Genomic DNA, 87,458 nt, shown 5'->3' on the forward strand with positions numbered 1-87,458 from the left:
CCGCTATGCCAAACGCGCCGCCTATTACCAGGCTGAGCTCACCATCGCCGCAATCGTGCTCTGGCTCCGATGACTTACAGGACAGCTCCTAGGCGGTGCACCCGCAGCGCCAGCTGGATCTCCAGGGCACGCTCCGGCGCCTGCCAGTCCTCCCCCAGCAGCGACGCCACCCGCTCCAGCCGCTGGACCACCGTGTTGACGTGGACGTGCAGCACGTCCTTCGTGCGCGCGAGTTGCGAACCGCTCGCGAAGTACGCCCGCAGCGTCGCGACCAGTTCGGTGCCGCGGCGCGCGTCGTAGTCCAGGACGGGCCCGAGCGTCCGGCGGACGAACCCGTCGAGGTCGGCGTGGTCGCCCAGCACCTGCCCGAGAAAACCGAGCCCCGCCATCGCCGCGCCTTCGCCGGTCCGGCCCAGCGCGAGCAGCGCCCGCACGCAGCGCGCCGCTTCCGCGTGGGCCTCCGCGATCGCCGACGGCCCGCTCGCCGGCCCGGCGGCACCGACGGTGACCGGGCGGCCGGTCGCCGCGCCGAGGTCGGCCGCCACGCGGCGCGCCAGCTCGTCCGGGTCGCCCGCGCCGAGCAGCACGACCTCCTCCGCGTGCACGCCGACCAGTGTGGCGTGCCGGGCGGCCGCGCTCGCCAGGCGCCGCCGCGAACCGCCGTCCGCGTGCGCGACGAGCACCGCGTGCGGCGCCGAAAGGTCGATCCCCAGCCGGCGGCCGCGTGCCAGCAGCGCCCGGGGGTTGCGGTCGGGCGCGGTGAGCAGGTCGGTCAGCAGCTCGCCGCGGACCTCGTCTTCGGCCCGCACCACCGAACGCCGCAGCATCAGCAGCAGCGCCGTCACCACGCCCGCGCGTTCGAACAGCCGCCGGTCGGGGTCGGTCAGCCCGTCGCGGCCGGCCAGCACCAGGCTGCCGAGCAGTTCGGGACCGGCCTGCACCGCGCACACCCAAGTGTCCCTTGTGGACACCGCACGTCCGGCGGCGCGGGCCGCGGCGAGCGCGTCGCGGTCGAGCGCGACCGGCGCCGACGAGCTCGCCAGCAGCGCGCCGTCGGCGTCGTACACCGTGAGGTCGCCGTGCAGCACCCCGGCGACCGCGGCCGCGACGTCCGGCAGGTCGCCGCCGCGCAGCACGAGGTCGGTGAGCCGGTCGTGCGCGTCCTGGGCGCGTTCCATCGCTTCGTTGTGCGCGCGGATCGTCGCGTTGGCCTCGTTGAGCTCCGCGACGGCGCGGCGCGTCTGGTCGAGCAGGTTCGCGCTGTCGAGCGCGATCGCGGCGTGGTCGGCGAGCGACGACAGCAGCGCCACCTCGTCCGCGGAGAACTCCCGCGTCGAGCGGTCGGACGCGAAGAGCACGCCGAGCACCTTCGGCCCGATCGCCAGCGGGACGCCGAGGATCGCGGTCAGGCCCTCGTCCTTGACGCCGGAGTCGATGTGCCGGGTGTGCTTGAACCGGTCGTCGTTGAAGTAGTCCGACGTGGCGTACGGCCGCGCGGTCAGGGCGACCAGCCCGCCGAGGCCCTCCCCCATGCCGAGCACGATCTGCTGGAACTCCGCCGAGACCGACCCGTCGCTGACCCGGACGTAGGTCTTGTTCTCGGCTTCACGGTTCAGCGACAGGTAGGAGACGTCGACGTTGAGCAACGCCCGTGCCCGCCGGACGATCGAGCGCAGCACGGTGTCCGGATCGGACAGTGCGGCCAGCTCGCTCGCGGTGTCGAACAACGCGCCGAGCTGGGCCTCGCGCCGCCGGTGCTCGGCGAGCGTCTCGCGGATCCGCAGCGCCAGCTCACCCGCGCTGGCCAGCTCGGCCAGGTCCGCCGCGCCGAGCGCGCCCTCGGCGCGGGCCGCCACGACGACGTGCGCCAGCTGCTCGGTGCTCGCCCCGGAGGCGAGCAGGTCGAGCAGCCGGCGCAACGCGTCGCTGGGTGCGGTCACGGCGGTCATGCTAGGGCGAAACGGCCGCCGTCTCCGCCCGAACGTCGTCATCGTGCAACGATTCGCCGCGCGTCTCGCGGGCCGCGAGCAGGGCGATCACCGTGAGGACGCACATCGCCGCGACGTACAGCGACACCGGCACGGTGCTGTGCCACGCCGAGAACAGCGCCACGGCGATCAGCGGCGCGACGGCCCCGGCGGCGATCGACGACAGCTGCCCGCCGACCGAAAGCCCGGTGTAGCGCACCCGGGTCGGGAACTGCTCGGCGAAGAACGCGGCCTGCGGGCCGTACATCGCGCCGTGCAGCAGCAGCCCGACGGTCGTGGCCAGCACGATCACCGCCGACGACTTCGTGTCCATCAGCGCGAAGAACGCGAAGCCCCACAACGCCATCCCGATCGCGCCGAACAGGTACACCGGGCGGCGGCCGACGCGGTCGGAAAGCGCACCCCACAGCGGGATCGTCACGAAGTGCACGGCCGAGCCGATGAGCACCGCGCTCAGGCCGACGCCCTTCGGCAGGTGCAGCCCGGTCGTGACGTACACGAGGATGAACGCGGTCAGCACGTAGTACGAGACGTTTTCGGCCATCCGCGCGCCGATCGTGATCAGCACCTGCCGCGAGTTGCGGCGGAACACCTCGACGACCGGGACGTGCTTTTCGGCGCGCTTCTCGGCCTGCTCCTGGGCGGCGAGGAACACCGGCGACTCGGCCACGGCCAGCCGGATCCACAGCCCGATCAGGAGCAACACCCCCGACAGCAGGAACGGCACGCGCCAGCCCCAGGAGAGGAACGTCGCGTCGGACTGCGTCGCGGACAGGATCGCCAGCACCGCGGTGGCCAGCAGGTTGCCGCCGGGGGCACCGCACTGCGGCCAGCTCGCCCAGAAGCCGCGACGGCGGTCGTCGCCGTGCTCCGAGACGATCAGGACGGCACCACCCCACTCGCCGCCGAGCGCGAAGCCCTGGATGAGCCGGAGGAAGGTGAGCAGCAGCGGAGCAGCGACACCCGCGGCCGCGTACGTCGGCAGGACGCCCATCAGGCACGTCGAGCCGCCCATCAGCACCAGGCTGACGATGAGCAGCTTCTTGCGCCCGAGCCGGTCGCCGTAGTGGCCGAACACCAGGCCGCCGACCGGGCGGGCCAGGAACCCGACCGCGTAGGTCAGGAACGCCAGTAGCGTGCCGGTCAGCGGGTCCGCCGTCGGGAAGAACAGCTTGTTGAACACCAGCGCGGCGGCCGAGGTGTAGAGGAAGAAGTCGTACCACTCGATGGTGGTGCCGATCAGGCTCGCGCCGACGATCTTGGCGATCGCCGACCGGTGGGGTTGGCTCACTGCGGGCTCCACTTCCTTGTGGTTGGGCGGGTTCACGCGGCGGACCAGCCGCCGTCGAGCGGGATGGAGGCCCCGGTGACGTGGCCGGCGTGCGGCGAGCACAGCCACGTCACCAGGGAAGCGACGTCCCCGGGTTCGATGAGCTTCTTGATCGCCGCGCGCTTGAGCAGCACCTCGGCGACGACGGCGTCGCGCGGGATGTCGTGCTCGGCGGCCTGGGCGTCGATCTGCCCGTCGACCAGCGGTGTCCGGACGTAGCCGGGGTTCACGCAGTTGCTCGTCACGCCGTGCTCGGCACCTTCGAGGGCGGCGACCTTCGAGAGGCCCTCCAGTCCGTGCTTCGCGGCGACGTACGCGGCCTTGAACGGCGACGCGCGCAGCCCGTGCACGCTCGACATGTTGACGATCCGGCCGAAGCCCCGGGCGTACATCGCCGGGAGCGTGCGGCGGATCAGGAGGAAGGGAGCGGTGACCATCAGCGCCTGGATCCGGGCGAACTCCGCGGGCGGGAAGTCCTGGATCGGCGCGACGTGCTGGATCCCGGCGTTGTTGACCAGGATGTCGACCTCGGCGGGGAGGCCGTCGATCGCGGCGGGGTCGGTCAGGTCGGCCGCGTGCGCCCAGCCGCCGACCTCGGTGGCGGCGGCTTCGGCGTTGCGGGCGTCGACGTCGACGACGTGCACCTTGGCCCCGGCCGCGGCGAGGGCCCGGACGCAGGCCAGGCCGATGCCGCCGGCCCCGCCGGTGACGAGGGCGGTGCGCCCGTCCAGATCGCTGGTCATGGACGGGAACGGTAAGCGTGACCCGGGTCGCGGACCATGTGCGCGGCCGCCACAACCGCACAAGATCCTGTGGTTACGGCCGACAGTCCGCCAGCACCGACAGATAGTGCACGTTGGTCATGACACCCAGGAGGTTGCCGAACGGGTCGACCACCGACGCCGTCACGAACCCGGGTCCGCGCTCGGTGACCGGCTCGTACTCCTTCGCGCCCAGCGCGAGCAGCCGCGCGACGGTCGCCGCCAGGTCGTCGACGTGCCAGTAGACGAGCGCGCCACCGCGCTCGGCGGGACCGTACTTCCCGTCGACGAGCCCCAGTTCGTGCTGGTAGTCGCCGATCCGGAACTCGGCGTACCCCGGGCGTTCGAAGTAGGGCTCGACCCCCAGGAACTCCGTGTACCAGACCTTCGCGGCTTCGTGGTCGTCGGCGAAGTAGGAGACGGTGGCCATTCCTCGCAGCATGTTCCTGCTCCTCTCAAGCGGTGTGGAGCCATCATGCGGAGGCAAAGTGCTCATCGAGTGCGCACTTTGTTTGCGACACTTCTGCCATGCGCGCCGACCGTCTCGTGGCCACCCTGCTGCTGATGCAGACGCGCGGCCGCGTCACCGCCGCCGAGGTCGCCGCCGAGCTGGAGGTCTCGGTCGCGACCGCCCGCCGCGACCTCGAAGCGCTCTCGACGGCCGGGGTGCCCGTCTACCCCCAGCCCGGCCGCGGCGGCGGCTGGCAGCTCGTCGGCGGCGCGCGGACCGACCTGTCCGGGCTCACCGCGCGGGAGGCGCAGGCGCTGTTCCTCCTGGCCGGACCGGCGGCGGCCACGCCCGAGGTCAAGTCGGCGCTGCGGAAGCTGATGGGGGCCCTGCCCGGCACGTTCCGCGCGGACGCCGAGGCGGCCGCCGACGCGGTGGTCGTCGACCACGCGGGCTGGGGCGAGCGCGCCAAGGACCGGCCGCCGATGGTCGGGCTGCTGCGGGACGCCGTCATCGCGCGCCGCCGCGTCCGGCTCGCCTACGCCGGGCGCGAGCGGTCCGAGCGGCTCGTCGACCCGTGGGGCCTGGTCGACAAGGACGACGTCTGGTACCTCGTGGCGGGAACCGCGAAGGGCAGGCGGACGTTCCGGGTCGACCGGATCGTCGCGGCCACGCCGACCGGGGAGACCGCGGACCGCCCGTCCGAACTCGAGCTGGCGAAGGTGTGGGAAGAGGTCGTCGAGGAGGTCGAGAAGCGGCGTTCGCCGCTGACCGCGGACGTCGTGCTCGACCGCCGCCACTTCGGCGTGCTGCGCGACCGGTTCGGCCGGCACTGCGAGCTGGTCGCGGACCTGCCCGGCGACCGCGTCCGGGCGCGGGTGGCCGCGGCGGCGCCGGTGATGATCGCCCAGGAGCTGGCGGGCTGGGGCGCGCTCGTCGACGTCGAAGGCCCGGAATCGGTGAAAGCCGAGCTGGCACGCCTGGGGGCGGAGCTGGTTGCCCGGTATACCCCATCAGGTCCGGAATGACGTGTTCGGGTGTCAGGACGAGGTAAAGGGACGGTTCACGACATCGGCGGCGCACTGCGTGTGCACGCTGTGCCCGTTATGCTCGGTGAACGGCGTTAATCACTCCACAGTGGACATTAGGAAGACCTACTACGAGTGTCCGTTACCCACCGGTATCTGGCCGTTCGGAGTATCCGTGATCACCCGTTTGCTGCTACTGTGACGCCTCCGTGACCTGAACGTGTGTTCGGTGACACTCCGGTGAGGGCAGACGTAATGCGTGACGATGTGGTCGAGGCGAGTGCCGTGGTCGGACACACGCCGGACGTGGTGTGGCAGATCGTCGGATCGCCGGAGTGGTACTCGCGGTTCGTGCCGGAGATCAGCGGGTGCGAGGTCCACGAGCACGCGGCGCGCGGCCGCGGTCCCCGGGGCACGATCCGGATCGTCCCCGAACGCGGACCGATGCTGGAGGCGCAGGTCCAGGCCGTCGTGTACCGGCCGGGCGAGCACGTCGTGTGGTGCGGCGTCCCCGACGAGGGCACCTGGGTCTCGCTGGAGCTGAGACCCCTGGCGGGCGGCCGGACGGAGCTGTTCGTCCGGATGATGCTGTCGCCGGCGTACCAGGACCTGGTGTCTTCGGTGAAGAAGGACGTCCGCGCGCTCGGCCGCCGGCTCGACCTCTACCTGTCCGGGCAGCCCGACCCCGACGCCGACCGCGACGGCAACAAGGCCACCAAGCTGCGCACCACGAGCGTCCTGCTGCGCGCGGGCGTGCTCAGCGCGGGCCGGCCGGACAAGCTGGCGCGCCAGCTCAACTCCCTCGCGCAGTGGGGCGCCACCATCGCGGGCGGCTACCAGGCCGCCGCGGCCCGCGTCCCCGACGAGCCCGCCCTCCACGACGAGCGCAGCCTCCGCACCTTCCGGCAGGTCCAGGACCGCAGTGACCGCCTCGCCAACGGCCTGAGCGAACTCGGCGTCACCGAGCGCGACCGGATCGCCCTGATGTGCCGCAACCACGGCGCGATGGTCGAGTCGTTCGTCGCCGCCAGCAAGCTCGGCGCCGACGTCGTGCTGCTGAACACCGGTCTGTCCGCGGCGTCGGTCAGGGACGTGATCGCCGAGCACAAGCCGACCGCCGTGCTGGCCGACGACGAGTTCGCGCAGACCATCGCCAACGTCCCGGGCGAGTTCGCCCGGATCAGCACCTGGCCGGACGCCGAGACCGGCTACCCGACCGTCGACGAGCTGATCCACGCCGCCCCCGCCGACCCGCCCAAGCCGGTCGACCGGCCGGGCCGGCTGATCGTGCTCACCTCCGGCACCACCGGGACGCCGAAGGGCGCGCGCCGCCCGACGCCGAAGGGCCTGGGCTCCGCCGCGGCGATCCTCGACCGCATCCCGCTGCGCGCCGGCGACCGGATCCTGGTGGCGGCGCCGCTGTTCCACAGCTGGGGCCTCGCCGCGATGCAGATCGGCATGGCGCTGCGCGCGTCGCTGGCCATGATCCGCAAGTTCGACGCCGAAGAGACGCTGCGGACGATCGCCGAGCAGAAGTGCGGCGCGCTGTTCGCCGTGCCGATCATGCTGCAGCGCATCATGGACCTGCCCGAGCGGGTCCGCGCGCGCTACGACCTCTCGTCGCTGCGGATCGTCGCGAGCAGCGGCTCGGCGATGTCCGGCGCGTTCGTCACCCAGTTCATGGACACCTTCGGCGACGTCCTCTACAACTTCTACGGCTCGACCGAGGTGTCCTGGGCGAGCATCGCCGACCCGGCCGACCTGCGGGCGGCGCCGACCACGGCGGGCCGCTGCCCGCTCGGCACGCGCGTCGCGATCCTCGACGAGGACCGCAAGCCGGTCCCGCCGGGCGGCGAGGGCCAGATCTTCGTCGGCAACGACATGCTGTTCGAGGGCTACACGAACGGCACCGACCCGGCGCGCGCGGCGGACCTGATGGCCACCGGCGACGTCGGCTACCTCGACGCGGCGGGCCGCCTGTTCGTCACCGGCCGCGCGGACGAGATGATCGTTTCCGGCGGCGAGAACGTGTTCCCGCGCCCGGTCGAAGAAGCGCTGGTGGCGCTGCCCGGCGTGCACGACGCGGCGGTGGTCGGCGTGGCGGACGCGGAGTGGGGCCAGCGCCTCGCGGCGTACGTCGTCCCGCGGCGCGGCGCCTCACTGCACGCGGAGGACATCCGGGCCTACATCCACCAGCGGCTGGCCCGGTTCGCCGTGCCGCGCGACGTGTACTTCGTGCCCGACCTGCCCCGCAACGCGACGGGCAAGATCCTCAAGCGCCTGCTGCACGACGACACGTGGCCGGTGACCTCGGACTACTGATGCCCGAGCACACCCCGGACGGCCGCTACGTCGTGATCGACGGCCGCCGCTGGCGCGCGACCGACCCCGAGATCCCGGACGACGTCCGCGACCGCCTGCAGAAACACCTGATGGCGGCCCGGCGCGTCCAGGATCGAGGGCGCGTCCAGACGGCGAAGGTGGCGTTGGGCGAACGCGGCGAGCCGTGGTGGGAGCAGACGTCCGCGCAACGCCGCCGTCGGTGGGAGAGCGGCCTGGCCGAGCTGGATCAGCCGACGGGCTGACGCAGCACGGTCTTGAGCCTCGCCGGGTCGGTCTTCCGCGGATCGCCGAGGTAGACCTCGTGGTGCAGGCCGGTCGGCTTCAGTCCCTGCTGCTCGAGGAACTCGTGGTGCAGCCGGGCCAGCAGGGGACCTTCGTCGTCGTAGGAGCCGACGTGGAGCGCCTGTGCGCACCGGCCTTCGCGCAGCTTCTCGAGCCGGACCGGCGCGTCGATCTTCTTCTTGCGCCGCACCGATTCGCGCGCTTCTTCGACGGCGTCTTCGCCGATCCACGCGGGTTGTGAGATCAGCATCGTCCACTGCCAGAAATCCTTGGCGCGCACGGTGAACGCCGTGTAGTCCTCGGCCCACCACAGGCCTTCCAGCGGGCCGACGACGAAGTCTTCGCCGGTCCGCTTCGCCGTCATCTTGATCGTGTAGGCGAAGGCGTACAGGGCTTCGACGGCTTTCTTGTAGGCCCCGGCGGTGTTGGGGTTGCCGCGGCCGTCGAGGGCCAGGAACTGCTGTTCGGGAACGTCGACCAGCGCCCAATCGAGGTTCTTCGGCGCGTAGAGCTGTTTCAGGTCTTTCTTGACGTCGTAGGGCATCAGAACGTCCTTCCGGCCAGCCACCGGGCCTCCGCATCGAGCTGCAGGATCGAGTAGTCGAAGATCGCCCGGACGAACGGCGGCACGTCGGCCTCGGCCGCGCGCCGGACCTCGGCCAGCCGCTCCTGGACGGCTTCCGCGCGCCGGGCCAGCGCGGACGCGAGCCGGTCCGGTGCGATGGCCGGGCTGTTCGCCAGCCCGACCAGCACGGGCGGGTGCAGCGGGCGCAGTTCGGCGATCGCCGCCTCCGCGGCTTCCGCGCACGCCTGACGGCCCGCTTCCGTCGCCGTGAAGATCTTCTTGGCCTTCGCGTGCGCGCGCTCCCCCGCGACTTCCGCGACCAGACCGCGGTCGCGGAGTTTGCCCAGCACGTAGTAGATCGAGCTGAACCCGAGCGCGGTCCAGTCGCGCATGCCCCGCTCGGACACGACTTCGTCCAGCTCGTAGCCGTGCCTCGGCTGCTCGGCGAGCAGGCCGAGCACCGTGAGTTCCGCGTCGGTCAGCACGTCGGTATTCTAGTACTGGAATACGGCAGGCTGTCCACGGCGCCGAAAATTGTCGGTGGGTGCTGGCATGCTTCTCCGGGTAAGCCACTCCGGGCCACTAGCCTGGGGAAACCGACCGGAAGGCAACGGAAACCAGTGGGGGGACAGGTGGTGACGGCGGTGCCGTGGACCGCGGAACGCGTGGCCGGGCTCGCGCCGGATCCCGCTTCGGAGAAGGCGGGCCGGGCGCTCGCCGCACCGGCGAGGTGGTCCGGCGCGGGGGCGTCCGAAGACGCCGTGTGGGGCTTCTGCCAGGGCAGCGGCAAGAAGCCGTACCAAACGTGCGTCGAGCTCGCCGAGCCCGCGTTCCGGTGTTCCTGCCCCAGCCGGAAGTTCCCGTGCAAGCACGCGCTCGGGCTGCTGATGCTGTGGGCCGCGAGGCAGGTCGACCCGGCCGAGCCGCCCGAATGGGTGCACGCCTGGCTCGCCGAACGCGCCGATCGCGCCCGCCGGGCGGAGAAACGCGCCGAGGCGGCGGGCCCGAAGGACGAAGAAGCCGCCGCGCGGCGTGCCGGCGAACGGGCCGCGCGCGTGGAAGGTGGCGTCCTGGAGCTGAAGATCTGGCTGACCGACCGGATCGGCGCGGGCTTCGCCGGGTTCGAGCGCAGTGGCGGCGAGGAGCTGCGCACGGTCGCCGCGCGGATGGTCGACGCCCAGGCGTCCGGCCTGGCCGGCGGGCTGCGGCGGGCGGCCGGGATCGTCGGCCGCCGCGACTGGCCGGAGGCCCTGCTCGGCGAGCTGTCGCTGCTGTACCTGCTGGCGGACGCGGCGACCCGGCTGGACGACCTGCCGCCGTCGCTGGCCGAAACCGTCCGCACGCGGCTGGGCTTCTCGGTCGAGACGGCTCGGGTGCTGGAAAGCGGCGAGCGCGTGTCGGACGACTGGCTGATCACGGGCGCGGCCGACGAGGAGAACGACCGGCTGCTCACGCGGCGCACGTGGCTGCGCGGCCGCCGGACGGGCCGGGACGCGCTGGTGCTGTCGTTCGCGCCGCCGGGCCGTCCGCTGGATTCGTCGTTGCCGGCCGGGCATTCGCTGACCGCGGAGCTGGCGTTCTACCCGGGCGCCGCACCGCTGCGCGCGCTCGTGGCCGAGCGCGGCATCCCGGCCGCGGCCCCGGCCGCCGACGGCGGCTCGATCGAAGACGCGCTGGCGGCGTACGCGCGGGCGATGGCCGCGGACCCGTGGCTGGAACGCTGGCCCGTCCTGCTTTCCGGGGTCACGCCCGCGGAGCACGCCGACGGCTGGTGTCTGTCCGAAAAGGACGGAACCGCGCTGCCGCTGGTGCCGTACGCGTTCCCGTGGTCGCTGCTGGCGATGTCCGCGGGCCGGCCGCTGACGGTGGCCGGCGAGTGGAGCCCCGCGGGGCTGCGGCCGCTGACGTGCTGGCACGAGGACCGGGCGGTGCGCCTGTGAAAGCCTGGGAAGACCTCGTCGGCACCGCCCTGCTCGGCACCCGCCGCCGGGCCGTGGACCCGGACACGCAGCCGGCTGCGGTCCGGGAGCTCATCACGGACCGCCGCGAACCCGCCGAGCAGCTGCTCGCCGCGGCGGCCGTGCTCACCACCTACCGCCGGGCCGGGCGGCAGCCGCTGCGCGACGTCCGGCCGCTGCCCGTGGCCGCGGCCGACGAGCGGCCCTTCGTCCCGCCGCTCGCGCGGGAACGGCTGGCCCGGCTGCTGGCCGCGAGCCACCCGGACCTGCTGCTGGAGTGGCTCGGCATCGTCGCGGGCACGGACTACCGCGTCCCGCCGGAAACCCTGCCGCTGCTCGCCGAAGCCGCCCGCAGCAAGGCCGCCCTGCGCGGCCCGCTCGTCACGGTCGCGGGCCCGGTCGGGGCGTGGCTCGGCCAGCGGAACCCGGACTGGGCCTTCCTTTCCGCGCCACCGGAAGAGTCCGGGGACGTCTGGCAGTACGGCAGCCTCGCCCAGCGCCGCCGCTGGCTCGCCGCCGAGCTGGCCGAAGATCCGGAAGCCGCCCGCGAAGCGCTCACCTCGTCGTGGAAGAGCGAGCCCGCCGACGTCCGGGCGGACTTCCTCGGCGTGCTCGCCGGGCACGTCCGCGCCGAAGACGAGGCCTTCCTCGAAGCCGCGCTGTCCGACCGCGCGGCCGCCGTCCGCGAACGGGCCGCCGACCTGCTCGGCCGGCTGCCGGGCACGCGCTACGGCGAAACGATGGCCGGACGGCTGCGGCCGCTGGTCCGCCGGCGCGGGCGGGTCCTCGAAATCTCGGTGCCCCCGGGGGAACGCGGTGAGGGCACCGTCCGGCTGCGCGCGCTCGTCGCGGCCGCTCCGCTGGCCTTCTGGACCGAGTTCGGCCCGCCAGCCGAAGTGGTCCGGATGGCCGTCGAGGGCTGCCCGGCCGGCGTGCTGCGCGACTCCTGGGCCACCGCGGCCCTGCGCCAGCGCGACGAAACCTGGGCGCAGGCGCTCATCGGCGCCGATCCCGGCGGGCGCACCACGCCACCCCTGCTCGGCGTGCTGAGCCCGGCCGGGCAGGCCGCCACGGTCGGGCACCTGGTGAGCCGGCTGCCCACCGAGTCGTTCGCGCGGCTGGTGCACGAGCTGCCCCGGCCGTGGACGAAGGAGCTCGGCACCGCCCTGCTCGACTGGATCGCCCGCCAGGACGACCACCGCCTGGTCTCGCACGCCGCCGTCGTGATCGCCCGCGCGGTCCCCGCGGCCTGCCTGCGGCACCCGCTGGCCACCACCCGGCTGACCATGGACGCCGGTCCGTGGCGCCGGGCGCTCACCGAAACGCTGAACTTCCGCCGCGAAATGTACGAGGAGCTCGCATGACCGCCCCCACCGTCCTCCGGCCGCACGCCGAACAGGACCACGCGGCCGAGTTGGCCGCGCTGGCCGCCGCCGACGACCGGGCCAAGCCGCCGCACTGGAACCTGTCGCCGTGGGCCGTCGTCGAGTACCTGCTCGGCGGCACCCTGCCGGACGGCACGGTGATCACGCCGAAGTACGTCGGCCCGCGGCGGCTGATCGAGGTCGCCGTCGCGACGCTGGCCACCGACCGCGCCCTGCTCCTGCTCGGCGTGCCCGGCACGGCGAAGACGTGGGTGTCCGAACACCTGTCGGCGGCGATCAGCGGGGACTCGACGCTGCTGGTGCAGGGCACCGCGGGCACGTCCGAGGAGTCCATCCGCTACGGCTGGAACTACGCCCGGCTGATCGCCGAGGGCCCGAGCCCGGCCGCGCTGGTCGAAAGCCCGGTGCTGCGCGCGATGCGGGACGGCAAGCTCGCCCGGCTCGAGGAGCTCACCCGCATCCCGGCCGACGTCCAGGACTCGCTGATCACCATCCTGTCCGAGAAGACCCTGCCGATCCCGGAGCTGGGCACCGAGGTGCAGGCGCGGCCGGGCTTCAACCTGATCGCGACGGCGAACAACCGCGACAAGGGCGTCAACGAGCTGTCGAGCGCGCTGCGGCGGCGGTTCAACACCGTGGTGCTGCCGCTGCCGGACACCGCCGAGGCGGAGATCGAGATCGTCAGCCGGCGGGTCGCCGAGCTGGGCACGTCGCTGGAGCTGCCCGCGGAGGCCGCCGAGCTCGCCGAGATCCGCCGGGTGGTCACGGTGTTCCGTGAGCTGCGCTCGGGCCGCACCGAAGACGGCCGCACGGCGGTGAAGTCCCCGTCCGGCACGCTGTCCACGGCCGAGGCGATCAGCGTGCTCACCGGCGGGCTCGCGCTGGCCGCGCACTTCGGCGACGGCGTGCTGCGCCCGCACGACGTCGCGGCCGGCATCCACGGCGCGGTGGTCAAGGACCCGGTGGCCGACCGCGCGATCTGGATCGAGTACCTGGAGACGGTCGTGCGCGAGCGCGAAGGCTGGGCCGACTTCTACCGGGCGGGCCAGGAGATCTCGTGACCTCGACCCACCTGCTCGGCATCCGCCACCACGGCCCGGGATCCGCCCGGGCCGTGGCGACGCGGCTCGCCGAACTGGAGCCCGACGTGGTGCTGATCGAGGGCCCGCCCGAGGCCGACGCGCTCGTCGAGCTGACCGAAGACCCGGCGATGGCGCCGCCGGTCGCCCTGCTGGCGTACGCGACCGACGACGTCTCGCGGGCCGCGTTCTGGCCGTTCGCCGTGTTCAGCCCCGAGTGGCAGGCGCTCGCCTACGCGCGCGAGGCCGGGATCCCGGTGCGGTTCTGCGACCTCCCCGCGGCGAACACGTTCGCCGCGGGGCCGGACGAGCACGGCGGGCCGCCGGGCGATCCGCTGGCGGCGCTGGCCTCCGCCGGCGGCTACGACGACCCGGAACGCTGGTGGGACGACGTCGTCGAGTCCCGGCGCGGCGCCGAGAACCCGTTCGAGGTGATCGCCGAGGCGATGACCGCGTTGCGGGAGGACGAAAAACCGCCGCGGGGCAACGAAGCCCGGCGCGAGGCGTACATGCGCTCGGTGCTGCGCCGCACCCGCAAGGACGGCTTCGAGAACATCGCCGTCGTCTGCGGGGCCTGGCACGTGCCCGCGCTGAGCGACCCGCTGCCGCCGGCGTCGCACGACCAGGCTGTCCTCAAAGGACTCCCGAAGCGGAAGGTCGCCTGCACCTGGGTGCCGTGGACGCACGGGCGCCTCGCCACGGCCAGCGGCTACGGCGCGGGCGTGCGGTCGCCGGGCTGGTACCACCACCTGTTCACCACGGCCGAGGACGTCACCACGCGCTGGCTGTCCGGCGTGGCCGCGGTGCTGCGGCAGGAGGACCTGCCCGTCTCGACCGCGCACGTCATCGAGGCGGTCCGGCTGGCGGAAACCCTCGCCGCGCTGCGCGGGCGGTCGTCGGCCGGGCTCGCCGAGGTCACCGAAGCCACCCGGTCCGTGCTGTGCGGCGGGGACGAGGTGCAGGTCGACCTCGTCACGCGGCGGCTGGTCGTCGGCGAACGGCTCGGCGAAGTGCCCGACCGGGTGCCGCAGCCCCCGCTGGCCGCGGACCTGACGGCGACGGCGCGGCGCCTGCGGCTCAAGAAGGACCCGATCGCCAAGGAGCTCGACCTCGACCTGCGCACGCCCGGCGGGCTCGACCGCTCGAAGCTGCTGCACCGGTTGCGGATCCTCGAGATCGACTGGGGCACCCGCGAGGTGTCGGCGCGGCGGAACAAGGGCACGTTCCGGGAAACCTGGGCGCTCGCCTGGGAGCCGTCGTTCGAGGTCGACCTGGTCGCGGCGGCCGTGCACGGCACCACCGTGCCCTCGGCGGCCACCGCCGTCGTCCGCGCCACGGTCGAGGGCACGCCCCCGCTCGACGAGGTCACCACGGCCGTCGAGAACTGCCTGCTCGCCGACCTGCCGGAAGCCCTGCCCGAAGCCCTCGCGGCGCTCGACGCGCGGGCGGCGGCGGACGCCGACGTCGCACGGCTGATGGGGGCCCTGCCCGCGCTTGCCCGGGCGACCCGCTACGGCAACGTGCGCGGCACCGACACCGGCGCGCTGGGCGCGGTCGCCGACCGCATGCTCGACCGGATCTGCGCCGGCCTGCCGCCGGCGACGCACGGGATCGACGACGACGCCGCGGCCCGGATGGCCAAGCTCGTCGACGGGGTGCACGACGCGACATCCCTGCTGGGTGAAGACGCGAAGCACCGCTGGCTGACGGCGTTGGCTCGGCTGGCGGAACGGCCGTCCCTGCCCCCGCTGCTCGCGGGCCGGCTCACCCGGATCCTGCACGACGCCGGGCTCCTGGACGCGCTCGACATCGAACTGCGGCTGGGCCGGGCCCTCACGCCCGGTATCGCGCCGTCGGCGGGCGCGGCGTACGTCGAAGGCTTCTTCGACGGCGGCGCGCTGCTGCTGGTGCACGACGAGGGCCTGCTGCGGGTGATCGACGCCTGGCTCGCGGGGATCCACGACGACGTCTTCACCGAGGTGCTTCCGTTGCTGCGCCGCACGTTCGGCGCGTTCAGCGGGCCCGAGAAACGGGCCATCGGGCACCGCGCGGCCGGGCTCACCGGCACCGCGCCGGTCGTCACGGTGGCCGCCGAACTGGACGAGGACCGGGCGGAGCGCGTGCTGCCCGTCCTGGCGACGCTGCTGGGGGTGGGGGCATGAGCGTGGACGCCGATCGCGTGCGGCGCTGGCGGCTGGTGCTGGGTGGCGAAGGCGCGGGCCCCGGCTCGGGGCTGGCCGAAGCCGAACTGTCCGAAGAGGACAGTGGGGTCGACGCGGTGCTGGCCGCGCTCTACGACAAGCCCGACGACGAGGAGACGGGCGGGCCGCGCAGCGCGAACCTGGGCGCGTCGGCGCCGCGGGTCGCGCGCTGGCTGGGCGACATCCGCCGCTACTTCCCCAGCACCGTCGTGCAGGTGATGCAGCGGGACGCCGTCGACCGGCTGGGGCTGACCCGGATGCTGCTGGAGAAGGAGCTGCTCTCGGCGGTCGAGCCGGACGTCCACCTGGTCGGCACGCTGCTCTCGCTGAACGGCGTGCTGCCCGAGGAGACCAAGGAGACCGCGCGCGAGGTCGTCCGGAAGGTCGTCACGGAGCTGGAGGAGCGGCTCGCCGAGCGCACCCGGGCGGCGATCAAGGGCGCGCTCGACAAGGCGTCCCGGACGCACCGGCCGCGGCCCGGCGACGTCGACTGGGCGCGCACCATCCGCGCGAACCTCAAGCACTACTCCCCCGAGCTGCGCACGATCGTGCCGGAGAAGATGATCGGGTTCGGCCGGCGTCAGCAGGCCGTGCAGCGGGACGTGATCCTGGCGGTCGACCAGTCGGGCTCGATGGCGGAGTCGGTGGTGTACTCCGGGCTGTTCGGCGCGGTGCTGGCGTCGATGCGGGCGCTGAAGACGTCGTTCGTCGCGTTCGACACCGAAGTAGCGGACCTCACCGAGCACCTCGCCGACCCGGTCGACGTCCTGTTCGGCACCCAGCTGGGCGGCGGCACCGACATCAACCGGGCGATCGCGTACTGCCAGAGCCTGGTCGGCCGGCCCGAGCAGACGCTGCTGGTGCTGATCAGCGACCTCTACGAGGGCGGCGACGAGGACGAGCTGCTGCACCGGATCGGCGAGCTGGTGAGCGCGGGCGTCCAGGTGGTGACACTGCTGGCCCTGTCCGACTCGGGTGCGCCGTCGTACGACCACGAGAACGCGGCGGCGCTGGCGGAGCTGGGTGTCCCGGCGTTCGCGTGCACTCCGGACCAGTTCCCGGAGCTGATGGCGGCCGCCGTCCGCGGCGACGACCTGCAGTCCTGGGTCGCCCGCGAGACCAGCTGAGTTGCGGAATGAAACCTGGTCGCCGATGGTTGAGGAGGGCGTGGGGTCAGTTCCCCAGGAAGGACGGCTCGCCATGAAGGTCCGCAGCTCGATCCGCTCGCTCGCCCGCCAGCCGGGTGCTCAGGTCATCCGCCGGGGGGCGAAGGTGGTCGTGATCAACAAGGACAACCCGCGCCTGAAGGCTCGTCAGGGCTGACTCGGCGCTGCTGCACGGCGGAAGCGCATCACCCCGTCGTCGACGCGGTTGAAGCGCATGTCCGCGAAGTCCAGCAGGTAGTTCTGGCGCATCATCCAGGGCCGCCGCTCGCCCTGCTTCGGCAGGCCGGGGGCGGCCCTTTTGATGTACCCCGAGGCCAGGTCGACGATCGGGCGAGGCCGGCCCGCCGTCGACGCCGAAGCCGCGTCCGGCAGGCAGAACGCGTACCCGTGGCGGTCGAGGTGCGCGAGCAGGCGGCACACGTACTGCGACGTCAGGTCCGCCCGCAACGTCCACGAGTTGTTCGTGTAACCCACGCACCACGCCAGGTTCGGGACGCCGCCGAACATCATGCCCTTGTACGCGCGCTGCTCCCCCGGCTCGATCGCCCGGCCGTCGACGGTCAGCTCGATCCCGCCGAACGCGACCAGCCGAAGCCCGGTCGCCGTCACGATGACGTCCGCTTCGAGGGAGCGTCCGGAGGACAAGAGCACCCCGGACGGCGTGAACCGCTCGATCCGGTCCGTCACGATGTCCGCTTTGCCCGACCGCAACGCCCGGAACAGGTCCGCGTCCGGGACCAGGCACAGCCGCTGGTCCCAGGGGTGGTAGTCCGGCACGAAGTGCGGGTCGACCGGGATCGACGCCGGCAACTGCGCCGCCACGCGCTTGCGCAGCGCCAGCGACGCCTTCTCCGGCAGCCGCCGCATGAGCTGGAAGAACACCGTCCCCATGACGACGTTCTTGCCCCGAACCAGCCGGTGCGCGAGCCTCTCCGGCAGGTGCGCGCGGATCCGGTCGGCGAGCGCGTCGCGCCCCGGCCGCGCCACGATGTAGGACGGCGAGCGCTGCAGCATCGTCACGCTGGCCGCCTCCCCCGCCATCGCCGGAACCAGGGTCACGGCCGTCGCGCCGCTGCCGATCACCACGACGCGTTTGCCGGCGTAGTCCAAGCCCGAAGGCCAGTGCTGCGGGTGCACGATCGCGCCCGCGAACTCCGCACGACCCGGGAAGTCGACGACGTGCCCGGATTCGTAGGAGTAGTAACCACTGCACAGGTACAGGAAGCGGCAGGTGAACGTCGCGCCGTGCGCCGTCGAGACCGTCCACAGCGCGTCCGGCGACGACCACGACGCCCGCACCACGCGGTGGCCGAAGCGGATCCGGCCGGCCACACCGTGCGCGGCCGCCGTCTCGCGGATGTAGGCCAGGATCGACGGCCCGTCGGCGATGGCCTTCGGGTCCTTCCACGGGCGGAACGGGTAGCCGAGGGTGAACATGTCCGAATCGGACCGGACGCCCGGATAGCGGAAGAGGTCCCAGGTGCCGCCGATCGTGTCGCGCGCCTCGAGCACGGCGTACGTCTTGCCCGGCAGCCGTTCCTGGAGCCGGCAGGCCGCGCCGACGCCGGACAGGCCGGCGCCCACGATCAGGACGTCCACGTGCTCGGCGGTGGTCATGACCGCCAGCGTACCGAGCTGGGGACCCCGCCGGACCGGGTCGGGGCACCGGCCCGGCGGGGAAGCACCGCTACAACCGCACGACCTTCGTCGCGCCGAAGGTGCCCTTGAGCGGCACCACCACGGGCTTGCCGTGCACCGTCACCGTCACGCTGTCCTGCGTCTGCGTCGGGTCCGAAACGGCCAGCTGACGCCATCCGAGGGCGACCGACGCGGGCCCGGACACGCGCACGTCCCCGACCGAACCGGCCGCGAAGAAGTTCGCCAGCAGGGTGTCCCCGGTCTGGACGGCCTGGACCGTCGCGGTGTTGGCCCGCACCCGCCACGCCCAGGACGCGGTGAGCGTCCCGACCACCGAAGCACCCGGCAGCACCGCGTACGCGTAGGTCGCGTCGACCGGCTTCACGCCGTGCTCCAGCACCAGTTTCTGGTACCGGCGGGTGTTCGGCGTCGTCGTGCCCTTGGTGTTGGCGCCGGTGTCGATGTCGCGCCACGCGCCGGTCCGGTCCTCGCGCAGGGCCGTCACCGACGCGTCGTCCAGGAGCACGTACCCGCCGACGTTCTCCAAGTGCGCCCAGTGCGGCCGCAGCGCGGCGGCTTTCCCGAGATCGGCCGGCACACGGCGGCCGTCCACGAGCAGCGTGCCCCGGCCGCCTTCGCCCAGGTTGCGGTTTTCGATCGTGGTGCGCACGTTCGACGCCGACGTGCCGGTGATCCCGGCGCCGAGGCAGACGATCCCGTTCGGCGTGAAGAACCACGACTTCTTGGCGACCAGAGAGCCGTCCCAGGACTTGAAGTCCAGCGCGAAGGCGCCGTGCCTGTCGTCCCAGCGGACGCCACCCGTGTGGGTGTTGGGGCCCACCGGGACGCCGCCGAACTTCGGGTCGGGCGGGCCGTCGTTCTCGGTCGTGCCCGGCAGGAGCAGCGGGTCGACCGTCGGCCAGTAGGCGTCGGTGTAGTGGCCCTTGGCGTTCGGCAGGAACGTGTAGAGCACGCCGTCGCCGACGTAGTAGCCCTTGAGGTTCTGGCCGTTGATGGACTCGTAGCGCGAGATCCGCGTCGAGCTGACGCCCAGGGACGCCGACCAGTCGTCGGTGACGTGCAGCATCCGGTCCTGCTGGCCGAAGACGCGGTGCGTCGCGACGACCCGGGCCGGGCGCGCACCCGAGGCGAGCATGTCCTGTGCGAACTCGATGCCCGGCGTCGCCACCAGGTCCGGGCCGGGCGCGAACCGTTCGGGGTCCGGGATTTCGAGGAACGGCGCGTAGGTGCCTTCTTTGATCCACTTGGCGGCGAGGGCGTTCAGGTCGGTCTTCGTCTTGCCCGACGCCGTGCGGGCCAGGACGAGGGTCGCGACGGTGAGCTGGTGGCCGATGTCGTGGCCGGTCTCCCCCTGACGCGACAACATCCGGCCGCGCACCGGCTCAATCAGCGCGCCCGCGTAGACGAACGGCGCGAAGCTGTCCGCGACCAGCGCGTAGATCTTGTCCTTCAGCGGTTGCGGAAGTGCGTACTCGGTGCCCGCGGTGACGTGGATGGCGCCGGCCAGGGCGGTGAGCAGGACGATGCCGTAGTGGCCGGGGTACGGGATGGTGTCGTGCTGGATGAACGAGCCGTCGACGTGGAAGCCGTCGCCCGCCGCGCGGTCCAGCTTCGCGACGACGCTCGCCGCGCCCCCGCCCGCGACGTCGGTGAGCGCGTCGATGCCGGTCCTGATCCACGCGGTGTCGCCGATCAGCGCGCCGGCGACGATGGAGATCAGGGCCTTGTCGGCGCGGTTGGCGCCGGTCTCGACGAGCGAGGTGTTGTTCGCGCGGACGTTCGGGTTGCCGACGAACCGCTTGATCGGGCTGACGTACCGGGCCAGCTGCTCGGCGCTCAGCTGGTCGGCGACGACCGACAGCGTGTGCAGCACGTAGTACGGGACGCCGATCTCGTAGGTGTACCAGTTGCCGATCTCGCCGACGTTTTCGTTGTACTGGCTCGCGTGGATCAGCTCGAGCGCCGCCTTGATCCGGTCGAGCACCACCGGGTCGCCGGACAGCGCACCGCCCGGCGTGCCCCAGTCGACGGCGATCGCGCGCAGCCGCGCGTACATCGACGTCGTGTAGTCACTGCCCGGGCCGAGCGGCAGATCCGTCCACAGTGGAGCACCACCGCCGGCGACGGACATGCTCGCGTTGTACGCCTTGGCGACCCGGCCGAGGTTGGCGAGCGCTTGGGTGCGCTCGGGCGACGGCCGGTTGATGCCGGTCTGCAACTGCCGGTAGGCGGCGACGATCGGCGCGGTCGCCACCGGCACCCCGCTCGCGGCGGCGGGCACCGCAGGGGTGGCCGCCGAAGCGAACACCGGACGGGTGAGGAACACGGTGGAGGCGGCCGCCAGGGCGCCGCCGCGCAGGGCGTTTCTCCGGTTCACGGGCATGGCAATGCCTCCCAGGAAGACATCCTCGGCTTACGGGGAACGGGATTCAGTTGTACGGCGGCGGATTCGGCGCTCGGCACCGAAAACTGTCGGTGCCGAGCGATAGGCTGGAAACGGGGGGCGCCCCCGCGGGCTTGCGTGGCTCCGGCGCAGTGACTCCGGACTCGGTGACTCCGGACTCGGTTGCGCCGGACTCGGTTGCGCCGGGTTCAGCGGCGCCGAAACCTGTCGGTGCCGCACGGTAGAGTGGAAACCGGGGGGCGCCCCCGCGGGGGTCGGGCAATCAGCGGGTGCCGTCGGTGCGGCGGGGCAGCTGCCAGGGGTTGGCCTCCTGCAGGGGTTCGGGCAGCAGCGCGTCCGGGAAGCCCTGCCACGCGATCGGGCGCAGGAAGCGCTCGATCGCCGCAGTGCCGACGGACGTCGTGGTCGGGGCGGTCGTGGCCGGGTACGGGCCGCCGTGTTCCTGGGCCCAGCTCACCGTGACGCCGGTGGGCCAGTCGTTCCACAGCAGCCGCCCGGCGATGCGGCCCAGGGCCGGCAGCACCGGCCGGATCCAGTCCACATCGGACTCCTCGCCGTGGATCGTGGCGGTGAGCCCCGGTTCGATGACGTCGAGCAGGCGCAGCAGCTCGGCCTGGTCGGCGTAGGTGACGATCAGCGACGCCGGGCCGAAGCACTCTTCGTGCACGGTGTCGCCGCCTTCGAGGAACTGCTTGCCGGTCGTGGCCAGCAGGGTCGGCGTGAACGCGGGCGACGAAGACTCCGACGAAGACACCACCTCGACGCCAGGGACCTCCTTCAGCGAAGAAAGCTTGTCGGCGTACCCGGCGGCGATGCGGTCGTTCAGCATCGGCTGCGCCGCGGCACCGGCCAACGCGTCCTGCAAGGCCGAAGTCAGGTTGTGGTCCTCGGGCAGGAACAGCAGGCCCGGCTTGGTGCAGAACTGCCCGGCGCCGAGCGTGAACGAACCTGCATACCCCTTCGCGACGGCCTCCCCGCGCGCCGCGATGGCGGCCTCGGTGACGACGACCGGGTTGACGCTGCCCAGCTCGCCGTAGAACGGGATCGGCCGCGGCCGGGCGTTCGCGATGTCGAACAGCGCGCGCCCGCCCGGGATCGACCCGGTGAACGACGCCGCCGCGATCCGCGGATCCTTCAGGGCGGTGACGCCTTCCTCCTGGCCGAAGATCACGTCGAAGAGGCCCTCGGGCGCGCCCGCGCCGACCAGGGCCGCGCGCACGATCCGGCCGGTCAGCGCGGACAGCTCCGGGTGGCCCGGGTGGGCCTTGAGGATCACCGGGCAGCCCGCGGCCAGCGCGGACGCGGTGTCGCCGCCCGCGACGCTGAACGCGAACGGGAAGTTGCTGGCCGCGAACACCAGCACCGGGCCGATCGCGGTCTTGACGCGGCGGATGTCCGGACGCGGGCCCATCGGCCACTCCGGGTCGGCGTGGTCGACGGTGGCACCGAGGTACTCGCCGTCGGTGAGCACCTCGCCGAACAGGCGCAGCTGGAACGTCGTGCGCTTCAGCTCGCCCGCGAGCCGCGGCGACGCGGGCAGGTGCGTCTCGGCGTGGGCCAGCGGGACGAGCTCGTCCGCGGCGGCGTCGAGGGCGTCGGCCGCGGCGACGAGCCAGCGGGCGCGTTCGGCCGGGGTGGCCGCGGCGGCGGGGCGGGCGGCCGCGGCGGCCCCCGCCAGGATCTTCTCGAGCGTGGCGGCGTCGGTGGCCTGGCTCATGGGTGGAACAGCTCCTCGGTTTCATGGGCGGCGGCGGTGGCCGTGGCCAGGTCGCTCCAGCGACCCGGCCCGGCCAGGCCGAGGTGGTACAGGTGCAGCTCGGCCGCGCCCGCCTTGGCCAGCTCGCCGACGTAGGCGGCGATGTCCGGCACCGGCGTGGCGGCGACCGCGGTGATGTAGCTGCCGATCGCCACGCGCTCGGGCAGGGCCTCCCGGGCCGCGGCGACGGCGTCCGCCCCGGTGGCGGGCGCCCAGCCGAACAGCACGACGGCGTCGGCGTCGTCCGCAGCGGACGGCGTCAGTCCCGGCAGCGCGCCGGTGACCCACGGGTCGAGCGCGCCGTGCAGCACGATCCGGACACCGGCGGGCAGCGACGCCAGCACCGCGGCCCGCAGCGCGTCGGTGGCCGCCTGCCGGGCCCGCAGCAGCATCTGGGTCAGCGACGGCGGCAGGTCGTCGGCCGTCACGCCCAGGTCGCCGGTCGCGACCAGCCGCCGAACCTCCTCGACGAGCTGGGCCCGGACGGTGTCCGCGTCGACGTCCCACGAAGCAGCGCAGGCGTCGCAGCAGCAGATCGACAGCAGCCGGACCACGGCAGGCGCCCAGACACCGTCGGTTTTCTCGTGCTGGTGCTGGTGCACCACGCCGAGCGGCCCGCAGGCTTCGAGGATCACCGACGCCAGCTCGAGCCCGGCGACGGCCTCGGCCGTCAGATTCGCCGCGTACTCGCGCACGGCGGGCTGTGATGGGCACAGCGCCCAGGGGTAACTCTCGCCGAAGCAGTTGCGCACGGCGACGTCCGGGTGCTCGTAGCCGAGCTGGGAGTTGTGCGTCAGCACGATCCACGCGGCGGCCGGGATCCCGGCGTCGTTGAGCAGCCGTACGGCGTCACCGCCGGAATCCTCCGGCGAGACCCAGTCCGGAGTGGACGGACGCAGCGTCCCCCAGCCGTCGGGAACCGGGCGGTAGAACGCCGCATGCCGCGCGATCACCGCGGTCCCCGCGGCCGACCACGGCGTCGCCGCACGAGCGCTGTGGTACGACAGCGCGACGGCCACCTCGTCGACACCCAGATCCCGGGCGCGCGCGGCGAACCCGGACTCCAGGACGTCCCAGGGGTAGGCGTATCCGGTCACCTTCACCGGGTCACCACCTCGCCGTGTTCGGTTCGAACCCGTCGACGTACTGGCGCATGTAGGTCACGTCGTCCCGTTTGGTCAGTCCACATCGGACGTAGTTCTCGTGCAGCCGGGCCAGCGCGTCCTCGTCCAGCTTGACGCCCAGCCCCGGCGTCGTCGGCACCGCGACGGCGCCCTCGCGGAACTCCAGCACGCCCGGCTCGATGACGTCCTCGACCTTCCACGGCCAGTGCGTGTCGCAGGCGTAGGTGAGATGGGGCGTCGCCGCGGCGACCTGGACCATCGCCGCCAGGCTGATCCCGAGGTGGCTGTTGGAGTGCATCGACAGGCCGACGCCGAAGCTCTCGCACGTCGTCGACAACGACTGCGTCGCGCGCAGGCCGCCCCAGAAGTGGTGGTCCGACAGCAGGACACCGATGGCGCGCGCCCGGAAGCCGGGATCGATGTCGCCGAAGTTCACCACGCACATGTTGGTGGCCAACGGCATCGACGCTTCGGCGGCGACCTGCGCCATGCCTTCGATGCCCGGCGTCGGGTCTTCGAGGTACTCCAGGACACCGTCGAGCTCGTGGGCCACGCGGATGCCGGTCCGAGGAGTCCACGCGCCGTTCGGGTCGATCCGCAGCGGGTGGCCCGGGAACGCCTCGGCCAGCGCGCGGATCCCGTCGACCTCCTGGCCGGGCTCGAACACCCCGCCCTTCAGCTTGATCGAGCTGAAGCCGTACTCGTCGATCATCCGCTTCGCCGAGCCCACCAGGGTTTCCGGCGTGGTGATCTCGCCCCAGGTGTCCTCGCGGCCGTCGACGTGCTTGCCGTACTTGTAGAACAGGTACGCGGAGAACTCGACGGCGTCACGCGCCTTGCCGCCGAGCAGGTCGGTGATCGGCCGGCCGAGGTACTGGCCCTGCGCGTCCAGGCAGGCGACCTCGAACAGCGAATAGACGCTCGCCACGGTCTTGCGGATGGAGAACCCGCCGATCAGGCCGTGCGCGTCGGTCAGCACCGTGCCGGACAGGGCCTCGGCGACCAGCCGCTGCAGGCCGGGCAGGTCGAAGACGTCGTGGCCGCGCAGCTGCGGCAGCACCTTCCGCACCTCGCCGAGGAACGCACTGTCCCCATAGGACTCGCCGAGTCCGACGATGCCGTCCTCGCACTTCACCTGGACGACGCTGCGCAGCGCGAAGGGCTCGTGCACGCCCATGACGTTGAGCAGCGGCGGGTCGGCGAACGCGACCGGCGTCAGCACCACATCGAGGATCTTCATCAGCCCAGCGCCTTCAGCGTCACGAAGCCGTCCTCCACGATCTTCTCGAGCCGGCGGATCTGCTCCGGCGTCGGCTCGACCAGCGGCGGCCGGACCGGGCCGACCTTGTCGCCGCGCAGCCGGGCGGCGGCCTTCACCAGCGAGACGGCGAAGCCGGGCGTCTCGTCGCGCAGCGCCACCAGCGGCAGGTAGAAGCCGGTCAGCAGCGCGTCCATCACGCGGGTGTCGCCCTCGCCGAGCGCGCGGTGGAAGCGGTGCGCGATCTCCGGCGCGAAGCAGTGCACCGCCGAGGAGTAGCGGGCGACGCCGATCGACGCGTACGCCTTGGCCGAGACCTCGGCGGTCGGCAAGCCGTTGAAGAACAGGAAGTCCCGCGCGCGATCGGTGTCGAGCGAGCGGATCGTGGTGACGATCCGGGTCATCACCTCGACGTCGCCGTAGCCGTCCTTGAGTCCCACGACCGAGGGAATCTCGAGCAGCGCCGCCGCGGTCGGCGCGGTGTACACGCCGGTGCCGCGGTGGTAGACGATGACCGGCACGGACGAGTCGCCGACGGCGTACCGGGCGAAGTCGACCAGGCCCGACGGCGGCCCGGTGACCAGGTACGGCGGCAGCAGCAGGACGCCGTCGGCGCCCCCGGCCTGCGCCGCCGCGACGCCGGCCCGAGCCGACGCCGCGCCGCCGCCCGCGCCCACCCAGACCGGCACGCGGCCGGCGGCCACCTCCCGGGTCCGGGTGAGCACGGCGGCGTGCTCCTCGGGCGAGAGCGAGCTGAACTCGCCGGTGCCGCACGCGACGAACAGCGCACCGGCGCCGGCCGCGATGTGGCTCTCCACGTTCTCCGCGAGCGCGTCGAGGTTGACCTCGAGGTCCTCGGTGAACGGGGTGAGGGGGAACGCCAGCAGGCCGTCCAGCTCGATCTCGTTCTGTGCCATCAGTTTCCGCTCTTTCGTCCTTGTTCGGTTCGGCCGGGTGTGGCCTGCCTCAGGCGGGCACGGTCGTGCCTTCCTTCATCCTGTCGACGTCGTCGTCGGTGTTCACGGTGTCGACGATCTCATCGGCGGCCGCGCTGCGCTCGGGCGCGATCAGCCCGAGGCCGACGTAAAGGGCGAGCGAAACCAGGATCGGCGTCGCGATGAGCACCGTTTGGTTCGCGTTGAAGACGTAGTAGCAGAGCGCGTAGGCGATCAGGCCGCCTGCCCAGGACACGAGCGCCGCGCGCGGGCCGCACTTGCGGAACCACGGCAGCATGCCGAGCAGCAGCGGGATGGAGATCGGGCCCATCAGCGCGGCGACCCAGTTGACGACGATCTGCAGCACACCGCCGAGGTTCTGCGCCTGCGTGGCCACGAGCATGGTCAGCGCGACGAACACGACGGTGGTGATCCGCGCGGCCTTCAGGCCCTGGACGTCGGTCCACTGCCGGGTGCGGCGGACCATCGCCGGGATCATGTCGCGGGTGATGACCGCGGAGATCGCGTTGGCGTCGGAGGACACCATCGCCATGGTGTGCGAGAAGATCCCGGCCAGCACCAGGCCGACCAGGCCCGGCGGCAGGAACGTCGTCGTCATGATCGCGTAGGACTGCGTCGGGTCCTTGATGCCGGGGATGAGCAACGGCGCGGCGAACATCGGGAACATCAGCACCAGCGGCCACAAAAGGTACAGCGCCGACGAAAGCCGCGCGCCGCGCCGGGCCTCGCTCGTGCTCGGCGCGGCCATGTAGCGCTGCGCCAGGTTCCACATGCCTCCGTTGTACTCCAGCGTCTTCACCAGCACGTAGACCAGCAAGAAAATGGTGGTGTACTTGGACGTCACGGGGTCGACGTGGTTCTCGGGGAGCTTGTCCCACATCGTCCAGAGCGCGGAGATCCCGCCGAGCTTGCCGAGGACGACGACGATCATCACGATCGCGGCGATGGCCTGGATGACGAACTGGCCGAAGTCGGTGAGCGCGTCGGCCCACAGGCCGCCGATGGTGCAGTAGACGAGGGTGACCGCGCCGGTGATCAGGATGCCGAGGTTGTAGTCGAGCCCGGCGAAGACGTGCAGCAGCGTCGCGACGGCGAACCACTTGGCCGCGATGTCGAAGATCTTCAGCAGGCTGCCGCTCCAGGCGAGCGCCTGCTGCGTCGGCACGTTGTACCGCTTGGCGAGGTATTCGAGCGGCGAGGCGACGCCGAGCTTCGAGCGCAGCCGGTTCCAGCGCGCGGCGAACAGCCAGCTGCCGATGCCCACGCCGATGCCGATGCTGGCGAAGCCCCAGAAGTACACGGTGATGCCCGAGGTGTACGCGACGCCCGCGTACGCGACGAAGAGCACGGCGCTGTAACCGGACATGTGGTGCGAGATGCCGGCCAGCCACCACGGCATCTTTCCGCCGGCCGTGAAGAAGTCCTTCACGTCGCTGACCCGTTTGTGCGACCACCAGCCGATCACGATCATCAGCGCGAAGTACGCGCAGACCATCGTCCAGTCGAGTGCGTGCACCGCAGGCTCCTTTCCGCGTCCACGTCGATGTGGGTCACTGTTCACATCTATGAACGGAGTCTGTTATAGTGATTATGTTCATCCATAAGAACGTTGTTCGGGACGCTAATATGGCCGGAGTCACAAGTCAACGGCCGGACGGAGGAGCACAAATGCCGCAGAAGGTGGACACGGCCGAGGGTGCTCCCGCCGAATCGTCGGGGGTGAAGTCCGCGCGCCGGGCCGTCGACCTCATCGAGACCTTCGCGGCGAACGACGTCTGGCTGTCCCTCTCGGACCTGCACGCGCGCACGGGCTTCCCGCGCTCCTCGCTGCACGGCCTGCTGCGGACGCTCCTGGAGGCCGGCTGGCTGGAGGCGGACGCCAACACCGCCCGCTACCGCCTCGGCGTCCGCGCCCTGATCTGCGGCACGGCGTACCTGGACCGCGACGCCGTCGTCCCGTTCGCCACCGAGGCGCTGGAGCGCATCCGGGAGAAGACCGGCTTCACCGCGCACTTCGCGCGCCGCAACGGCACCGAGGTCGTCTACCTGGAGACGCGCGAGTCGCAGCGCTCCACGCACCTCGTCTCCCGCGTCGGGCGCACGCTGCCCACGCACGCGACGGCGCTGGGCAAGGCGCTGCTGGCCGAGCTGACGCACGACGAGATCGAGACGCTGATGCCGGCGACGCTGACCGCACTGACCCCGAACACCATCACCACGCTCGAAGCCCTGCACGCCGAGTGCGCCGCGACCCGCGAGCGCGGGTACGCCGCCGAGGTCGAGGAGGGCACGCTGGGCGTCCGGTGCGTGGCCGCGGTGATCCCCTACCGGATCCCGGGCACCGACGCGATCAGCTGCTCGATGCCGATTTCCCAGGTGACCGACGCCGACGCCCAGCGCGTCGGCGAGCTGCTCGCCGAAACCACCGCCGAGCTCGGGCAGCAGCTGCGCCGGGCCGGCATTCGCTGACCGCCGCCCTTACCGAGAGGAAATCCATGACGGACCAGCGCGTGCTCATCACCGGGTCGGCGGGCGTCGTCGGCACCCTGATGCGGCCCCGCTTGAAGCGCGACGGCCGTGTGCTGCGCCTGCTCGACCTGGCCCCCCAGACGGCGTCGGACGCCTCCGAAGAGATCGTGACGGCTTCGGTCACCGACGCCGCGGCGATGGCCGCGGCCTGTGAAGGTGTCGACGCGCTGATCCACCTGGGCGGGCACAGCCGCGAAAACTCGTGGGAAGCGACCTTGGACGTCAACATCAACGGGACGCACACGGTCCTGGAGGCGGCCCGCGCGGCGGGGGTGTCCCGGGTCGTCCTGGCTTCCAGCAACCACGCGGTCGGGTTCCGGCGGAACGACGAGGATCTGCCGGCCGACTCCTCGCCGCGGCCGGACACGTACTACGGCGTCTCCAAGGCGGCCATCGAGGCGCTGGGAAGCCTGTACCACTCGCGGTTCGGCATGGACGTGATCGTCATCCGGATCGGCTCGTGCTTCGAGACGCCGTTGCCGCTGGGTCCGCGCGGCCTGACGACGTGGCTTTCGCCGGACGACGGCGCGCGGCTGTTCGAGGCCTGTCTCTCGGCGCCTTCGCCGGGGTACCGGCTGATCTGGGGCGTCTCGGACAACACGCGCCGCATCTACTCGCTGGCCGAGGCCGAGGCGCTGGGCTACAAGTCCCACGACAACGCCGAGGTGTACGCGGAGCAGCTGGCTTCTCGCCCCGCTCCGACGGGGATCGCGGCGGAGTACGTGGGCGGCCCGTTCTGCACCGCCCCGCTCGGCGAGTTCAACCCCCTCTGACGGGCGAGCGGCTTCGGGGACCGGTAGTTTCGGCGTGGTGCGCCGAGCACCTGGGCAGCGCTCCCGTCGGGGTGCTGTTCGAGCGCCGGTCGTCGTCCGAGGTGGCCGGGCTGCGGCTGGCCGACGGCCGGGAGGTCGTGGTCAAGGCCCGGGAGGACGACGGCCGGGCCGTGTCCTGCGTCGCCGCGCAGGCCGAGCTGGCCGCGCGCGGGTTCCCGTGTCCCCGGCCGCTCACCGCGGTCACCGTCGTCGACGGGCTCGCCGTGCACGCCGAGGAGTTCCGGCCGGGCGGGGACGTCCTGCGCGGCGACACCCCGGACGTCGCCGCGCGGTACGCGGCGGTGTTCGCCCGCCTGATGACCGAACTGGCCACCGTGGACGTCGCGCCGCCGCTGCCGAACCCGCCCTGGGCGCGGTGGGACCACCGGGATCCCGGGCCGTGGCCGTCGATCGGCTTCCTCGACGAACGGGACCAGAGCGTCGTGCCCGCGGACATCGTCGAGACGGCAACCCGGGCCCGGAAGCGGCTGCTGGCCGCGGACCTGCCGTGCGTCCTGGGCCACGCCGACTTCGAAGCCCAGAACCTCCGCTGGCACGACGACGTCCGGGCGGTGCACGACTGGGACAGCCTGGCGTGGCACCCGGAAGCGGCCCTCGCCGGCGCGGCCTCCGGGGCGTTCGCCGGCGCGTCACCCCCGACACTGGCCCCGGTCGACAGCTCCGCCGCGTTCCTCGCCCGTTACCAGGACCTGCGGGGCCGCCGGTTCACCGCGGAGGAGCAGGAGGTCGCCTGGGCGGCGAGCCTGTGGGCGGCGGCGCACAACGCGCGCTGGGAAGCCCTGCACGGCGATCCCCCGGTGTCCGGCGAGGCCGTCCGCGAGCAGGCGGCCGAACGCCTCCGCCGGGCGAACGCCTGAGCCCGGTTCACGCCTTGACGTACCGCGTCACCATCGCGACCAGCTCGTTCTCCAGCTTCCCGAAGTCCACCGGCTCGTGGTCGGCCACGAGCTGGTGGACGACCAGCTCGACCGTCGTGACGATCAGCCGGGCCGCCGTCTCCGTGTCGGCGACCCGGACCTCGGGGTGGTCGTCCAGCAGGTCCCGAAGGTAGGCGACCAGGCGCTTCTTGAGCAGCTCGACCTTCTCGAGGACGTCGGTCGACTTCGGCGCCTGCTCCAGCAGCACCCGCAGCAGCCGGGGCTCGTCGAGGTGGCTTTCGATCGCGCCGCGGACGAAGCGGCGGAAGATCTCCTCGATCGGGCCGGGCAGCTCTTCGCGCTGGACCCGTTCGGCGATCGCCGCGCCGTTGTCGAGGTGGCGGACGAGCAGCTCGGCGAGGATCGCGTCCTTGTTCGGGAAGTACTGGTACAGCGAGCCGATCGAGATCCCGGCCCGCTCGGCGATGCGGTTCGTGGTGCCCGCGGCGTACCCGTGCTCGCCGAAAACGTGAGCAGCCGCCGTCAGGATCCGCTGCCGGGTCAGCTCGGCGCGGACCTGACGCGGCTGTTTACGTGGCTGGATGCGGCGCTGGTCCGGTGTCACGTCGCCCCCCTCCTGACGCCTGAAAAGCGAGTAGCGCAAGATCTGAGTATTTGCTCATAATTGTGCCATGACCAGCACAAACACGCTGAACACCCGGTACCGCCGGGTGTCCATGGCCGAGGTCAGGAGCCGGCTGGGCGCCCCCGAGGAGATGATCGAGGGCAAGAAGCTCGACCACGTCGACAAGCACGCCCGGAGGTTCATCGCGCACTCGCCGTTCCTCGCGCTGGCGACGTCCGACGCTTCGGGCCGCGGCGACTGCTCGCCCCGCGGCGACTACCCCGGCTTCGTCAAGGTGCTCGACGAGCACACCCTCGCCATGCCCGACCGGCCCGGCAACAAGATCGCCGACTCCTTCCGCAACATCGCCGAAAACGGCGGCGTCGGCCTGCTGTTCCTCGTCCCCGGCGTGCGGGAAGTGCTGCGCGTCAACGGACGCGCGTACGTCACCGACGACGCGGACGTGCTCGCCCGGATGCGCACCGAAGCCAAGGCGCCGATCCTGGCGATCATCGTCGAGGTCGCCGAGGCGTACTTCCACTGCGGCCGGGCGCTGCTGCGGTCACGGCTGTGGGACCCGGCCAGCCAGGCGCTGGCCGAGGAGCTGCCGTCGGCCGGGGAGATCGTCACCGACCAGCTGGGCGTGGCCGTCGACCCGGCGGTGTTCGAGCAGCTCCTCGAAGAGAGCTACCGGAAGCTGTACTGACATGCAGAAGACGATCCTGGACCGCGTCGAGCGCGTCGCCGACGACGTCGTCTCCCTCGTGCTGCGCGGCGACGAAGGCGACCTGGCACCGTGGGAGCCGGGCGCGCACATCGACCTCGCGCTGCCGAACTGGCTGACCCGGCAGTACTCCCTTTGCGGCGATCCGTCGGACCGTTCCGCGTACCGGATCGCGGTCCGGCACGAACCGCTCAGCCGGGGTGGCTCGGAGTACGTCCACCTCTATCTGCGCCCTGGCCGCACGCTCGAAGTTTCGGTGCCGCGCAACCACTTCCCGCTCGTGGAAGCGTCGGAGTACCTGTTCGTGGCGGGCGGCATCGGGATCACGCCGATCATGCCGATGCTGCGGGCCGCCGGTACCGAGGCGACCCTGGTGTACGCGGGCCGGTCGGCCTCGACGATGCCGTTCGCGGCGGAACTCGCGGCCACGTACGGCGAACGCGTGCGGCTGCTGGACCACCGGCCGGACCTCGCGGCCCTGGCGGCGGAGTTCCCGGCGGCGGAGGTCTACTGCTGCGGCCCGGCGTCCATGGTGGACGCGGCCGAGGCACTGTTCCCCCGCGTGCACACCGAACGCTTCCAGCCGGCCCGGCGCGTCTTCGGGCCGGACACCCCGTTCGAGGTGGTGTGCGCCCGCTCCGGGCAGACCCTCCGGGTCCCGGCCGGCGAATCCCTGCTCGACGTGCTGAACCACGCCGGCAAGCCGGTGCCTCCGGGCTGCCGCGAGGGCGTCTGCGGGAGCTGCGAACTGCGGGTGCTGGACGGCGACCCCGAGCACCGCGACGACATCGGCGCGCCGGACGGGCGGATGTACCCGTGCGTGTCGCGCGCACTGTCGCCCCGGCTCGTGCTGGACGTCTGAGGATCCACCGGGTTCGCGTACCATCGCGGACAGCCTCGACGTCGAGGAGGCAGGCGTGGGCGAACTCGGGCTGGCCGACACCAACGGCATCCTCGCGCTGCCCTGGGTCCGGCCCGAACGCACCAGCGCCGGGCTCGGCTGGGACCGGGTCTACGTCTCCAAGCAGCGGGAACGCCCCTATCGCGCGCAGTTCGGCGCCGCCCGCAGCCACCAGCTGATCCTGCACCTCGACGGGCCCGTGACGGTCCGGCGCGGCGTCGGGACGCCCCGGGAACAGAGCCGCCGGATGCCCGTCGGCGGGTTGTTCCTGCAGCCGTCGCACGCCGAGCTGTCCGTCGAGCTCGGCGGCGAACTCGACACCGTGCACGTCTACGTCGACGACGACGCCGTCCAGGAGGCCGCCGGGGAGACCGTGCGGCTCGCCGAGGAGCTGGGCAGCTCGGATCCCCTGCTCGAACAGCTGGTGCTCAGCCTCGACGGCGTCGTCCGCGACTGGGAGCCCAGCGCCCGCACCTACGCCGACCAGCTCGGCGCACTCGTCGCCGCGCAGCTCGTCCGGCGGCACCGCGCCGGGCCGGTCTCCCCGCCCGTCACCCGGGGTCTTACGGACCGCCAGTTCGCGCGCGTCCGCGACCTGATGACCGAACGGCTGGCCGAGGCGGTGCCGCTCGCCGACCTGGCGGCGCTCGCCGGGCTGAGCGTCAGCCAGTTCTCGCGGCAGTTCAAGGCGCGCACCGGCCTCCCGCCGCACCGGTTCCTGCTGCGGCTGCGCGTCGAGCAGGCCGGGCTGTTGCTGCGCACCGGCGACGACCCGATCGCCGACATCGCCGCCCGCTGCGGCTTCTCCCACCAGGAGCACCTGACGCGCGTCCTGCGCGCGCAGCTCGGCACGACTCCCGCGGCGCTGCGCCGGGCAGGCTGAAGCACGCGCGTTTCGTGCCGCCCGGCAGCACGAACGTGCAGGACCGGCGCTCGTCGCCGCCGGATACTGCGTCGCATGACCTCGTTCAGCTACGCCGCGAACCCCGTCCGGGTGGTCTTCGGCTCGCTCGGCACCCTCGGCGACGAAGCCGACCACCTCGGGCTGAGCCGGGTGCTGCTGGTCGGCGGGCCGCGCTTCGGTGACCGGGCCGCGGCGGCCCTCGGCTCTCGGCTGGCCGCGCGGTTCGAGGAGCCCGCCATGCACACCCCGGTCGACGTCACCGAGCGCGCGCTCAAGGTCGTCGCGGAGCACGACGCCGACGGCGTCGTCGCGATCGGCGGCGGCTCGGCCACCGGACTGGCCAAGGCGATCGCGCTGCACACCGACCTGCCGCAGCTGATCGTCCCGACGACGTACGCGGGCTCGGAGCTGACGTCGGTCCTCGGCCAGACCGCAGACGGCCGCAAGACCACCCGGAAGACCCCGAAGGTCCGGCCCGAAGCCGTCCTCTACGACGTCGACCTGACGCTGTCCCTGCCGGTGCCCCTCTCGGCGGCCAGCGGGCTCAACGCCCTGGCCCACGCGGTCGAAGCGACCTACGCGCCGGACGCCAACCCGATGACCGACCTGTTCGCCGCGGAGGCCAAGCGGCTGCTCGTGAACGCCCTTCCGCGCATCGCCGCCGATCCGTCCGATGTGGACGCTCGCACCGACCTGCTGCGCGGTGCCTGGCTGGCGGGGTCGTGCCTCGACGCCGTCACGATGGGCCTGCACCACAAGCTGTGCCACCACCTGGGCGGGAAGTTCGGCCTGCCGCACGCCGAAACCCACGCCGTGCTGCTGCCGTACGTCATGGCGCACCTGGGGGTCGAGGACGCCGGTGAGGTGTTCGAGCTGGCCGCGTCGCTCCCGATCCCGCACTCGCTGGCCGAGCTGGGTCTCACCGAAGCCGACATCGAGGGCGAACCGGACCTGCTTCGCCAGGCCTTGCACGGCACCCGGCCCGCCACGCCGCCGAGCCTCAAGGCGCTGACGAAACAGGTCGCCGACAGCTTCGCGGGCGCGCCGGACCGTGTCCGCGAGCTGCTCACGGACCTCGTCGAGACCCTGCACGGCTACGCGATCCGCACCGACCTCACCCAGGACGAGTGGGAGTACGCGATCGGCTTCCTGACCCGCGCCGGGCACATCACGACCGACACGCGGCAGGAGTTCATCCTGCTGTCGGACACCCTGGGCGTGTCGAGCGTCGTCGACGTCCTGACGAACTCGCGGACGCCGGACACGACGCCCTCGGCCGTGCTCGGCCCGTTCTACGTCGAGGGACCGCCGGAAACCCCCCAGGGCGCCGACATCGCGGAAGGCCTGCCGGGCACGCCCTTGTCGGCCGACATCCTGATCACCGACACGGCGGACGTGCCGGTCGCCGACGCGATCGTCGACGTCTGGCAGTCCGATGAGGACGGTTTCTACGACGTCCAGCTGCCCGATCTCGACGGCCCGGTGCTGCGCGCGAGGTTCCGCACCGACGCCGACGGGCGGCTGCGCTTCCGGACCATCGTGCCCAGCGCGTACCCGATCCCCGCCGACGGGCCGGTCGGCGAGATGCTGAACGCCGTCGGCCGGCACCCGTACCGCGCGCCGCACGTGCACTTCATGATCGCCAAGCCCGGCTACCGCACGCTGATCACGCAGCTGTTCGTGGCCGGCGGCGACTACCTCGACTCCGACACCGTGTTCGGCGTCAAGGACGGCCTGATCGTCGACTTCGCCGACCAGCGGCTCGAGTTCACCTTCCGGATCTCAGGGAGCAGCGAATGAGCTACGACACCGATGTCCTCGTCGTCGGCAGCGGCCCGGCGGGCGGCTCCGCGGCGCTGCTGCTCGCCACCTACGGCGTGCCGACCGTCCTGGCCACGAAGTACGGCTGGATGGCCAACACGCCGCGGGCGCACATCACCAACCAGCGCACCATGGAGGTGCTGCGCGACCTCGGTGTCGAAGACCAGGCCCTCGCCGTCGGGACACCGCCGGACCTGATGGGCGACACCGTGCTCTGCACGTCGCTGACCGGGCCGGAGATCAGCCGGATCGCCAGCTGGGGCACCGGCGACCGGTCGGCGTCGGAGTACACCGCGGCGAGCCCGTGCCACATGATCGACCTGCCGCAGACCTACCTCGAGCCGATCCTCGCAAGCGAAGCCGCCGCGCGCGGCGCGAAACTGCGGCTGGACACGGAGTTCCTGGACTTCACGCAGGACTCCGACGGGGTCACCGCGCGGTTCCTCGACCGGGTGCGCGGCGACGAGTTCACGTTGCGCGCCAAGTACCTCATCGGCGCGGACGGCGCCCGCAGCCGCGTCGCCGAGCAGGCCGGGCTGCCGATCGCCGGGCAGACCGGCAAGGCCGGCAGCATGAACATCACGTTCACCGCCGACCTCGCGCCGTACGTGGCGCACCGGCCGAGCGTCCTCTACTGGGTGATGCGGCCGGGCGCGCACCTCGGCGGGATCGGGATGGGCCTGGTCCGGATGGTGCGCCCGTGGAACGAATGGCTGCTGACCTGGGGTTACGACATCTCCCAGGACCCGCCCGAGGTGGATTCCGAGGAGGCGACGCGGCTCGTGCGCGACCTCGTCGGCGATGCCTCGCTGGACGTCGAGATCACGTCGACGTCGTTGTGGACGGTCAACCACAACTACGCGACGGAGTACCGCAGCGGCCGGGTGTTCTGCGCCGGGGACGCCGTGCACCGGCACCCGCCGTCCAACGGGCTCGGCTCGAACACCTCGATCCAGGACTCGTACAACCTCGCGTGGAAGCTCGCGATGGTGCTTCGCGGCGAAGCGGGCGAAGGGCTGCTGGACAGCTACACGGCCGAGCGTGCGCCGGTGGGCAAGCAGATCGTCGACCGGGCGAACCTCAGCCGTGACCAGTTCGGGCCGATCTTCGCCGCGCTGGGCATCACGGGCGACACCGACGCCGACGGCATCACGGCCGGCCTCGAGACGTGCCTCGCGCCGACGGCCGAGGGCGCGCTGAAGCGGCGTGAGCTGGAGAAGGCGATCGAGCTGAAGCACTACGAGTTCAACGCGCACGGCGTCGAGATGGACCAGCGCTACACCTCGGCCGCCGTGCTGCCCGACGGCGCTCCGCCCCGCCCGGACCGCGACCCGGAGCTGTTCCACCGCCCGAGCACCGAGCCGGGCGCGAAGCTCCCGCACGCGTGGCTGGTCGGCCCGCACGGCCGTCGAGTGTCCACTTTGGACCTGGTGGGCGGCGGCCGCTGGACGGTCCTGACCGGCCTCACGGGCACGCCCTGGCGCGACGCGGCGGCGAAGGTGGGCGCGGACCTGGGCCTGGACCTGCGCACGGTCCGCATCGGCGACGACGGCGCCCGCGACGCCTACGGCGACTGGTCCCGCCTGAGCGCCACAGCGGAAGACGGCTGCCTCCTGATCCGCCCCGACGGCTACGTCGCCTGGCGCCACCCCACCGCAACCCCCGACGCCGCAACCACCCTCCTAAGGGCCCTGAAGTCCCTCCTGTCCCGTGCTTGAAGGGCCGGTCACGGGGTTGAGGCGGCTGTGATGGTCACTGGGGTCTTCGGGGGGCCGCTGCCGTCGCCGATCGTGGACTTCGATGTGTCGACGCCGCCCGAGGCGACCTTGTCCAGCACCGCCAGGCCCGGGTCGTCGATGCTGCCGAAGACCGTGTACTCCGGTGGGATCTCCGTCGGGCCGAAGACCAGGAAGAACTGGGAGCCGCCCGAGTCGGGCTGGGACGTCTTCGCCATCGCCAGGACGCCGCGGCCGTACGTCAGCTCGGGGAACACCTCGTCTCGGATCGTGTAGCCGGGGCCGCCGGTGCCGTCGCCGACCGGGTCGCCGCACTGGAGCATCTGCAGCCCGGACGCCACGGACAGCCGGTGGCACGCCGTGCCGTCGTAGAAGCCCTGCTTGACCAGGCTCAGGAAGTTGACCACCGTGCACGGCGCCAGGGCGCGGTCGAGCGTCAGGCCGATGGGGCCCGCGCTCGTCGCGAGCCGCGCCGGGACCGTGCCGGACGACGGCGCCGGGCCGTCGGGCGGCAGCGCGACCTTCTTCGGCGCCGGCGACGTCGGGTCCGGGGTGAACGCGCAGGTCACCGGGTCGGCCAGTGGCCTGGACCGCTTCGGCATCCCGGCCCGCTCCCCACCCGGCAGCGCGACCGGCGCACTCGGAGCCGTGGTCGTGGGCGGCGGTGACACGAGCGTCGCCGACCTGCCTCCGGGCGGCCAGGTCCCGACGGCGCTCCGGCCGGCCGGCTCGCGCAGGAACCCGGGATAGCCCCAGGCCAGGAAGGCGAGCGCCATCAGGACCACGACCACGACCGACCCGACGATCAGCACGACGGCGGCGGGCGACGTCTTCTTCGGCGGCACGGGCGGCACGGGCGGCTGCCACTGCGGGTACGGTCGGTCCCCCGGCTCGCTCATTCCCGCTCCCCTCGTCAATCGCCCATTGTGCCGCGAAGGTCTCCTCCCCGGGCGGGAATCCGGAAAGGAGACACGGCGGCTCAGCGTGTCACGGCAACCCCCACGGCGCGCTCGCCCCGCCCGGCTCGACCGGCCGCACCGCGAAGTCCGGCCGATCGCCCTTCCGGTACACGAACGCGTCCTCACCGCGCCCGAGTTCGACTTGGACGTCGCCGTTCGCGAGCCGACGCCACTGGCGGGCGCGGCCCCGCGCGTCCGTCACCGCGAGGTCGCCGTCGATGCCCGGCCGCAGCACGCACGGCGCGCCGGCCTCGCTGTGCACCTTCAGCCAGCGCGTCTTCCCGCCCGCCCGCGACGCGCTGAGCAGGAACGCGCCTTCGGTGCGGAAGTCCCGCAGCGCGATGTCGCCCCACGCGGCGGGCACCGCCGGGAACAGCCGGACCACCCCGCCCCAGCTCTGGACCAGCATGTCCTGCAGGGACTTCGCCGCCGACAGCGGTGTCTCGATGACCGGCCCGGACTCCTTGTACATCGTGTTCGGCTGGATGTAGCGCCGCTGCAGCTCGCCCAGATAGAACGCGGCCTGGTCGCCGCGCAGCATCTGCGCCGAGATCGACGCCGCCCCGGTGAACGTGTAGCCCTGCAGCGCGCCCTCGAAGCCGACCCAGTGGTTCAGCGACGTCTCGATGATCTGCCGGTGCTCCGGCTGCTCCCAGGTGACGTCATAGAGCGGGTAGATCTGCAGCAGGTGCGAGTAGTGCCGGTGCGACTTCGCGAACGGCACGCCGGCGCCGATCATGTAGCCGTTGACGTCGGCCGGGTAGTCGACGAGCGTCGCGAGGACGTTGCGCCACTTCGGCGCCAGCGGGTCGCCGGGTGCGGTCTGCAGGAGCGTCTTACAACCCCAGCGGATGAGCGACAGGTCGTAGTTGCAGTCGGGCGCGTCGACGCCGTATTCGGGTGAGAACGTCGGCGGCAGGTGCAGCTTCCCGTCCGGGCCCGGGGCGAGGAAGTGCAGGTAGTAGTTGATCGCCTTGCGCAGCAAGGGGAACAGGGTGCCGTCCAGCAGCCGCCGGTCCAGCGTGTGCCGGTAGGACAGCCAGACGTTGTGCAGTGCCCACGTGAGGTTGCCGACCTCCGGCGTGGGTGGGTCCTGCCCGGGGACGCCGACCGGAAACCCGCTGGTGGCGTTCGAGACGCCGTTGAGCAGCGTCATGTCCGTCGTGCGCGGGATGCCCGCGGAGTCGGCCTGGTACGGCGACGCCACCTGGCTGCTCAGCCGATCGCGGTACTTGTCCAGCGCGTAGCTGACGGCGTCGAGTTCCAGGTGGTTCGAGCCGTGGATCAGCCAGTACTCGAGCTGGACGTTGAGGTTCCACCACGTCGCCGGCCACGGGGTGTTCTCCAGCCACGGCCCGGACGTCGCCATCACCGGCGCTTCCCGCCGCGCGGCCGACGCGACCTTGTACAGCTGGATCCAGTAGAAGCTCTGCAGGCGGGTGTCCGGAATGGACAGGAAGCTCGCCCGGTAGTAGTCGTGCCACCAGCGCCGGTGGTCCTGCGTCAGGGCAGCGAACGGCACCGCGGCACGCACGGTCGAGAGGGCCCGCGCCACCGACGTCTTCGCCGGGTGCGACCACGCCACCGAGGTGTACAGCGTCCGCGCGCCGCCACGGGTGACTTCCCGCCAGGCCGTCACGTGCTCGCCGCCGGCCAGCAGCGGCTGCACGGCCAGCCGGGCGTCCCCGCTGCCGGACAGCTGGACCGGCGGGTTGGCCGTGTAGCCGGCGGGCGGCGGCTTGCCCCACACCGGGTCGGCCCGCGGGCTGACCGCGACGGCCGGGTGGAACACCCATTTGAACCCGCGTTCACCTTCGCTCGGCCGGATTTCGACGGCGAGCAGCGACTGTCCGGTGTGGACAATGGCACGCAGGCTCAGACTGCCCACCGCCGTCGTGATCGTGCCGGTCAGCTCGGCGTTCCACAGGTCCATCCGCCAGTCGATCGCGGTGATGGCGCCGACGGGCTCGAGCGTGAAGTACCCGATCGGCAGCCGGGCCAGCCCGAACAGCGACCCGAACTCCGGGCGGTGGTCCTGGACCTGGCTGTGCTGGACGTTGAAGCGGATCGCGTTCTGCCCCGGTTCGGCGTAGATGCCGGAGCCGAGGAACCCGTTGCCCAGGAACGGGCCCTCGTACCACGTCTTCGGCAGCCGCCGCCAGTACAGGTCGGCGGTGCCGAGGAAGCCGGCCCAGCCGAAGTCGTCGCTGCCGGGCACGTCGGCGAACGCCGGGGTGAGCCCGGCCGCGCCGGCGGCGATCCCGGCGACCGCGCCGCCGAGCACGGTCCTGCGAGAGATGTCCATTCCGACCTCCTTGTCGAAAGCGGGTGTCAGTCCGGCAGCCCCCACGCCGGCGCCGGGCCGAGCGCGGGGACGTCCCGGGGTGCGAAGTCCGGCCGCGCGCCGTGGGGCGTGACGACGGCGGTGCCGCCGCGCCGCAGCCCGATCGCGATCCGCCCGGGCCCGGCCGGGCGCCACGGCAGCCGCCGGCCGTGCTCGTCGCGGACGTCGACGTCGCCGGTGACGCCGTGCTGCAGGACCAGGGGTTCGCCGGCTTCGCTGTGCACGCGGACGAACTCCGTTTTCCCGTCCCGGCGGGACGCGTCCACCAGGAACGCGCCTTCCGCACGCAGGCCGGAAATCGAGGCGTCGCGCCAGGTCGCCGACACCGACGGGAAGACCTTGAGCACACCCCCGGACCCCTGCATCAGCATGTCCACAACGGACTGGGCGGCGGTGATCGGGCTTTCGATCGCGAAGTTCGAGCCTTCGCGGTACATCGTGTTCGCGGTCAGCTCGGTGTCGGCGACGACGTTCCGGTCGAGGAAGAACTTCAGGTAGCGCAGGGCTTCCTCAGGTGCGTCCATCACCGACGACATCGACGACGCGGCCGCGTAGCTGTAGCCGTGCCAGGCCGTCTGGTCGGCGATCCAGTGCTTGAACGTCCGGGTCATGACGTCGCGGTCGCCGGTCCGGTCCCAGACCTTCTCACGCAACGGGTACAGCCACAGCAGGTGCGAGAAGTGCCGGTGCGAGTCGGCCAGCGGGACGCCGTCGCCGATCAGGACGCCGTTCGCGGGATCTTCGTGGTACGGCACCAGTTTCGCGCTGATCTCCTGCCAGACCGGGACGCGCGGCTCGTCGAGCCGCAGGATCCGCGCGGTGTCGGCGAGCGTGCGCGCCGCCCAGCGGATCAGCGACAGGTCGTAGGTGCAGTCGGCGGCGTCGGCGTACTCCGGCGAGCGGGTCAGCGGCAGGTGCAGGGCGCCGTCGGGACCGGCGAAGAGGAAGTGGCGGTAGAAGTTCAGCGCCTTCGCCAGCGTCGGGTACAGCACGTCACGCAGGACGCGCCGGTCCAGGTGGTGGCGATACGCGAGCCAGACGTTGTGCAGGCCCCACAGCAGGTTCCCGGTCTGGTCGGTCTTGGACGTCGTCCCGGGGACACCGACCGAGCGCGTGCCGCCGGGCCGCAGCCGCCAGTCCCCCGGGTGCGAGAGCGCGTAGGTGTCGCCGTCGCGGTAGGCGGGCGGCACGGACGTCTCGAGGTTGGCGTGATCGCGCCGGAAGGTCTCGGTGACGGCGTCGAGTTCGGGGTGGTTGCTGCTGTTGACGATCGGGTAGGTCACCTGGACGTTGAGGTTCCACCACACCGCGGTCCAGCTGTTGCCGACCTCGGGGAACCACGGCCCCCACTCCGACACGACCGGGCCGCCGGCGCGGGTGGCGGCGGCGATCTTGTACAGCTGGATCCAGTAGAAGCGCTGGACCCGCTTGTCCGGCACCGAAACGAAACTGCGCCGGTGGTAGTCGTTCCACCAGCGGCGGTGCCCGGCGAGCAGCACGTCCGGGTTCGTCGCAAGCGCTTTCCGGACCGCTGCGAGGGCGTCGGTGGTGTGGGTCGTGCCGGGGAAGCTGTAGGCGACGGTGGCGGCGAACAGCCGTCGCGCACCGATCGCGCGTTCGCGCCACGCCGTCGTGTACCCGCCACCGGCGAGCATCGGCTGCGCGCAGTACCCGTCGCCGGTCTCGGGCGCGGGGTTCGCGACGTACTCGGGTGGCTTGCGGACGGTCCGGGTGGTCGCCGACTCCAGCGGCTGGAACGCCCACGCCGCCCCGGCCTCGCCCGCGCTGGGCGTCAGCGAGACGAGCAGCACGCCCAGGTCGTTGTGGATCACCGCGGAGAACGCGACCGAGCCCTGGGTCGTGGTGATCGTGCCGCCCAGCTCGGCGTTGTACAGGTCGAGCGTCCAGTCGACCGCCGTGATCGCGCCGGCCAGGGTGAGCGTGAGGTAGCCGATCGGCAGCCGGGACAGCCCGATGCCGGCCTCCCACTGGATCCGCTGGTCCTGCACCTGGGTGTGGCTCAGCATCACCTTGAGCACCTGCGGTGTCTTCCCGGCGTAGACCTGCGCACCGAGGTAGCCGTTGGCCAGGAACGGGCCCTCCTGCCAGTTCTTCGGCAGGCGCTTCCAGCGCATCCGGGCGTCCGCGGCGATATCGCGGTGCGGGTTCCCGCCGGCCAGCGCCGGCGGGGCCGCGCAGGCCCAGAGCCCCCCGAACGCCGCCGCTCCGGCCACGACCGAGGCAGCGCGGAGCACGGTACGCCGCGACACTGCGTCCATGAAGCGTCCCTTCGAATTCATACTACGTTTCACGAGATCCGGCGGCGGCGTCCGGCCATGTTTGCAGACAGACTCCCGAAACGCCAGGGTTGTTCACCCGTAAAGCGGCAGATACATCCGATGTCTCGGCGCGGAGGAACTCGCCGCGTGGCTCGGTCGTCTACCGGGTATGGCCTTGCTCCGGCGGCCCCGGCCGGTGGCGCCACCGGGGACGTTCGACCGGATCGACGACGTCCGCGGCGCGATCCGCGAGCTGTACGCGCGGCTGTCCGTGAAGACGTTCGGCACGCTCGAGCTGCCGCCCCCGCCGGGCCGCGACCCGCTCCTCGAAGCGCAGCAGGCGGCCGCGGCGATGACCCGGCACCTCGGCATCGGCGACGCGCGGGTGATCGTCGCGTTCAGCCCGCTCGGCGGGCACGTCGGCGAGGTCGAGCTGGGCCCGGGCCCGGAGTACTTCGTGACCCTCAGCCCGCACTACCAGGACGACCCGCGCGACATCCCGGCCGTGCTCGCGCACGAGGTGATGCACGTCTTCCTGCACCGCCACCGCCTCTCCCAGGCGGAGGTCTTCGTCGACACGGCCACGCTCTACCTCGGCATCGGACGGCCGATGCTGGCGGCCTACCGCGTCGACGTCCGGCAGGGGCTCGCCACGCGCCGCCGGACGACGTCCCGCGTCGGGTACCTGTCTCCGCCGGAGATGGGGTACGTGCTGGCGAAGCGGGGGCTGGCGTTCGGCGAGCCGGTCCGCCCGTTCACCGGCGTCGCGGACGGCGCCTACCGGCTCGGGCACCAGCGGGCACTCGAGGACTACGCCCGGCCACCCCTCGCGGGCGCGCCCCGGCGGCAGTACGAACAGGACAGGCGCGCCGGCCGCTCGACGGCCGGCTACCGCTTCTCCGGAGACAGAGTCACCTTCGCGTGCCCGGCCTGCGGCCACGGCACCCGGCTCCCCCTGAACCGCACGGCCACGGCCCGCTGCGGTACCTGCGCCTCGACCTTCCGCTGCCAGACCTGAGCATCCGGCTGCGGCAGACCCCTAAGCGGGCAGTGGGGGCAGCGCCGGGGTCCACAGCCAGCGCTCGAAGAAGCTGTTCAACGAGCGCGCCGCGTACGCCTCCGCCATGGCGACGAACGCGTCCGTCGTCACCAGGCCGTGGCGGTGGTCGCCGGTCCACGCCTTCAGCAGCGCGAAGAACGCCGGGTCGCCGATCTCCGCCCGCAGCGCGTGCAGCGTCAACGCCCCGCGCTTGTAGACGCGCTCGTCGAACATCCGCGCCACACCCGGGTCGGCGATCCGGACGTCGGCCGGCTTGGCCTTGATCCGGGTGTGCCACGACCGGGCCAGCGCCGCGGCGGACTGGCCGCCGGACTCCTCCGACCACAACCACTCCGCGTACGTCGCGAAGCCTTCGTTGAGCCAGATGTGGCGCCAGTCGGCCACCGTCAGGCTGTTGCCGAACCACTGGTGGGCCAGCTCGTGCACCACGAGCCGCTCGTACGTGCGGCGGCCGTCGACGTGGTTGGCGCCGAAGATCGCCATGCCCTGGGCCTCGATCGGGTCGTCGAGGTCGTCGTCGGTGACGACGATGACGTACTCCTCGAACGGGTACGGCCCGAACAGCCGCTGCAGCATCTCCATCATGCGGCCCTGCCGCCCGAAGTCGCGCTCGAACAGGCGCCGCAGCCGGGGCGGCACGGCCGCGCGCTGCGGCACCGTCTCGACGACCGACTCGATCCGCCCGCTCCCCCGGCCGAAGCCGAGGCTCAGCCGGCGCAGGCTCATCCCCGTGTGCGGGAACCAGCCGCGGCCGGTCAGCTCGATCTCGTCGTAGCGGCCGATCTGGACGCTCATCAGGTAGGTCGCCGTCGGCTCGGGACGCTCGAAGACCCACTTCGTCGTGCTGGCCGACGTCGAGCTCTCCACCAGGTCGCCGGTGACCGCGACGAAGTAGGGCGACGCCGTCGTCAGCGTCACCCGGTAGGTCGCCTTGTCCGCCGGGTGGTCGTTGCACGGGAACCACGACGGCGCGCCGACCGGCTGGCTCGCCACGAGCGCGCCGTCGGTCAGCTCGTCCCAGCCGACGTCGCCCCAGCGGCTCCCGACCGGGCTCGGGTTGCCGACGTAGTGCACCTCGATCGTGAACTCGCCGCCCGACGGGATCGACTTCGCCGGCTTGACGTGGAGCTTCGCGCCGCGCTTGAGGTACTTCGCGGGCTTGCCGTCGACGAGCACGCGGTTGATCCGGAAGTCCGCGAAGTCCAGGCTGGCGCGGGAAAGGGCCTGCGTCGCCTCCGCCGTGATCACCGCGGAGGCCGCCAGCCGGTTCGGCCCGACCTTGTAGTCGAGCGTCAGGTCGTAGTGCTTGACCCGGTAGCCGCCGTTGCCGTGGGCGGGCAGGTAGGGGTCACCGGAAGTATCCGCACCGGGTGCCGGAGCAGGAGCCTTCGAAATCACCCGTCGCGAACCTTTCCTCGTACCGACGTACCAAACCAGGCTCGCACGGACGGGTGAGTCCGGCGAGCCAGGCGGGTACTTCGTGACCTTCTACTTACCCGGCCACGCCGAGATCGGGTTCCCGAGCCAGCGGGTGTCGGCCGGCACCTCGTCGCCACGGGTCACGAGCGAGCCCGGGCCGACGGTGGTGCGGGCACCGATCCCGGCGCCCGGCAGCACGATGCCGTGCGGGCCGAGGGTGGCGCCCTCGCCGAGGTGCACCCGCGACATGCTCATGATCCGGTCGTGGAACAGGTGCGTCTGCACGACGCAGCCGCGGTTGATCGTCGCGCCGTCGCCCAGGGAAACCAGGTCGGCCTCGGGCAGCCAGTACGTCTCCAGCCAGACGCCGCGGCCGATCTTGACGCCCATCGTGCGCAGCCAGGCGGTCAGCAGCGGCGTGCCGCCGACCGAGCCGATCAGCCACGGCACCGCGAGGGCCTCGACGAAGGTGTCTGCCAGCTCGTTGCGCCAGACGAAAGAGCTCCACAGCGGGTGGTCGACCTCGCGGAACTTGCCGACCAGCAGCCACTTCATCACCGTCGCGGTCAGCGCCGCGACGACGCCGGCGGCCAGCAGGGCGGGCCCGGCCAGCAGCAGCGCGACGCCGAAGCCGAACGCCGTGGCTGCCCACAGCAGCCCGAAGGCGACCGAGACGGTCAGCGCGACCGCGCACATGACCGGGATGATCCGGCACAGCTCGACCAGCGCCCGCGCCGCCTTGAGGTGCAGCGCCGGGGTGTAGGTGCGGCTCGTGTCGGCCTCGCCGATCGCGCGGCGGACCGGCAGCGGCGGCATGCCGAGGTACGACGAGCCCTTCTTCGCCTTCAGCGGCGTCGAGGACAACACACCCACGAGCCCCCGCTTCGGCACCGACCGGCCGGGCGCGGTCATCCCCGAGTTGCCGAGGAAGGCCTGCTTGCCGATCCGGGCCGGGGCGACGTGCAGCCAGCCGTGGCCGAGTTCGTAGGTGGCGACCATGGTGTCGTCGGCGAGGAACGCGCCGCTGTCGACCTTGGTCATCTTCGGCAGCGCCAGGACGGTCGACGCCTCGACGTTGCGGCCGACCTTCGCGCCGAGCAGCCGCAGCCACACCGGGGTGAACAGGCTGGCGTAGAGCGGGAACAGGCCTTCGCGGGCCATGCTCATCAGGCGCTCGGTGGCCCAGACCTGCCACGCGACGCGGCCGTGCACCGGGTGGTAGCCCTCGACCATGCCGATGCTCAGCGCCCGGACCCCGGCCAGCACGAGCAGCATGTAGGCGAGGAAGTACGCGGCGGTCGCGGCCGGGACGAAGATCATCGCCCGGGTGAACGCGTCGAGCAGCGTCGGGGCGCCGGCGATCGCGTAGCCGAGGACGGCGACGCCCGCCAGCGCGGCGATGCCGGGCAGGAACCCGAGGAGCATCGACGTCGCGCCGTAGACGGCGGCCCAGAAGTGCGACCGCGGCGGGCGGCTCGACGGCCACTTCAGCGCGTCACGCTCGTCCTTGGCGACGCGCGCGGCCGGCGAACCGGCCCAGCGCTGCCCGGCCGGGACGGCGCCGCGGACGGTCGAGCCGGCCGCGATCTCCGCGCCCTTGCCGATCCGGACACCGGGGAACAGCGTGCTGCGCGCGCCGATGCGGGCCTCCGCGCCGATGCGGACCTTGCCGATGTGCACGACGTCGCCGTCGACCCAGTGGCCGGACAGGTCGACCTCGGGCTCGATCGCGGCGCCGCGGCCCAGCTTGAGGAAGCCGGTGACCGGCGGCGGCGAGTGCAGGTCGACGTCCTTGCCGATCCGCGCGCCGAGGGCCTTCGCGTACGTCGTCATCCAGGACGCGCCGGCGACGCTGTCCGCGCCGGAGAACTCGGCGAGCTTCTCGGCCGTCCACAGGCGCAAGTGGACACTCCCGCCACGCGGGTAGGTGCCCGGGCGGACGCCCGAGAGCAGCACGCGGGCGCCACCCGCGGCGATCGCGATCCGGCCGGCCGGGCTGAACAGCACGACCCAGGCCAGGCCGATCCACGCCCAGTTCAGCGTCGGCGCCCAGGCGAACCCGAGCAGCGCCAGGATGTTCGACAGGGCCGCGGCGAGCGTCGCCCAGCGCAGGCCGACAACCCCCATCAGCGGGATCGTGAGCAGCGTCTGGATCACCCCGGCGCGACGCGGGGTCGGCGCGATGTCGCGGCGCTCGGTGGCGGCGCCGCTCAGCGCGTCCAGCATCGCGGCCAGCGCGCCCAGCTTCGGGTGGGCGTAGACGTCGGCGACCGACACCTGCGGGTGCCGGGTACGGATCCGGGCGACCACCTGCGCGGCCGTGAGGCTGCCACCACCGTGGGTGAAGAAGTCGGCCTTCGGGTCGTCGACCGACACGCCGAGGATCTCGGCCCAGCCTTCGGCGAGCCACGTCTCGGTCGGCGACAGCCCGGCGGCGTCCACAGTGGACAGCGGCCACGGCAGCGCGGCGCGGTCGACCTTGCCGGACGTGCGCGTCGGCAGGTCGTCGACGACGGCGAGCAGCGGCACCAGCGCGGCGGGCAGGTGCTCGCGCAGCCGGTTCGCGGCGTCGTCGTGGTTGAAGGCCTCGTCACCGGGGACGACGTACCCGACGAGGACCTGGTTGCCCGCCTTGGTGCGGCGGATCGCGGCCGCCGCGCCCTGCACGCCCGGCAGGGCCTGCAGCGCGGCGTCGACCTCGCCCAGCTCGATGCGGCGGCCGCCGAGCTTGACCTGCTCGTCGAGGCGGCCCAGGAACAGCAGGCCCTCCGCTTCGGCGCGGACCATGTCGCCCGAGCGGTAGGCGCGCTGCCAGCCCAGCGACGGCAGCGCCGCGAACTTCTCGGCGTCCTTCTCGGCGTCGAGGTAGCGGGCCAGGCCCGCGCCGCCGATGACGAGCTCACCGGTTTCGCCCATGGCGACCGGCTCGCCTTCGTCGTTGACGACGGCGAGCTGCCAGCCGGCCAGCGGCAGGCCGATGCGAACGGGGCCTTCGCCGGTCAGCTGCGCGGCGCAGGCGACGACGGTGGCCTCGGTGGGGCCGTAGGTGTTCCAGACTTCGCGGCCTTCGACGGCGACGCGCTCGGCCAGCTCCGGCGGGCACGCTTCGCCGCCGAAGATGAGCAGGCGGACGTCTTCGAGCGCGTCGGCGGGCCACAGCGCGGCCAGCGTCGGCACGGTCGAGACGACGGTGATGCGCTGCGCGACCAGCCACGGGCCGAGGTCGACGCCGGTGCGGACCAGCGCGCGCGGCGCCGGGACCAGACAGGCGCCGTGGCGCCAAGCCAGCCACATCTCTTCGCAGGAGGCGTCGAACGCGACGCTCAGCCCGGCCAGGACGCGGTCGCCGGGGCCGATCGGCTCCTCGGTGAGGAACAGCTCGGCCTCGGCGTCGACGAAGGCGGCGGCGCTGGCGTGTGTGACCGCGACGCCCTTGGGCTTGCCGGTCGAGCCGGAGGTGAAGATGATCCAGGCGTCGTCGGCCGGGCCGGGAACGCCGTCACGGCCGCCCGGCGTGGAGTGGACCTCGATCTTGCCGTCGGTGGCGACGGCGGCGACCTGCGCCTCTTCGAAGACCAGCTCGGCGCGCTCGTCCGGGTCGTCCGCGTCGACCGGCACGTACGCGGCGCCGACGGACAGGGTCGCGAGGATCGCGACGTACAGCTCGGCGGTGCCGGAGGAGATCCGGATGCCGACGCGGTCGCCGAGGCCGACGCCGTAGCCGCGCAGGCGGCGGCCGTAGGCGTCGATCTCCTCGAGGAGCCGGCGGTAGGTCAGGGTGGTGGTGCCGTCGTCGATCGCGGCGGCGTTGGGGTGCCGCTCGGCGGTGGCGGCGACGATGTCGAGCAGGGTGCGCTCGCTGGCGCCCAGGCCGGACCAGAACAGGGCCCGGTCGGCGACCGGGGTGGTCGACGGCGCGTGCGTCACTTCGGCGACGCAGGCCAGCGGCATCGTGATTTCCGCGTCGACCTCGGGGGCCGATTCGGCGGGTTCGATCGTGACGGTCATCAGGCAGCCACCTCGACCGGAACGAAGACGTGCAGGGACGAACTATGGGCGCGCAAGCCCATCACTCACCTTCCGCGAGCCTCATCGGGCTTGCACTCCTGAATGAGGCGCCCGCAACGACCGTCCACTCTAACCGAAGATGAACGTAAGATATCTCCAGGGTCACGACGGAGTGTCGGACCTCACCGAGAACGCCCTGACCAGCGTGATCCAGGTCGCAATTTTTGGGTCACGCCGGTCAGCGCGTCAGGAATTCACCGCGTTTTGGCGGCTTTTCCGCCGATCTTCGGCTTCGCCTTCTTTTCCCGGACGCGCACATTCACCCGAACGGGGCTGCCCGCGAAGCCGAACCGCTCACGGAACTTGCGTTCGATGAACCGGCGATAGCCCGCTTCGAGGAATCCGGTGGTGAACAGCACCAACGTCGGCGGCCGAATGCCCGCCTGCGTCGCGAACAGCACCTTCGGCTGCTTGCCGCCGCGGACCGGCGGCGGGGTGGCCGCGATGAGGTCCGACAGCCACGCGTTGAGCTGGCCGGTCGGCACCCGCTGGTCCCACGACGCGAGCGCCGTCCGCAACGCCGGGGCGAGCTTGCGCACGGACCGGCCGGTCAGCGCGGAGATGTTGACCTTCTCGGCCCACGGCACCCGGACCAGGCCGCGCTCCAGCTCGCGGACCATCGCGTGCCGCCGGTCCTCGTCGACCAGGTCCCACTTGTTGAACGCCAGCACGCACGCGCGCCCGGCCTCGACGACCATGGTCAGCACCCGCAGGTCCTGCTCCGACAGCGGCTCGGCCGCGTCCAGCAGCACGATCGCGACCTCGGCCGCGTCGATCGCGGTCTTGGTGCGCAGCGACGCGTAGTACTCGGCGCCGGCGGCGAAGTTCACGCGCTTGCGCAGGCCCGCGGTGTCGACGAACCGCCAGGTGTCGCCGTCCAGCTCGACCAGCGAGTCGACCGGGTCGACGGTGGTGCCTGCGACCGAGTCGACGACCGAGCGCTCCTCGCCCGAGAGCTTGTTGAGCAGGCTCGACTTGCCGACGTTCGGCTTGCCGACCAGCGCGACGCGCCGCGGCCCCGACGTCACGGCGCCGCCTTCGCGCGGCGACTCGGGCAGGGCCTTGAGGATGGCGTCGAGCAGGTCGCCGGAGCTGCGGCCGTGCAGCGCGCTGACCGGGTGCGGCTCGCCGAGGCCCAGCGACCACAGCGACGCGGTGTCCGCGAGCAGCCGGTCGTCGTCGACCTTGTTCGCCGCGAGCAGCACCGGCTTCTTCGAGCGGCGCAGCACCTTGGAGACGGCTTCGTCGGTGGCGGTCGCGCCGACCGTGGCGTCGATCACCAGGAGGACGGCGTCCGCGGTCTGCATGGCCAGCTCGGCCTGGGCGGCGACGGAGGCCTGCAGGCCGGTCGCGTCCGGCTCCCAGCCACCCGTGTCGACCAGGGTGAACTTGCGGCCACCCCAGTAGGCGTCGTAGGCCACGCGGTCGCGGGTCACGCCCGGCACGTCCTGCACGACGGCTTCGCGGCGGCCGAGGATGCGGTTGACCAGCGTCGACTTGCCCACGTTCGGGCGGCCGACGACGGCGAGCACCGGCTGCGCGAGCGCAGCCTCCTCGGCCAGCTCGGCCGCCTCGATCTGCGCGTCGAGCGCGGCGAACTCGGTCTCTTCGGACCAAGTGCCGTCGACTTCGCCGATGCTGTCGAACTCTTCCATCTGAACCCAATTTCCCTTATGGCGTAACGAATCCGTTTTCGGCACGCCAATCGTCCAAAGTCTTCACGAGCGCCGCGAGCTCACCGCGGAGCTCTTCGGTGCCCTGGTCGAGCCCGGTCTTCCCGGGGCCGACCTTCGGCGTGAACGGCTCCCCCACGAGGATGTCCACGCGCGGGCGCCAGCGCCGCTTGCCGTCGGCCGGCTTGCGCGTGCCCCGCGTCGCGACCGGGAGCACGGTCGCGCCGGAGGCCCGGACCAGCCAGGCCGCGCCGCGTTCGGCCGCGCCGACGTCGCCCGCGCCGCGCGTGCCTTCGGGGAAGATCCCGACGACACCACCGCTTTTGAGCACGCCGACCGCGGTCATCAGCGGTTTGCGGTCGATCTCGCCGCGCTTGAGCGGGATCTGCCCGATCGCCAGCATGAACTTGCCGACGATCCCGCCGAACATCTCGGCCTTGACCAGGAACGCCGAACGCCGCGGCAGCATTCCGAAGATCAGCTGCGGTTCGATCATGGAGCTGTGGTTGGCGATCACCAGCACCGGCCCGGCGGCGGGCATGCGCTCGCGGCCGTGCACCCGGATGCGGAAGGCCGACCGCAGATGATACCGGGCGAAGACCCGCCCGGCGTCGTGGAGCCAGCCGACGGAGCCTTCCGGCAACCCGTCAGCTTTCATCGGGCGACCTCGGCGTTGCACCCCGCCAGCAGGCCGCGGTGGCTGGCCAGTTCGCTGAGGGCGACGATCACCTGGTCGATCGACAGTTCCGAGGTGTCGACGTGCACCGCGTCGTCGGCCGCGCGCAGCGGGGAGGCCGCGCGGGTCGAGTCGAGGTGGTCGCGGCGCTCGACGCTGGCCAGCGCGTCGGCGACCGACGACTTCCGGCCGGCGGCGGTGTCCTGGGTGCTGCGGCGCGACGCGCGGACGTCGGCCGACGCGGTCAGGAAGACCTTGAGCGGCGAGTCCGGCGCGACGACCGTCCCGATGTCGCGGCCCTCGACGACGATCCCGCCGCGGTGCCCCACGACGTCGTCGATGATCCGCCGCTGCCGCGCGACCAGCAGCTCCCGCACGTGCGGGACGGCCGAGACCGGCGAGACGGCCTTGGTGACCTCGGGGCCGCGGATGTCGGCGGCGACGTCGTCCCCGCCGAGGCGGATCTCGGGCCGGTCGGGGCTGGTGCCGATGCTGAAGTCGGCGCGGTCGGCGACCTCCGCGACGGCGGCCGCGTCGGCCGGGTCCACGTCCGCGCGCAGCACGGCGAGGGTGACCATCCGGTACATGGCGCCGGTGTCGAGGTAGCCGGCCCCGAGCCGCTGGGCGAGCTTGCGGGCGACGGTGGTCTTCCCGGTCCCCGACGGGCCGTCCAGCGCGACCACACCTCGTAGGGCTCCCGTCACCGGCACTCTCCTCGCGTTCTCGACCTGGCTGGGCTGCCTCCATTCTGCCGGTCGGGCCCCGGAGCGGATCAGTCGCCCCGCGTGCCGAAGCGGGCGACCACCAGCGCGAGGCGCTCGTCACGGTGCTCGGGCGACAGCCGGTGCCCGCGGTCGAGCGTGACCAGGCCGTGCAGGGTGCTCCAGAACACTTCGGTCAGCGCGCCCGCCTCCCGCTCGTCCGCGACCGGCTCGATCACCGCGAGCAGCCCGGCGAAACACGCCTTCATCACGTCCGGTGTGTCGTCCTGGGCGAACGGCAGCTCCGAAGCCAGCGTGAACATCGCGTCGTACAGAGCGGGCTTGGCTTCGGCGAACGCCACGTACGCCCGCGTCACCCCGCCGAGACCGCCTTCGCGCGCCTCGGCCAGCACCTTCGCCAGCTCGGCGAAGCCCTCCAGGGCGGCCGCGGACATGATCGCGTCCTTGCCGCCCGGGAAGTGGCTGTACAGCACGGGCTGGCTGTACTCGATCAAAGCCGCCAGCCGTCTCGTGGTGACGGCGTCCCAGCCCTCCGCTTCGGCGAGTTCGCGGGCCGCGGCGACGATCCGTTCCCCGCGTTCGGTCCGGTCGCGCACACGCCGTTGTCGCTGGGTCATGCCGAAGATGCTAGCACTGCTAGACAAACTAGCGCCGCTAAGTTAGCGTTGCTAGAAATCCTAGCGATGCTAGAAAACCGGAGGGAACACCATGATCGTCACCGGCTACGTCCTCGTCGCGCTCGTCTCGCTCGGCATCATCTACGTCGGCCTCAACTACCTCTTCGCGCCGGCGAAGATCGCCGCGGGCTTCGGCTTCACCGAGGTCCCCGAAAACGCCGAAAGCTTCCTCAACGTCAAGGGCGGCCGCGACGTCGGAGCCGGGCTCATCCCGCTGGCCCTGATGATCTACGGCGACCCGCACGCGCTGGGCTGGGTCATCCTCACCGCGGCCCTCTGGCCCGTCTTCGACATGCTGATCGTCCTGCGCCACCAGGGGAAGAAGGCCACCGCCTTCGGCGTCCACGGCCTGACCGCCGTCGTGATGGTCGTCGCGGCCCTGCTCCTGCTGCTCGGCTGAAAACCCCGCGAATCGGACACGTGGGTTACGGTGGTTGGGTGAACGTCGAAGTAACCCCTCTTCCCGGCATCGGGGTCCGCAAGGACTTCAGCACCCGTACCGGCCGCCGCATCGGCGTCGTGTCGCAGCGGGACGGCCACACCGAGCTCATCGTGTCCAAGTCGGACGACCCGGACGCCTGCGCCGCCTCGATCCCGCTGACCGCGGACGAGGCGGGCACGCTGGCCAACCTGCTCGGCGCGCCGCAGCTGGTCGCGCAGCTCACCGAGGAGCACCAGGACCTGCCGGGGATCAGCACCAAGCAGCTGCCGATCAAACCGGCCGGCCCCTTCGACGGCCGCACGCTCGGGGACACGGCGATGCGCACCCGCACCGGCGTGTCGGTCGTCGCGGTCGCGCGGGCCGGGCAGGTGCACCCTTCGCCGACGCCGGACTTCGCCCTCACCGGAGGCGACCTGCTGGTCGCGGTCGGCACGAGCGAAGGCCTCGAGGCCGCCGCCAAGATCCTGAAGTACGGCTGATCCCACCATGGACCACACCGCGCTGTCCCTGATCGAACTGGGGGCGGTCTTCTTCGTGCTGGGCGCGCTCGGGCGCCTGGCCGGCAAGATCGGCCTCTCCCCCATCCCGCTCTACCTGCTCGGCGGCCTGTGCTTCGGCTCGGGCGGGCTGATCCCGTTGACCGACATCGGCGGCTTCACGCACCTGGCCAGCGAAATCGGCGTCGTGCTGCTGCTCCTGCTGCTGGGACTCGAATACTCCGCGGCCGAGCTGTTCACCGGCCTGCGCCGGTCCTGGACGGCGGGCCTGCTCGACATCGTCCTCAACGCCGCGCCGGGCGCCGCCGTCGCGCTGCTGCTGGGCTGGGGCCCGATCGGCGCGATGGTGATGGCGGGCGTCACCTACATCTCGTCGTCCGGCATCGTCGCGAAGGTCCTCGGCGACCTCGGCCGGCTCGGCAACCGCGAGACGCCGGTCGTGCTGTCGATCCTCGTGTTCGAGGACCTCGTGATGGCGCTGTACCTGCCGATCCTCACCGCGGTGCTGGGCGGCGTGTCCCTGCTCGGCGGGCTGGAAGCGGTCGGGATCTCGCTGCTCGTGATCACCGTGGTGCTGGTGATCGCGCTGAAGTTCGGCCGGTACGTCTCGGCCGCCGTCGACAGCCCCGACCGCGAGGTGTTCCTGCTCAAGGTCCTCGGCGCGGCGCTGCTGGTCGCGGGGCTCGCCTCGGCGATGCAGGTGTCGGCCGCGGTCGGCGCGTTCCTGCTGGGCATCGCGATCTCGGGGTCGACGGCGGAGAACGCGACGCACCTCCTGGAACCCCTGCGCGACCTGTTCGCCGCGGTGTTCTTCGTGGTGTTCGGGCTCAACACGAACCCGGCGTCGATCCCGCCGGTGCTCGGCTGGGCCGTGGCCCTGGCGGTGGTGACGACGTTGTCGAAGGTCGGCACCGGCTGGTGGGCCGCCCGGCGCCAGGGCATCGGGAAGATGGGCCGGGCCCGCGCCGGAGCGGCCTTGGTCGCCCGCGGCGAGTTCTCGATCGTCATCGCCGGCCTGGCGGTGACGGCGGGCGCCGTCGACGGCGAGCTGGCCGCACTGGCCACGGCGTACGTCCTGCTGATGGCCATCCTCGGCCCGACGGCAGCCCGGGTCGTCGAGCCGATCGCCCGTGCCCTGCAACGGAAATCGGCCACCAAGACGGCTCCGGTCGAGGCGAACTAGCGCAGGTCCGCCCGGCCCGCCGACGGCACGAACGCGCCGCCGTCGAGGGCCGGGTGGGTCGACGCGGCCGGCAGGACGCCCGCCACCGGCACGGACACCGACGTCCGGGCCAGGTCCAGCGTCACCCGCCCCGGCTGGGCCGGGCCGCGGATGAAGCTGCCGTCCGTCCCGCCGACGATCAGCGCCAGGGCGTGACCGCGCGGCACGACGTGGTCCGTGGCCGCCAGCCGGAACGTCATCGTGTACGCCGTCCCGGGCGTCAGCGGCCGTTCCTGCGACAGCGACGCGTAGTTCGCGAGGTCCGCCCAGCCGCGGCTGAGGATCGTGTAGTTCACCTTCTTCACGTCGGCCGACGTCACGCGGTAGCAGGCGTCGTCGCCCGACGTCGACGATCCCCAGCAGTTCTCCGAAGTCCCCGTCTTGATGCCCTCGCCGCTGCCCGCGAAGTTGCGGATCGTCGCCGCGCCGAGGTCCACGAGGATCGCCGACACGCGCGCCGAGGACGTGCTCGGGGTCGCCGTCACGGTGATCGTCGAGATCCCCGAGACCTGCAGGTCCGACCCCAGCGTCCCGGTCGAGTAGGTCAGCGCGGCGCTGCCCGGGCTCGTCACCCAGGTGTCCTCGCCGACGTTCGGGTTGTCGGTGAACGACGCCGTCCCGGTCGCCGCCGAGGTGCCCAGCGCGCCGCCGGTGTGCGGCCGCAACGTCGTCGCCACCGCGTTCGCCGCCGGATACGCGCTCTGGTCCGCCCACTGGTCGGGCTGCCGCTCGACGCTGGCCTGCGGCCCGTTCTGCACGCCGTTGTCGATCCCGAGCAGGTAGTGGTCGAACCACCGGTGCAGCAGGTCGACCCAGTCGGCGCGCCGGTAGTCGAACGGGTCGACGTGCCCGGTCTGCGACAGCCAGATCTTCTTCTCGACGTTCAGCGCGGTCCACCACTGTCCGAAGTGGATGGTCTTGACGTTGAGGTCGTTGACGCCGTGCGAAAGCAGCACGCTCGCGCGCACGTTGCCCGCGTTCTTGACGTAGTCGCGGTCCGCCCACAGCGGCCCGTAGTCGCCGTTCGCCGTCGCGCCGGCCGTCAGCACCTGGTTCTGCGCCGAACAGTTCTGCCCGCTGTTGCGTGCTTCGACGGTCTGTGCGAGGCCCGCCGGGTTGAAGCCGAACGTGGCGCCGTCGGAGCGGTAGTAGTCGTACCAGGAGCTGATCGCCGAGATCGGCACGATGGTCTTCAGCCCGGCGACCCCGGTCGCGGCGACGCCGTTGGCGATCGTGCCGTCGTAGGACTTGCCGATCATGCCGACGTTCCCGGTGGTCCAGCTCGCGCTCACCGCGCTGCCGCCGGTCTTCGCGCTGTAGCCGGTCGCGCGGCCGTTCAGCCAGTCGACGACCTTGCGCGCCGAGTCGACGTCCGAAGCCCCGCCGACGTCCGCGCAGCCGGCCGAGCGGTTCGTGCCGGCCAGGTCGACGAGCACCACGGCGTACCCGCGCGGCACGAAGTAGTTGTCGTAGAAGAGCGGGAACTTCACCGGTTTCCCGGCGCTGTCGTACGACTTGAGCTCGCTCTCGTTGCCGCGCCCGCAGCACGAGTAGTACGGGCTCGCGTCCATGATCACCGGCACGCCCGAGGTCAGCTCGCTCGGCCGGACGATGTCGGCGGCGACGCGGTCGGGCTTGCCGTCACCGTCCCCGTCGTGGCCGATGTCGACCCACACGGTTTCGCGGATCGCCTTCGCGTAGTCGTAGACCGGTTCGCTCGCCGCCGGCGCCGCGGCCGCCGGGGCGACCGCACCCGACAGGAGCACCGCGAGGACCCCGAACACCACCCCGAGTCGCATGCCGGTCACGCTAGCGAGCCGGTCCGGCCGCCCGCCACGGCGGAAAGTGGGTAGCTTGGCGGACGTGACGGAGTCCCTCCCGGCCGTGAGCCGCACCGCCATCGGCGTCGCCGGTTTGCGCGCCTACGAAAGCAGCCGCCCGGACAGGCTGTTCGACGACCCGTACGCGGCCGCGTTCTTCGAGGCCGGCCGCGCGGCCCTGCCCGGCTCGAACGCCGGCAACCTGGGCACGCTGTTCTACCCGCAGGTGGTGATCCGCACCCGGTTCTACGACGACCAGCTGCTCGGCAGCGACTGCACCCAGGTGGTGCTGCTCGCCGCCGGGCTGGACACGCGGGCGTTCCGCCTCGCCTGGCCGGTCGGCACGCGGCTGTTCGAGCTGGACCTGCCCGAGGTGCTGGCCTTCAAGGACGACGTGCTGGCCGCGCAGCACGCGTCGCCCGCCTGCGAGCGGGTCGTCGTGCCGGTGGACCTGCGCGAAGACTGGGCCACGGCGCTGCGTGGACGCGGGTTCGACCCGGCCGCGCCGACCGCGTGGCTGGCCGAGGGCCTGCTCATGTACCTGACGCCCGAAGAGGCGGAGCGGCTGCTGACGACCGTCGGCGAGCTGTCGGCACCGGACAGCCGGATCGCGTTCGAGCACCGGCCGGGCACCCCGCCGGACAGCCTGATCGCCCGCGCGAAGGCCGCCGCGGGCGGCGAGCACGTGACCTCGCTGTGGCGCGGCGGGCTGGGCGGCCGCGCGCCGGAGTGGCTGGCCGCCCACGGCTGGGAGCCGTCGACGGTCACCCGCGCCGAGCTGGCCGCCGCCTACGGCCGCCCGTCGGACGACGACGCGACCGCCGGCGGCTTCGTCACCGCCGTGCGGTGACAACCGGGGCTTCGCCGCCCGGATCCCCGAAAACCGGCTCAGAGCTCCACGTTGCGGTAGAGCGCGCCCACTTCGCCCTTGGTCAGCCGCCGGATCGAGCCGACGCGCTGGTTGCCGAGCTGGACGTCGCCGACTGCGGTGCGGACCAGCTTGAGCACCGGGTGGCCGGTGTCCTTCAGCAGCCGGCGCACGATGTGCTTGCGGCCCTCGTGGATGACGAGCTCGACCAGCGACTTGCCGGAGTGCATGTCCTTCACGCGGAACTGGTCGACCTTCACCAGGCCGTCCGGCAGCTCCCAGCCCTTGCGCAGCTCCTTGCCGAGCCCGCGCGGCACGAGGCCGTCGACCTCGGCGAGGTAGGTCTTGAGCACCCGGTAGGACGGGTGCATCAGCCGGTGCCCGAGGTCGCCGTCGTTGGTCAGGAGCAGCAGGCCCTCGGTGTTCTCGTCGAGCCGGCCGACGTGGACGACGCCCGGCGTCTCCTCGTAGCGGCCCATCAGGTACTCGCCGACGCAGGGGCGGCCGCGGTCGTCCGACATCGTCGAGTGGACGCCCTTGGGCTTGTTGAAGGCGAGGTAGATCAGGTCGTCGCGCAGGTTCACGCGGGTGCCGTCGACGTGGATGATCGCCTCGTCGGGGTGCACGCGGCGGCCGAGCTCGGTGACGATCTCGCCGTCCACCTCGACCCGGCCGGCGGCGATCAGGTCCTCCGCCGCGCGCCGCGAGGCGACGCCGGCCTGCGAAAGCACCTTCTGCAGCCGGACGCCGTCGGGGTGTTCACTGGATGTCATCGATGGTGTCCACTTCGGGTAGCAACGGAGCGATCGCGGGCAGGTCGTTCAGTGACGACAGCCCCAGTCGCTCCAGGAACAGCTCGGTCGTCACGTACAGCGTGCCGGTCGTCTCGGGGTCGGTCCCCATCTCTTCGATGAGGCCACGCGCGAGCAGCGTCCGGATCACGCCGTCCACGTTCACGCCACGCACCGCGGCGACCCGCGCACGGGTCACCGGCTGCCGGTACGCGATCACGGCGAGGCTCTCCAGCGCGGCCCGGGTCAGCTTCGACCGCTGGCCGTCCAGCAGGAGCTTCTCCACGAACGGGGCATAGACGTCTCTAGTGTAGAACCGCCACCCTTCGCCGACGCGCCGCAGGTCGATCCCGGAGGCCCGGTCGGTGAACTTCTGCGCCATGGTCCGCAGCGCGACGACCACCCGCGCCTTGGGCTGGTCGACGGTCTCGGCGAGCGATTCCTCACTGGCCGGGGAGTCGACGACGAGGAGAAGGGCTTCGAGCGCGGCTTCGAGAGCCTCGTCGGTGGTGACGTCGGGAAGCGAGCCGGAGTCCCCGGCGGCGACGAGGTCCGACTCGGGATCAGCAGGGTCGAGCGCGTCTCCGGAGTCCGCGGACGCAGCGCTTTCCCGTGAAAGCGACGGCTCGGGCTCGTCGGCTGGGGTCTCCTCGGCGGGAGCAGGCTCGTCGGCCGGAGCCTCCTCGGCGGCGGTCTCCTCGGCGGGAGCCTCGTTTGCGGGCTCTTCCACCGCAGGTGCCTCCGCGACCAGCGGCTCGAGCGGCTCGCCGTCCTCGGTGACCGGCTCGCCGGACAAAGCCTCGTCCAACGCCAGCTCGGCCGCGGCCTCGCCCGGCGCGTCGGCCGCGGGCGTCTTGTCTTCGGGGCTCACCCGTACTCCTCTTCGTCTCCGGCGGACCGGTCCAGCTCGGCCGCCGCGGAGGCTTCCGCCACCGAACCGCCCGTCCAGCGGACGTGCAGCTCCGCCAGGGCCTCCGTCTGCTCGAACTGGACCGTCGCCTCGCGGTAGAGCTCCAGCAGGGCCAGGAAGCGGGCCACGATCTCCACCGTGTGCTCGCAGTCGTCGACCAGCTCACCGAACGTCGCTTGGCCGCGTGAGGCCAGCTTCACCCGCAGCAGCGCCGCGTGCTCGCGCACCGAGATGCGGCCCATGTGGATGTGCGCGATCGACACCGTCGGCGGCGGCTTCGGGCGGAACACCGCCACCGCGATCTCGGCGAACTTCTGCGGCGTGACGCCCAGCATCACCTCGGGCAGCAGCCCGATGAACCGCTCCTCCAGCGCCACCGACCTCGGGTACCGCCGCAGCGCGCCCTGCTCCAGCTCGCCGAACAGCGCCGCCACCTGCTTGTACGCGCGGTACTGCAGCACGCGCGCGAAAAGCAGGTCACGCGCTTCCAGCAGCGCCAGGTCGTCTTCGCTCTCGACCTCGGCCGACGGCAGCAGGCGCGCCGCCTTCAGGTCCAGGAGCGTCGCCGCGATGACCAGGAACTCCGTCGTCTCGTCGAGGTTCCAGTCGGTCCCCAACGCCCGCGTGTAGGCGATGAAGTCGTCGGTGACCTGGTGCAGCGCGACCTCGGTGACGTCGAGCTGGTGCTGCGAGATCAGCTGCAGCAGCAGGTCGAACGGGCCCTCGAAGTTGGCCAGCCGCACCTTGAACTTCGACGTGCTCAGTTCCTCGGTGTTCAGGCCCTCGGGGATCATCCCGCCGTGCACCGTCTGGTGTTCTTCGGGAACCTCGTCCGCCGGAGCCGGTGCCGGGGCAGGCTCGTCCATCAGCCCTCGGTTTCGCCGCCGTCTGAGCCGACCACCCGCAGCCGCTGGACCAGCACCGACTCGTCGCCGTGCTGGTCGAAGTCGGCGAGGAGCACCGCGACCGCCTCGCGGACCAGCCGGCCACGGTCGACGACCAGGTCGTGCTTCGCGCGCAACGTCAGCCGGGCCTGCTCCATCGCCAGGAGCTCGTCGCCGGAGACGTAGACGGTGATCTTCGCGTCGTGCTTGGTCCGGCCGGACCCGTGCGGCGCCGCGCTGCGGGCGAGCTGCTCGGCGCGGCCGTTACCCGCCGGCTTCGGCTTTTCGACGGGCTCGGCGGGCGCGGGCGGCGCCTGCGGGGGAAGGTCGAGGGCGGGGCTGGCGGTGCTGGTCGTAATCCTGAAGAGTTCCGACGCTCCGGGCAGGGAAGCGCGCCTGCTCACCGAGCGATCACCTCACGGGCCAGCTGGCGGTACGCCGCCGCGCCGGCCGACTTGGGCGCCCAGCTCGTGATCGGCTCACCCGCGACCGTCGTCTCGGGGAACCGCACGGTGCGGTTGATGACCGTGTCGAACACGGTCTCGCCGAATGCCTCCACCACGCGAGCCATGACCTCCTTCGAATGCAGGGTTCTCGGGTCGTACATGGTGGCGAGAATCCCGACTATGTCCAGTTTGGGGTTGAGGCGTTCCTGCACCTTCTCGATGGTGTCGATCAGGAGGGCGACGCCTCGCAGACTGAAGAACTCGCACTCCAGCGGGATGATCACGCCGTCCGCGGCGGTCAGCGCGTTCACCGTGAGCAGGCCGAGCGAGGGCTGGCAGTCGACAAGAACATAGTCGTAGTCGTTCATGACCGGACGAAGGACCCGTAACAACGTGTGCTCGCGCCCTACCTCAGCGACGAGCTGGACCTCCGCCGCGGACAGGTCGATGTTGCTCGGCAGCAGGTCAACGCCGTCGACGCGGGTTTTCATCAGCACGTCGGTGGCGCTGACCGACCGCTCCATGATGGCGTTGTAGACCGTGTGGTCCAGTTCGTGCGGCTGGATGCCGAGACCGACGGCGAGCGCGCCCTGCGGGTCGAAGTCGACGAGCAGCACCTTGCGCCCGCACTCGGCCAGCGCCGCGCCCAGGTTGATGGTCGACGTCGTCTTGCCGACGCCGCCCTTCTGGTTGCACATCGCCATGATCTTGGCGGGCCCGTGCTTCTCCAGCGGCGGCGGTTCGGGGATCTCGCGGATCGGCCGGCCGGTGGGCCCGATCCCCTCGAGCTTCACCTTCTTGCCGTTGCGCTCCTGCGGGTCGTCCCCGTCGTGGACGGCCGGTGTCGCGATCTTGACGTCGGTCAGGTTCGCCGCCGCCGACCCGGCGGACTCGGCCGGGTGGGCCGGCTGGTTCGGTGTCGACATGGCGAGAAGGCTCCTTGTTCGTCGCGTCCGACGCAGCCTATGCGCGGAGCCGGAGCCCCGGCAAAGCAACGCGCCGGACTCGACGGGGCAATGTCACTCGACCGTCGGTGCAGCTTATGAAGGCCCTTCGGCGTTTCCAGGGCCGTCTAGCCCAGTGCCCGCGGGTGGGCAGTCGCGTACACCTCGCGCAGTGTGTTGACCGTGACCAGCGTGTACACCTGTGTCGTCGTCACCGAAGCGTGGCCGAGGAGTTCTTGGACGACGCGGACGTCCGCGCCGCCTTCGAGCAGGTGCGTGGCGAAGGAGTGGCGGAGCGTGTGCGGCGAGACCGCGGCGGCGATCCCCGCTCGTTCGGCGGTGTCCTTGAGGACCTGCCACGCGCTCTGGCGCGAAAGCCTGCTGCCGCGGGCGTTGAGGAACAGCGCCGCCGTGCCGCGCCCGTGCGCGGCGAGCGCGGGCCGCGCGCGGACGGTGTAGGCGTGCAGCGCGGCGAGCGCGGGACGGCCGATCGGGACGAGCCGCTGCTTGCCGCCCTTGCCGTCCAGGAGCACCGTGCGTTCGCCGTCGTCGACGTCGTCGACGTCGAGCCCGACGGCTTCGGAGATCCGGGCGCCGGTGGAGTACAGCAGCTCGAGCAGCGCCCGGTCGCGCAGCGGGCGTTCGCCGTCGGGCGGCGGGGTCTCCAGCAGCCGCAGGACGTCGCCGACCGGCAACGCCTTGGGCAGCCGCTTCGCCGGCGTCGGCGGGCGGACCTCGCGGGCCGGGTTGTGCTCGGTGAGTCCTTCGGCGTGGGCGAACTTGTGCAGCCCCCGGACGGCGACCAGCGCCCGGGCGGCCGAAGACGCGGCCAACGGCCTGTGGTCGTCGTCGCCTTCCCGGAGGGCGGCGCCGAAGGAGGTCACGTGCGCGGGCGTGACGTCGACGATCTTCGCGACGCCCACGCCGTCGAGGTGCGCGGCGTACCGGCGCAGGTCACGGGCATAGCTGTCCAGGGTGTTGCGCGCGGTCCCGCGTTCGACGACCAGGTGGTCGAGGTACGCGGCGATCACGTCGGCCGTGCTGCCCGCGCCTGCCACGCGGAACACCTTAGGCCGCCCGGGGTCCGTGACCCGGCAGAAACCCCGTTCCCGGGTTCACGCGGTTACCTTGGATTCATGGAGCCGGACGAACTCCGCATCGGGACGGCCGAGCGGGAGGAGGCGGCGAGGCTGCTCGCCGACCACTTCGGCATGGGCCGCATCACGCCGGACGAGTACGAGACGCGCGTGACGGACGCGTACGCGGCGGTGACGGTGGCCGACCTGCGCCCGCTGTTCGCCGACCTGCCGCACCCGCACCCGGGCTTCTTCGGCCCGCCGGCGCCGATGTACGCCCAGCCGACCCTGCAGCTACCCACCTACGGCCCGAACCCGTACGCGCCACCACCGGCCCCGATGCCGTACCGCCCGGTCCCGTACTCCTACCGGTCCAAGACGGTGGCCGGTGTGCTGCAGATCGTGCTGCCGTTCGGCGCCGGCCGGTTCTACACCGGCCAGGTCGGGCTGGGCCTGCTGCAGCTGTTCGTCGTCCTGGTGACCGGGATCGGCATCCTCTGGCCGATCATCGACGGCATCGTGCTGCTGGCCAACGGCGGCCTCGACGCCCAGGGCCGTCCGCTGCGCCCCTGACGCGGGACGCAGCGGACCGGCTCAGGCTTCCTTGCGCTTGGCGAACGCCGTCGGGCGGTCCTCCCACGGGGCGTCGGCCGGACGGGCCGAAGCCGCGCCCGAGAGCACCACGTGCGCGGCGAGCACGCCGGACACCGTGGCGCCGTTCACCAGCTCGCCCGCCAGGGCCATCCGCACCGCCTCGGCGAGCGGGAACTTGCGGATGACCAGGTCCGCCTCCTCCTCGCCGAGCACGTCACGCTCCACATCGGACAGTCCGCGGGCGAGGAACACCCGCACGACCTCGTCGGTGAAGCCGGGCGACGCCGCGACGTCGACCAGGGTCACCCAGTCCGACGCGGCCAGCCCGACCTCCTCGACCAGCTCGCGCTTGGCCGTGCCCACCGGGTCTTCGCCGAGGTGGTCGATCAGGCCGGCGGGCAGCTCCCACAGCCGGTGCCCGATCGGGTGCCGGTACTGGTGGATGAGCGTGACCTGCTGGTCTTCGTCCAGCGCGACGATCGCGACCGCGCCGAGGTGCTCGATGACCTCGCGGACCGCGGTGTCCCCGCCCGGCATCACGACGTCGTCGATGCGCAGGCCGACGACGCGTCCGATGTGGACGTCCCGGCTCGAGGCGACGTTGAACTCGTGCTCGCCCGGTGCCGTCATCGGGCCGCGACCGGGGCTTCGGGCAGCTCGACCGGCAGCCGCTCGGCGACCTTGCGGTCCACCACGGCCTTGACGAACGCGCTGAACAGCGGGTGCGGCCGGGTCGGGCGGCTCTTGAGCTCGGGGTGCGCCTGCGTGCCGACGAAGAACGGGTGCTTGTCGGCGGGCAGCTCGACGAACTCGACCAGGCGGTCGTCCGGCGACGTGCCGGAGAACACCAGGCCCGCGTCCGAGAGCTGCTTGCGGTAGGAGTTGTTCACCTCGTAGCGGTGCCGGTGACGCTCGGACACCTCGGTGGTGCCGTACGCCTTGGCGACCTGCGACCCCGGCTTGAGCTTCGCCGGGTAGGCACCGAGCCGCATGGTGCCGCCCATGTCCCGCTCCCCCGCGACGACGTCGCGCTGGTCGGCCATCGTCGAGATCACCGGGTGCGTGGTGTTCTCGTCGAACTCCGACGACCCGGCGTCCTTGATCCCCGCCAGGTGCCGCGCGGCCTCGATCACCATGCACTGCAGGCCCAGGCACAGGCCGAGCAGCGGGACGCCGCGGGTGCGGGCGTACTCGATCGCGCCGACCTTGCCCTCGATGCCGCGGATGCCGAACCCGCCCGGGATCAGCACACCGTCCACATCGGACAGCACCGACGCCGCGCCGGACGCGGTCTGCGCGTCGTCGGAGGCGACCCAGACGATCTCGACCTTGGCGCGGTGGGCGAACCCGCCCGCACGCAGGGCCTCGGTGACCGACAGGTAGGCGTCCGGCAGGTCGATGTACTTGCCGACGACCGCGATCCGCACGACCTCGCTCGGGTTGTGCACCCGGTCCAGCAGGTCGCCCCACACCGTCCAGTCGACGTCGCGGAACGGCAGCCCGAGACGGCGGACGACGTAGGCGTCGAGCGCCTCGCCGTGCAGCACCTTCGGGATGTCGTAGATGGACCGCGCGTCGGGGCAGGCGATGACGGCCTCGGTGTCGACGTCGCACATCAGGCCGATCTTGCGCTTGAGGTCCTCGGGGATCTCGCGGTCGGCCCGGCAGACCAGCGCGTCGGGCTGGATGCCGATGTTGCGCAGCGCGGCGACCGAGTGCTGGGTCGGCTTCGTCTTCAGCTCACCCGAGGGCGCCAGGTACGGCACCAGCGAGACGTGCAGGAAGAAGCACTGGTCGCGACCCACGTCGTGGCGGACCTGGCGGCAGGCCTCCAGGAACGGCAGGGACTCGATGTCGCCGACCGTGCCGCCGACCTCGGTGATCACGACGTCCGGCGAGACGTCGTTCTCGTCGGGCTCGGCCGCGGCGGTGATCCGGGACTTGATCTCGTCGGTGATGTGCGGGATGACCTGCACGGTGTCGCCGAGGTACTCGCCTCGGCGCTCCTTGGCGATCACCTCGGAGTAGACCTGACCGGTTGTGACGTTGGCCTTGCCGTCGAGGTCGCGGTCGAGGAAGCGCTCGTAGTGCCCGATGTCGAGGTCGGTCTCGGCGCCGTCGTCGGTGACGAACACCTCACCGTGCTGGAACGGGTTCATCGTCCCGGGGTCGACGTTGAGGTACGGATCGAGCTTCTGCATCGTGACGCGAAGCCCGCGCGCGGTAAGGAGCTGACCGAGGCTGGAAGCCGTGAGTCCCTTACCCAGAGAGGAGGCGACGCCCCCGGTGACAAAAACGTACTTGGTAGCCCGTGACTGAAGTCCCACGGGCCGCCAGCATATCCCACGTTCGCGGATCCGCGCGCCGTGACTCACCCGACGCGCCCGTTATGACCGACGCCACCCGCGCGGGTGAACCTCAGGCGGCGGCCTTCACGAGCCGCAGCCGGGGCCGGCCGGTGAGCGCGCGGCTGCCCGGCAGGCGCCGCAGCGCCTCCACGATGAGTACCGTCAGGACGATCGTCGCCAGGTAGATCACCAGGCTCAGCCACGGCGCACCGAAGCGCTCCGCGACGTGCGGGATCACCGGGCCGAGGAAGGCCAGGGCGAGCGGGTGGACGAGGAACACGCTGAACGAGCGGTTCGCCGCCCACGAGACCACGCGGGCCCCGCGGCCGCCTTCGCGGCGGCGCGCCGCCCACCACGTCGTGAACGCGTAGATCGCCGCGATCACCGTGACGCACCACGGGATCAGGTACGGCTGGAACGGGTCGCTGGCCACCTGCGGGAACGTTCCACTGTGGACGGTGCGCAGGTAGCACCACTCGGTGCCGGCCAGCACCGCCACGAGCGCGCCGCCGAGCAGCACGCGGTGGCGGCCGACCCAGGCGTGCACGGCCTCGAAGTGCATGGCCACGACGGCGCCGAACAGCGTGTAGAACTGGTACGGCAGCACAGTGGCGTACAGGTGGGTGATCGTCTCGTAGCTCACGCCGAACGGCTGGTAGGTCATGAACAGCGTGACGCCCACCTGCAGGACGCCGCTGCCGAGCAGCAGCCACTTGTGCTTGCCCTCGGTCGCCCGCAGCAGCTTCATGATCAGCGGGAACAGCAGGTACACCTGCATCGTCACCAGCGGGAAGTACAGGTGGTACCAGGCGCCGCCGGTGACGAGGTCCTTGAGCAGCAGGGTCATCGACGCCTCGAGCGAGCCGGGCTGCTGCGTGCCGGTCACCAGCGAGAACGCCCAGAAGAACATCGACCAGGCCAGGTACGGCGTCGCGACCAGCGGCAGCCGGCGGCGCCAGAAGTCGCCGGGGGTGATCTCGCGTCCGCGGTTCTGGAACACGAGCACGAACCCGGTCAGCGCGAAGAACGCCTCCCGCGTGAAGTGCAGCGGGGTCTCGACGGCGTTGGCGCCGACGTCCTGCGGGAAGTTCGTCGCGCCCACCACGTGGATGAGGATCACGCAGGCGAACGTGATCAACCGGAAGAGGTCGATCTGGTGCAGGTACGGCGCTTTGCCACCCGGTCTCGCGGTCCGGGCGGGAGCTTCGAGAGTGGCCTGGGCAGTCGTCATCGTGCCGCCGTTCCGGCACCTTCGTCGGCGTGCTTCACGTTGTCAGACTTGCCACCCATTCTGTGAATTTCCCATGAAGGCACTGGGAAGCGCCTGTTGGGCGTGCTCGTGCGGGCTGTCGGATATGCCACGTCCGCTCGCGGTGCGCGGAACTTGTAACCATGTTAGTGCTCAGCGTGAAGGGCCACCACGCGGGCGTGACGACACCCACGTGACGGCCCTTCGGGGAGGAACTCAGAAGGCGCCGACCCCGTTCGGGGTGCCGAGCCCGGTCGGGCCGTCGTACCCGGTGACGGCCGTGCACAGGTAGGTGCCGCCGCACGAGCCGTTGCTGCCGCCGCTCACGTCGTAGAGCGAAGAGGTGTGCGAGTAGGCGGTGTTCGCGCCGCTGACCCCGCTCACGCCGCCGAGAGCGTACACGCTGCCGACGACCGGGGCCGCGACGCTCGTGCCGCCGAACACCATCCAGCCGCTGCGGCCCTGGTAGGCCGTGCTGTCGTAGACCGCCACGCCGGTCGCCGGGTCGGCGACGGCGCTGACGTCGGCGACGGTGCGCCGGGCGCAGCCGCCGTCGGTCTGCCACGAGGGCTTGGCGACGTAGGCCGAGCAGCCGCTGCCCGCGCCGCTCCACGCCGTCTCGGTCCAGCCGCGGGTGGTCGACGCCTTCTTCAGGCTGGTGCCGCCGACCGCGGTGACGTAGCGCGACGCCGCCGGGAACTCGACACCGTAACCGGAGTCACCGGAGCTGACCGTGATCGCGACGCCGGGGTGGTTGAAGTACTGGCCCTCGTCGGTGGTCTCGCCGGAGTACTCACCGCCGCCGTAGGAGTTGCTGACCACCTCGGCGCCGAGCCGGACCGCGGTGTTCACCGCCGTGCCGAGGTTGGCCATGCTGGCCGTGCTCGCCTCGACGAGCAGGATGTTGCACTTCGGGCAGATCGCCGAGGCCATGTCGACGTCGAGGGAGATCTCCTGCGCCCAGCCGCCGTCCTTGCGCGGGTAGGACGTCCCGCCGTTCTGGTCGGACTTGGCGAAGCAGGGGGTGGTGCTGGCGTCGACCGACGACGGCGTGCACGACGCCAGCGCGGGGATGCCGTACTGGGCGCGGTAGACGTTGACGTCGGCGAAGGCGGTCGGGTCGTCGTTGGCGTCGACGATCGCGATCGTCCGGCCCGCGCCGGCGCTGCCCGCGAGGGAGCCGAGGTTGTACGCGGAGAGCAGGTCGGCCGGGCCGAGCCCGGACGGCGTCGCGGCCGCGGCGGCGGTGACGTGGTCGGTGTCGATCCAGGCGTTGCAGGCCGCGTACCCGGCCGGCGCGGCCGAACAGACGCGCTGGACGTGCCCGTGCTGCGCGGGCGCCGCTTCGGCGACGCCGGCGGTGGTCAGGGCCAGGGTGAAGGCGGCTGCGAATACTGTCGCTCTACGCACAGTGAACCTCCGGGAGGTGGGGACCCGGTCGGCGGGACCGGTGAGCGAAGACAGTAAGCAGCCGTTCAGCCGTGTGACACAGACCAAAGTCGTGTCATCTTTGCTCTCAATGGTGGAAAATCCGGGCGCACGGCGGCAATCCACATCAAACCGGACTCGCAGCAGGCCCCACTCTGAGTAGCAGTCAGCCCGCCGGACGCTCCCCCGGCTCGTCTTCGCCGAAGAGGGACTTCAGCGTCACCTCGCGGTTGACCCGCACGTGCTCGACGGCTTCGGCGTGCGCGCGCTCCGCGTCCCCCGACGCGATCGCGTCGGAGAGCCGCCGGTGCTCGTCGAGCAGTTCGGTCCAGTGCTCGTTCTGGCTGGTCAGCCAGCGGAGCCTGCCCTGCAGGGGCTGCAGCATCGTGGTGAGCAGGGCGTTGCCCGCGATGGCCACGATCTCGTCGTGGAAGCGCGAGTTGAGCACGGTGATCCGGGCCGCGTCGCCGCGGGCCGTCGCGCGGGCCGAGTCGGCGAGCATCCGCTCGAGCCGCTTCAGCTCCGGCGCCCCCGCCCGTTCGGCGGCGCGCCCCGCGGCGAGCCCTTCGAGCGCCTCCCGGACGTCGAAGAGCTCCTCGACGTCGACCCGCGCCAGCTGCCGGACGACGATCCGGCGCGCCGACTGCTCGACGAGGAAGCCCTCGGCCTCCAGGCTGCGGATGGCTTCGCGGACGGGCACCCTGGACACGCCGAGGTCCTCGGCCAGCTCGCGCTCGACCAGCCGGTCACCGGGGCGGAGCCGGCCGGTCAAGATCCGTTCGCGCAGCTCGTCGCGCACCCGCTGGCGGGTGGCCGCGAGAGGTTGCCGCTCGCTCGCCGTCGTCACCGGTCCCCTCTCTTCAACACGCTCGTAACACGAGTTTACGGACCGGAGGGTTGACGGCGGCGGACCTGGGGGTGATATTTGGGATGCCAAATTTTGGTATCCCAAATCGCCGTCACAGTACGTCGATCGGAGGCCCGCATGACCGCCGCCCCGCTCACCGATGCCCAGCAAGAGACGACCGCGCCACCGGATCCCCGGCTCTGGAACGAAGACCTGGCCCCGGCGAAGGACCGCCGGTGGAAGGTCTACGACATCTTCGCGCTGTGGATGTCCGACGTGCACAACCTCGGCAACTACACCTTCGCCGCCGGGCTGTTCGTGCTCGGCCTGTCCGCCTGGCAGGTGTTCACCGCCCTGCTGTTCGGCTTCGTGATCATCTACTTCGGCATGAACCTGATGGGCCGGATCGGCCAGCGCACCGGCGTGCCGTTCCCGGTCGTGGCGCGGATCAGCTTCGGCACGTTCGGCGCCAACCTGCCCGCGCTGATCCGCGCGATCATCGCGATCTTCTGGTACGGCATCCAGACCTACCTCGCGAGCGTGGCCATCACCCTGCTCGTGCTCGCCATCGACCCGGGCCTGAAACCGTTGACCGAACACGGTTTCCTCGGTCTGCACGCGCTCGGCTGGATCTGCTTCGTCGCGCTCTGGGCCGTCCAGGCGCTGATCCTCACCCGCGGCATGGAAGCCGTGCGCAAGTTCCAGGACTGGTGCGGCCCGGCGATCTGGGTCGTGATGATCGCGCTCGCCGTCTGGATCCTCGCCGCCGGCCACTGGAACATTTCCCTGACCAGCAGCCCGAAACACCTCTCGACGGGCGAGCAGATCCGCCAGTGGTTCGGCGCGGCCGGGCTGATCCTCGCCACCTACGGCACGCTGATGCTCAACTTCTGCGACTTCTCCCGCAACGCCCCGGACCAGAAGACGGTGCGGCGCGGCAACTTCTGGGGCCTGCCGATCAACTCGACGGCGTTCGCGCTGCTGTCGGTGATCGTCACCGCGGGCAGCATGCAGGTGTTCGGCGAGGCCATCACCGACCCGGCCGAGCTGCTGGCCAAGGTGCACAGCACGCCGGTGCTGGTCGTCGGCGCGCTGACGTTCGCCATCGCCACGATGGGCGTCAACATCGTCGCCAACTTCGTCTCGCCCGCCTACGACCTGGCCAACATCTGGCCGAAGCGGATCACGTTCACCGTCGGCGGGCTGATCAGCGCCGTCGCCGCGCTGTGCGTGCTGCCGTGGAAGCTCTACTCCTCGCCCACGGTCGTCAACTACTTCCTCGGCGGGCTCGGCGCGTTCCTCGGGCCGCTGTTCGGGATCATGATCGTCGACTACTACCTGATCCGGCGCGGCAAGGTCGACGTCGCGCAGTTGTTCGTCGACGGCGGGATCTACCCCCGGGTGAACCCCCGTGCGCTGGTGACGTTCTTCCCGACCGCCGCGCTGTCCGCGGTGATCGCGCTGGTGCCGTTCTTCGCACCGGCCTCGCCGTACTCGTGGTTCATCGGCACGGCGTCGTCGGCGGCCCTGTACTTCGCGGTTTCGAGGAAGCACCGATGAGGATCGTCGTAACCAACTGCAACACCACTGAGGCGATGACGAAGGAGATCGAAGCCGGAGCACGCGCCGCCGCGAGCCCGGGCACCGAAATCCTGGCGCGGACACCGAAGTGGGGACCGGAGTCCGCGGAGGGCTGGCTGGACAGCTTCCTGTCCGCCGCCGCGGTGCTGGACCTGCTGCGGGGCCTGGAAGAACCGTTCGACGCGGTCGTGCTCGCCGGCTTCGGCGAGCACGGCCGCGAGGGAGCCCGCGAGCTGCTGGACGTCCCGGTCGTCGACATCACCGAAGCCGCCGCGCACCTGGCCTGCCTGCTCGGCCGCCGCTACGGCGTGGTGACCACTTTGGACCGGACGTGCGGGCTCATCGAGGACAGCCTGCACTCCGCCGGCGTCGCGCGGAACTGCGTGACGGTCACCGGCGCCGGGCTCGGCGTCCTGGAACTGACCGACGAGCGCCGGACGGAGTCGGCGTTGCTCACGGCGGGCCGCCGCGCGCGGGACGCCGGGGCCGAGGTGCTGGTGCTCGGCTGCGCCGGGATGACCGGGCTGGACCGCAAGATCGCCACGATGCTGGGCATCCCGGTGATCGACGGCGTCGCGGCGGCCGTCCGGCTGGCCGAGTCGCTCGTCGCGCTGGGCCTGACCACGAGCCGCGCCGGGTCGTACGCCAAGCCGCTGGACAAGCACCGCACCTGGCCCGATTGACATCGCCCACGCCGCCGGACAGAATCCCCCTGCCGTACCGCCGCCCGGTGACGAGTGGGGACTTCGACGTCCCCGGAAGGCGGTCGAAGTGCGAAGGCTACGCGTTCTGGGCGCGCTGGCGCTGTCGGCGAGCATGCTCCTGGTCCCGGTCAGCGGGACAGCCACGGCCGCTGCTCCCCCGCGCACCGTCGTCACCGACGGGGCGAAGCTGGCGGGGATCAAGCAGGCGCTGCGCGGCGGCCACGCGTCCACGGCCCAGCGGGACGCGCTGAAGGTCGTGCTGGACAAGGCGAACACCGCGCTCACCGCGGGCCCGTGGTCGGTCATGGACAAGCCGTCCGCGCCGCCGAGCGGCGACAAGCACGACTACACGAGCCAGGCACCCTATTGGTGGGCGAGCCAGCCGAAGACGCCGGAGAACCCGCAGGGCTGCCCGTACGTCAACAAGGACGGCCAGCGCAACCCCGAGGCCGACGCGATCACCGACCACACCTACCGGATGGTGGCCTGGGACGCGATGTACTACCTCTCGCTCGCGTGGTACTACACCGGCGACGCGAAGTACGCGAAGCGCGCGGCGCTGGACGTCCGGACGTGGTTCCTCGACCCGGCCACCAAGATGAACCCGAACATGACGTACTCGCAGATCGTCCCGTGCCGCACCACCGTCAGCGGCACCGGGATCATCGACTCGACGCAGTCGTTCAGCCAGGTGCTCGACGTCTTCGCGCTCCTCGACACCGGCGCGCCGGACTGGACCGGCCAGGACCGCTCCGGCGTCAGGGCGTGGCTCGCGCAGTACCTCGACTGGATGCAGACGAGCCCGCAGGCGAAGCTGGAACTGGCCGCCACCAACAACCACGGCACGTTCCTCGACATGCAGAACGCGACGATCGCCGCGTACCTGGGCCGGCGGGACGCGGCGCGCAAGATCGTCCTCGACGCGGAGAAGAACCGGTTCCCGGTGCAGTTCGCCGCCGACGGCAGCCAGCCGCTCGAGCTGTCGCGGACGATGTCGTGGCACTACGCCAACTTCAACCTCACCGCGTGGGGCCGGATGGCCGAGCTGGGCAAGAACCTCGGTGTCGACGTCTGGAAGTACCGGGCGCCGAACGGCGTGACGCTGCGCAAGGTCGTCGACCAGCTGATCCCGGGCGCGCTGCAGGGCGCCGCGGGCTGGCCGCACCAGCAGATCGGCGTGTTCGACCAGTCGATCGCGGCGGACATCTTCCACGCCGCGGCCGAAGAGGCCCACGACACCGGCGCGGCCGCCGCGCTGAAGCAGATGCCACTGCCGGCCGGCGGCGACACGTGGCCCGTGCGCGTGTCGTGCTTCCCGCTGGACCCGCCGCTCAAATAAATCCGGACACAACACCGCATAGCGCACCGTTTCCCAGATTGGTCTAGTCCAAAGCATTGACACTCGGTGTCCACGCGCGCACATTCATCACCGGGGCCGGACCCGCTTCGTGAAGAACCGTCGCGTACGCCCTCTCCCGCGCCGTCGCGGCCCGGGAGAGGGCCGTCCGCCTGCGCGAGGAGACGCCATGCAGCGAAGATTCGCCGTGCTCGCCGCCGCCGCGGCCGCGGTCGTCGTCGGCGCCCTGACCGTCGCCGGCCCGGCGACGCCGGGTGCGGCCGCCGCCACCTCCGGCGGGGTCCGGATCGCCTACTACGACCAGTGGAGCATCTACCAGAACGCCTACTACCTGAAGAACGTCGACGCCATCGCCGGCAACCTCGACTACCTGCTCTACGACTTCGAGAACATCGACCCGGGCAACCTGACGTGCTTCGAAGCCACGAAGGCGACGACACCGGACCCGGGCGGCGAAAGCGATCCGAACGCCGGTGACGGCGCCGAGGACCAGTTCGCCGACTACCAGAAGACGTTCGGCTCCGACATCAGCGTCGACGGCACCGCCGACACCTGGAACCAGCCGATCGCCGGCAACTTCCACCAGCTGCAGGAGCTCAAGGCCAAGCACCCGAACCTCAAGGTGCTGCTCTCCATCGGCGGCTGGACGTACTCGAAGTACTTCTCCGACGCGGCCGCGACCGACGCGTCGCGCAAGAAGTTCGTCAGCTCGTGTCTCGACATGTTCATCAAGGGCAACATCCCCGCGTCCGGCGGCTACGGCGGCGCGGGCACCGCGGCGGGCATCTTCGACGGCATCGACATCGACTGGGAGTACCCGGGTTCCCCCACCGGGCACGTCGGGAACCACTACAGCGCCGCCGACACGGCGAACTACACCGCGCTGATGGCGGAGTTCCGCAGCGAGCTGGACGCGTTGGGCGGCAAGCACTACGCGCTCTCGGCCGCGTTGCCGGGCGGGCAGGACAAGATCGCGAAGATCCAGACCGACAAGATCGGGCAGTACCTGGACTTCGGCAACGCGATGACCTACGACATGCACGGCGCGTGGGACGCGACCGGGCCGACGAACTTCCAGGATCCCCTGTACTCCTCGCCGAACGACCCGTCCGGCACGATCCCGCCGGGCACCGAGAAGTACACGATCGATTCGGTGGTCAAGGACTACCTGCACGGCAACAGCGCGTACGGCATCGCGGGCGGTTTCCCGGCGGGCAAGCTGACGCTCGGCATCCCGTTCTACTACCGGGGCTGGACCGGCGTGCCGGCCGGGTCGAACCACGGCCTGTACCAGTCCGCTTCGGGTCCGTCGGCCGGACATCCCTTGAGCGGCAACGTCCCCGGCGTCGCGATGTACAAGGAGCTGTCCGGGATCGTCGACAACCCGTCCGACACGTACTGGGACCCGGTCACGCAGTCGGCCTGGTTCTACGACGGGACGAACTTCTTCGGCGGCTCGTCGGCGCAGTCGATCAAGGCCCGCACGGACTACATCCACTGCACGGGCCTCGGCGGCGCGATGATGTTCTCGCTCTACGACCTGGACCCGGGCTCGACGCTGCTCCACGCGGTGGTCAACGGCCTGGCCGCGTCGACGCCGAACTGCTCGGCCCCGCCGACCACGACCCCGCCGACCACCACCACTCCCACGACCCCCACCACACCGACGACCCCGACCACCCCGCCGACCACCACCACGCCGCCGACCACACCCACGACGCCGCCGACGATCCCCGCGTGGGCACCGAACACGGCGTACGCGGTGGGGGCGAAAGTGACCTACAACGGCATCACGTACACGTGCCGCCAAGCCCACACCTCACTGGTGGGCTGGGAACCGCCGAACGTCCCGGCACTCTGGCTCGCGAGCTGAGCTGACCGTCAGTTCCCGTCGGGGTGACCGACCCCGGGCGCGGGGGCCTGGGCGTTGCCGGCGATGCCGTACCGTCCAGCGCCCCCGTCGAGCTGTTCCTTCAGCGCCAGGATCGTGCTGACCCGCCCGGCCGACGTGTCCACGTTGTCCACAGTGGACAGGATCGACGTCGCCGAGGTGTCCGCGCGGACGACGCCCAGTGCGCCGGTGCCGTCGGCGGAACCCGCGTCACCGGCCAGCACCGTGCCCGCACCGCTGCGGTCGAGCTGCGTGGCGAACCGGGCGACCGTCGCCGCACGGTCGCCCGCGCCGTCGCCGGTCGCCGCCGACCCGGTGAGCACGATCGCCAGCTGGGCCGGCTTGACGTCCGGGCCCGCCTTGACGAACCCGCCGTCGGTGAGCCCGCCGATCGCGGCCGCGAGCTCCTCTCCCGAGGACTGCGGCTTCGCGGTCGTCTTGTCCAGCAGCAGCACCGAACCGAGCAGCGCGCCGGCGAGCGTGCCGGAGTCGCCCGCGGTCGGGAACTTCGACCCGGCCGGCTGCAGCCGCGTGGCGACGTCGCGGAGCTGGTCGGCCTTCTCCGGGTCGGAGAACGCGGCCGTCAGCTGGACCTCGCCGGTCACCGAAGCGCCGGACTGGCCGACGAGCTGCTTGAGCGCGTCCCGGTCGGACGGGCGCGCGTCTTCGGTGGTCACCAGCACCACCGACCGCTTGTCCAGCGCGCCGGCGACGACCTTCGGCCCCATCGACCCGGCGAACGCGTCCGCGTCGGCCAGCCGGGCGTTGAGCGCGTTGCGCTGCGCCTCGAGGTCGGAGACCTGGCTGCCGAGGTCCTTCTTCTCCCCCGCGAGGCCGGACAGCAGGCTGCCGTTGAGCGCGGTCGAGCCGAGCACGACCCCGACGGCCAGCGCGAGGAAGCAGGAAGCGATCGAAACGACGTGGTACCGCAGCGAAATCACGTGAAGAGCCCCTTGACCCAGCCGGCGAACGAGTTCCAGGTGTGCCGCAGCCAGTCCAGGTAGACCGAGCCGACGTCGGACACCAGCAGGGCCGCGGCGACGACCACGACCGCGGCGAGCACGAGCAGCACGACGGCGCCGATCGACACCCGGCTGCGGTGCAGCGTCGCCACCGCCTTGCCGTCGACGAGCTTCGTGCCGAGCTTGAGCCGGGTCAGGAACGTCGACGGGTTCGAACCGGACCGGCCGTGGTCGAGGAACTCGCGCAGCGTGGCCTGGAAGCCGACCGTCACGACCAGGCTCGCGCCGTGCGCGTCGGCCAGCAGCAGCGCGAGGTCTTCGGCGTTGCCCGACGCGGGGAACGTCACCGCGCCGATCCCGAGGTCCTGGATCCGCTCGACGCCGGGGGCGTGCCCGTCCGGCTGGGCGGGCACCACGACCTCGCCGCCGCCGCGCAGGGTGGCGGTGCCGATGCCGGTGGGGTCGCCGACGACGACGTCCGGCTTGTAGCCCTGCACGCGCAGGGTGTCGGCACCGGCGTCGACCCCGATCAGCACCGGCCGGTGCTCGGCGACGTACTTCCGGAGCTTCTTGAGGTCCTCGGCGTGGCCGTTGCCGCCCGCGACGACCAGCACGTGCCGGTCGCGGATCGCCACCTTCAGGTCGGGCACGCCGACGCCGTCGAGGATCAGGGTGCGCTCGCGGCGGAGGAACTCGATGGTGTTCGCCGAGAACGCCTCCAGCTGCGTCGACATCCCGGCCTTGGCCTCGATCATCTGGTCCGCGACGCTGTCGGCGGTCTGCTCGATGCCCGAGGCGACCTGCCGCTCGCCGACGTAGACCAGGCCCTCGTGCAGCCGCAGCTTCGTGCCGTCCTTGATCGTGCGCAGCAGCTCGCCGCCGACCGAGTCGACGAGCGGGATGCCGGCCCCGATGAGGATTTCCGGCCCCAGGTTCGGGAACCGGCCGGAGATCGACGGCGACGCGTTGACCACGCCGGCGACCTCGGCCTCGACCAGGGCGTCGGCCGTCTGGCGGTCGAGGTCCAGCTGGTCGAGCACGACGATGTCGCCGGGACTGATCCGGCGCAGCAGCTCCCGGGTGCGGCGATCCACGCGGGCGACGCCGCTGATCCCCGGGAGGGGTTCTTGGTTCCGCGTGAGCAAGCCGGTGAGCTTCATGTGGCCGATGGTGACAAATTTGCTCGTGGGACGAGGTACGCCACGCCGTAGCGGGTGTGACTCGTTGTGGTGAGCCCCGCCTCTCCTCAGGCCTCCGACTCCTCCGAAAGGGACCCGAAATCGAGGTTCACCCAGGGGCTCGCCGGGTCCTGAAGGAGCTGGTGGTGGACCCGCACGGCCGCCGGGTACCACTCGCCGAACTCTTCGTCCTCGGCGTGGAGGACCCGCCCCATGACGTAGCCGGCCGACAGGTCGGCCCATGACTGGTGGTAGCGACGCGCCAGCGAGCCCGCTTCGAGCACCATCAGTTCGGCCGTGAGCGCGTCGCAGTAACCGGCCGCCAAGCCCCAGCGGGCGATGTTCACCGCGCGGCCGACGTCCCACGAAAGCGCGGTCGTGACGAACCCTTCCGCGTCGACCAGGCCGTCGGCGCGGAACCGCTGTTCGTACCGGGACACCCGGCGGACGGTGTGCCGCAGCTCGTCGGCCTGCTCCTCGGCGTCGTTCTCCGCGCACCACCGGTCGACCAGCTCCGCCCAGGTCAGCGGGTCGAACTCGCCGTTGCGCACCCCGTACTCCGCGGCGAACCGCAGGCGCAACATCAGCACGAGGTTGCCCGGCGTCAGCGCGTAGCCCTCGCCGATCAGGTCGGCCATGGTGGCGCGCCAGGCCGGCGGGTCGGGCACACCCCACCAGTCCCGCAGGCCCCGCACCTCGGCGACGTAGTCGTGGCGGCGCGCGTCGAGGACGTTCCACGGCGCCGCGTTGAGCACCGCCAGGTGCGCGCCGCACGCGAGCGCGTGCGCGATCGGCCCCTCGAGGTGCCCGTACGGCGCGGTGATCAGCCGTTCGACCTGCTCTTCCAGCGGTGTCACGTCATCGTGGTGCGCGTCGAGCCACGGCTGCAGCGTCGCGCCGGGCAGCCGCCACTCGCCGCGGGTGCCGCGGTTGAACACGACCCGCTCGTGGCGCCCGACGCCGTCGACCGCCCAGTCCAGCGCGCCGCTCATCGCCACGACGTCCGGGCCGAGGTCCGGCAGCGCCCCGCGGGTGAAAACCTGGAGGAACTCGTCCCCGCCCGTCTCGAAGTAGACGTTCGGGAAAGTCTCCGCGCGCTCGTCGAGGATGCTGTGGGCGTCCACCCGCCGGATCGGGACGAAGAGCTCTTCCCCGGCGAGCAGGCCGAGGTAGCGGTCGAGGTCGCCGTCGCGGCGGGCCGCGGCCAGCTGGGCCTCGACGTCGGCGGGGGGTGGCAGCATCACGGGGCGGCTCCCTCCACTCGGCCGGTCAGCACGACGAGCTTGCCCGCCGTCCGGTTGTGCTCCAGGTCGTCGTGCGCCTGCCGGATCTCCGTCATCGCGTACACCTTGGCCGGGCCGAGGCTCGCTTCGCCGGTGGCGATGCGATCGAGGTACCGCTGGAGGACGGAGGCGGGCAGGTCGTCCGCCTCACCACCATAAGCGGTCAGGCGCACCCCGGCGGGAAGGTATCCGATCGGATAGAAGTTCGAGATCGTCCACTGGTTGGACAACATGCCGGTGAAGCAGACGGTTCCGTGCACGCGAGTGGCTTTCAGGGTGTCCGGCAGGGTCGGCGTCCCGACCAGTTCGAGGGCGGCGTCGACCCCTTCGGGCACGATCTTCCGGACCTGGCCCGCGAGGTCGCCGTCGTCCAGCAGCGGGTGGTCGACGCCGTGTTCGCGCAGGGTCTCGAGGCGTTCCGGCTGCCGGGTGGTCGCGAAGACCGTGGCGTCGAGGTCTTTCGCCAGTGCCGCGGTGGCGAAACCGAGCGCGGACGTGCCGCCGCGGATCAGCAGCGTCTGGCCGGCCCGCAGGTCCAGCCCGGTGGTGAGGGAGCCGTACGCGGTCTGCAGGGTTTCCGGGACCTGGCCGAGCACTTCCCACGGCAGGCCGGAGCGGAACGGGATGACCTGGCTCTCCGGCACGACGGTGTATTCGGCGTAGCCGCCGTCGAAGGTGCGGCCCATCCCGCCCATCATGGTCGCGACCTGCTGCCCGCGGGCGAACCCGGTACCGGCGTCGACGACCCCGACGGCCTCGATCCCGGGCACCCGCGGGAACGTGACGCCGTCGGCGAGGCCCAGCCGCGTGTGCAACTCGGACCGGTTGAGCCCGAACGCCTTCACGGCGATCCGCACCCAGCCGGGTTTCACCTCGGGCAGCGGGAGTTCCGCGAGTTCGAGGTTTTCGACGGGACCGGGTTCCCGGAGTACCACCGCGCGCATCCTGGGTCCTTTCTTCGCAAGCGAACAGTCCGCACAACAACTGTCCGCGCGAGTACTATTCCCGGCGTGAGCCTGTCCCGAGACCACGACGCCGCCTGGCGCGGCTTCCTGCGGTCGTCCGCGCTGCTCCTGCGGGCGCTGGACGCGGACCTGCGCGCCGAGCACGGGATGACGCACCGGACCTACGACGCGCTCGTCCAGCTTTCGGAGGCGCCGCGACGGCGGCTGCACATGAAGGACCTGGCCGACGCCCTGGTGCACAGCGCGAGCGGGCTGACGCGCCTGGTCGACGGCCTCGAGCGCGCCGGGTTCGCGCGGCGCGAGGTCGACCCGGGCAACCGCCGCGCCACCCTCGTGGTGCTCACCCCGGCGGGCCTCGCGGCCCTGGAGGCGGCGTGGCCCACCCACGTCCGGGGCGTGGAGCGGTACTTCGCCGACGAGGTGAGCCGGGACGAGGCGCGGACACTGGCCGCGGTCTTCCGCCGGATCGCCGGCGGACTGGAGAACTGAGCGGGTATTCGATCATTTCCCACTGGAATACCGCCGCCGATTTTACCAACCATTTACCAATTTGGCCGCCATTGTTGCCCGGCACCGCGGCGAATTCCTGTTCGAAAGTGACGAACAGCCCTCCCATCAGGCAAAAGCCGAGGTCGCGGCCGCGTGTCGGAGTGGTCACTGTAGGTCCTTGATCCGTTCCGGAACGCTGTCACAATTCTCAGGAAGTTTTCCGGCGCGGGCCACTGATACTTGTCGCACAGCCGACGGCTGTGCAATGCATCCCGTGGGGGCGATCGCATTGCGCCACCGAGCGTTTCCCATGCCACCCGGGAGTTTGCCCATGCAGTCCAGCGATGTCGGCGTCATCGGCGCCGGCGCGGCTCCGGTCGCGCCCACCCTGCCCGAAATCCCGGCGCCGAGGCTCGCCGCCCTCGAGCGGCTGCCGCGGCCCGCGGTCCGGACCGGGTTCAACCACGCCGCGCTGTCGGTGACCGACCTCGAGCGCGCGATCGCGTGGTACGAGCAGATCTTCGGGCTCAAGCTGCTGCTCGGCCCGTTCGCCATCAGCAGCGACGCGCCCGGCGGCGGGCCCGCGTCCGACATCTACGGCGAAGGCTGGCAGAGCGCCCGGCTCGCGCACATGGTGATGCCGGGCGGCGCCGGGCTCGAGCTGTTCCAGTTCACCGGACCGGTGGCCGAGCGCCGCACTGAGAACTTCGACTACTGGCGCACCGGCATCTTCCACATCTGCTTCACGGTGCTCGACGTCGCCGAGACGGCCAAGCGCATCACGCTGTTCGGCGGCCGTCAGCGCAGCCGGATCCACCAGGTCGGCCCGGCGTCGTGGTTCTGCTTCTGCGAGGACCCGTTCGGTAACGTGCTGGAGCTCGTCGACCAGACCTTCGAGGAGCTGTTCACGCCGCCGCCGGGCGTCGAGGACCCGGACGCCTGCTGAGCCGGCCCGGGTGGGGCCCCGCCCGCGTGCCCCACCCCCGCCCTACTTCTTCTTCGCCGCCTTCTTCCGCTTCGGCTCCGGCTCGGCTTTGGCCTTCTCCGCCGTCGCCAGGAGTTCCTCGGCGTGCGCCCGCCCGGTTTCGGTGTCGTCCATGCCCGCGAGCATCCGGGCGAGCTCGTTGACGCGCTCGGACTGGCCCAGGTTCTTGATCCCGCTGCGCGTCACCCCGCCGGTGTGGCCCTTGTCCACCACGAGGTGCTGGTCGGCGAACGCCGCCACCTGCGGCAGGTGCGTCACGACCAGGACCTGGTGCGTCCGTGCCAGCCGGGCCAGCCGGCGGCCGATCTCGACCGCCGCGCGCCCGCCGACGCCCGCGTCGACCTCGTCGAACACCAGCGTCTGGACCGTGTCCGCGTGCGCGAGCACCACCTCGATCGCCAGCATCACCCGCGACAGCTCACCGCCCGACGCGGCCTTGTGCACCGGCAGCGGCGGCGCGCCGTCGTGCGCGCGCAGGAGCAGCTCGACGTCGTCCACGCCGTCCGAGCCCGCGTGCACCGCGCGCCCGTCGATCGTCAGTGCGTGCGTGTCGCCGTGCTCGGCCGGGCGCTGCTCGACCGTCACCTCGATCGCGGCCTGGCCCATCGCCAGCCCGGACAGCTCGCGCGTGATCTCCGCGGCCAGCTCGGCCGCCGCCTTCTCCCGCGCACCCGACACCTCGGCGGCGTGCGTGGCCAGCTGCAGGGCGAGCTGGTCGCGCCGCAGCGCCAGCTCGGCGAGCGCCTCTTCGGAGGTGTCCATCGATTCGAGGCGGCGCCGGGCGTCGTCGGCCCAGGCCAGCACGCCGTCGACGTCCGCCGCGTACTTGCGGGTCAGCCGCTTCAGGTCGCCCTGGCGCGCCAGCACCTTCTCCAGCAGCGCCGGGTCGGCGTCCAGCGTTTCGACGTACGAGCCGAGCTCGGCCCCGACGTCGGTCAGCAGCACCGACGCCTCCTCCAGCCGCGGCGCGAGCTCGCGCAGGACGGAGTCTTCGGACGTCGAAAGCCGCCGCAGTGCCTCGCCGACCAGGCCCAGTGCGCCCGGGGCGTCCGGGTCGCCGTCCGGCGAGCCCGACAGCGCGACGTGCGCCTCGGTCGCGGCCGCGCGCAGCTCGTCGGCCGCCGCGAGCCGCTTGATCTGTTCGGTGAGCTCGACGTCCTCGCCCGGCTCCGGCGCGACGGCGTCGATCTCGGTGAGCCCGTGCTTGAGCAGGTCGGCCTGCTGGGCCATCTCCCGCGAGCGCGTCGACCGCTCGGTCAGCTCGGCGATCACCGCCAGCCACTCGGCCCGGACCTCCCGGTACGCGCTCAGCGGCTTCCCCACCGCGTCGCCGGCGAACCGGTCGATCACCTCGCGCTGCTCGCTCGGGCGCAGCAGCCGCAGCTGGTCGTTCTGGCCGTGCACCGCGATCAGCTGCTCGGACAGCTCCGACAGCACGCCGACCGGCACCGACCGGCCGCCCAGGTGGGCGCGCGACCGCCCGTCGACGGCGACGGTGCGCAGCGCGATGACGCTGCCGTCCTCGTCGACGTCGGCGCCGGACTCGGTGACGAGCCGTTCGGCGCCTTCGACGCCCGAATAGGTGAACCTTCCTTCCACGAACGCCTTGAGCATCCCCGTCCGGACCTTGGACACCTCGGCCCGGCCCCCGGAGAGCAGGTGCAGCCCGGTGACGACCATGGTCTTCCCGGCACCCGTCTCACCGGTGACGACGGTGAAGCCCGCGTGCAGTTCCAGCAGGGCGTCCTCGATGACTCCGAGGCCCTGGATGCGCATCTCGGCCAGCACGCCGCCTACGGTAGCGGCCCCCACCGACACTCTGCGCGCGCGGGCACCCGGCGAGTCGCCGATATGTTCGAAAGAATCGCCGAGCGGTGGGTCACTCGCAGGGACGCGCGTGGCGCTCGCGCCAGCTCTTCACCGGCAGCGAGAACTTCTGCACCAGGCGGTCGGTGAACGGGCCGTCCCACAGGCGGACCAGCCGCACCGGCGTCTTGCCGCAGGTCACGCGCACGCGCGCGCCCGGCGGCAGGTCCAGGTGGCGGGTCCCGTCGCAGGTCAGGACCGCGGGCGAGCCGTCCGGGTCGATGCCGACGGTGATCACCGAGTCCCGCGAGACGACCAGCGGCCGCGCGAACATCGCGTGCGCGTTGCTCGGCACGACCAGCAGGGCCTGAACGTCGGGCCAGATGATCGGGCCGCCGGCCGAGAACGCGTACGCCGTCGAACCGGTCGGTGTGGCGCAGAGCACACCGTCGCAGCCGAAGGCCGAGACCGGCCGGCCGTCGACCTCGATCAGTGCGTCGAGGACCCGTTCGCGGGTGCTCTTCTCGACGCTGGCCTCGTTGAGCGCCCACGTGCGGGCCAGCTCGGTGCCGCCGTCGGTGACCGTGACGTCGATCGTCATCCGCTCTTCGACCTGGTAGTCGCCGTCGACGACGCGCTGCACGGTGTCGGCGAGCGCGTCCGAGTCGGCCTCGGCGAGGAAACCGACGCGGCCGAGGTTCACCCCGAGCACCGGGACCCCGGCCGGGCGGGCCAGCTCGGCCGCGCGCAGCAGCGTGCCGTCGCCGCCGAGCACGAACACCAGCTCGACGCCCGCGGCGGGGTTGTCGTCCGGGTCCACGACCGTGCACCTCGCGCCGACGCCGTGTTCGTCCGGGTTGATGAGCGCGCAGACGTCGTCCTCGATCACCCGGATCCGGATGCCGGCCTTGGCGAAGCGCGCCGAAACCTCGCGCGCGGCTTCGCCCGTCGCGTCGCGATCGGGGTGCACCATGAGGAGCACTTCACGTTCGGTGGTCATGCGGGCCCTTCCTCGACGGCGGTGCGGACGAGCCGCTCGGCCTCAGACCTGTCTACCGCGTCCACAGTGGACTCGGCCACGTGATCTTTCCTCAGCCACACGAAGTACTCGACGTTCCCGGACGGCCCGGGCAGCGGGCTGGCGGTGACGCCGCGTAGCGCGAGCCCGAGCTTCGCGGCCTCGTCGATGACGGTCAGCACTGATTCGGCGCGCAGCTCCGGGTCGCGGACCACGCCGCCGCTGCCCAGCCGGTCCTTGCCCACCTCGAACTGGGGTTTCACCATCGGCACCAGGTCGGCGCCTTCGCGCGCGCAGGCGGCGAGCGCGGGCAGCACGAGCTTGAGCGAGATGAAGCTCAGGTCGCCGACGACGACGTCGACCTGGCCGCCGAGGTCTTCGGGCGTGAGGTTCCGGACGTTGGTGCGGTCCATGACCACGACCCGCTCGTCGGTGCGGATGCGCCAGTCGAGCAGGCCGCGCCCCACGTCGGCGGCGATCACGGTCGCGGCGCCGTTGCGCAGGAGGACATCGGTGAAGCCCCCGGTCGACGCGCCGGCGTCGAGGCAGCGCTTGCCCTCGACGCTCAGGTCCGTGAACGCCTCCAGCGCGCCGAGCAGCTTGTGCGCGCCGCGCGAGGCCCAGCCGGGGTCGTCCTCGTCCCGGACGACGATGGGCGCGTCGGACTCGACGCCGGTGGCGGGCTTGCCGGCCACCATGCCACGCACGGTGACCTTGCCTTCGGTGATCAGGGCCGAAGCCTGTTCGCGCGACCGCGCAAGGCCGCGCCGGACCAGTTCCGCGTCGAGGCGCGCCCGCTTGGGCACCGTGGTCAGACCTTGTCGATGCTGGAGAGGGCGACCGTCAGCTCCGTGTGCACGGCGTCGAAGCGCTCGACGTGCTCCGCGAGCGGCAGCGCGTCGAGGTCGTCCAAGCCGGCGACGGCTTCGTCGATGCCGGCCCGCGGGTCGGTCTGCTGGGAGAACGAACCGGGCGGCGGGCCCGGCACGGGGTACGGGTGATCCTGCACGTCACAAACGGTATCAGTCAGGCCAGGCCGAGCCGTGTCACGGCGTCGCCCTCGACCTTGGTGATCCCGGACTCCCAGGCCGCGTGGCACAGCGCGCGGAGCAGGTCGAGGTCGTCGCCGTCGCCCTCCGCGACCAGGGCGTCGTCGCGCACGGTGACGGTCCAGCCCGGGCGCGGCCCGATCTTCAGGTCCTCGGCCGGGCTGGTGAGCGCGGTGAGGTCCTGGGCGAGGTAGGTGCCGCGCTCGGCCGGGGTGGCCTCGATCAGCTGCTTCGGCGTCGCGACGCCCGAGAGGACGACGAGCGAGTCGATGCCCGCGGCGACCGCGCCGGCGATGTCGGTGTCCAGCCGGTCGCCGACGACCAGGGGCTTGTCCGCACCCGCGGACCGCGCGGCGGTCTCGAACAGCAGCGGCTCCGGCTTCCCGGCGACCAGCGAGACGACGTCGGTGGCCGTGCGCAGCGCGGCGACCATCGAGCCGTTGCCGGGCAGCAGGCCCCGCTCGCTGGGCAGCGTCGCGTCGACGTTGCAGGCCACCCAGAGCGCGCCCGCCCGGATGGCCAGGCAGGCCTCGGCGAGCGCGGCCCAGGTGTTGTCGGGCGAGTGGCCCTGGACGACGGCTTGGACGCTCTCGGCGTTCTCCCGCACCGGCGTCAGCCCGGCCTGCGCGACCTCTTCGGCGAGCGACTCGGTGCCGACGACGAGCACCTCGGCGCCGGCGTCGAGCCGCTCCTTCAGCAGTTGCACGCCCGCCTGGGCGCTGGTGTGCACCTCACCGGCGTCGGCGGGCATGCCGAGCCCGGTGAGGTGGTCGACGACCTCGGCAGGCGCCTTGGACGCGTTGTTCGTGACGAACCGGACGGGGGTGCCGTGCTCGCGCGCGGCCCGCACCGTCTCCGGGGCGCCCGGGATCACCCGGGTGCCGTGGTAGACGGTGCCGTCGAGGTCGAACAGGACCGCGTCGTAGGCCGCGAGCAGCGCGTCACTCATCGGTTTCTTCGGCGCCCTTCGGCTCGTTGGTCAGCTCCGCGGCCCGCTCGGCGGCGTCGGTCTCGTCTTCCGCGTCGGCCTCGGCGGCGTTGAGGAACCACCGGATGGCTTCTTCTTCCCGCCCGGCCGCGACGAGGTTGTCGGCGTAGGCGTAGAAGAGGCGCGCGCTCCACGGGTCGCGCTTCTCGGCCTTGAGGTCGTCGCCTTGCAGCGAGACGACGGCGGCGTCGAGCTGCCCGAGATCCCGCCGCGCCCCGGCGGCGACGATCGCGAGCTCGACCTGGGTGGCCTTGCTCAGACTCGCCTTGTCGGCTTCTTTCGCCAGGTCAAGGGCCCGCTCGGGCCGCCCGAGAGCGCGTTCGGAGTCGGCGATGATGGCAACGTGCTCATCACTGCGCGTCATCCGCCGAACGGCCCGCAGTTCCGAGAGGGCCTCCGCCCAGTTGCCGACGTGATAGGCGACGAGCCCCAGCGCCTCACGCACGATGGGCACGCGAGAAGCCTTGGCCTTGGCGTACTTGGCGTGCTCGAGAGCGGCCTCGGGATCACTGTCGATCAACCCCCCGGCGGCGACGAGGTGCTTCCCGACGGTCTCGGCCAGGCCCTTCGGCAGGGTCCTCAGCTCACGGCGGGCTTCCTCGTCGAGATCGGAGAACTCGACGTCTTCGGGCAGCTCGGGCGCCTCGAGGAGCTCCTTGGCGAGGGCCTCGTCGTCGAGCGGAGCGGAGACCTTGGGCCGCGCGTCCCGCCGAGGCCGGTCGTCGCGCCGCTCGGGCCGCTTGCCGGAGTCGCGGTAGCCGCCGGCCCGGGTGCCGCGATCGCCTCGTGAGTCGTCCGACTTCGCCGAGTAGCCGCCAGCCCGCTCGTCACGCTTGCCTGCGTAGCCCCGCGAGTCATCCGACTTCGCTGAGTAGCTGCCGGCACGGTCGTCGCGCCTGTCTGCGTAGCCCCGCGAGTCATCCGACTTCGCCGAATCCCGGTAGCCGCCGCGCTTGCCGGAGTCGCTGTAGCCGCCAGAGCGGTCGTCGCGCTTGGCCGAGTCGCGGTAGCCGCCGCCGGTGCGAGCGCCGCGATCGCCTCGCGAGTCGTCGTTCCCGCCGCGGCCACGGTCGTCGGACCGGAAGCCGCCGGGCTTGCCGCCACGGTCGTCGTCCCGCCGCTGGTAGCCGCGCGAATCGTCGCGCCGCCCACCACTGCGGTCGTCGTCTCGGCGCTGGTAGCCGCGCGAGTTGCCACCGCGGTCGTCCGAACGGAACCCGCCGGACCTGCCACCTCGGTCGTCCGAGCGGTACCCGCCCGGCTTGCCACCGCGGTCGTCGCGCCGCTGGTAGCCCCGCGAGTCATCGCGCCGGTCGCTACCCCGGTCGTCCGAGCGGAAGCCACCCGGCTTGCCACCGCGGTCGTCGCGCCGCTGGTAACCGCGCGAATCGCCACCGCGGTCCTCCGAACGGAACCCGCCCGGCTTGCCACCACGGTCGTCATCGCGCCGCTGGTAACCGCGCGAATCGTCGCGCCGGCCGCTGCGGTCGTCGTCGCGCCGCTGGTAGCCCCGCGAATCGCCGCGGTCGTCCGAACGGTAACCACCGGGGCGCCGGTCGTCGCGGCGATCTGAGCCACCGCGGCCTCGGTCGTCGGAGCGGAAACCACCCGAACGGGCACCGCCGCGGTCTTCCCAGCGCGGCTTCCGGTCGCCGTACGAGGCCTTGCCCTGGGGGCGGCCGCCACCCGGCCGGCCGCCACGGTCGTCGGAACCGCGGCCCGAACTCCGGTCGCCGCCGCGGTCCTCGTACCGGCCGCGGTTGTCGGCCCGGTCGTCGGAGCGCCCGCCCGAACGGCCGGGGCCGCCGGAGTACCGGCCACCACCAGGCCGGTCGCCCGAGTCGCGGTAGCCGCCGCGACGGTCGTCGCGGTCACCGAAGCCGCGGCCGCTGTCACGGCCCTGACCTGCGTTTCCTCCGCGCTGGTCGCGGGGACCGTCGCCGCCGCGGAACGGCTTGCCGCCGCCGCGGACTCCGCGGTCGTCGCGGCGCGGCCGGCCCTGGTAACCACTGTCGCGGCCGCCGCGGTCCTGCCGCGCACCGCGCCGGTCTCCCCGGGGTGCGTCCGACCGACCGCGAGAACCTTCGTCCCGCCGTGCCGGTCGGCCGGACCCCTCATCCGCTGAGTCTCGTCGACCGAACTCGGACACTTGGCCTCCTGCCATGCAAAAAATCTTGTCCTGGACATACGCGTACGGCCCGCTAGGGCAGCCAACTGGCTATCCTAACGGGCCGTACGAAAGTTAAGTTCGGCGGTGTCCTACTCTCCCACAACCCTTCGGTTGCAGTACCATCGGCGCTGTCAGGCTTAGCTTCCGGGTTCGGAATGGGACCGGGCG

74 protein-coding genes and 1 rRNA gene are annotated in these 87,458 nt (G+C 71.9%); 29 read left to right on the forward strand and 46 right to left on the reverse strand.

The annotated features are described in order from the left end of the window. Positions 1-74: 74 nt before the first annotated feature. The 4 genes from ACWEN0_RS43655 to ACWEN0_RS43670 all read right to left on the reverse strand — a co-directional run bounded on the left by ACWEN0_RS43655 (position 75) and on the right by ACWEN0_RS43670 (position 4,521). A complete protein-coding gene (locus ACWEN0_RS43655) occupies positions 75-1,949 on the reverse strand; it encodes a helix-turn-helix domain-containing protein (protein WP_451986903.1) in 1,875 nt (624 codons plus the stop codon). A 1-nt stretch (position 1,950) separates the two neighbouring features. Continuing rightward, positions 1,951-3,279: an MFS transporter gene (locus ACWEN0_RS43660; RefSeq protein ID WP_451986904.1), complete on the reverse strand. Its 1,329-nt coding sequence runs from the start codon at positions 3,277-3,279 to the stop codon at positions 1,951-1,953. Between the two features lie 32 nt (positions 3,280-3,311). Then, positions 3,312-4,061: a 3-hydroxybutyrate dehydrogenase gene (locus tag ACWEN0_RS43665; RefSeq protein WP_451986906.1), complete on the reverse strand. Its 750-nt coding sequence runs from the start codon at positions 4,059-4,061 to the stop codon at positions 3,312-3,314. Positions 4,062-4,134: 73 nt separating this feature from the next. Further along, the gene (locus ACWEN0_RS43670) at positions 4,135-4,521 is read right to left on the reverse strand and encodes a VOC family protein (RefSeq protein WP_451986908.1); all 387 of its coding nucleotides are present in this window, start codon (positions 4,519-4,521) and stop codon (positions 4,135-4,137) included. A gap of 86 nt (positions 4,522-4,607) precedes the next feature. Here ACWEN0_RS43670 and ACWEN0_RS43675 point away from each other — a divergent pair, with 86 nt between their 5' ends. From ACWEN0_RS43675 to ACWEN0_RS43685, 3 genes are all read left to right on the forward strand, one after another. Further along, complete coding sequence (locus tag ACWEN0_RS43675; RefSeq protein WP_451986910.1) at positions 4,608-5,555, forward strand: helix-turn-helix transcriptional regulator; 948 nt, start codon at positions 4,608-4,610, stop codon at positions 5,553-5,555. A gap of 255 nt (positions 5,556-5,810) precedes the next feature. Further along, on the forward strand, positions 5,811-7,877 hold the full coding sequence (locus ACWEN0_RS43680) for an AMP-binding protein (protein WP_451986912.1): 2,067 nt from the start codon (positions 5,811-5,813) through the stop codon (positions 7,875-7,877). Continuing rightward, positions 7,877-8,140, forward strand: a complete 264-nt coding sequence (locus ACWEN0_RS43685; RefSeq protein ID WP_451986914.1) for a hypothetical protein — start codon at positions 7,877-7,879, stop codon at positions 8,138-8,140. Before ACWEN0_RS43680 ends, ACWEN0_RS43685 begins: the two co-directional genes overlap by 1 nt. Here the strand turns inward: ACWEN0_RS43685 and ACWEN0_RS43690 are convergent. Together ACWEN0_RS43690 and ACWEN0_RS43695 are read right to left on the reverse strand one after the other, a co-directional pair. Next, the gene (locus ACWEN0_RS43690; RefSeq protein WP_451986916.1) at positions 8,125-8,724 is read right to left on the reverse strand and encodes a GyrI-like domain-containing protein; all 600 of its coding nucleotides are present in this window, start codon (positions 8,722-8,724) and stop codon (positions 8,125-8,127) included. The two genes, ACWEN0_RS43685 and ACWEN0_RS43690, sit on opposite strands and share 16 nt — an antisense overlap. Next, positions 8,724-9,230 carry a PadR family transcriptional regulator gene (locus ACWEN0_RS43695; RefSeq protein WP_451986918.1) on the reverse strand — a complete coding sequence of 169 codons (507 nt, stop codon included), beginning with the start codon at positions 9,228-9,230 and terminating at the stop codon, positions 8,724-8,726. Before ACWEN0_RS43695 ends, ACWEN0_RS43690 begins: the two co-directional genes overlap by 1 nt. A 159-nt stretch (positions 9,231-9,389) precedes the next feature. Here ACWEN0_RS43695 and ACWEN0_RS43700 point away from each other — a divergent pair, with 159 nt between their 5' ends. The 6 genes from ACWEN0_RS43700 (at position 9,390) to ACWEN0_RS43725 (ending at position 16,691) form a co-directional block, all read left to right on the forward strand. Next, the gene (locus ACWEN0_RS43700) at positions 9,390-10,685 is read left to right on the forward strand and encodes an SWIM zinc finger family protein (protein ID WP_451986920.1); all 1,296 of its coding nucleotides are present in this window, start codon (positions 9,390-9,392) and stop codon (positions 10,683-10,685) included. Beyond that, positions 10,682-12,067, forward strand: coding sequence for a DUF5691 domain-containing protein (locus ACWEN0_RS43705; protein ID WP_451986922.1), 1,386 nt, complete (start codon positions 10,682-10,684; stop codon positions 12,065-12,067). Before ACWEN0_RS43700 ends, ACWEN0_RS43705 begins: the two co-directional genes overlap by 4 nt. Further along, on the forward strand, positions 12,064-13,149 hold the full coding sequence (locus ACWEN0_RS43710; protein WP_451986924.1) for an ATP-binding protein: 1,086 nt from the start codon (positions 12,064-12,066) through the stop codon (positions 13,147-13,149). The genes ACWEN0_RS43705 and ACWEN0_RS43710 overlap by 4 nt, the downstream gene beginning before the upstream one ends. Then, positions 13,146-15,329 (forward strand): DUF5682 family protein, encoded by a 2,184-nt coding sequence (locus tag ACWEN0_RS43715; protein WP_451986926.1) that lies wholly within the window; start codon positions 13,146-13,148, stop codon positions 15,327-15,329. The genes ACWEN0_RS43710 and ACWEN0_RS43715 overlap by 4 nt, the downstream gene beginning before the upstream one ends. Further along, entirely contained in the window at positions 15,326-16,495 is a 1,170-nt protein-coding gene (locus tag ACWEN0_RS43720) for a VWA domain-containing protein (protein ID WP_451986928.1), read from the forward strand. Before ACWEN0_RS43715 ends, ACWEN0_RS43720 begins: the two co-directional genes overlap by 4 nt. Positions 16,496-16,568: 73 nt before the next feature. Beyond that, entirely contained in the window at positions 16,569-16,691 is a 123-nt protein-coding gene (locus ACWEN0_RS43725; RefSeq protein WP_451986930.1) for a ribosomal protein bL36, read from the forward strand. Here ACWEN0_RS43725 and ACWEN0_RS43730 read toward each other — a convergent pair. The 7 genes from ACWEN0_RS43730 to ACWEN0_RS43760 all read right to left on the reverse strand — a co-directional run bounded on the left by ACWEN0_RS43730 (position 16,682) and on the right by ACWEN0_RS43760 (position 27,207). Beyond that, positions 16,682-18,151 carry a flavin-containing monooxygenase gene (locus ACWEN0_RS43730; protein ID WP_451986932.1) on the reverse strand — a complete coding sequence of 490 codons (1,470 nt, stop codon included), beginning with the start codon at positions 18,149-18,151 and terminating at the stop codon, positions 16,682-16,684. The genes ACWEN0_RS43725 and ACWEN0_RS43730 overlap by 10 nt on opposite strands. A gap of 70 nt (positions 18,152-18,221) precedes the next feature. Beyond that, a complete protein-coding gene (locus ACWEN0_RS43735) occupies positions 18,222-20,576 on the reverse strand; it encodes a polysaccharide lyase 8 family protein (protein WP_451986934.1) in 2,355 nt (784 codons plus the stop codon). 283 nt (positions 20,577-20,859) lie between these two features. Continuing rightward, positions 20,860-22,314, reverse strand: a complete 1,455-nt coding sequence (locus tag ACWEN0_RS43740; protein ID WP_451986936.1) for an aldehyde dehydrogenase (NADP(+)) — start codon at positions 22,312-22,314, stop codon at positions 20,860-20,862. After that, positions 22,311-23,456 (reverse strand): hypothetical protein, encoded by a 1,146-nt coding sequence (locus tag ACWEN0_RS43745; protein ID WP_451986938.1) that lies wholly within the window; start codon positions 23,454-23,456, stop codon positions 22,311-22,313. The genes ACWEN0_RS43740 and ACWEN0_RS43745 overlap by 4 nt, the downstream gene beginning before the upstream one ends. 4 nt (positions 23,457-23,460) lie before the next feature. After that, the gene (locus tag ACWEN0_RS43750; protein ID WP_451986940.1) at positions 23,461-24,717 is read right to left on the reverse strand and encodes a glucarate dehydratase family protein; all 1,257 of its coding nucleotides are present in this window, start codon (positions 24,715-24,717) and stop codon (positions 23,461-23,463) included. Beyond that, positions 24,717-25,652, reverse strand: a complete 936-nt coding sequence (locus ACWEN0_RS43755; protein ID WP_451986942.1) for a 5-dehydro-4-deoxyglucarate dehydratase — start codon at positions 25,650-25,652, stop codon at positions 24,717-24,719. The genes ACWEN0_RS43750 and ACWEN0_RS43755 overlap by 1 nt, the downstream gene beginning before the upstream one ends. 49 nt (positions 25,653-25,701) lie before the next feature. Beyond that, positions 25,702-27,207, reverse strand: a complete 1,506-nt coding sequence (locus tag ACWEN0_RS43760) for a sodium:solute symporter family protein (protein WP_451986944.1) — start codon at positions 27,205-27,207, stop codon at positions 25,702-25,704. A 152-nt stretch (positions 27,208-27,359) separates the two neighbouring features. Between ACWEN0_RS43760 and ACWEN0_RS43765 the strand changes: the two genes are divergently transcribed. The 3 genes from ACWEN0_RS43765 to ACWEN0_RS43775 all read left to right on the forward strand — a co-directional run bounded on the left by ACWEN0_RS43765 (position 27,360) and on the right by ACWEN0_RS43775 (position 29,910). After that, positions 27,360-28,160, forward strand: a complete 801-nt coding sequence (locus ACWEN0_RS43765) for an IclR family transcriptional regulator (protein WP_451986946.1) — start codon at positions 27,360-27,362, stop codon at positions 28,158-28,160. A gap of 26 nt (positions 28,161-28,186) precedes the next feature. Continuing rightward, positions 28,187-28,993, forward strand: a complete 807-nt coding sequence (locus tag ACWEN0_RS43770) for an NAD-dependent epimerase/dehydratase family protein (protein ID WP_451986948.1) — start codon at positions 28,187-28,189, stop codon at positions 28,991-28,993. 71 nt (positions 28,994-29,064) lie between these two features. Beyond that, entirely contained in the window at positions 29,065-29,910 is an 846-nt protein-coding gene (locus ACWEN0_RS43775; protein ID WP_451986950.1) for a phosphotransferase, read from the forward strand. 7 nt (positions 29,911-29,917) lie between these two features. Here ACWEN0_RS43775 and ACWEN0_RS43780 read toward each other — a convergent pair whose 3' ends face one another. Next, positions 29,918-30,535: a TetR/AcrR family transcriptional regulator gene (locus ACWEN0_RS43780; RefSeq protein WP_451986952.1), complete on the reverse strand. Its 618-nt coding sequence runs from the start codon at positions 30,533-30,535 to the stop codon at positions 29,918-29,920. A 67-nt stretch (positions 30,536-30,602) separates the two neighbouring features. Here ACWEN0_RS43780 and ACWEN0_RS43785 point away from each other — a divergent pair, with 67 nt between their 5' ends. From ACWEN0_RS43785 to ACWEN0_RS43805, 5 genes are all read left to right on the forward strand, one after another. After that, complete coding sequence (locus ACWEN0_RS43785; RefSeq protein WP_451986954.1) at positions 30,603-31,241, forward strand: pyridoxamine 5'-phosphate oxidase family protein; 639 nt, start codon at positions 30,603-30,605, stop codon at positions 31,239-31,241. Between the two features lies 1 nt (position 31,242). Beyond that, on the forward strand, positions 31,243-32,121 hold the full coding sequence (locus tag ACWEN0_RS43790; RefSeq protein WP_451986956.1) for a PDR/VanB family oxidoreductase: 879 nt from the start codon (positions 31,243-31,245) through the stop codon (positions 32,119-32,121). A gap of 55 nt (positions 32,122-32,176) precedes the next feature. After that, on the forward strand, positions 32,177-33,043 hold the full coding sequence (locus ACWEN0_RS43795) for a helix-turn-helix domain-containing protein (protein WP_451986958.1): 867 nt from the start codon (positions 32,177-32,179) through the stop codon (positions 33,041-33,043). A gap of 75 nt (positions 33,044-33,118) precedes the next feature. After that, complete coding sequence (locus ACWEN0_RS43800; protein ID WP_451986960.1) at positions 33,119-34,864, forward strand: maleylacetate reductase and hydroxyquinol 1,2-dioxygenase domain-containing protein; 1,746 nt, start codon at positions 33,119-33,121, stop codon at positions 34,862-34,864. After that, entirely contained in the window at positions 34,861-36,603 is a 1,743-nt protein-coding gene (locus tag ACWEN0_RS43805; protein WP_451986962.1) for an FAD-dependent oxidoreductase, read from the forward strand. The genes ACWEN0_RS43800 and ACWEN0_RS43805 overlap by 4 nt, the downstream gene beginning before the upstream one ends. A gap of 8 nt (positions 36,604-36,611) precedes the next feature. Here the strand turns inward: ACWEN0_RS43805 and ACWEN0_RS43810 are convergent, their stop codons facing one another. From ACWEN0_RS43810 to ACWEN0_RS43820, 3 genes are all read right to left on the reverse strand, one after another. Further along, positions 36,612-37,520: a peptidylprolyl isomerase gene (locus tag ACWEN0_RS43810; RefSeq protein ID WP_451986964.1), complete on the reverse strand. Its 909-nt coding sequence runs from the start codon at positions 37,518-37,520 to the stop codon at positions 36,612-36,614. Positions 37,521-37,608: 88 nt separating this feature from the next. After that, positions 37,609-39,885 carry a glycosyl hydrolase family 95 catalytic domain-containing protein gene (locus ACWEN0_RS43815; RefSeq protein ID WP_451986966.1) on the reverse strand — a complete coding sequence of 759 codons (2,277 nt, stop codon included), beginning with the start codon at positions 39,883-39,885 and terminating at the stop codon, positions 37,609-37,611. A gap of 26 nt (positions 39,886-39,911) precedes the next feature. Further along, positions 39,912-42,203 carry a glycosyl hydrolase family 95 catalytic domain-containing protein gene (locus ACWEN0_RS43820; RefSeq protein ID WP_451986968.1) on the reverse strand — a complete coding sequence of 764 codons (2,292 nt, stop codon included), beginning with the start codon at positions 42,201-42,203 and terminating at the stop codon, positions 39,912-39,914. 169 nt (positions 42,204-42,372) lie between these two features. Between ACWEN0_RS43820 and ACWEN0_RS43825 the strand changes: the two genes are divergently transcribed. Then, positions 42,373-43,221: a hypothetical protein gene (locus ACWEN0_RS43825; RefSeq protein ID WP_451986969.1), complete on the forward strand. Its 849-nt coding sequence runs from the start codon at positions 42,373-42,375 to the stop codon at positions 43,219-43,221. Between the two features lie 21 nt (positions 43,222-43,242). Here the strand turns inward: ACWEN0_RS43825 and ACWEN0_RS43830 are convergent, their stop codons facing one another. The 6 genes from ACWEN0_RS43830 to ACWEN0_RS43855 form a co-directional block, all read right to left on the reverse strand. After that, the gene (locus ACWEN0_RS43830; protein WP_451986970.1) at positions 43,243-44,661 is read right to left on the reverse strand and encodes a M1 family metallopeptidase; all 1,419 of its coding nucleotides are present in this window, start codon (positions 44,659-44,661) and stop codon (positions 43,243-43,245) included. A gap of 90 nt (positions 44,662-44,751) precedes the next feature. Then, on the reverse strand, positions 44,752-48,690 hold the full coding sequence (locus ACWEN0_RS43835) for a Pls/PosA family non-ribosomal peptide synthetase (protein WP_451986972.1): 3,939 nt from the start codon (positions 48,688-48,690) through the stop codon (positions 44,752-44,754). Between the two features lie 254 nt (positions 48,691-48,944). Beyond that, the gene (gene der, locus ACWEN0_RS43840) at positions 48,945-50,405 is read right to left on the reverse strand and encodes a ribosome biogenesis GTPase Der (protein WP_451986974.1); all 1,461 of its coding nucleotides are present in this window, start codon (positions 50,403-50,405) and stop codon (positions 48,945-48,947) included. A 16-nt stretch (positions 50,406-50,421) separates the two neighbouring features. After that, positions 50,422-51,081 (reverse strand): lysophospholipid acyltransferase family protein, encoded by a 660-nt coding sequence (locus tag ACWEN0_RS43845; RefSeq protein ID WP_451986976.1) that lies wholly within the window; start codon positions 51,079-51,081, stop codon positions 50,422-50,424. Beyond that, positions 51,078-51,782 (reverse strand): (d)CMP kinase, encoded by a 705-nt coding sequence (cmk, locus tag ACWEN0_RS43850; protein ID WP_451987036.1) that lies wholly within the window; start codon positions 51,780-51,782, stop codon positions 51,078-51,080. Before cmk ends, ACWEN0_RS43845 begins: the two co-directional genes overlap by 4 nt. Before the next feature lie 89 nt (positions 51,783-51,871). After that, complete coding sequence (locus ACWEN0_RS43855) at positions 51,872-52,417, reverse strand: TetR/AcrR family transcriptional regulator (RefSeq protein WP_451987038.1); 546 nt, start codon at positions 52,415-52,417, stop codon at positions 51,872-51,874. Between the two features lie 112 nt (positions 52,418-52,529). On the opposite strand from ACWEN0_RS43855, the gene ACWEN0_RS43860 reads away from it, so the two are divergent. Genes ACWEN0_RS43860 through ACWEN0_RS43870 form a run of 3 tightly spaced genes read left to right on the forward strand, consistent with a single transcriptional unit; the run spans position 52,530 to position 54,620 of the window. Continuing rightward, a complete protein-coding gene (locus tag ACWEN0_RS43860) occupies positions 52,530-52,898 on the forward strand; it encodes a DUF4267 domain-containing protein (RefSeq protein ID WP_451986978.1) in 369 nt (122 codons plus the stop codon). A gap of 38 nt (positions 52,899-52,936) precedes the next feature. Next, positions 52,937-53,419, forward strand: a complete 483-nt coding sequence (locus ACWEN0_RS43865; RefSeq protein ID WP_257926529.1) for a cation:proton antiporter regulatory subunit — start codon at positions 52,937-52,939, stop codon at positions 53,417-53,419. 7 nt (positions 53,420-53,426) lie between these two features. Beyond that, positions 53,427-54,620, forward strand: a complete 1,194-nt coding sequence (locus ACWEN0_RS43870) for a cation:proton antiporter (protein WP_451986980.1) — start codon at positions 53,427-53,429, stop codon at positions 54,618-54,620. Here the strand turns inward: ACWEN0_RS43870 and ACWEN0_RS43875 are convergent. Next, positions 54,617-56,458, reverse strand: a complete 1,842-nt coding sequence (locus ACWEN0_RS43875; protein ID WP_451986982.1) for a Xaa-Pro dipeptidyl-peptidase — start codon at positions 56,456-56,458, stop codon at positions 54,617-54,619. The genes ACWEN0_RS43870 and ACWEN0_RS43875 overlap by 4 nt on opposite strands. A 64-nt stretch (positions 56,459-56,522) precedes the next feature. Between ACWEN0_RS43875 and ACWEN0_RS43880 the strand changes: the two genes are divergently transcribed. Next, on the forward strand, positions 56,523-57,329 hold the full coding sequence (locus ACWEN0_RS43880) for an SAM-dependent methyltransferase (protein WP_451986984.1): 807 nt from the start codon (positions 56,523-56,525) through the stop codon (positions 57,327-57,329). Positions 57,330-57,367: 38 nt separating this feature from the next. On the opposite strand, the gene ACWEN0_RS43885 is transcribed toward ACWEN0_RS43880, so the two are convergent. From ACWEN0_RS43885 to xerD, 6 genes are all read right to left on the reverse strand, one after another. Next, positions 57,368-58,120, reverse strand: coding sequence for a pseudouridine synthase (locus ACWEN0_RS43885; protein ID WP_451986986.1), 753 nt, complete (start codon positions 58,118-58,120; stop codon positions 57,368-57,370). Next, positions 58,107-59,009, reverse strand: coding sequence for an SMC-Scp complex subunit ScpB (scpB, locus tag ACWEN0_RS43890; protein WP_451986988.1), 903 nt, complete (start codon positions 59,007-59,009; stop codon positions 58,107-58,109). The genes ACWEN0_RS43885 and scpB overlap by 14 nt, the downstream gene beginning before the upstream one ends. After that, complete coding sequence (locus tag ACWEN0_RS43895) at positions 59,006-59,914, reverse strand: segregation and condensation protein A (protein WP_451986990.1); 909 nt, start codon at positions 59,912-59,914, stop codon at positions 59,006-59,008. Before ACWEN0_RS43895 ends, scpB begins: the two co-directional genes overlap by 4 nt. Further along, on the reverse strand, positions 59,914-60,336 hold the full coding sequence (locus ACWEN0_RS43900) for a cobyrinic acid a,c-diamide synthase (RefSeq protein WP_451986992.1): 423 nt from the start codon (positions 60,334-60,336) through the stop codon (positions 59,914-59,916). The genes ACWEN0_RS43895 and ACWEN0_RS43900 overlap by 1 nt, the downstream gene beginning before the upstream one ends. Continuing rightward, a complete protein-coding gene (locus tag ACWEN0_RS43905; RefSeq protein ID WP_451986994.1) occupies positions 60,333-61,304 on the reverse strand; it encodes a ParA family protein in 972 nt (323 codons plus the stop codon). The genes ACWEN0_RS43900 and ACWEN0_RS43905 overlap by 4 nt, the downstream gene beginning before the upstream one ends. Before the next feature lie 146 nt (positions 61,305-61,450). Then, positions 61,451-62,353 carry a site-specific tyrosine recombinase XerD gene (xerD, locus tag ACWEN0_RS43910; protein ID WP_451987040.1) on the reverse strand — a complete coding sequence of 301 codons (903 nt, stop codon included), beginning with the start codon at positions 62,351-62,353 and terminating at the stop codon, positions 61,451-61,453. A gap of 105 nt (positions 62,354-62,458) precedes the next feature. Between xerD and ACWEN0_RS43915 the strand changes: the two genes are divergently transcribed. Continuing rightward, a complete protein-coding gene (locus tag ACWEN0_RS43915; protein ID WP_451986996.1) occupies positions 62,459-62,971 on the forward strand; it encodes a DUF1707 domain-containing protein in 513 nt (170 codons plus the stop codon). A gap of 21 nt (positions 62,972-62,992) precedes the next feature. Here the strand turns inward: ACWEN0_RS43915 and ACWEN0_RS43920 are convergent, their stop codons facing one another. From ACWEN0_RS43920 to ACWEN0_RS43940, 5 genes are all read right to left on the reverse strand, one after another. Beyond that, positions 62,993-63,622 (reverse strand): NUDIX domain-containing protein, encoded by a 630-nt coding sequence (locus tag ACWEN0_RS43920; RefSeq protein ID WP_451986998.1) that lies wholly within the window; start codon positions 63,620-63,622, stop codon positions 62,993-62,995. Further along, positions 63,619-65,319 carry a CTP synthase gene (locus tag ACWEN0_RS43925; RefSeq protein ID WP_451987000.1) on the reverse strand — a complete coding sequence of 567 codons (1,701 nt, stop codon included), beginning with the start codon at positions 65,317-65,319 and terminating at the stop codon, positions 63,619-63,621. The genes ACWEN0_RS43920 and ACWEN0_RS43925 overlap by 4 nt, the downstream gene beginning before the upstream one ends. Before the next feature lie 91 nt (positions 65,320-65,410). Then, positions 65,411-66,571 (reverse strand): acyltransferase, encoded by a 1,161-nt coding sequence (locus ACWEN0_RS43930; protein WP_451987002.1) that lies wholly within the window; start codon positions 66,569-66,571, stop codon positions 65,411-65,413. A gap of 234 nt (positions 66,572-66,805) precedes the next feature. Next, positions 66,806-67,999, reverse strand: coding sequence for a S53 family peptidase (locus tag ACWEN0_RS43935; protein ID WP_451987004.1), 1,194 nt, complete (start codon positions 67,997-67,999; stop codon positions 66,806-66,808). A 184-nt stretch (positions 68,000-68,183) separates the two neighbouring features. Next, positions 68,184-68,864 (reverse strand): GntR family transcriptional regulator, encoded by a 681-nt coding sequence (locus ACWEN0_RS43940; RefSeq protein WP_451987006.1) that lies wholly within the window; start codon positions 68,862-68,864, stop codon positions 68,184-68,186. A 138-nt stretch (positions 68,865-69,002) separates the two neighbouring features. Between ACWEN0_RS43940 and ACWEN0_RS43945 the strand changes: the two genes are divergently transcribed. The 4 genes from ACWEN0_RS43945 (at position 69,003) to ACWEN0_RS43960 (ending at position 74,379) form a co-directional block, all read left to right on the forward strand. Beyond that, entirely contained in the window at positions 69,003-70,424 is a 1,422-nt protein-coding gene (locus tag ACWEN0_RS43945) for an NCS1 family nucleobase:cation symporter-1 (RefSeq protein ID WP_451987008.1), read from the forward strand. After that, complete coding sequence (locus ACWEN0_RS43950) at positions 70,421-71,128, forward strand: aspartate/glutamate racemase family protein (RefSeq protein WP_451987010.1); 708 nt, start codon at positions 70,421-70,423, stop codon at positions 71,126-71,128. The genes ACWEN0_RS43945 and ACWEN0_RS43950 overlap by 4 nt, the downstream gene beginning before the upstream one ends. An 88-nt stretch (positions 71,129-71,216) precedes the next feature. Further along, the gene (locus tag ACWEN0_RS43955) at positions 71,217-72,488 is read left to right on the forward strand and encodes an alginate lyase family protein (protein WP_451987012.1); all 1,272 of its coding nucleotides are present in this window, start codon (positions 71,217-71,219) and stop codon (positions 72,486-72,488) included. A gap of 187 nt (positions 72,489-72,675) precedes the next feature. Continuing rightward, positions 72,676-74,379, forward strand: a complete 1,704-nt coding sequence (locus tag ACWEN0_RS43960; RefSeq protein ID WP_451987014.1) for a glycosyl hydrolase family 18 protein — start codon at positions 72,676-72,678, stop codon at positions 74,377-74,379. A gap of 8 nt (positions 74,380-74,387) precedes the next feature. Here the strand turns inward: ACWEN0_RS43960 and ACWEN0_RS43965 are convergent, their stop codons facing one another. The 4 genes from ACWEN0_RS43965 to ACWEN0_RS43980 all read right to left on the reverse strand — a co-directional run bounded on the left by ACWEN0_RS43965 (position 74,388) and on the right by ACWEN0_RS43980 (position 78,764). Next, the gene (locus tag ACWEN0_RS43965; protein WP_451987016.1) at positions 74,388-75,338 is read right to left on the reverse strand and encodes a copper transporter; all 951 of its coding nucleotides are present in this window, start codon (positions 75,336-75,338) and stop codon (positions 74,388-74,390) included. Continuing rightward, complete coding sequence (steA, locus tag ACWEN0_RS43970; RefSeq protein WP_451987018.1) at positions 75,335-76,519, reverse strand: putative cytokinetic ring protein SteA; 1,185 nt, start codon at positions 76,517-76,519, stop codon at positions 75,335-75,337. The genes ACWEN0_RS43965 and steA overlap by 4 nt, the downstream gene beginning before the upstream one ends. Before the next feature lie 86 nt (positions 76,520-76,605). Continuing rightward, positions 76,606-77,778: a DUF1266 domain-containing protein gene (locus ACWEN0_RS43975; protein ID WP_451987042.1), complete on the reverse strand. Its 1,173-nt coding sequence runs from the start codon at positions 77,776-77,778 to the stop codon at positions 76,606-76,608. Beyond that, complete coding sequence (locus ACWEN0_RS43980) at positions 77,778-78,764, reverse strand: zinc-binding alcohol dehydrogenase family protein (RefSeq protein ID WP_451987020.1); 987 nt, start codon at positions 78,762-78,764, stop codon at positions 77,778-77,780. Before ACWEN0_RS43980 ends, ACWEN0_RS43975 begins: the two co-directional genes overlap by 1 nt. Before the next feature lie 66 nt (positions 78,765-78,830). Between ACWEN0_RS43980 and ACWEN0_RS43985 the strand changes: the two genes are divergently transcribed. Both ACWEN0_RS43985 and ACWEN0_RS43990 read left to right on the forward strand, forming a co-directional pair. Next, positions 78,831-79,274, forward strand: coding sequence for a MarR family winged helix-turn-helix transcriptional regulator (locus tag ACWEN0_RS43985; RefSeq protein ID WP_451987022.1), 444 nt, complete (start codon positions 78,831-78,833; stop codon positions 79,272-79,274). Between the two features lie 331 nt (positions 79,275-79,605). After that, a complete protein-coding gene (locus tag ACWEN0_RS43990; RefSeq protein WP_451987024.1) occupies positions 79,606-80,220 on the forward strand; it encodes a VOC family protein in 615 nt (204 codons plus the stop codon). Positions 80,221-80,262: 42 nt separating this feature from the next. Here the strand turns inward: ACWEN0_RS43990 and recN are convergent, their stop codons facing one another. The 7 genes from recN to rrf form a co-directional block, all read right to left on the reverse strand. Beyond that, positions 80,263-82,047 carry a DNA repair protein RecN gene (gene recN, locus ACWEN0_RS43995; protein ID WP_451987026.1) on the reverse strand — a complete coding sequence of 595 codons (1,785 nt, stop codon included), beginning with the start codon at positions 82,045-82,047 and terminating at the stop codon, positions 80,263-80,265. A 91-nt stretch (positions 82,048-82,138) separates the two neighbouring features. Next, the gene (locus tag ACWEN0_RS44000) at positions 82,139-83,065 is read right to left on the reverse strand and encodes an NAD kinase (protein ID WP_451987028.1); all 927 of its coding nucleotides are present in this window, start codon (positions 83,063-83,065) and stop codon (positions 82,139-82,141) included. Then, positions 83,062-83,889 (reverse strand): TlyA family RNA methyltransferase, encoded by an 828-nt coding sequence (locus ACWEN0_RS44005; protein WP_451987030.1) that lies wholly within the window; start codon positions 83,887-83,889, stop codon positions 83,062-83,064. The genes ACWEN0_RS44000 and ACWEN0_RS44005 overlap by 4 nt, the downstream gene beginning before the upstream one ends. Before the next feature lie 5 nt (positions 83,890-83,894). Next, positions 83,895-84,092 carry a hypothetical protein gene (locus tag ACWEN0_RS44010; protein WP_043774930.1) on the reverse strand — a complete coding sequence of 66 codons (198 nt, stop codon included), beginning with the start codon at positions 84,090-84,092 and terminating at the stop codon, positions 83,895-83,897. A 17-nt stretch (positions 84,093-84,109) separates the two neighbouring features. Beyond that, positions 84,110-85,081 (reverse strand): HAD-IIA family hydrolase, encoded by a 972-nt coding sequence (locus ACWEN0_RS44015; protein ID WP_451987032.1) that lies wholly within the window; start codon positions 85,079-85,081, stop codon positions 84,110-84,112. After that, on the reverse strand, positions 85,074-87,269 hold the full coding sequence (locus ACWEN0_RS44020; protein WP_451987034.1) for a tetratricopeptide repeat protein: 2,196 nt from the start codon (positions 87,267-87,269) through the stop codon (positions 85,074-85,076). The genes ACWEN0_RS44015 and ACWEN0_RS44020 overlap by 8 nt, the downstream gene beginning before the upstream one ends. A 97-nt stretch (positions 87,270-87,366) precedes the next feature. Beyond that, positions 87,367-87,458: ribosomal RNA gene (rrf, locus tag ACWEN0_RS44025) — 5S ribosomal RNA — on the reverse strand; the annotation flags it as partial.

It is taken from the genome of Amycolatopsis sp. NPDC004378, assembly GCF_053602455.1.

Bases quoted from the DNA above. Each gene is read 5' to 3' on its own strand.
- ACWEN0_RS43835 (WP_451986972.1), bottom strand. From the start codon at position 48,690: ATGACCGTCACGATCGAACCCGCCGAATCGGCCCCCGAGGTCGACGCG.
- ACWEN0_RS43960 (WP_451987014.1), top strand. From the start codon at position 72,676: ATGCAGCGAAGATTCGCCGTGCTCGCCGCCGCCGCGGCCGCGGTCGTC.
- ACWEN0_RS43895 (WP_451986990.1), bottom strand. From the start codon at position 59,914: ATGGACGAGCCTGCCCCGGCACCGGCTCCGGCGGACGAGGTTCCCGAA.
- ACWEN0_RS43870 (WP_451986980.1), top strand. From the start codon at position 53,427: ATGGACCACACCGCGCTGTCCCTGATCGAACTGGGGGCGGTCTTCTTC.
- ACWEN0_RS43980 (WP_451987020.1), bottom strand. From the start codon at position 78,764: ATGCGCGCGGTGGTACTCCGGGAACCCGGTCCCGTCGAAAACCTCGAA.
- ACWEN0_RS43805 (WP_451986962.1), top strand. From the start codon at position 34,861: ATGAGCTACGACACCGATGTCCTCGTCGTCGGCAGCGGCCCGGCGGGC.
- ACWEN0_RS43685 (WP_451986914.1), top strand. From the start codon at position 7,877: ATGCCCGAGCACACCCCGGACGGCCGCTACGTCGTGATCGACGGCCGC.
- ACWEN0_RS43755 (WP_451986942.1), bottom strand. From the start codon at position 25,652: ATGGCACAGAACGAGATCGAGCTGGACGGCCTGCTGGCGTTCCCCCTC.
- der (WP_451986974.1), bottom strand. From the start codon at position 50,405: ATGGAAGAGTTCGACAGCATCGGCGAAGTCGACGGCACTTGGTCCGAA.
- ACWEN0_RS43905 (WP_451986994.1), bottom strand. From the start codon at position 61,304: ATGTCGACACCGAACCAGCCGGCCCACCCGGCCGAGTCCGCCGGGTCG.
- ACWEN0_RS43785 (WP_451986954.1), top strand. From the start codon at position 30,603: ATGACCAGCACAAACACGCTGAACACCCGGTACCGCCGGGTGTCCATG.
- ACWEN0_RS43690 (WP_451986916.1), bottom strand. From the start codon at position 8,724: ATGCCCTACGACGTCAAGAAAGACCTGAAACAGCTCTACGCGCCGAAG.
- ACWEN0_RS43740 (WP_451986936.1), bottom strand. From the start codon at position 22,314: ATGAGCCAGGCCACCGACGCCGCCACGCTCGAGAAGATCCTGGCGGGG.
- ACWEN0_RS43885 (WP_451986986.1), bottom strand. From the start codon at position 58,120: ATGACATCCAGTGAACACCCCGACGGCGTCCGGCTGCAGAAGGTGCTT.
- ACWEN0_RS44015 (WP_451987032.1), bottom strand. From the start codon at position 85,081: ATGAGTGACGCGCTGCTCGCGGCCTACGACGCGGTCCTGTTCGACCTC.
- ACWEN0_RS43680 (WP_451986912.1), top strand. From the start codon at position 5,811: ATGCGTGACGATGTGGTCGAGGCGAGTGCCGTGGTCGGACACACGCCG.
- ACWEN0_RS43810 (WP_451986964.1), bottom strand. From the start codon at position 37,520: ATGAGCGAGCCGGGGGACCGACCGTACCCGCAGTGGCAGCCGCCCGTG.
- ACWEN0_RS43875 (WP_451986982.1), bottom strand. From the start codon at position 56,458: ATGCGACTCGGGGTGGTGTTCGGGGTCCTCGCGGTGCTCCTGTCGGGT.
- ACWEN0_RS43655 (WP_451986903.1), bottom strand. From the start codon at position 1,949: ATGACCGCCGTGACCGCACCCAGCGACGCGTTGCGCCGGCTGCTCGAC.
- ACWEN0_RS43725 (WP_451986930.1), top strand. From the start codon at position 16,569: ATGAAGGTCCGCAGCTCGATCCGCTCGCTCGCCCGCCAGCCGGGTGCT.
- ACWEN0_RS43990 (WP_451987024.1), top strand. From the start codon at position 79,606: ATGCAGTCCAGCGATGTCGGCGTCATCGGCGCCGGCGCGGCTCCGGTC.
- ACWEN0_RS43825 (WP_451986969.1), top strand. From the start codon at position 42,373: ATGGCCTTGCTCCGGCGGCCCCGGCCGGTGGCGCCACCGGGGACGTTC.
- ACWEN0_RS43710 (WP_451986924.1), top strand. From the start codon at position 12,064: ATGACCGCCCCCACCGTCCTCCGGCCGCACGCCGAACAGGACCACGCG.
- ACWEN0_RS43670 (WP_451986908.1), bottom strand. From the start codon at position 4,521: ATGCTGCGAGGAATGGCCACCGTCTCCTACTTCGCCGACGACCACGAA.
- ACWEN0_RS43750 (WP_451986940.1), bottom strand. From the start codon at position 24,717: ATGAAGATCCTCGATGTGGTGCTGACGCCGGTCGCGTTCGCCGACCCG.
- ACWEN0_RS43915 (WP_451986996.1), top strand. From the start codon at position 62,459: ATGGAGCCGGACGAACTCCGCATCGGGACGGCCGAGCGGGAGGAGGCG.
- ACWEN0_RS43975 (WP_451987042.1), bottom strand. From the start codon at position 77,778: ATGCTGCCACCCCCCGCCGACGTCGAGGCCCAGCTGGCCGCGGCCCGC.
- ACWEN0_RS43765 (WP_451986946.1), top strand. From the start codon at position 27,360: ATGCCGCAGAAGGTGGACACGGCCGAGGGTGCTCCCGCCGAATCGTCG.
- ACWEN0_RS43790 (WP_451986956.1), top strand. From the start codon at position 31,243: ATGCAGAAGACGATCCTGGACCGCGTCGAGCGCGTCGCCGACGACGTC.
- ACWEN0_RS43845 (WP_451986976.1), bottom strand. From the start codon at position 51,081: ATGAAAGCTGACGGGTTGCCGGAAGGCTCCGTCGGCTGGCTCCACGAC.
- ACWEN0_RS43820 (WP_451986968.1), bottom strand. From the start codon at position 42,203: ATGGACGCAGTGTCGCGGCGTACCGTGCTCCGCGCTGCCTCGGTCGTG.
- ACWEN0_RS43720 (WP_451986928.1), top strand. From the start codon at position 15,326: ATGAGCGTGGACGCCGATCGCGTGCGGCGCTGGCGGCTGGTGCTGGGT.
- ACWEN0_RS43920 (WP_451986998.1), bottom strand. From the start codon at position 63,622: ATGACGGCACCGGGCGAGCACGAGTTCAACGTCGCCTCGAGCCGGGAC.
- ACWEN0_RS43950 (WP_451987010.1), top strand. From the start codon at position 70,421: ATGAGGATCGTCGTAACCAACTGCAACACCACTGAGGCGATGACGAAG.
- ACWEN0_RS43815 (WP_451986966.1), bottom strand. From the start codon at position 39,885: ATGGACATCTCTCGCAGGACCGTGCTCGGCGGCGCGGTCGCCGGGATC.
- ACWEN0_RS43945 (WP_451987008.1), top strand. From the start codon at position 69,003: ATGACCGCCGCCCCGCTCACCGATGCCCAGCAAGAGACGACCGCGCCA.
- steA (WP_451987018.1), bottom strand. From the start codon at position 76,519: ATGAAGCTCACCGGCTTGCTCACGCGGAACCAAGAACCCCTCCCGGGG.
- ACWEN0_RS43770 (WP_451986948.1), top strand. From the start codon at position 28,187: ATGACGGACCAGCGCGTGCTCATCACCGGGTCGGCGGGCGTCGTCGGC.
- ACWEN0_RS43665 (WP_451986906.1), bottom strand. From the start codon at position 4,061: ATGACCAGCGATCTGGACGGGCGCACCGCCCTCGTCACCGGCGGGGCC.
- ACWEN0_RS43860 (WP_451986978.1), top strand. From the start codon at position 52,530: ATGATCGTCACCGGCTACGTCCTCGTCGCGCTCGTCTCGCTCGGCATC.
- ACWEN0_RS43730 (WP_451986932.1), bottom strand. From the start codon at position 18,151: ATGACCACCGCCGAGCACGTGGACGTCCTGATCGTGGGCGCCGGCCTG.
- ACWEN0_RS43930 (WP_451987002.1), bottom strand. From the start codon at position 66,571: ATGACGACTGCCCAGGCCACTCTCGAAGCTCCCGCCCGGACCGCGAGA.
- ACWEN0_RS43675 (WP_451986910.1), top strand. From the start codon at position 4,608: ATGCGCGCCGACCGTCTCGTGGCCACCCTGCTGCTGATGCAGACGCGC.
- ACWEN0_RS43800 (WP_451986960.1), top strand. From the start codon at position 33,119: ATGACCTCGTTCAGCTACGCCGCGAACCCCGTCCGGGTGGTCTTCGGC.
- ACWEN0_RS43735 (WP_451986934.1), bottom strand. From the start codon at position 20,576: ATGCCCGTGAACCGGAGAAACGCCCTGCGCGGCGGCGCCCTGGCGGCC.
- ACWEN0_RS44000 (WP_451987028.1), bottom strand. From the start codon at position 83,065: ATGACCACCGAACGTGAAGTGCTCCTCATGGTGCACCCCGATCGCGAC.